This window comes from Brevibacillus sp. M2.1A (genome assembly GCF_013284355.2).
Classification (GTDB): domain Bacteria; phylum Bacillota; class Bacilli; order Brevibacillales; family Brevibacillaceae; genus Brevibacillus.
This window is the reverse complement of the sequence record NZ_JABSUY020000001.1, coordinates 5,715,476-5,830,818: the sequence shown is the minus strand read 5'-3', so window position 1 is coordinate 5,830,818 and position 115,343 is coordinate 5,715,476. Positions and strand designations below refer to the sequence as shown.

Sequence of the window (115,343 nt, the reverse complement as noted above, 5' to 3'; positions counted from 1 at the left end):
TACAAATAGCGACATAAAATCGTGCGCAGCTCCGTACGTCCCTCGGGACGATTATAGCCAAAGACTGACAGCGGTGCTTCCTGACAGACACGCTGGACAGTTTTGCCCCAGAGATTGCGAGGAAAACGCTCCAGAGCAGGAACACCAGAACGAAAATCGATTAGCTTGCTCTCGTCTTCGTTGAAATGCTGGTTCACTTTCGGCAACCCAGCCCCAGCCCCTGTCATCCGGGCGTGCTGTTCCAAATAAATGCCCGAGGCAATGAAATACCCGGAGCCACGTCTGCTCTCGATGTAGCCCTCGGCTAGTAGCTGCTCGTACGCCTCTAGTACCACATTGCGAGAGAGGTGCAGTTCGCTTGCTACTTTTCGGGTAGATGGAAGCTTGAAGCCGGCTGCAAGTTCTCCGCTCAAAATCTTTGTGCGCAATTCAGAATAAATTTGTCTGATTAACGGAATCGGTTTCTCTCGGTCAATGGTTATCCAGAGCAAGCTGTGTGAGCCTCCTTACGCAACTGGTCCTCTCGAAATTGTGGGAAACTGGACCTAATCCATACAAGCGTACCATGGTAGGGTGATAGAAGAGAAGAGATATGCCACTGCCAAAGGAGAGAGAAGGATGACACCAGAAGAGAGAAGAACCGCAGACATTTTGCGTACAATCGCCCGTGATGAACGAATCAAGGAAGCGGTCAGAACATCGCCCTTGCTATATCCGTTGCTTTTGACTGCTGCGAAACGTTATGTGACAGGCGAAACGCGTGCGGATGCAATAAAAATAGCCCAACGCCTGGAAAAATTGGGCTACCGTCTATCAATGGAACACATTGGTGAAAATACGCTGGATTCGCAGATTGTACATGAAGCGCAGCGGGAGTTTCTTGCGCTAACTACGGATTGCTCCCAACTACATACACCAGTCGGAATCTCCTTTGATCTGTCCCATCTCGGCTTGTTACTGGATAAAGAACTGGCGTTTGCCCACGTAGAAGAGTTGGCAGAGCGGGCGAGACATAGCGGTCACTATTTGATGATCAGCATGGAGGAGTCGACGAAAACAGAGGCGATCATTAGCATGTATGAGCGCTTGGCACAGCGACATGAAAATGTGGGCATTACGATTCAAGCACATTTGCACCGCTCGCTGGATGATGTGAAACGGGTGCTCGGACTCCCGGGGAAAATTCGTTTGGTTAAAGGCGCATTCAAGGAACCTCAGGAAATCGCATTGGGGCGTTCAGTGGAGTTGAACGAACGATACCTGGAGCTGGCTGATATGTGTGTACGAGCTGGGCGTGAATGCTCACTCGCTACGCACGACCAAGCGATTGTAGACGCCCTAGATGGTCGAGACTATTTGCATCGACCGAATGTAGAGGTCGAGCTGTTATACGGGGTTCGCCCTGATCTGGCTCATGTTTTGCGAGAAAAAGGGGTTACAGTGCGCTTGTACCTCACATATGGGACAGAGTGGTACTTATACTTGTGTCATCGACTGGCAGAGCATCCGCCTCATGTGCATCAGGCGATAGCCGATATGTTTGATACGTCGAGACTTCAGGATGTAGGGTATGGCATGTCATAGAAGGATTACGAAAAAACGTCAGAGCATGATCCTGACGCTTTTTCTATTTTTCATTCTGTCTTGCCTTCACACAAATTCCCCAGCCAAACTGCTCTTGATTCATGATTTCTGCCCGAACCGTGTTTACCCCTGCGTGGAGGCGAACAGATACTTGGTCGTACTTGCTTCGAATTCGTCCGTCACTCGCTGGTGGATTCCATCTCCACACGCCCTGATGCACTTCCTCTTCATTCACCCAAAGTCGCAGATGATCGCTGAAGCCAAAATGGAGTTGAGTCACAGTCTCATGGGGAACCGTAATCGTGCTTTTGGCTTGTACAGTCATCCCAGGCTTTGCTGGGAAGAGTCGATTGAAATTGAGTGTCCCATTTTCTTCGACGACTGCACTTGTCCAATCTGTCAAGACAACAGACTGATCACTAGCGATGTACGGCTTTGAAATGAGCCATTCCGTTAGATAACCCTCCGCTGCGAGCTGTTGGCGATCCGTCTTGGTAGGCAAGTCATCGGCCGGGACGATTTCTGTTACCGATAGATTCCGAATGTAGGCAGGCAAGTAGTTCCAGAAGCCGATTTTCTCAAGTGAAGTTCCATGCTGTAGATGGGAAATGAACAACTGAGGCGCAGGGTCTTCTCCCAAATATACGGCAGCTTGGTTTGCTTGAACCTCCACAGCAAGCGTCTTCCATTCCCCAATTGTGTAAGACAACGGCTTTTGATACTGAGGGCCATTATAAATTTGCCACGTCATAGACCCATTCATGATCGGATCATACTGAATTTCTTCCGGGGCGAGGTAGATTAGCTCATAATTATGCGAATCTCGTGCACCAAAAACGAGTCCGACAAAGCCTACCTGCTTGGGGATGGCGACTTCCGCTTGCAGTCGAAAGCAGGGATAGGGAACGGCCTGACGCAGGAAAACAGGAGATCCCATCCCCTCCAAGTACAGCGCTTCCCGGTCTCCCCATATACCTTGGCTTGCCTGTGAGTCCCCGAGATCAAATTCATGCAAATCATCTCGCAAATTCCAAGAAAACGTAGACACTTACATTTCACCACTCTTCCTTGTTCATGCCTTTTATGTTTTAGATATGATTTACCACAGGCTGTGAAAAATCCTTTCGCCTTTGTCGATTCATCGATTTCATTTTTAAAAAATTGTAGCTATTTGTCTGGAAATAACGTCAATAACTGTATGAGAAGAAAAGATAGGAATAAAAAAGAATGGTCCGTGGAGGTTTTGAACAAATGAAAACGGCGCAGTGTAAGCGATGGCTCCTGGCCTTCTGTGCGTTCCTCCTGTTGGTAGCAGGTGTTCCTTTAGGATTAACGGGGACAGCCTTGGCAGAGGGAAGCATTCAGCTGGGAGTAACAGTCGGAATTGAAGGAAAGTACAGGGAGATGGGGATGGTTCCCGTTGTGGTCACGGTGAGAAATGGAGGGGCGGATATCGAAGGAGATCTTTATGTCGCCACGGGGGAACGGGGAGACAGTCGCTTCGAAGTTGCCAATTATCAGCCGGTTTCAATTGCAAGCGGAGTGACCAAGCAGGTAACCATTCTCGTTCCTGGATCAGAGCTGGATAGCCGTTCTTTTGTAGCTTTGATGCAAAATAATAAGATCATTGCGCAAACTCCGGTAACAGGCGTTTCATACAGCGAAGATACATTGATGATTGGCGTGCTGGCAGAAAATCCCGACACAGCTAATTTCCTTGGTGTACTGCCGAAAGGCTCCATTCATAACCCAGTCCAGCTCTTGACGATGAAGGCAGACAATATGCCAGTGACAGGTACACAGCTACAGATGCTTAATATGCTCGTGATCAACAATTTTGCTTTGGATTCATTGAATGAACAGCAGATTAAAGCGATTCGGGATTGGACGAATTCTGGCGGGATGATGATTTTAGCCGGAGGAGCGCAGTACAAGAAAGCCGGAGGCGTTTTGAGTGACTTGTCGCCAGTAGAAGTGACTGGAGTGTCGAGCGTACAGACACTTTCCAGTCTAAAAGCGGATAAGACCAACCTGATTGCACTGACATCCCCCTTTACTGTAAGCAATGGGACAGTGAAGGCAGGGAAAGTTCTGTACAGCGAAGGAAATATTCCGCTGATGGTCGTACATAACGTGGGAGCCGGAAAAGTGTTGTATGTCGCCTATGATTTGGCGGCCGAACCAGTAGCCAGTTGGGCTGGAAACAGTCGCTTTTGGGCAGATACATTAGTAAAGGCTTTTGGTTCTTTCATCAACACTTCAAATAGGAGCATGATCGACAACGTATGGCCGCTTCACGATGCTGCTGATCGCGTCCCATCCTTGAAAATTCCGGAGGTTGGCTGGTTCGCAGTATTTTTCGGAATTTATGCCCTGGTTGTCGGGCCAGTTCTTTTCTATATTTTGCGGAGAGGCCGCAAGCAAAGCTACATGTGGGTGATTGTCCCTGCCCTTTCGGTGCTGGCGGGAATCGGAATCTTCTCGATTGGTGCCATCCAGCGGGGGGTGGGTGTAAAGCTGCATCAGGTAGGTTATGTTGAACTGCAAAACAACGGACAGGCGAATGCAGTGAGCGTAACCGCATTATTCGTACCGAGTAATGACGACTATCGATTGACTATAAAGGGAGAGGGCATAACCCAACCCGTCACTGAAGGAGACTATATCGATCAAATTCCGAGAACGTGGATTTCCATACAGCCAGATCAGACCCATATTGATTTCCGCGATGTAGAATTTTGGTCGATGCGCAAGGTTGCGACGGAGCAATCCTTATCGGACGTAGGAAAAATAGAATCGAACCTATCGTATGAAAACGGCGCACTGAAAGGAACCGTGACGAACCATACGAAGTACTCGCTAAGAGACGTGACGATCTCGACAGGAATGCAGGTACAAGAGTTTCCACAGTTGGCGGCTGGCAGCAGTATCGAAGTGAACTTGCCGTTTGCCCCTCAACAACAAGCAAGGCGGAATCAACATCGGATGAATATGGGACATGCGCTGCCGCAGTATATGCAATCGAATGGCAATGAAAGAGAAACGCGTGAGCAACTCATCGTGGAAATGCTGGACATGATGGACAGACGTAGTGGTCCGTCTGAAGTAGTAAAACTCGTGGGCTGGACCGATGCGCAAGTTGCTGAGGCTGTCGTACCAAACGAAAATACGGAGAACAGCAGCATTGCGATGGTCACTTCGACGCTGCAAGTGAATCCATCCAAGGACGGACACATTTATTATCCGACGGGATCATTTGATGTGACGATGTCAGGCAGCTCAGTGCCAGTAGATGACTTCGGAGATGGCTTTAGGCTCCCTGCTGGGGATATTACCTTTGACATCAATTTGAATCAGGAAGGACAGGAGCTTGCCATCAGCAATTTGTATCTGTACACCTGGTCAGAGGACAATACGACATTTGGAAAAGAGGTTTACAACTGGAAGACCAAAGCTTTTGAACCATTTGAAAAAGCATTCATGAACAACGTCATGACAAGCGATAAGACCACTACTTATGTTTCGGGCGACGGCATTGTCCGCATCAAATTTGCCCACCAGTTTGAGGATGATCGCCACATTGGGGTTCCAAGTGTCAGTGTGGAAGGGAAGGTGAGCAAGAAGTGATCCAGATCCAAAATTTGCGCAAGCGCTACGGCAAAATGGAAGCATTAAAAGGACTTTCACTCGAAATTGACAAGGGTACCGTTTTTGGTTTTGTCGGTCCGAACGGAGCAGGAAAATCCACGACGATGTCCATTTTGGCGACTTTATTGGAGCCAACCAGTGGGAAAGCATACGTAGGTGGCTACGAAGTGACCAAGCATCCAAAGGAAGTACGCAAGCTGATCGGCTACATGCCTGACTTTTTTGGTGTCTACGACAATTTGACAGCAGAAGAGTACCTCGATTTTTACGGTGCGAATTACGATATTCCGGCAGCAGAGCGAAAACAAATCATTCCACAGTTACTAGAGCTGGTGAATCTCACGCACAAGCGAGATGCCTTCGTCGACTCGTTGTCGCGGGGGATGAAGCAGCGCCTTGGATTGGCCCGCTCGCTGGTTCACAACCCGGAAGTGCTCATTTTGGACGAACCTGCTTCTGGCTTGGACCCTCGTGCACGCATTGAGCTGCGGGAGATTTTGAAGGAACTGCGGGACATGGGCAAAACGATTATCATTAGCTCGCACATATTACCTGAGCTAGCAGAGATGTGCGACGTCATCGGGATTGTGGAGGAAGGCAATCTGGTTGCCTTTGGACGAGTTGATGAGATTTACTCGAAAATGCAAGAACAGCGGGTATTGCGCATCCGCCTGTTGGATCGGGTTGAGGAAGCAATGACGCGCCTGCGTGAAATGCCCGTCATTACCAGGGTGACACGTGAAGGGAACTGGGTCGTTGCAGGCTTTTCAGGCAATGACGAAGAACAGGTGGAGCTGCTGCGGGAGCTTGCGGTGTCAGGCTATCCTGTTGCCGCGTTTAATGAGGCAGTAGGTGATTTGGAAGAAATCTTCCTGGAAATTACGAAAGGGGTGGGCTCATGAGCGACTTGAGACGATTTCACAACCCTGTCTTGTTCAATGAATGGAAAATGCGGATGCGGACCAATCGGTCACCGTGGATCATCCTGCTCTATTTGCTCGTTTTGGGCGCAATGACGCTCACGATAATTTTCTTTATGACAAATGGTGGCAGCTACTACAACCCGAATGATACACGCGAGCTGTTCATGATGCTGTCTGTGTTTCAGCTCGGGATGATCTGCTTCGTCGTGCCGGGACTGACGGCAGGTGTGATTTCCGGTGAACGCGAACGCCAGACGTTAAGTGTGCTGTTGACCACGAATGTCAGCGCCACACGATTGATTTTAGGCAAATGGCTGGCGTCACTCAGCTTCATGACCTTCCTGGTCATTGCGACCATCCCGCTCTATGCCATCGTCTTTTTGTATGGAGGAATTTCACCTGCACAAGTGATCAAGGTGTTTGGCTTTTACGTCATTACGATGTTTGGTATCGGCAGTATTGGTGTGCTCATGTCCACGCTGATCAAACGGACTGGGATCGCTACGGTTGTCACTTATGCCGTGGTATTCGGATGTGCGATAGGGTCGAGCATACTGGCGGAAATTATCAAAGAGTTCATTCGGTACCAGCGTCGGTCCGGTAGCATGTCATCCGTGCCTATGCCAGACTGGCCACATCTCCTGCATAATTTTAACCCGTTGTTTGCGATGTTGAACATTTTTGAGGAAGGGCCGCAGATCAGGATTGGGAATGTGGACCCGTACGCGGTTTACTGCCTGTTTTTCGGGATTATTACACTGTTCTGCCTGTTACTCTCCATCTATCTCATTCAGCCAGTGAAACCGAGATTTCGCAAAGTAAAAGAGGAGCAATAAGCCATGTTCACCTCGAGAGCGAACGACGAGCTGAAGTCACTGCTTGCACCCATTCGAAAGCAACTGGGCTTGCGTGTATGGATACAGCAGCTAACGGTCTATGGTTTGTGGGGGATGGGGGCGAGTCTGGTGCTTCTTCTCCTTGCCCGCATCTGGCCGATTCCGTTTTACCAATGGATTGTGATCATGCTGCCAGTGCTTGTTGTCATCACAGGTCTGGTGCGTGCGCTTTGGATGCGCCCTACCTGGCTCCAATGTGCACAAGTGGCAGACGGTAATGGTTTGGCCCAGCGAGTTGTCACAGCATGGGAGAATCAGGAGAATCAGTCGATGGTAGCCGGTATGCAGAGGGAAGACGCCCTGCAGCATCTGCGTAAAAATTTGCCGCAAATCGTAGAGAGCGTCCGCATTTGGTCGTTGGTCCAACGAAAGGTGTATGTTACCAGCAGTTTGTTATTGGTGTGCCTGGTGCTGTTTCTTTGGCCGAATCCCCAAGACTTGCGACTGGCCCAGATGGCAGAGGAAAAGAAAGCAATCGCGCAGGTCGAGGAAGAAGTAGAGGCAATCAAGCAGGACGTGAAAAAGAATACAGGCTTAACCGACGCGCAGAAAAAGCAGCTGGACGAAATGCTGGAGCAGGCAAAAAAGGCTCTGGCAAAAGCAGGCGACCCGGCAGAACGTCAAAATGCATTGCGCGCTGCGGAAAAACAATTGGAGAAGGTCAGAGATGCCGAGCAGCGCAAAGAAAAAGCATTGCAAGCACTCCAGCGCAGCTTGGGTAATCAAGAAGGGACACAAGCCTTGGCTGGGGCGATGGAAGCGAAAGATAGACAAGCGATGGCCAAGGCTCTGGCACAAATGGCAAAAGCCATGGAAAGCATGCCGCAAAAAGAGCGGGAAGGGATCGCCCGTGAACTCGCTAGCGCAGCAGAGCAATTGAAAAAAGAGGCAGAGTCTGCCGACTCGAAGGAGCTGGAGGATATCGCCAAACAATTGGCGCAGGCAGCCCAGCAAACAGCCCAAGGACAAGTGCCTCAAGCGATGACTGCGCTCGAGAACAGCCTGATGCAAGCCATGACGGGTATCCAGCAATCTCAGCAAGCCATGCTCGCTGCTATACATGCCGCGTCCTCGCTCAATCAGTCGCAAATGACGCTTGCCAGTGCAGGCGCACAAGCAGGAAATGCTGGAGCGAGTGGGGCTGGGACAGGAACGGCAGCAACAGGACAGGCGACTCCAGCATCTGGGTCATCCGGGAATCAGCCAGGTGCCGCAACTCCGGGAACAGGTGCCAATCCAAATCAAGGGGCGAACCCGGCAAACCAGCCTGGGAATGGAAACAATGGCTCGGGGCAAGGGAATGGCAACGGCAACGGAAATGGCAATGGAAGCGGCAATGGTAATGGCTCTGGCGGTCAAGGAAGCGGTCAAGGCGGCGGGGCCGGGTTAGGAAAAGGCAGACACGAGCTCGTTACCGTTCCGGCAGATCGCATAGGTGGAGAAAACGGACCTGTTGATACAGTCGGAGGCTCACTCGGTTCAGGCCCATCTCAGTCGCAGCAAAGCGGAAACACACAAGTCTCCTCCGGTGGGACGCTGCCGTACGAGGAAGTGTACGGCCAGTATGAGCAATTTGCCCGCGAAAGTATGGAAAAAAGCAGTATTCCCGGCGATTATCAACAGATCGTGAAGGATTATTTCAGCAAAATAGAGCCTTAGATCATTCAACAACAGGAAGGAGACACGGCGATGGCGCAGCAAACGCTAGAGGACTGCTTGCAGCGAGTAGAGCTTGTCAGGCAGGAAATTGGAAAGGTATTGGTAGGACAAAAAGAGGTGGTCGAGCAGCTTCTGTGGGCCGTGTTTGCAGGAGGACATGCGCTTTTGGAAGGCGTACCCGGATTGGGCAAAACGCTCCTTGTTCGGACACTGTCCCAAGCCTTCGAGCTGTCGTTTCAGCGGATTCAGTTCACACCGGACCTGATGCCGACAGACATTACTGGAACGAACATCCTGTTGGTCGACGAGAAGGGGCAGCAGTCCTTCCAATTCCAACATGGGCCGATCTTCGCTCACGTCGTGCTGGCTGACGAAATCAACCGGGCGACGCCAAAGACGCAAAGTGCCCTGTTGGAGGCCATGCAGGAGCGAACCGTTTCAGCCGGCGGAGTGACTCGTCCGCTACCAGAGCCGTTCTTCGTTCTCGCGACACAGAACCCGCTGGAGCAGGAAGGGACATACCCGTTGCCAGAAGCACAAATGGACCGCTTTTTATTGAAGATAGACGTGCCGTACCCGACAGAAGAAGAACTGAAAATGATCGTTCGGCAAACGACTACGAGCCAAGTGATCACCGTGGAAAAAGTGGCTTCAGCCGAACAAATTGCTGACATACAACAGGCCGCACGAGAAGTGCTGGTTGCCGATGCGGTACTTGATTACGCCGTGAAGCTGCTTTTAGCGACGCATCCGGGTCAGCAGGCGATTGCTTCGGTGAACAAATATGTGCGCAACGGTGCGGGTCCACGTGGTGTGCAGGCGATTGTCTCCTTGGCAAAGGTACGTGCGTTATTGGCCGGGCGATACAATCTGGCGTACGAGGACGTGACAGCAGTTGCTCTGCCAGCGTTGCGCCACCGCATTTTCCTCAATTTTGAAGGAGAGGCAAACGGCATCCGACCGGACCGCGTCATCATGGATATTTTGGATGAACTGGGGACGCAGAAGGCATGAATCAACACCTGCTTGATCCATCATGGCTCGCCAGACTGGAGCGAATGCAGATGGCTAGTCGCAAAGCGGTCAGCGGCAGCCAGGCAGGAAAGCGAAGGGCGAGACAGCTGGGCAGTTCCATGGAGTTCGCAGATTTTCGGGCGTATGTCCCCGGTGATGATTTGCGGCAGCTCGATTGGAATGCGTATGCCCGTTCAGGCAAGCTGTTTTTGAAAAAGTACTTGGATGAAACAGAGCTGCATGTGAACTTGTACATCGATTGCAGTCGTTCGATGAGCTACGGGCACCCGAATAAAATGGCCCGTGCTATCGAGATTGCCGCGGCTCTTGGCTATTTGTCCCTGTGCCATCTCGATCATGTGTCGGTCTATGCTTTTGACAGCAGCATTACGGCAGCACTTACCGGTCTGCAAGGAAAGAGCCAGGCGCATCGCCTGCTCAGCTTCCTGTCTTCCCTGCAAGAAGGGGGAGCAGGTGATATACAAACGGCAATGCGCCAGCCCGGTGCTGTGAGCGGCAAAGCTGGTACATCCATCGTGCTGTCGGACTTTTTGTTCGAGTCAGGCTATACGGAAGGCATCGCGTATTTGCAGGCGGCCAGACAAGAGGTCACGCTTGTCCAGGTGCTCTCCAAAGAAGAGCTTGCGCCCGAGTATGCAGGAGAGCTGCGGTTGATCGATTCAGAGACGGGGCAGGCAAAAGAAGTATCCCTGACCAGCCTTTTGATGGAAGAGTACCACAAGAGCTTGCGAGATTATCAACAACAACTGTCCGCGTTTGCTTATGGAAGAGGGATCGCCTTCGTGTCTGTAGAGGCGGAACAATCGCTGGAATCGATTGTCTTCCATGTCTTTCGTCAGGCCGGCTTGATTCGCTAGAGAGGAGAGAGACAACATGCAGTGGATGGGTTTGGGCAACTTGTGGTTTGCGCTGATGATCCCGGCCATCATCGTCCTCTACCTGCTCAAGCGAAAAGTAGAGGATCGTGTCATACCAAGTACACTCCTGTGGCAGCGCACGTTGCAAAACTGGGAAGCGGTGAAACCATGGGAAAGGCTGCGGCGCAACCTGCTTTTGCTGCTGCAACTGCTCGCTGCGTGCTTGCTCGTGCTGGCTTTGGTACGACCGGCTGTGCCCACTGAGGGAATCACATCCGACCATACCATTTTGGTCGTGGATACATCAGGGAGCATGATGGCCAAGGAAGGAAACGAGACGCGGCTGGAACGAGCCGTTTCACAGGCAAAAGCACTCGTAGAGAAGCTGGGAAGCAGCCAGACGATGACCCTCATTGAGGCAGGGCGTGAGCCGAATGTTTTGGTTTCCAAAAGTGCAGAAAAAGAGCCGCTCTTGCAAGCCATCGAAAAGCTTGCGCCTTTTTCCGGGACATCCGATCAAATCGCAGCCTTGTCTTTGGCAGGAGCCATTGCAGAGAATGAACCAGGCAGTGGAGTGGTTTGGATGGGGGACGGAAGCGGGGAACGCAAGCTGGATGGAGGCGCAGTCCCTGCTTTTTCCGGGAGCTTTCAGTTCATGCAGATGGGGAGCACCCGCGAGAATACCGCAATCGGTGTTTTTGTGACCCAGCCTACGGAAAAAGGGGTAGAGGGACTGCTGCGGGTGGACAATCATGGCAGTATGACGGCGAAAGGAAAAGTAACGGTTTTCGATGAGCAAGATAAGCTGCTGGATACCGATTCTTTTGCGGTGGGGGCAGGTAGCTCCCAGACATTTTCGTTTCAGAGGCTGGCGGTGTCTCGCGTCTATCGTGCAGTCATCGAACCGGAGCAGGATGGACTTTCCCAGGATAATGTCAAGTGGAGTGTTCCATTCGCTACAGGGAAAGGAAAAGCAGCGTTGTATTCGCCAGAGGGCAATCGCTTCCTCCATCAAGTATTGCAGACAGTCGGAAGTCTTGAGGTGGAAACGATTCAGCAGGCACCGGATGCAGCGGCGGCTGCGCGTGACCTGTGGGTTTTTGACGGAGTCGTACCAGACGAGCTGCCAAAAGGAAACATTTTATTGATTGCCCCGAACAAGAAAACAAAGTGGTTGCCGCTCGCTGGAGAAAAAGAACTGGATCAACAGCCAAGGCCAGTTTCCCCCGATGACCCGCTGCTCAAGCATGTAGATTGGCGAGACGTGCATGTCGCCAAAGGATACGCATTGGACGAGATGCCTGGTATGAAGCCATTGGTACGCGCAGGCGATGTCGATTTGGTCAGAGCGGGGATCATAGACGGTCGTCGAGTGGTCATCATCGGATTTGATTTGCATGCATCGGACTTCCCGTTGCGTCCTGCTTTTCCGATCTTCATGCAAAATGTCGTCAACTGGCTGTCTCCTGGTCAGACAGCCCCAATCCCAATGGCCCATCCGGGAGAGGTCTTGACCATCCCACTCTCACCGGGAGCGACAACACGTACCTTGACGTATCCGAATGGACACCAGCAGTCTCTTACAGAGGACGCCACGTCCAAAACGATGCAGCTACCGGAGCTGACCGGATTGTATCGTCTTGACGAAGGGGTAGATACAGGCACCAAAAGTACGTATTTTCCTGTCCAAATGAATGAGGGAGAATCGAACATTACGCCAAAGTCTTTGAGCGTTGCCCGGAAGAATGCCGAAGAGCAAAAGGAGAGTGAGGAAGCGACAGCGACTGGCACAACAGGAGGACTGGGAACGAAGGAGTTGACCTATTGGTTGGCGGCGTTTGCTCTCTTGGTGTTATTGGTGGAATGGAGGGTGTATCAGCGTGGGTATTAACTTTATACAGCCGCTATTCCTGTTGCTATTGCTTCCTGTTGCCTACGTGGTCATCAGCTGGTGGCGACATCAAAAGCAAATGCCAATCGGCAGAAAGGCGACAATTGCTACTATTCGCTCGCTCTTGTTCCTCCTTCTGGTTTTGGCGTTGGCAGGGACGCAGCTGCTGACACCTGTTCAGGCGAAAACGATTGTGTTTGTTGTAGACCGATCTGCTTCCATGAAGGACGATCCGCGAGTTCTCTCCTTTTTGCGGGAGGCGATTGGTCAAAAGCAGGCAGCGGATAAGTATGCTGTCATTGCAGTAGGGGCGGAGGCGGCGGTCGATCAACCGTTGACGATACGCCAAGAAGTACAGCCCTTGGGCGTGGATGTCAACAGGAATGCAACCAATTTGGCAGAAGGAATCCGATTGGCGTCTGCCATGATCCCTACCAATGCCAGAGGAAAAGTCGTCTTGTTGACAGATGGTCTGGAAACAAACGGAGATGCGGCACGGCAGACGAGACTGGCGAGGGAGCGAGGAATCGCAGTGGAGGCTGTTTCCTTGCAGCAGCCAAACGGGGATGAGGTCGTTCTTACATCTGTACAGGTGCCGCAAAGGCTGTACGCGGGAGAGGAATACGGCATCACCGTTGATGTGGAGAGTACGATAGCGACCGAGGCAACCCTTCGCCTGTATGAAGGCAATCGCGAGGCGGGCCAGCAAACGGTACAGATCGGCAAGGGCAACAACCGCTTCGTTTTTTCGCAAAAAGCGATGCAGCAGGGGTTCCATCGTTATCGCGTGGAAATTGAACCGCGACAAGATACCGTAGCAGCGAATAATCAAGCTACAGCCTATACGCAGGTAGCCGGGGCACCAGTCGTACTCGTAGCCGAAGGGCATCCGGGTGCCGCTACCAACCTCATTCAAGCGCTGGAAGCGGGCAATACCAAGGTAGAGCTACGCGATCTCGCATTGCTGCCAAAGGAGCTTGAGGGTTACAAGCAGTTTGCCTCCATTGTACTGGCAGATGTGCCCGCTACCAGCATGACTGATGCGGATATGGAACGCATGCGGACTGCTGTACGTGATTTGGGCATTGGTTTGATCATGACAGGCGGCAAAGATAGCTTCGGTATGGGTGGCTGGTTCCAGACACCAATCGAAGAGGCCTTACCTGTTCACATGGATTTAAAAGGGAAGGAACAGCTCCCTTCGCTCGGACTTCAGCTGGTCATCGACAAGTCGGGCAGTATGAGCTCCGATGCCAGAGGTGCGGATAAGATGGCACTGGCTAGGGAAGCCGCCATACGAGCGACAACCATGATGAATGCCCAAGACACCATCGGGGTGATCGCATTTGACGACACGCCATGGGATGTCGTGGCTCCACAATCTGTCACGAAGCTGGATGAAATCCAACAGCAGATCAGCAGAATTCAAGCGGATGGCGGGACCGATATTTTCCCTGCCTTACAGCTGGGCTACGAACGTGTAAAAGCAATGAACACGCAGCGTAAGCACGTGATCTTGCTCACAGATGGGCAGTCTGGGCTCAACGATGATTACCAGGGACTGCTACAGCAAATGACAGCTGAAAATATTACCGTTTCAACAGTGGCGCTGGGTGATGATTCGGATAGGTCGTTGCTTGAGATGATTGCCGAGTTAGGAAAAGGCAGATATTACTTTGCCAACGATGCTGAATCCATCCCGAAAATATTCAGTAAAGAAACAGCGCTAGCCAGTCGCACGTTTATTGTGGAGAAGCCCCAAGTACCAGGCTATACAGGGGTGGGAGCTTGGCCTGCGCTGAAGCAAGCTTTGCCTCCGGTGCGTGCGTATATTGCAACAACACCGAAGCAAACAGCCGAATCATCCTTGATGAGTGCTGACGATGATCCGATTCTCACCCGTTGGCAGTACGGTCTGGGGCGTTCTGTCGCCTGGACGAGTGATCTGGAAGGGAAGTGGTCACCGGACTGGGTGGCTTGGGGAGGAAACAGCCGTCTGTGGAACGAAATCGTGGCATGGACTTTCCCACAAATTACAGAAGGTGCTTGGAAGACGACCACGAGCGTGAACGGCGCAAAAGGCAATGTGAGGGTAACGATGCCAGCTGGTGGAAGCCTGCCTCAAGAGATGGAGGCAGTCGTTCTCAATCAAGAGATGAAGCGAGAGATCATCAAGCTTAAGCCGGTTGCGCCAGGCGTCATGGAGGGTGAATTCGAGACGGCTGATCCGGGCACGTACATGATTCAGATCTCTCAAAAAAATCAAGGCCGAGTCACGGCGAGCCAAACGACAGGCTTGACTGTTTCCTATTCACCCGAATACGGAATACATGCTGATGGTGACAAGCGACTTCAAGAGTGGCTAAGTGCCGGTGGAGGGAATCAGATCACCAAACCGGAAGAAGCTTTTGGTGGCACGCTTCCCGCTAAATGGGACACACAGTCAATCAGTGAGTGGTTACTCATGTTGGCGGCGTTGCTACTGCCGATCGATATCGCTGTTCGTCGTCTGCAGTTGCCGGATCAATGGTGGGCAAGGCTGTCTAGTCTATGGAGATTGCGCAAGTCCACTTCTGCCGATTCTGAACAACAGGCAGTATTGTCTCGCCTCGGTGAGAAGCGCTCCGTGACAAGACGGACACGCGAAGAGCGGACAGATGACCAGAAAGTCGTATCTGCTCCTATCATTCATCCGGTAGGGACGGCCGAAAATCGGGTGAAGCCAGCAGCAGTCAAACACGAGCAGGCCAAAGAGAAACAGGAGAAGCAAACACAGCCTGACGAAACGCTAAACAGACTATTAGCGGCCAAGAACCGAAAAAAGTCTCAGTAATAGATAAAAAGAAACCAGCAGCCTGGCGAATTATCGCTACGGACTGCTGGTTTCTTTTTAGAGATGCTCTTCATATACGAGCGGGATTGCGATACCAAAAGCAGATTCATCTTTAGGAAGGCTCCCTTCCATCGATATGCCAGGATTATTCGCGCGGAAAGCAACTTCATAGGTTTCACCTGGCGCTATCTGGATAGTGTCCGTCCACCATGGACTTCCTGTAACTTTTTTGCCGTCCCGGCTCAAGATGAGCATGTGATGACCGTGCAGATACAGTGATTGATCCTGAAAGCTGCGGTTGACGAAGGTCAGCTTTATGAGATCACCCTCTTCAAGCATCATCCGTGTTTCAGGAAGCAAGTCGCCATTTACAGTCGACAATCGCTCGAATTTACCGTCATAAAACCCGTACTGATCATCAATGAGCAGTTGATACTCCCGATTAAAATGGGAAGAGAGATCAAAAGGAAGGGCAGTCGGACTGCCGTAACGTGCAGGGTCAAAGACGGAAAGCTCTGCGTGTAACAAGGGTACAGCATCTTTGGACCCGTCTGGACTTAAGAGCAGCCCTTTGTCATGCTGGTTTACAGCTGGAGCAAATAGCACGGGACGATTCGGCATCGTAAACTGAATGTCGTATCGACCGCCTGACCCAGGCTGCAATGCTTGATTGGCAATCAGATTCGGTTCGTTGACCTCGGTTCCGTCAATCGCTACTACCTGAAAAGGAGTTCCTTGCAGCAAGTAGGTGACAGGAGCATTTTCGGCGTTTATAAAGCGAAGGCGAACCGTTGTGCCAGGAGTAACTGTTTCGATTTTTCGCGTATCTGAGCCGTTTAACGTCGCGCCTGCCTTTTCGTCCTTGTGATGAATCAGGGCGATGTCCCGGATGGGTACGCCTGTAGTGGCGGCATCGGCTGATTCGATCACAAGGGCACCGAATAACCCATTCACTACTTGCCCGGGAATTTGCTGATGAGAATGATACCAATACGTTCCTGTTTGTTCTGCGCGAAAACGAAAAACAGATTTTTCTCCTTTTGCAATGCGATTATCGCTAGCGGGAGTCTGCATGCCATGCCAGTGGATGTTTACCCCTTCGGAGATATCCTTGTTCAGCAGGGTGATTTCGACGAGTTCACCTTGCTTCATACGCAGCTCAGGTCCAGGATATTTTCCATTCAGGGTCCATGCTTCTACGGTTTGGCCTGATGCTTGTTGGATGGTTGTTTTCTGTGCAGTCAGCGAAAACGTTCGATCAGGGTTTTCTTGTTTTGATTTCGTTGATACATCGCCACTTTTCGATTTCCCTGTAGCAGGCATCGAATGTGCACTTGCCTTTACAGGGAAAACGAAATCGGGGAGAGTGTGATCGTCCTGATTCTCGCCTTCCAAAGATGAATGATTGGGAAGGCGGCTCGCTATCATCGCTTGATTTCCCCAGACCGTCGCAAGTAAAGCAGTCATCAGAAGAAACGCGGCAAAACGGATAAAGCGGAACAGACGGCGCGGTTTTACCCAGTTTTCCGCAGTGGAGTGGTATTGATGCTGCCACGATTGCTGAATCCAAAGAAGGGAGACACCGGCTAATAATACACCCCAAGCGAGAAACAAAATGGACGGCTCCAACGTAACAGCAGGAAAAAAGACTTGTAGGAAGAGTGCAATCAGACAGCCCAAGACGCTAGCTTGCAACGGAACGAGCAATTCGGGGCAAGATGCGTCTCCTCGCCACTCTGCATCCAACATGTCGTCTAGGTCAGGGGAGTTTGTTTTTATAGGCCTAACCTTTTTCTCTTGTAACAAAATTCGGGTATCATCCGTATCTACTTCTGACTGCCTCGACTCTCTGCCCCCTTTCCCGGCCAACTCCCACAGTCGTGGAAAAGTAGAGAGCAGGCTGCATAACAATGGAACAAAAATAAAAGGTAAAAAGCCAAGCAGCGTATCCTTTATGTAAAGCCAGCCAAAGGCTTCAAACAAAACCCACGTCATCACCAAATGACCTGCAAATACAAAAAGGGCCGACCATGAAAAACATAAGGTGATGCGAGCACTGTTTATGAAAGCCCGTTTCGTCGGACGGAAAACGAGTTGGTTTGCCATGATTGTCGGGACCAGCATGACGATGAGAAGGACCAGAAACAATCCTTGATGAATCCCGGCAAGCACTTCAAAATCAGCCATGATCAGTTCCTCCTGTTTACCTGTTCGATACTAATGATATAGAGAAACGGCTGATGACCAAACGTACCGGGGCAGTATTTTCACTCCGTCTTAAGTCGGAGAAGTACACTTGATCTACATACAGGATATCCATTACAATTTTGGTATTCTTTTTTGATTAGCCAAATATTGGGAAGGGAACTTTATCTCATGTCCTTTGATTTTGTACAAACGTAACAACGCGCTCGGGCTCCTCCTGCCTCGTCTGGTTTGGACGCGAACAGACTGGTATAAACGAGAGGAGAAGCAGACATGGAAAATAAGGATTGGATCAAAAGCTTTCAAGAGGAAGTGGAGGCACCATTCGCTGGGTGGGATTTTGCCAGATTGACTGCGACAGGTAGGATGCGGGATGCACCACTTGGCTGGAACTATGTAAACATCGTGAAAAAGAACATGAAAGGGATTCGCTCTATGCTGGAAATGGGGACAGGTGGTGGAGAACTGTTTTCTAAGCTTGCGCCATTCCCTCAGGAGACGTATGCGACAGAAGGCTATGAGCCGAATGTAGCGGTGGCAAAAGCCAATCTGGAGCCCTTGGGTGTTCGTGTGTTTCCGGTAGACGGAGAAGAAATATTGCCTTTTGAGGATCAGTCACTCGACTTGATTATCAATCGGCATGAAGCTTATTTGCCGTCTGAAATGAAGCGCCTGTTGAAGCCAGGGGGCACATTTGTTACCCAGCAAGTAGGCGGTCAAGACAATCTCGAGCTGAATCGATTGCTGGGCGCTCCAATTCCGCCAGATTACTTGCACTGGAATCTTGCCTATGCAGTCAACGAACTGGAGGAAGCTGGTCTTACAATTGTGGAGCAAAAAGAGGAAATGAGCTTTTCCCGTTTCTACGACATTGGTGCCATTGTTTACTACTTGAAGGCTATCGAATGGCAGATTCGCGACTTTACTGTAGAAAAGTACGCTCAAGCCTTGCTCGATCTGCACCAGAAAATCGAAGCGGTCGGGTACATCGATATTCCTACCCATCGATTTCTCATGATTGTCCAACAAAAGTCCTAATTAAATCACTACCGATTGTCGATAAGACTGGTAGGGAGTGTTTAGGAAAAGCACCCTTTTTGGGTGCTTTTTTTATACACATATCGTAACCGGCGAAGGAGAAGTGAGGCAGGATGAGTAAGAGCTTGGCAACACGGGTCGTTGCTCTTGTAGCGGTGATCATTGCCGTCATGATGGCAATTAATATTATCATGATTTACGAAAACAGCGTAACCACTGTTGAAAAGACACTCTCGCGCTCAAGCATCAACACAGCATTGCATATCTCCCAAGGGCTTGATTCAGAGAAGATAGCGAAATTTATATCTCAGCCACAAGAATCTGACGACTACTGGTCAATCCGAAATTTGTTGCTTGAGTACACCGAAAAAACAGGTGCCCTTTATGTTTATATTCTTCATACAGACGGTGAAAAAGTAAAGATTATGGTGGATGGAACGGCGAAAGGAGCTGAGGGAGCAGCTACAATCGGTCAAGAGACGACCTCTACCGGCATGGCTGATATTGCTCCTGCTCTGGCAGGCGGTTCGAACAGCACGCCAATCGTCAAAGACCCTGTGTACGGGGACTACCTAAGTGCATTCGTACCGATTGAAGATCCATCTGGTCAAGTAATTGCTGTGCTAGGTGTAGATACTGCGGCAGACAAAGTAGAGTTGATTAATGATCAGGTTTTGGATGAAACCATGCCACGCATCATTATCGCTATGATTGTCGTAACGATCATTTCTTTGGTTGCTGTATTCTTCCTGATCAAAAAGATGCTTCGTCCACTGCAAGTTGTACAAGAGGCGTCTATGCGGATTGCTTCCGGTGATCTCACGTCTACAGAGATTTCTGTTTCCAACAAAAAAGACGAGATTGGCCGAATTGTCGTTGCTTTTGGTGAGATGACGGCACAACTGCGTCAAATCATTGGTGGAGTAAAAGAGACAACGGAGCATATCGACAGCATGGCGAATTCCATTCGGGAAGGTGCCCACTCTGTCCGCGAGCAAAACAAAAACATCGTGGTCACCAGCCAAGAGATTGCCCAAGGGAATGAGCAGACAGCAAACGCGATGGAGATGACAGTGCAAACGGTTCAAGAATTCTTGAGCGAGCTGTCTGAATTGAATACGGCGATTGACGAGATGGATGCAGTATCCAATCGTGTGTCTGATATCGGAGAGAGCAGCTATAAAGTATTGCAAGAGTTTTTGGCAGATGGAACCGAAACGAACAAACAATTTCATGAAGTGCAAAATACGATGGCGATTCTCGAAGAAAAATCGAGCCGAATTAACGACGTGATTGAAACGATTCAGCAAATCGCCGGACAAACCAATCTGCTGGCGCTGAATGCAGCCATCGAGAGCGCGCGTGCTGGCGAAGCGGGCAGAGGTTTCGCTGTGGTAGCGGGGGAAGTTCGCAAGCTGGCTGAACAGACAGGTGCGGCAACTCATGTCATTCAGGAGAGCATCAAAGACATTCAAGATCAGGTAAGACAAGCGACGGAAAAGACAAATGCGACACTGGATCGCTACAATGCGGGTACAGAGCGTTTGGATTCCGTCACACAAGGCATTACGGCGCTGTCTGACATGACGCATACCTTGAAGACGTCGCTAGCGAATGTGATGGCAAGTGTAGAGACGATGAAGCACGGTCAGAACAAGGTGAATGAATCCGTGTTGACGGTTACTGCCATCTCGGAACAAACAGCAGCAGCCACCGAAGAAGTATCTGCTACGATGCATGAGGTCAGTGGAAACGTTGATCAGTTCGTGTCTGAAACGGAGCAGGTGACAAACAGCATTCAGGAGTTGCGCAGCAAGGTGGATACGTTCCGACTGTAGATGAATTACTTTATCAATAAATAAAAAACAGCTCTTCTACTGGCAGGATGATGCCGGGAAGAGCTGTTTTTTTGTGGCTGTAGTGGGGGAAGAAGCGCATTTCCAGTCTACGCTTCGGCCTCCGCCCCACAAGGGGTGAAGACTGTCCGCTCCGGTCTGAATGGCGGGAGCCGCTTCAAAAGTAGAAGTTTCGATGAGGAATTCGCAGAGTTGAAGCTAAAATAACTCCCTCCATTCAGCCCTCCGCTTTGTCGGGCTCCAGAGGCGCTTGGACTGGAAATGCGCTTCTTCCACGCGGCTTTTCATGTAACGGCAAGCTTACACTACAAAATTCCAATGAGGAAAAGCACTAAACCGTGTACCCCTAAAAGAACCATACGCAACCAGCTAAAAGCCTGTTTCAACTGACCATCCCGAATCGGAAAGATTGAATACCCGTTGCGCTTTTGCTGATGCCGCCAAAGGCTACCAATCTGGCTGGCAGTCATGAAGAGAAAGAGCAGACCGGCAATGATTTTCGCATACGGGCCGGGCAATATGAGAACGACGAAGCTTGACAGCAGGAGGAGTCTGAAATAAATGCCCGCAAAGTCACCAGAGCGAATAAACTTTTTGGTAAACAAATGATGTCCTGCTGTTGATTGACGATAAGGCAGCAGCTTCGTCAGGGTAATAAGCCACGAGCGTGACTTCACTTGGTGCTGCACGGCAGGGACATCCCTGAAGTTGTTCACAAACTGATAAAAGCGGTGACGCAAGCCGCTTTCGATGGCCAGCAGGCGATACCATTGTAGAGAATGTTTTTTCTTGTAGGTCAACATTCGTGAATGGAGCCAGATCAAAAGCGCAGCGCAGATCAGAACGCCAAATGGGATAGGACCTACGCGCAAGAAATGTCCTTCACTTAATACCCAAGCGAGGAGGATGTACGAAAAGACAAATCGAGCCAGTGTGTAGAATCCGATCTTCTTCTGATCTGGCACACGTAAGAACGTCCAATTGCTGTAAATATTCCAGCCCTTCAAGAGCAAGGGAATGCCCCAATAAACCCACAGCTGCACGCCTTGAGCGCCTACTACCCCTGTATACATAGGCATGAGCAGGAGCAGGACGATAAACACTACCATGCTCTGGATCGCAAAATTGTAAACAAGCGCCTTGCGGAAATAGCGATCCAGTCTTACTTCATGCGGAGTCAAAAAAAGCAAATCCGCTTCCAACAAAAACGTGCGCAGGGGGCTTCTCACCACGACGATTGCAATCACGAGCGCCATGGCATACGGTAAAGGGAACCAGGCTGGAATCATAGCGATGATGCTGCGGTAGTAGAAGGCGAGCAACCCCATCAAAAAGATTCCGACGAACGCCAAACCGCCATTCGCCATGTACTGGGCATACCGAATGAATTCTACGGAAAAGGCATGGAACCGTTTGCGAAATAATTGATCTACGTCTATTTTCACTGGCCGTCATCCTCTACGATATGCAAGTATATGTCGTCCAAGGAGCTATCCGGGAGCCCTGTTATACGCCGAAGCTCCTCAAGCGTTCCTTGGGCTCTAATCTCGCCTTTGTGCAAAATAATGAATCGGTCACAATGCTTCTCGGCGGTCGCCAAAATATGGGTAGACATCAGAATGCCAGCCCCCTGCTCCTTGCAACGGTTCAACCACGTGAGAAGAGAACGAATCCCCAGAGGGTCCAGACCCAGGATCGGTTCATCCACGATGTACAGAGGCGGTTGTACGAGCAACGCCATCATAATCATGAGCTTTTGGCGCATCCCTTTGGAAAACTGCTGAGGAAATCGGTCTTTCATTTCCTCCATGCGGAATTCTTTTAAGAGAGGACGTGCCCGTTCATAAAAAACTTCCTGATCCAGCCCGTGACTCATGGCCATTAACTCGATATGCTCCCATAGCGTAAGCTCTTCGTAATAAATGGGAGACTCGGGAATATACCCGTAAGACAAACGATAGTTTTCGGGGTCGGATTGAAAGGTCTTCCCTGCAATGCTGATTTCACCTGCGGTGGGCTCCAAGAGTCCTAAAATATGCTTGATTGTCGTGCTTTTGCCTGCGCCATTCAGCCCGATTAGGGCCACGATTTCTTTTTCGCGTATGTGAAAGGAGACGTCTTTGATTACAGCGTGGTTGTAAGAGTACCCACCCGTTACCCCTTTTACCTCCAACAAGGTTGTCATGGTATCCTCCTTAATGAATAAACGGTTTTGTCCCCGTTTATTTGAGAGAAATGCTAGATAGTCTTTCATCTATTTTAGCTGAATTCAGGATTTGGAAATACATTTGTTTGCCGCCTTTTTTTACACGAGACTGAACAAAGCGGGATAACCGTACAAGCAATGCTCCTCTCCGCTACATAAACAAGTAGTATAAAGGACGGACGGGGGAGGTGGAATCTATGACAGCGGGACCATATGAAAATCAGAAAGATATAGATCAGCATATCCAACGTATCTATTTGAAATTAGACAAATTCGAAGAACGAATCGATCAGCTTGAGGGACAAATGATAGTCGTCACGAAGTGGTTGGAACGAATTGAACATCGGTTGGGACGCATGGAGGATGTGCGTTATGATGTACTGCAAGTTTTGAACAAGCTGCAGACTGAGTTAGAAACGAAAGCAGAGAAGACGGAAAAAGACAAAGACATTATCTTGCAACTACTGTCAAACGAAAATCGGGACAAGGAAGCACTTGCTCAGTTTATGGAAGTAGAAAAAGACAGAAAACAAGAACGCTTTTTACAGGTTTGGGCAGTTTTAGGTCCTGTCATCGCCTCCGTTCTCTCCTCTTTTTTTACCCGATTTTTTATGTAGCGCATAATATGTTTAGAATGTGGAAAAGTTGTGTAATACGCTTTCCATTTTTCTACCATAACTTCTTTCTATACTTGGAGGGCAGATTATAGAAAGAGAGGATATCCAAGTGAAGAAGTTTGATATTTCCATGCTTTCGGTTGCCATATTATTAACGGGGTTAGCTGTATTAGGTTTTTATCAATCATGGGCAAAAGGCAATGACCCTGTATTGGTAACGGCTGGCGATACCTCGATTACACAAAATCAGCTTTACGGTGAAATGAAGAAAACGTACGGAAAACAAACGATACATGAACTTGTTGCGGAAGCGTTAATCAAGCAGGAAGCCAAGGCGCAAAACGTCGCGGTGACGCAAGAAGATATGAATAAAGAGATTGATTCGATGAAACAACAGGTAGGTTCACCTGAGGCATTCCAGAACTACTTGAAGAGTATGGGAATGACCGAGGCCCAGCTGCGGGATAAGTTGAACGTGCTCATGACACGGGATAAGTTGTTGGATAAAGCATTCCCGGTTACCGAGGAGCAAATCAAAACCTACTACAATACAAATAAAGCACAGCTGGGGTCACCGACACCTGAGTTTGATAAAGTTAAAGATCATATCAAGATGATGCTGACTGACCAAAATCGCAGTCAGAACTACGGCACCTGGTTAAATACGCTTCAGGAAAAACACAAAGTAGATTGGCACGACCCGTCCTTTGACGATGCTGCAGTGCCAGGGGAAGCACAAACACCTGCTCCATAGTGTAGAACATATACCAAAAGACCTTGTCCTCTTACATGAGTGCGAGGTCTTTTTCTGTGAAAACGGTCATGAACGTTTTGTTTAGTAATGAGAGCAATCGGAGAAACTGTGTTCATAATTGCCGATGTGAGGAGCAATCCGAATGGCTCAGATTGGTTGCAGCCTAGACGACAACGTTCACTATATAAAAGAATCGCTCGGATACAGCAATGACATCGTGATTCGAGAGGTAGTCCTAGATAGCCTGGAACCTGTTCGGGCAGCTGTCATGTATGCGGACGGTATGGTTGATTCGTATCTGGTACAAGCCGTATTAATCGACAGCCTCTTATACAAAATGCGCCTGAAGGAATGGGAAGGAATACGCGAAGACGCGTTTGTACCCTTTTTAAAAGAATCCATCCTGACTGTAGGGGATATGGGGGATTTATACGATTTTCCCACCTTGTTTACAGCTTTGTTGTCTGGCTGTGTCATCATTCTCGTGGATGGCTGCTCGCAAGGAATTCATATTGGTTTGCAGGAGTGGAAGGATAGAGGGGTCACCGAGCCGTCATCGCAAACAGTCATTCGTGGTCCACGAGAAAGCTTCACGGAGACACTCCGCACCAATATTACGCTACTGCGGAGACGGATTTCCAGTGAAAAGCTATGGATTGAAATTAACAGAATCGGCGAAGAAACCAAGACAGAAGTCGCGATTGTGTATATGAAAGGGATTGTGGAAGAAGGTGTTGTAGAAGAGGTCCGTAATAGACTGGATCGAATCAGCATCGATGGCATCATGGAAAGCGGCATGATTGAGGAGCTGATCCAGGACGAAGCTTACACACCTTTCCCCACTATCTCTAACTCGGAGCGCCCTGATGTAGTGGCCGCAAATCTATTAGAGGGGCGCGTAGCGATTCTTGTAGATGGGACTCCATTTGTTTTGACCGTGCCCTCTCTCTTCGTGGAATTTTTCCATTCAGCGGAAGACTACTATCAGCGCTTTGATTTTAGTACGTTGATTCGCATGCTGCGATTTGCTTGTTTTTTAATAGCCTTGCTGGCTCCCTCCCTCTATATCGCCATTACGACCTTTCACCAAGAGATGCTCCCGACACAGCTTCTGATCAGCTTGGCGGCACAGCGAGAAGGAGTACCCTTTCCAGCCTTCATTGAGGCGATCATGATGGAAGTCGCTTTTGAGATATTGCGAGAGGCTGGAATCCGCATGCCACGTGCAGTAGGGCAAGCCATTTCTATCGTGGGAACGCTCGTCATTGGACAAGCAGCGGTGGAAGCGGGGATTGTATCGGCAGCGATGGTCATTGTGGTCTCGATTACCGCGATATCCAGCTTTATTTTCCCGGCGAGCAATATGTCGATTACCGTGAGGATTCTTCGTTTTCCCCTGATGGTGCTGGCTGCTTCTTTTGGCATATACGGAATCATTGTAGGGATGCTGGCCTTGGTGCTGCATTTATGCAGTCTGCGCTCGTTTGGCGTACCGTATATGGAATCGTTTGCTCCGTTTTCCCTGAAAGAGCAAAGAGACACGATTTTTCGCTTGCCTCGCTGGGCCTTGGACAAACGGCCTGAATCGATTACCAAAAACAATTTGCGCCGCCAATCTAAAGGGATAAAGCCATTACCACCGCAGAAGTAAGAGGTTTTCCACAGCATGGAAAGGAGTGGGCACCAGTGAAAGGGATAAAAGTTCTTCTCTGCATCGTGCTCGTTATTATCCTAGCTGGTTGTTGGGATCGAAAAGAACTGAACGATTTGGCGATTGCGGTTGGGATCGGCATTGATAAAGTGCAAGGAGGCTATCAAGTTTCGGTTCAAGTAGTAGACCCTGCAGAGGTCGCGGCCAACAAGGGAAAGCCTGGACGTGCGCCTGTTACACTCTTTACCATGAAGGCTCCAACGATTTTTGAGGCTGTGCGGAAAATGACTACGATCTCTCCCCGGAAAATTTATATGGCTCACACGCGGATGCTCATATTTGGCGAGGAGGTCGCGAGAGAAGGGATCGCTCCTGTCGTCGATTTTGTCTCGCGAGACCATGAATTTCGGACTGACTTTTATATTGCCATCGCCAGAGGAACGACGGCACGCAACATCCTGAGAGTGATCACACCGCTTGAGCAAATCCCTTCTACAGAAATGTTTGCTTCTTTGGAGACATCCTCCAAAGTATGGGCACCAACCGCAGCGGTTACGATGGATCAATTAATTACTGACTTTACCATCAAAGGGAAACAAGCGGTGTTGACAGGCGTGCGACTAACCGGATCTGCAAGGGAGGGTGACCAACGGAAGAATGTCGAGCAAATAGATACCCCCGTGCTTCTTCAATATACGACATTGGCTACTTTCCGGGGGGACAAGATGATCAACTGGCTGAGTGAAGCGGACAGCAAAGCCTATAGTTACATTACAGGCAAAGTAAAAAGCACCGTCGGAAGTATGCCTTGCAAGGGGGGAGGGCTCTTGACAATGGAAGTCATGCACGCTGACGCGAAAATCGAGGCTACCATGAAAAATGGCGCGCCTGAAGTCATCGTTCATATCGGTTTGGAAAATGATATTGGTGAAGTGCAATGCAAGCTCGATCTGACAGAGGAGAATACGATCAAGGAGCTGGAAAAAGAGGCGGAAAAATCAATGGAAGCATTGGCGACAAAAGCAATTGCCAATGCCAAGAAGCATGGAGTAGACATATATGGATTCGGAGAAGCGATTCATCGAACGTACCCGAAAGTATGGAAGAAGATAGGGGCGAATTGGGAAAAGGAATTTGCCAAGCTGCCTGTACATGTGGTTGCTGATGTGAAAATCAGACGTTTAGGAACCATCAATAATGCCTTTGAAGAAAAGTGATTGTGTGACAGGGGCAGAGGGAGTTTGTATGTCGACATTTGCTGTCATCGTTGTATCTATAATGGTTTGTGCATATGAGCTGCCCCGATTGATTCGGAAGCGGCAGCGCAAAGAGATTGCTGTCTTTCTCGGGTTGCTTGTCATCAGTGTTGGCTTGTACGCAGGAGCCGAGAAAGGGGTTGTCCCCAATCCTGTATATTGGGTGGAAATGGTTTACAAGCCTGTATACGACGGTGTCATGACATGGCTAAAGTAAACAAGGGGCATACTGAGTACACCCCCAGTAAAGGAGAGTAAATAGACGTGGACGGTCTTTTGATGAAGCTCCTCGTTAGTCCGTTGTTGGTCGTTTTGGCAGATGCTCTCTTTCCAGAAGTGAATTTCGCTAATCTATATCAGTCTGTTGGAGTCGGATTTGTCTTGGCAGTCGCCGGATATTTTTTGGATAGGGCGATCCTTACGGCAGGGAGTCTTTGGCTTACGACGATGTTTGACTTGATTATCGGCTTTTTGATCGTTTATGGAAGTATTGTGTTTTTCCCGACGGCTCAAATCGCTGCAATCGGGGCCGGGTTTGTTGCGATATTTTATGGCGTAGCAGAATATATCCAGCATGTTTGGCTGATACGCACAGGACGAACGGAAAGTGTATAGTTGTTTAACGTGCAAACACACTCCTTGGGGGTGTGTTTTGTTTATGAAAAAATCATTATGATCGCTTTGTCACGATTCGCTCAATCCATGACCACGGAAGCCAATTTTTTGCGGCGATCGTAAGTGCCACGCCCCGGCCAACCGGGTAGCGAAATCGCGGGTTGGGAGTGGTGGCTGCATGGACGATCGTTGAAATGACTGCGTCGGGAGCAGGTGCCTTTTCTATGATTGATTCTACGTGACGCATCAGTTGTTTCATTTGGGAGGCGTAAGGAGAGTCTTCATCAAGCTGTTGGTCTTGCATTCCTTTCTCCCAGATTGCTGTACGAAATGAGCCGGGCTCAACAAGGACGACTTGGACTTGAAAGGGCAGCATTTCAAGGCGAAGCGATTCACTGAAGCCTTCGACTGCATGCTTGGATGCGGCATAGGGCGAGAGACCGGGGAAACCAAATCGGCCACTGATGCTGCTTACGTTAATAATACGCCCAGCTTGTTGCTGCCGCATGTAAGGCAAGACTGCCCGAGTGACCTCGATCAGCCCGAATACATTTACATCAAACTGTTTGCGCCATTGTTCGGAAGAGACTTCCTCAGCAAAGCCGCCCAACGCGTAACCAGCATTGTTCACCAACAGATCAATGCGCCCATGCCGTGCAATGATGGAGGTGATTGCATCCTGAATTTGTTCCGGATGCGTAACATCAAGGGAAATGACTTCCAGATGATCAGGCTCTATTAGCAAGCTTGCCAATTTGTCAAGAGGGTCTCTTTTTGTGAGATCACGCATAGCAGCAATTACCTGAAAACCAGCCTTGACTAAAGCGACTGATGCGTGCTTACCAAAGCCACTTGAGGTACCAGTGACTAGTGCAATTGGTCTTTTTTGCATGGAATTCTCCTTTTAATTGTATGTGTTGTCATAATTTAACTGCAATGTTCACAAAATTGTTCATAAATTTGTTAACAAAATCATAACAAATAGCCTTTGTATTAAGGAAAATTTATGTATACTTAAATGGTTACCACGCTTGGGTAGAAGTGTGCAATACTGCCCCTTACTTTCCTGTTTGTTTCTGGAATGGCTGCTAATACCTTTCAAGTTTGGGCATTATAGTTGTAAATGGTATTGTATGCGATTTCTTCAAGCAGATAGAAAAGTACGAAAACTTCTAGTTGTAGGCGTGGCTAGAACGTTACCAACACGAAGAAAGAGGGGTTCATTGGTATGAAGGGTTGGCAACAGTATTGGCGTCAGTTTTCCCTGTTTGCTCTGCTGGCGCTAGTGTTAACCGGGTGTGGCAAAGATGAGCTCTCAGCGCTCAAGCCCTCTGGTCCGGTAGCTGCTATGCAGTTTGACCTGATGAAGCTGTCCTCCGCTATCATGATCGGCGTCTTCATTGTCGTTATGACGATCTTTACGTACGTCCTTATCCGTTATCGTAAGCGTCCCGGACAGCAAGGCATTCCTAAGCAGGTCGAAGGAAATCATGCACTTGAAATTCTTTGGACGGTAATTCCTTTCTTGCTTCTTATCATCATGGCGATTCCGACTGTTACTACCGGTTTCGCACTGCACAAGGAGTACCCAAAAGAGGAAGCAGTTCAAGTAAAGGTTACTGCTCACCAATTCTGGTGGGAATTCGAGTATCCTGATCTTGGAGTAGCGACTGCACAAGACTTGGTATTGCCAGTTGGCAAAAAGATTCAATTCGTATTATCAGCGTCTGATGTTAAGCACGCATTCTGGATTCCTGCATTGGGCGGTAAAATCGATACGAACCCAGGGCAAGAAAACAAAATGTGGTTGCAGGCAGACAAAGCAGGCATTTACTACGGTAAATGTGCGGAGCTCTGTGGAGCATCCCATGCCTTGATGGACTTCAAGGTAGAAGTAATGGAACAAGCAGATTTTGACACTTGGGTAGCTAACATGAAGGGTGTTCAGGCAAAAGAACCTGTAACAGCAACTTCTCCACTGGCTGCAGAAGGTCAACAAATCTTCGATAAGAGCTGTTTGGGATGTCACGCTGTGGCAGGTAAAGGCGGTAAGATGGGGCCAAACCTGACTAACTTTGCAGATCGCGAACGTGTAGCAGGTATCAAAGCACATACGCCGGAAAACATTGCAGAGTGGCTGAAAGATCCGCAAAAAATCAAGCCGGGCAACAAAATGCCTAACCTCAACCTCGATGACACCCAAGTGAAAGCGCTTGTTGAGTACATGGAGACATTGAGCGTAAGCGAGAAAAAGTAAAGTAAAACCTCATAAAACTTATTGCATTGACAATCGTCATAGGCAGTGACGCTTAAAAAGGAGGTAAACCCGTGTCTGCACATGCTTCTCATGCACCAAATCGCTCGGGGCTGTGGGATTATCTTACGACAGTGGACCATAAGAAGATTGCGATCCTGTATCTGATTGCTGGTGGGATTTTCTTCTTGGCCGGTGGTTTGGAAGCCCTGCTGATTCGTTTGCAGTTGATGTACCCAGAGATTGAATTCGTTGGTGCCAAGACGTTTAACGAATTAATTACGATGCACGGCACTACGATGATTTTCTTGGCGGTTATGCCGATCATTTTTGCTTTGATGAATGCGATTGTTCCCCTTCAAATCGGTGCACGCGACGTAGCATTCCCGTTTGTTAACGCACTCGGATTCTGGCTATTTTTCTTCGGGGGAGTGCTACTGAACACAAGCTGGTTCTTGGGTGGCGCACCTGATGCTGGTTGGACATCGTATACAACTTTGGCTTTGAATCAATACAGTGGAAGAGGCGTAGACTTCTACGTGCTCGGTTTGCAAATTGCCGGTCTTGGAACGCTGATTGGTGGTATTAACTTCCTGGTTACCATCATCAACATGCGTGCTCCAGGTATGACATTCATGCGTATGCCAATGTTCACCTGGGCGTCCTTTATTACATCCGGTTTGATCCTCTTTGCATTCCCTGCGATTACGGTTGGTTTGGTTCTGTTGATGTTTGACCGCTTGTTCGGCGGAAACTTTTTCAACCCTGACGCAGGTGGTAACGTTGTTATCTGGGAGCACTTGTTCTGGATCTTCGGTCACCCCGAAGTATACATTTTGATTCTCCCGGCATTCGGTATCATTTCTGAAGTAGTTTCTACATTCTCAAGAAAGCGTCTGTTTGGTTACAGCTCCATGGTATTTGCAACTGCGCTGATCGGTTTCTTGGGCTTCATGGTGTGGGCTCACCACATGTTCACAACAGGTTTGGGTGCAATTGCCAACACGCTGTTTGGACTTGCAACCATGTTGATTGCTGTGCCTACAGGTATCAAAATCTTTAACTGGCTGTTGACCATGTGGGGCGGTCAAATCCGCTTCCCTACCGCAAACCTGTTTGCAGTAGGATTTATCCCAACGTTTACAATCGGTGGTATGACAGGGGTTATGCTTGCGGTTCCGCCGGCTGACTACCAATACCATGACAGTTATTTCGTAGTTGCTCACTTCCACTACGTAATCGTAGGGGGTCTCGTATTCGGTCTCTTCTCTGGTCTTTACTACTGGTGGCCGAAAATGTTCGGTAAAATGCTGAACGAAACAATCGGTAAATGGAACTTCTGGACGTTTTTCATTGGTTTCCACCTTACCTTCTTCCCGCAACACTTCCTGGGTCTGATGGGGATGCCGCGCCGCGTCTTTACTTACCTCAAAGATCAGAACCTGGATATGGGGAACTTTATCAGTACGATTGGTGCATTTGGTATGACGATCGGTACCATCCTATTCTTGATCAACGTAGTCGTCGCAGCGAAAAGCTCAAAACGCGCTCCTGCCGATCCATGGGATGGACGTTCTCTCGAATGGGCGATTCCTTCGCCGCCGCCGGAGTACAACTTCGTTCAAACGCCTCTCGTTCGCGGTTTGGATGCGTTGTGGGTCGAGAAAATGGCTGGTAACAAGGGCATGACGCCTGCAGAGCCAATTGGCGACATTCATATGCCATCGCCTTCGTTCTTGCCATTCCTGATGTCTCTCGGATTGTTCGTGGCAGGCTATGGCTTTATCTACCACAACTATGTGGTCGTAGTAATTGGAGTGCTCGCTACATTCGCTTGCATGTTTACCCGTTCAGTGAAAGACGATCCAGGTTATCACATTCATGAAGATGAACTCGAAGAGAAAGGGGTAAAGGCTTAATGGCTAACCATCACGCACATGCAGTATTGCCTGACGAACCGGAAAAAGCCACCCTTGAAGGTAAGAATAAGGTTCTTGGCTTCTGGCTCTTCCTCGGTGGAGAGACAGTTCTCTTCGGTTCCTTGTTTGCAACATTTATCGCTCTTCGTGATCAAGCAAATGGTGGACCAACGTCCCAAGCGTTGTTTGACATGAATCTCGTTGCAGTGGCCACACTTCTCTTGCTTACCAGCTCGATGACAAGTGTTATGGCAACACTGGCCCTGCACAAGAAAGACCTCAAGAAGATTCAGCTATGGCTGACTATCACAGTAATACTCGGTCTCGGCTTCCTTGCTTTGGAGATTTACGAGTTCGTACACTATGTGAATGAAGGACTGAAAATGTCAACGAGTGCATTTGCATCTGCCTTCTACACATTGGTTGGATTCCACGGAGCTCACGTAGCGTTCGGGATTTGCTGGATCACCCTTTTACAACTATCTGCGACGAAAAAGGGCCTGACGGTAGTAACTGCACCGAAGTTCTACCTGGCATGTCTGTACTGGCACTTTATCGACGTTGTATGGGTATTCATCTTTACCGTGGTATATCTCATGGGTATGATCGGTGGAAAGGTGGGATAATCTATGGGAGCACAAGCTCATAATGAAGAGGTACGCAAACCGAAAGTGAAGCACGAGGGTCCGAAAAGACACCTTGTTGCTTTCATCGGATCTCTCGTATTGACCGCACTGGCATTCATTGCTGTGGCGTATGAAGCAATTCCATCAGGTTTTACCGTACCATTCATCGTAGCACTGGCCTTTGTTCAAGCGTTCTTCCAGCTGTATGTCTGGATGCACATGGATCAAAAAGGTCATGAGTTTGCACGGATCAGTATTTTCGCAGGGTTATTCGTAATCCTGTTAGCAATTTTCGTCTTTATTTTCTGGGTTTGGATCTAGGAAGTGGAGCGAATAGAAGAGGACAGACATTGGGTCTGTCCTCTTTTTTTGTGTATTTGTTTTATTAAGTGGCTCGGCCTACGCCCCTCATGGGCCAACTGTCCGCTCCGGAAAAAATGGCGGGAGCGCTTCAAATGTAGAAGTTTCAATGAAGTAGTTCAAAGGTGAAGCTGAAATTCCCCGCCATTTTTTCGAAGCTAGGTCGGGTTCCAGAGGCGCTTGGACTGGAAATTCGCTTCTTCCCACGAGGCTATTGGCGAAGGAATACAACAATAAATATTTTTGACTAAACGATCCGAAAAAAATCTTGACTAAACAGTCCGGAAAAGATAATCTAAACGCAGAAGGGAGTATTCATAACATGGCAAGAAGCAAGGAATTCGATACGACGCTTGTCCTGCATAAGGCAATGGAAGTATTTGGGCACTATGGCTATGAAGGTGCGTCTCTGCAAAATTTGTTGGATGGATTAGGGATCGCCCGTCAAAGCCTGTATGATACGTATGGCACGAAAAGAGATCTCTTTCTATTAGCCGTAAAGCATTACGCGAGCGAGAAGACGACTGCCGTTATTTCGCATCTGGAGCGGCCGGGTTCAGTGAAGGAAAGCATTGCGGAGATTTTCCGCGAAATCGTAACTGTACTCAAGGATGAGAGTCGCTGCAAGGAATGTTTCATTTTGCTTAGTGCGATTGATCAAGTACCACATGATACGGAAATTGCAGATTTTTTTAAAGACGATATGGCACGATTAGAAGAAGCATTTTATACTGCACTGGTCCGCGCGAAAGAACAAGGCGAACTGGGTCATCGTGAGAAAAATTTGCGTGCACTTGCACAGTATTTGAATCATGCACGATACGCTTTAACCCAAGCAGCTAAGTTAAGTACGAATCCAGAAGTGTTAGACCATATTTTAACCGTTACCCTGTCCACGCTTGATTGATAATGGAGCGACTGTAGACGCTTCATTCTATTTTTACACATATTAGACTGATCGATCTGGAAAGGAGGTGAGTGTTTTTTTGTTTCGATTATAGACTGATCGATCTAAAAATAACTGGAATGTGGATAAATAATAACAAAGGATTAGTGAGGTGCTACCTATGACTGACGCTACTACAAAACTCAGCCAGGAGGCAGAAGAAGTTGTGAAAAACTTCCTCTTGTTTATGCTGGAGCAGGATATGGATCAATGGATTGAACTTTGGGATGACAACGCTGTTTTTGAGTTCCCGTATGCTCCCCAAAATTATCCCTCAAAAATTGAAGGGAAGTCAGCGATTTATAACTATATCAAGGATTTTCCGCAAAAGATGGACCTATTTACATTCAGTGTTCCCCACATTCATCATGCAGCAGCGTCAAACCACGTCATTGTGGAATTTGAATGTGAAGGTCAAGTAATTGCTACAGGACTGCCGTACAATCAAAAATACGTGAGTGTCATCCAAATCAAAGACAAGAAAATTATCCATTACAAGGATTATTGGAATCCATTGGTGGCAATTGAGGCTTTCGGTGGCAGTATCGAATCGTTTTTGAACAGAGATCATCAGTTTGGGAACTAAGATTGGATAAGGAGCTGATCATATGGAACGTAAGGATAAGATACTTATCACAGGTGGAACGGGTACAACAGGAAGCCGTATTGCCAAAAAGCTAACAGAACTAGGCTACCATCCCCGTATAGCGAGTCGTACTAAACCATCTCTCGCCGACATCGAGTATGTACATTTTGATTGGAATGAAGTAGCAACCTTCGAGCATTCATTGAAAGATGTGAAAAAGCTATATCTGGTAGCACCAGTGGGTGTTTTTGATCCATCTCCGCTCGTACTTCCATTTCTGGATAGAGCTTTACAAGCCGGCGTGCAACGGATTGTCATGCTTAGTGCTTTGATTATTCCTGAGGATGGACCCGTGTTTGGAAGGCTCCATGAAGCAGTAAGCAAGCATAGTCCAGAGTGGGCAATATTGAAGCCTTCTTATTTCATGCAAAATTTTATTCATGGGCAACATGGAACCTCAATCAAAGAGGAGGGCAAGATTGTTACATCTACGGGAAATGGAAGGATTGGATTTGTAGACGCTGATGATATCGCCGAAGTTGGAGTTCATGCACTCATTGACGAGATTCCACATAACACCCATCATTTTATTACGGGACCAGAGGCGCTAAGCTATGCAGAAGTAGCGGCCATGATTGAATCAGCAATTGGACGTACTATCAAGCATGAACATATTAGCACGGAAGCATTGCAGGATAAGCTGGTCACAGCAGGTTTGACGATGGAATATGCAGGTTTCATGGCAGATTTGGATAAACATATTCGCAATGGTGCCGAAAACAGCGTAACCGATACGGTAGAACGAGTAACAGGGAGAAAACCACGATCCATGGCGGACTTCATATCAACCCATTCCCAACATTGGAAGCGAGACTAAGCCATTTTTTTGTGCCTATTCCGGACTGAATGGTCAATAATATTACTTCGAGAGCCTCGTTGGATTCAACGGGGTTTTTCTTATGAAGCGGATACTCCTGCAAGTGAGGGCTTTTCCCGAAAACAGAAGTCGAAATCACCCCATCGAAGCATATTCTGTCAGCCTTTTCCCAGTCATAAACATGAAGGGAAGGGAGGATACGATCTGGCAGAGTTTTCTCGCTTTTTGAAAAATACTTGCACCTGTAACAAAGGCTTTATATAATAAAAATATTAACATGCGTTAAAATAACGTTATATGAATTAGTCGTCACACATTGCAACTATAATCTGAGGAAAGCAGGGATCATGATGGTGAAATTGATAGCAATTTATCGCAAGCCCGAAGATATCGATGCTTTTGACAAACATTATTTCGAGGTACATGGCCCATTGGCAGAAAAAATGCCTGGCTTAATCAAAATGGAAGTGAGCAAAATCTACGGAACACCAATGGGAGAATCCGACCTGCATCTGATGGCAGAAATGTACTTTGAATCAAAAGAAGCTTTGATGGAAGCGTTGTCATCCCCTGAAGGTCGCGCAGCAGGAAAAGACCTCCGTGGCTTCGCTGGACCCATTGTGTCCATGCATTTTGCAGAAGTAGTTTAATCATGACCACGAAAAGATTGATAGACGAACAAGCGCTCCATCAGAAGCATTACGCAGAGATTTGTGAGAAGCTAAAGCAAGATCCATTTGCCCAATTTTTGGGCATTAAGCTGATTGAGCTGGGAGAAGGAACGGCGACTGCGGAAGTCACAGTTGCCGAGCATATGCTGAATGCCCACGGCACCGCGCATGGCGCAATCATCTTCTCCCTGGCAGACTTTGTTTTTGCAGCGGCCTGTAATTCCTATGGCAAAACGTCTGTAGCACTGTCGATGAATATCGGTTTTTTGGCTGCAGCCATGAAAGGGAATCGCTTGGTGGCAACAGCGACCGAAGAGAAGAAAAACAATCGCACAGCCTGGTACCGCATCCGCGTAGAAACGGAGCATGGCTTGGTAGCGACACTGGATGCACTGGCTTACCGGAAAAATGATTACTTCGTTGAAATCGACGAAAACGAATAACTGACAGCGAAAATAAAACGGAGAAAGGATGCCAAAAGCCCGTGCTTAGGCTCCTTTCACTGTTTCAAGACGATACGAGAAGGGGGGCAAAGATGTCAGTGGAGATCCGTAATCGATTCAACCACTACCTGGGCATAGAAGTCGTGCACCGAGATGAACAGGGCTGTAAGGTAGCACTGAAAATTCGCCCCGAGCTGTTCAATAGCATCGAAGGTGTCGTACACGGAGGCGTTACGGCGACATTAGCCGATGTGGCGATGGGGCATGGGGCAGCACCTCATGTGGATGGTGTACAGCAATGTGTGACGGTGGAGAGCAAGATTCAATACCTGCACCCTGCTCGCGGTGAGGTACTCGAGGCACAATCTCATGTATTGAAACAAGGAAAAAGCTTGATCGTGATGGAAGCACGCGTGACTTGTGATGGCAAGCTAGTGGCTTTTGCTACCGGCACGTATGCGCGAGTGAATCCGCCTGCACAAGGAGGACGTTGATGATGGAAGAGAGCGTTCGCTTTGAACGTGAAGGACATATAGGACTGATTACGTTAAATCGTCCAGATGAGCTGAATGCGCTGAACTACGAAACATTGGAGCGCCTGGGGAACTTGATTGAGCAGGTGCGTTTAGATGCAAAAGAGATTCGCGTGGTCATCGTAAAGGCAGAAGGGCGAGCATTTAGTGCAGGGGCAGATTTGAAGGAGCGCCGTACACTAACGGAACAGCAGGTGCGCCGCAATGTCCGCAAAATCCGTGATGTATTTACTGCGTTGGAGAGGCTTCCGCAGCCGACGATTGCCATGATCAACGGATTTGCTTTTGGCGGGGGATTTGAGCTTGCGCTGGCCTGTGATTTCCGCTATGCCGTCGCAGATGCCAAAATGGGACTGACAGAGGTGAGCTTGGGCATCATTCCTGGAGCGGGTGGTACGCAGCGGTTGTCTCGCTTGATTGGACCTTCCAAGGCAAAGGAGCTGATTCTGACTGCCAGACGCATCCAAGCACAGGAAGCGTATCAAATCGGTTTTGTAAATGCTGTTGCAAAAGATACAGAGGAACTGCGTGAGCTGGCAATGGGGCTTGCCAACGAGATTTTGGCAAATGCTCCGCTGGCGGTTTATCAGGCAAAATCAGCCATTGATCGCGGAAGCAGTGTTGATTTGCAGACAGGTCTCGATATCGAAGCCATGTGCTATGAAGTGATTATTCCTACGACAGATCGTCTGGAAGCATTGGAAGCCTTTCGTGAAAAGAGAAAACCGGTTTTTAAAGGCGAGTAACATTTTCAAATAAGCACTCCTACCGAGTCATAACGCAAGGGAATGAGGGAAGCGACATGATCTTTAATACAGAAATGGAAACGCTACCAAGAGAGAAAATGACGGAACTGCAATTGAAACGCTTGAAAGAAACGGTCAAACGCGTATACGAGCGCGTCCCTTTCCACACAAAAGCATTCAATGAGGCTGGTGTGAAACCGGAAGATATCCAATCGATGGAAGACATACAGAAGCTTCCATTCATGAAAAAGACTGATTTGCGAGAAAACTATCCATTCAATCTATTTGCAGTCGAAATGAAAGAAGTAGCACGTATTCACGGTTCTTCCGGGACGAAAGGAAAACCTACAGTTGTTGGCTACACAAAAAGAGACTTGGAGAATTGGGCCGAGATCGTGGCGCGCGCCATTTGCTGTGCGGGTGGAGAGCCGGGAGACATTTTCCATAACGCGTATGGCTACGGACTTTTTACAGGCGGCTTGGGTCTGCACAATGGCATCGAGCACATGGGCGCAGTCGCAGTGCCAGTATCCGGTGGCAATACCTCCCGTCAAATTACGTTGATCGAGGACTTCAAGCCACGTGGCATTGCAGCAACGCCATCCTACGTCCTTAACATCGTAGAAGAGATGAAAAAGCAAGGAATCGATCCACGTGAGACGAGTGTCAAATACGGGATTTTTGGTGCGGAGCCGTGGTCGGAAGAAATGCGCGTGCAATTGGAACATGAGCTCGACATTAAAGCGGTGGACATTTACGGGCTGAGCGAAGTGATGGGGCCAGGTGTTTCCATTGAATGTCATGAGGTCCAGGATGGTCTGCATATCGCAGAAGACCATTTTTACGCAGAAATTATCGATCCGAATACCGGGGAAGTGCTCCCATACGGACAAGAAGGCGAGCTCGTATTTACGTCACTGACGAAAGAAGCATTCCCGGTTGTCCGTTATCGCACAGGTGATATCGCTTCCCTCAATCCTGAGCCCTGTAAGTGCGGACGGACAACCATGCGGATGTCGCGCATCAAAGGGCGCGTAGATGACATGCTCATTATTCGCGGGGTCAATGTGTTCCCGACAGAGATCGAGTCCGTGTTGCTTACGTTCAACCAATTGGCTCCACACTACCAGGTCGTCATCGAACGCGACGGTGCCCTCGACCGATTTGAGGTGCACTGCGAGCTGACACCAGCATATGCAAAAGAGCTCAGTGGAAATGACAGCTCTGCTCTCTCGTCATTAGTAAAAGAAATTTGCCATCACATCAAAAATACGTTGGGTGTGTCCGTGGTACTGCGGGTGCAACCGCCAAATTTCTTGACGCGCAGCGAAGGCAAAGCGATACGAGTCGTGGATAACCGAAACAAATCACAGGCAGCTATGTAAACCAGCTCCTGTAAAAAAAGGGTGTGACAGTTCATGGCCTATGAATATATTAGCGTAGCCAGTGAAGATGGTGTCGGTATCATTACGCTGAATCGACCGAAGATTCTAAACGCACTGAATTTGCAGCTCGTCGACGAATTGGTTGACCAGCTGGAGCAAATGGACCGCGACCCGGATATTCGGGTGATCATCCTGACTGGCAACGCGAGGGCGTTCGCAGCGGGTGCTGACATTAATGAAATGGCGGAAGCATCAGCCATCGACATCATGAAGCGCAATCAGTTTGCGGTTTGGGATCGCATCTCACTCATCTCCAAGCCGATTATTGGTGCCGTCAGCGGCTTTGTGCTCGGTGGTGGCTGTGAATTAATGATGAACTGCGACATTGTGATCGCTTCGGAGACAGCCGTCATTGGTCAACCGGAAATCAAGCTGGGAGTCATGCCTGGGGCTGGTGGTACACAGCGTCTGACGCGTGTGGTAGGTGAGCGAAAAGCACTGGAGATGCTGCTCACAGGTGAACCGATTTCGGCCAAAGAAGCGTTGAAATACGGCCTGGTCAATCGGGTAGTGCCAGTGGAGGCGTACTATCAGGAAGCACTCAAGCTGGCGAAGCAAATCGCCCAACAGCCGCCGCTCGCGGTACAGGTCATCAAAAAAGCCGTGTACAAAGCTGGTGATCTCCCCCTTCAAGAGGGATTGGATTACGAGCGAAACAGCTTTTATCTTCTTTTGGCAAGCGAAGATCGAAAAGAAGGCATGCAAGCGTTTCTGGAGAAGCGCAAACCCCGTTTTACGGGACATTAGGAGGCGGTCATGTACGAAACGATTCTTTATGAAGTGTCAGAAGGCGTAGCAGTGTTGACGTTGAACCGTCCGGACAAATTTAATGCGTTTACAGCCGTCATGAACAAGGAAATCACCGATGCATTAAAGCAAGCCCAGAAAGATGCGGACGTGCGTTGCATCGTTCTTACCGGAGCTGGGCGGGCGTTCAATGCGGGTCAGGATCTTGGTGACGTTTCTGGAGAAGGAGATGTGGATTACGGTGGTTTCTTGCGGGATCGCTATAATCCCATGATCCTCCAGTTTCAAAAAACAGAGAAGCCAATCATCGCAGCGGTAAACGGGGTAGCGGCTGGTGCCGGCATGAGTGTTGCGCTGGCGTGCGATATTCGTCTGGCTTCGGAAAAGGCATCCTTCGTCAATGCTTTTGTCAACATCGGGCTCGTTCCTGATTCAGGAGGCTGCTACTTCTTGCCGCGCATCGTCGGGATCGGCAAGGCGTTGGAACTGGCGATGACGGGGGAAAAGGTTTCCGCTGAGGAAGCACTGCGAATTGGATTGGTCAATCAGGTGTACCCAGCGGAGAGCTTCATGGAAGATGCGTTGGCGTATGCGCGCAAGCTGGCATTACTGCCGACGAAGGGAATTGGTTTGATCAAGCGCACGATGTACAAAGGGCTTGAGCTGGGGTTGGAAGAGACCTTGGAATATGAAGCTTTTGCACAAGAAGCGGCTGGCAGCACAGCGGATCATAAAGAAGGGGTCACCGCTTTCATGGAAAAACGTGCGCCTCGTTTTACAGGCCGTTAGAGGCGAAGGGAGGCAAGCCCAAGTGAGTACGAAAACAGTAGGCGTCATCGGGGCGGGAACAATGGGAGCGGGAATCGCTCTCGTCTGTGCTCGCAAAGGACATCAGGTCATGCTGCTGGATGCAAATCAGGCGGTGCTGGACAAAGCGCTTGTCTATTTGGAATCGATCCTGACAAAAGACGTGGAGAAAAACAAAATCAGTGAACAAGAAATGACAGAGACGCTAGAGCTGGTCCATCTCGTATCGGAAATGGAGCAGTTGGCCGATTGCGATATCGTCATCGAAGCAGTGCCAGAGCGTCTTGATTTGAAAAAAAGCATTTTCAGCCAGCTTTCTGGGATTTGCAGAGAGGATGCCCTTTTACTAACGAATACTTCCTCTATCTCAATAACGGAGATTGCAGGAGGGCTTTCGCATCCCGAGCGCATTCTCGGATTTCATTTTTTCAATCCGGCACCCGTTATGCCTTTGGTTGAGGTAATTCGCGGGAAAAAATCGAGCGAGGAAAATGTGGAGGTGGCGTATCGATTTGCGCAAGAGTTGGGCAAGGTGCCTGTTCTGGTGACGGACACTCCTGGCTTTATCGTCAATCGCATCGCACGTCCTTATTATAATGAAGCATTGCGCATCCTGGGCGATCATGTGGCAGGTGTGGAGCAGATTGATCGGATTATGAAGCTGGCTGGCGGATTCAAAATGGGACCGTTTGAGCTGCAAGACATGATTGGCATCGACATCAATTTTGCCACCACCAAATCGGTCTATACCGACTTCTTCCATGAAGGACGATTTAAGCCTAGCCGGATTCAGCAACAAATGGTTCAATCCGGCAGCCTGGGCAGAAAGACGGGGGAAGGCTTCTATGACTACAACAAATAAAGCTGTATTGCTCGTGGGCACAAGCCCGCTGTACGCAGAGTTGAATGATTTGATGGTGGAAAGAGGCTATCAGGTGCTTACGCTTGCAGAAGCGATGGCGGAACCTGAGCTGGTTGAATTGGCTATAGAGGTAAATAGCATCGATATGCAGGCGAAGAAGAGGCAAATACGCGAGCTGGATGACCTATTGCCACCAAACGTACCGATCATCACGACTTCGCTCGCGATTACAGCAACAGAAGTAGCGTCCTGGACACAGCATCCTGAACGCGTTTGCGGATTTGGAACGCTCGTGCCCTTGGTTGAACGGGAGCTGATCGAGATTGCCCCTGCCTTGCAAACGGAGCTGGAAACGATTCAAGCAACGGAAGGCTTCTTTCAATCGCTCGGGAAAGCGACAGAAAACGTAAACGACGAGGTAGGTCTCGTGTTCCCACGCATTTTAACACTCATTATCAACGAGGCTGCCTTTACTCTGATGGAAAAAGCAGCAACCGCTACTGATATCGATATCGCAATGAAAAAAGGCACCAACTACCCATACGGCCCTCTCGAATGGGCAGATCGCATCGGGTTGGATGAGATTTTTGCGATATCGAGAGGCTTGCAACGCGACCTGGCCGAGGAACGCTATCGCACAGCGCCGCTATTACGAAAGCTGGTGCTGGCGGGGCGAGTCGGTGTACGCAGTGGGCAAGGCTTTTACACGTACGAGGACAAAGTGGGTGTAGAGGCATGAGCTTGATTAACAAGGAGGTGTACGTAGCAGCAGCAGTACGTACACCAATCGGCAAGCTGGGTGGAAGTCTGAAAAACACCCCTATCGACGACCTGACAGCCATTGTCTTGAATGGAGCGCTTGCGAAGGCAGGACAATCCGGTGAGATTGTCGATGGGGTCATCATGGGTAACGTCATATCGGCTGGACCGTTTATTAACATTGCACGCGTTGGTTTGTTGAAAGCAGGGCTTCCTGACACCATACCTGGATTGACTGTGAATCGGGTGTGTGCATCCGGGCTAGAGGCAGTCAATTTGGCTGCACAGTCCATCCAGGCAGGACATAGTCAGGTCATGCTGGCGGGCGGTGTAGAGAATTTGACTCGTTCACCGTACATCATGGAAAAATTCGAGCAGCCGTATCAACGCGGCGGACAGACGCTGATCGAGTCTTTTGGCGGACCTCGTTCTGCTCCTGTCTCGCTCTATGGCGATCTGACCATGGGAGATACAGCAGAAAACGTGGCGGAGCAATTCGGCATCAGTCGCGAGGATCAGGATCGTTTTGCAGCAGAGAGTCAGTCTCGGGCTATCAACGCGATAGATGCAGGTCTGTTCCGCGATGAGATCATTCCCATCACGTTAAAAGGGAAAAAAGGGGAAGAGACGCTGTTTGATACGGATGAATTCCCAAGAAGAGATTCTGGTGTGGAGTCATTGTCCAAGCTGCGACCTGCCTTCCGAAAAGATGGTAGCGTCACAGCAGGCAACTCCTCCGGTATCAATGATGGCGCAGCGGCTTTGCTCTTGATGAACGAAGAAATGCTGCAAAAGACAGGCGTCGCTCCTTTGGGGCGCATTGTTCATTTCGTCAGTGCTGGTGTTGATCCGCGCATCATGGGCATTGGTCCAGTATCTGCGATTCGCAAGCTGCTTGCCGAAACGAACATGACCGTCGAGCAAATCGACCTGTTTGAGTTAAATGAAGCTTTTGCTTCCCAGTCACTTGCTTGCATACGCGAGCTGGGGCTGGACCCTTTGAAAACCAATGTAAACGGTGGAGCAATCGCCTTGGGCCATCCGCTCGGAATGAGCGGTGCCCGCTTGGCAGGTACGATTCTTTTCGAGCTGAGACGTCGCCAAAAGAAATACGGAATCGTGTCGTTGTGCATAGGCGGCGGTCAAGGATTGGCCACGTTAGTAGAAGCGCTATAGAAAAAAGCCCTCGTGCATGAGAGGAGTGGAAGAATGAGTACACCTGTCATTATAGATGCTGTGCGCACGCCAATCGGCCGTATTGGTGGTGCGTTGAAGGATGTGCGCCCGGATGACCTGGGCGCATTGGTGATTCAAAAGTTGCTGGAACGAAACGCCATCGATCCGAAGACGATAGATGATGTCATCATGGGCTGTGCCAATCAGGCTGGGGAAGACAACCGCAACGTCGCGCGTATGTCACTTCTATTGGCGGGATTGCCTGTCGAGGTGCCGGGAGTGACAGTAAACCGTCTGTGCGGCTCAGGGCTGGAGGCTGTGAACCAAAGCGCGAATGCAATCAAAGCCGGAGCAGGTCACGTCTATATCGCGGGCGGGACAGAGAGCATGACACGCTCTCCGCTGGTGATGATGAAGCCTGGCACGGCTTTTCAGCGCGGTAATCAGCAGTTAGTCGATACGACGTTGGGCTGGCGATTGGTTAACGAAAAAATGAAAGAGATGTATCCGCCGATCAGTCTAGGAGAAACAGCGGAGAAGGTAGCGGAGCAATACGGCATAAGCCGCGAAGCGCAGGATGAGTTTGCTTTGCGCAGTCAGCAAAATTACGCACGTGCCTTGGCAGAAGGAAAGTGGGATGCCGAGATCGTTCCGGTAGAGCTGAAAGGGCGCAAAGGCGAGGTCACGCTGTTTGCTCAGGATGAGCATGCACGTCCAGAGACGACTATCGAACAGTTGCAAAAACTGAAACCAGCATTCCAAGCAGATGGTAGCGTCACAGCAGGCAACTCCAGCGGTCTAAACGATGGAGCCTGCGCTCTGCTCATCATGGAACAGGAAGCGGCTCTTGCGGCTGGCTTGAAGCCTCGTGCAAGAATCGTTGCCTCCGCAGTAGCAGGTGTTGATCCATCCGTGATGGGAATTGGGCCAGTACCTGCTACGCGAAAAGTACTGAAGCAGGCAGGCTTGTCACTTACGCAGATTGATCTGTTCGAATTCAACGAGGCTTTTGCGGCGCAGGCAGTGGCAAGCGTACGCGAGCTGGGGGTCAACCCTGATCTGGTCAACGTAAACGGCGGAGCGATTGCTTTGGGGCATCCGCTCGGGTGTAGCGGAGCGCGCATCCTTACTACTCTTTTGTATGAAATGGAGCGTCGGGATGCCCGTTACGGGTTGGCTGCGATGTGCATTGGAGTTGGGCAGGGGATTGCGACGATTATCGAGCGTGTGTAGCTTGGGCGCAGATAGGGAGGCAGATACTCTTGATAGATAGACTGCAGCCGGGTACGACGGAAGAATTTACTGTCACAGTGACAAAGGACATGCTGCCTGTTTTTGAAGGCCAAGTGGTGCACCCTGTGATGTCGACAGTCAGTATGATTTATTACATGGAATGGGCGGGAAGGCGCGTCATTTTGCCGTACCTGGAAGCTGATGAAGAGGGCTCGGGATTTGCTGTCGACATCAAGCATGTCGGACCAGCTGTGATTGGTCAGGAGGTCACGTTCCGGGCTACCTGTGTGCAGGTTACCGAAAAACGCGTAGTGTGCGAGGTTACGGCGGACACTACGCGCAATCGTGTAGGGCTCGGGACGTTCGTCCAGGCTATCTTCAAAAAGGATGAGATCAAGCGGCGTTTTGAGGCCTTGCAAGCTGAGATCAACGAGGAAGTACATGGGAAATCATAAATTTGACAGAATAAATTGACTCTTTTAAAATGTTTTACTATAATTACGTTTAAATAACGTTATATGATTTTATCGTCATATACTCTCGATCGATTCACGCACTTCCTACAGAATATGGTACAATTTCACACAGCATATAGGTATGAATCGATTTGGGGGTAGAAGAAACGTGAAGCCACAATCCATGCTTTTTACAATTTACGGTGAATACGTCCGCCATTATGGAAGCGAAATCTGGATTGGTAGTCTAACCAAGCTGATGGGGGAATTCGGACTGTCGGAGCCGGCTGTTCGTGCAGCGATCTCCCGGATGCTTCGCCAAGGCTGGCTGGAATCGCGAAAAGTAGGGAACCGCAGCTTCTACTCGGTATCTGAGCGCGGCAAAAAGCGGCTGGAAGAGGCAGCGGCACGTATTTATAAGGTCGAGACAGATGTGTGGGACGGGAAATGGTGCATTGCCAGCTACAATATCCCCGAGGAGCGTCGAGCGCTGCGTGATCAATTGCGCAAGGAGCTGGGCTGGATGGGCTTCGGGATGCTGACAACCAGCACATGGATCAGTCCGAATAATCTTAGTGATCGTGTGAAGGACCTGACGGAAGCGCACGAGATTACAGAGTATGTGGAGATCTTTACATCCGAGCATATGGGCTGGAGCAATCCGAAGCAGCTCGTGCAGAAATGCTGGGATATCGATGAAATCAATGAGAAGTACAAGGCCTTCATCGATGACTACCGAGAAGAATATGAGCAGCTTTCAGCAAAACTGGGCAATGGAGAAGAGGTTCCAGACAGCCATTGCTTCGTGGAAAAGACAAAGCTCGTCCACCAATACCGCAAGTTCTTGTTCATCGATCCTGATTTGCCGCAGGAATTGTTGCCAGAGCTGTGGTTGGGCAAAGAGGCGGATCAGTTGTTCCAAAATTACTACCAGCTATTAAATCCAGGGGCAGTACGATTCTTCGAGACCGTGTATGAAGCTGCGCCATCCGCATAGGCGAAAGCTGCGAAGGAAAGGCCCTAGCACGTCTAGGGTCTTTTTTCATAAATATTTTTCCATTATTTATAATGTAAGCGTTTTACTTGGGTGTAGTTTGGTGGACGCGAAACAAAGGGGGTACAGCACGAATATGACGGAATTGCTGCAGTACGTTGCAAACGGCCTCGTCAGTGGCGGGATTTACGCGATCGTAGCGGTTGGTTTCATCACGATTTACAACGTAAGCAAGGTGATCAATCTGGCGCAGGGTGAATTTTTGATGCTGGGCGGGATGGTTACAGTCGCCTTGATTGGCATGAATCTCCCGTATGGCTTGGCGGCATTGCTCGCGATCCTCATGGTCACCTTGATCGGTGTTTTGATGCAGAAATATGTAATCGCTTACGTCAAAAAGGCTAATCCGATTAGTTTGATTATTTTGACGATAGGAATCTCCACACTGATTCGTGGCATTGCCAGCTTCATTTGGGGAAAAGATGCGTTTGCACTCGAACCGATTACGAGCAATGAACCGATCTCAATCGGGGGCGTGATGATTGCACAACAAAGTATCTGGATTTTGGCCGCTGTTCTTATCATTCTTTTTTTACTGTGGTACTTGATGGACAAGACGATTCTCGGCAAAAAAATCAACGCCTGTTCGGTAAACCCGATGGCAGCTCGCTTGATGGGGATTAGCCCGACAAAGATGAGTATGCTGGCCTTTGCCATCAGTGGAGCGACAGGAGCGATAGCGGGAATCGTGATCGCGCCGCTTTCCGTAACGTCCTATGATATTGGTGTGTTGCTTGGAATCAAAGGCTTTTCCGCAGCCATTCTTGGCGGACTGGGAAATCCACTGGGGGCAGCCGTAGCCGCCTTTTTACTCGGGATTGTCGAGTCGCTGGGAGCTGGTTACATCAGCTCCGGTATGAAGGACGCGATCGCCTTTCTGGTGTTGATCGGCATGCTGTTGATCAAGCCATCCGGCATCTTTGGAGAACGCAGCGTTGGAAAAGGAGGGCTATGATGAAGCAGATCATCGATAAGTGGGGCAAAAGCATAGGAATCTACCTGTTTTTGATGATTCTTTTCCCATTCGTGATGCCAGATGAATACTATCGTTCTGTTGGAATTATTATCGGTCTTCAAGCAATCGTAACCATCGGGTTATGCCTCGTGATGGGGCTCGCGGGACAAATTTCGCTGGGACAAGCAGCATTTTGGGGGATAGGCGCCTATACCTCCGCAGTATTGACGACGAAGTACGGTCTACCCCCATTTATCGGCCTGATAGCTGCTGCGATTGTTCCAGGGTTATTCGCCTTTATCCTTGGGCGGGCGATAGCAGGGCTGCAAGGTTACTACCTTGCGATGGCGACACTCGCATTTGGCTACATCGTCCAGATCGGGATTACAGAGTGGGAGCCGGTCACAGGGGGAGCAAATGGGATGATCAGCATTCCGCAAATGACTTTCTTTGGTGGAAGCGAGCTATCCATGTACTTTCTGATTTGGGGAGTCGTCACCTGTGTGCTGCTCTTCTCACTTAATCTCTTGAATTCACGTGTCGGCAGAGCGTTTCGGGCGATTCACAAAAGTGAAATTGCCGCGACCTCCATGGGAATTGATGTCCGCAAGTTCAAGCTGAATGCCTTTGTGGTAAGCGGCATGTTCGCTGGTATTTCCGGCGGCCTGTACGCCCATTACATGGGAATTCTCGATCCGCAGCCGTTTGGACTGCACGAGTCGATCAAGTTTCTGACGATGGTCGTCATCGGCGGGATGACAAGCATCTGGGGCGCGTTGATCGGGACGATCCTGATTGGTTTTATCAGTGAAGCGCTGGTTCTCTTGAGTGAAGTGGTGCCAGGCTTGCAGGGAGATGTGGACACGATTGTATTCGGTGCGATTCTCGTGCTGTTCATCATGTTCATGCCAGAAGGATTGGTTCCGCGCATCCGGACTGCTTTCGAAAAAGGGCAGGCCAAAAAGGCGAAGGCCATGGCTGACGAAGTACAGCGAAAGCAGCAGGTGGAAAGGAAGGCTGCAACATGACAACACTTTTGGATGTGCAAAAGCTTTCTCGTGATTTTGGCGGCGTACGGGCAGTGAATCAAGTAGATTTTCAGGTGCGGGAAGGAGAGATTCTCGCGCTGATCGGTCCGAATGGCGCTGGAAAAAGCACGGTGCTCAACATGGTGTCAGGTGTGATCCCGCCTTCGGAAGGAGAGATTCGCTTTAGCAGCCAGCCGCTTACACGTGTGCAAGGCTATGAATATGCCGGATTGGGTATCACGCGAACCTTTCAAAACCTCCAGACCTTTGACGATATGACCGTCTTGGAAAACGTGATGGTCGGCATGCATACCAAGACTAGCGCGAGTCTCTTTTCCTGCGGCATGAATCTGGCAAAGTCCCGCAAGGAAGAGAAGATGATGCAGGAGCAGGCACAGACGTGGATAGAGAATGTAGGTCTGGCAGAGGAAGCGACCTCTTTGGCTGGGAGCTTGCCATACGGGAAGCTGCGGTTGATGGAGATTGCCCGCGCGATGGTAGCCAAACCACGGCTGCTCTTGTTGGACGAGCCTGCTGCGGGTCTGAATCATACCGAGACGGCAGAGATGAGCCGTATGTTTTGTGAGATTCGCGACAACGGAACGGCTATTTTGCTAGTGGAGCATGACATGGACATGATCATGACGATTGCAGACCGCATCGTTGTATTGGATCAAGGATCAAAAATCGCAGAAGGAACCCCACGTGAAATTCAGGAGAACCCGCGAGTGATTGCGGCGTATCTGGGTGCAGAATGAAGCGCGAAAGAGGTGGAACATGATGGGGAAGATAGTCCTTACAGTAGACAACATCACGGCTCGCTACGGCCCGGTAGAAGTGCTGCACGGCATTAACCTGCAGGTGAATGAGGGAGAAATCGTCTCCCTGTTAGGCGCAAATGGGGCGGGCAAAACAACGCTTTTGAACTGTATCTGCGGTCTGCACGGCGACAAGGAAGGCAAGATTTGGTTTCGTGACGCGGACATTACGCGTGTCCCTGCGGAGCTGGTGGTACCTCGGGGCATGGCGCATGTACCGGAGCGCAGACAAATTTTTTCCACGCTGACCGTGGAGGACAATTTGTGGCTGGGTGCCTCGCATCGGATGCCCAAGACGAGCAAAAAGGAAATTGCCAAAGAAATGGAGACGGTGTATGAACGTTTTCCCATTTTGGCAGAGCGCAAATGGCAGCTCGGAGGAACGCTTTCCGGAGGGCAGCAGCAGATGCTCGCCATTGGCAGAGCGCTCTTGTCTCGACCGCAGCTCCTCTTGTTGGACGAGCCTTCGCTAGGATTGGCTCCATTGATTGCCAAAGAAATCCTGACGATTGTGCAGGAGATTCGCTCGGAGTGGGGCACTACAGTGCTGTTGGTCGAGCAAAATGCTCGCGCAGCGCTCGCAATTTCCGACCGGGCATATGTACTCAGTACGGGAACCGTCATGCTGGAAGGGAAGGCAGACGAGATTAGCAATGACCCGCGTGTTCAATCTGCTTATTTGGGTAGCTCCCACGAAGCAGTGTAGCCAACATAGCAGTTTGATCAAGATCAACCACATACATGAGGGGGTACACCCATGAAAAAACGATCATTCAAGAATTGGTTATTACCAGCAGCAGTCGCTTCACTTGTTTTCTTAAGTGCCTGTGGAGGCGGCGCCACGCCAGCAGCAGAGTCGGGCACTGGTGGTGCCAGCAAGGACCCGATCAAGGTCGGCGCTATTTTCTCACTAACGGGTCCGAACAGTCCGCTCGGCGTACCGGAGAAGCAAGCGGTAGAGCTGTTGGTAAAAGAAATCAACGGCGCAGGCGGAGTAGATGGTCGACCGTTGGAAGTTATTTTTGAAGACGACAAGTCCGACAATACAGAAGCGGTAAAAGCGATCAAAAAACTCTCTTCGAAAGAAAAGGTCGTAGCTGTACTCGGCTCCTCAGGCAGTGGTCCGTCTCTCGGGATGGCTGAGTATGCTGCAGCAGAAAAGCTCCCGCTGATCTCAATGGCAGCGGCAGACCAAATCACCAATCCGGTTCGTGCAGGCATCTACAAAACACCGCACACGGACGTACACGGAACGAAGCGCATCTTCAAATATCTGAAGGAAAAAGGCATTACGAAAATTGCTACGCTCAATGACAGCAATCCATACGGAAGTGGCTGGACGACGCAATTGCAAAAATATGCGCCTGAATACGGCATCACGATTGTAGCTGAAGAAAAGTACGGCACAAAAGACCCGTCCATGAGCTCCCAATTGACCAAGATCAAAGGGACTGATGCGCAGGCTCTGATTGTGGCAGGTACGAACCCTGGACCTGCTACGATTGTGAAGGAAGCCAAGCAACTAAACCTCACTATTCCGATCATCAGCAGCCATGGCTCTGCGAACAGCAAATTCCTTGAACTGATTGGAGACGCGGGCGAGGGTGTCCTGATGGTAGCGGGAAAACTGCTCATTCCTGAACAAGTAGCGGCGGACGATCCGCAATCTGCCATCATCAAAAAATTCGTGGATGGCTATCAAGCTGCTTACAATACACAGCCAGACGGATTCGCGGGATATGGTTACGACGGCTTGAATCTGCTCGTGGAAGGCTTGAAGCAGGCAGGCGGCGACACATCCAAACTGGGCGAGGTATTGGAAAAGGTGAAATACGTAGGGGTAACCGGAGAATTCAAGTTCACGGCTGATGATCATAACGGTCTGACAGAAGACAGCATGATCATGGTTGAAGTGAAGGATGGAAAATTCCAGCTCGTTAAATAAGTGAAAAAAGTTCGTTCCCTCCGCGTTGTGAAAAAGAATGCGGGGGGAATCGTTGTTTTCATCACAAGGGTAGGAGGATCATGCATGTCTCAATTGCTGAATAGTGTCTTAATGGTCGCACCGATTTTACAAAAGGCATTTTTGTCCGAATGTATGGTAGGAGTCACTGACAAAGAGAAGTTTCTCGCTTATTATCCGGCACAGGGCTTGAACCTGGGGATTCGCGTAGGAGACGAATTGCGCCCGGGGAGTATCAATGCGACGGCGGTAAAAGAGGGCAAGCGGGTTGTAAAGAAGATTTCCAAAGAGCTGTACGGCATCCCTTATATCGCAGTCGGTTATCCGCTTGTGGAAAACGGGCAAGTGGTCGGTTGCTTGGCGACAGGCGTGACGACTGATCAAGAGGATCGCTTGCATGGCTTGGCTCAAAACTTGACGGACGCGCTGGAAAATATCGCTTCGCACACAGAAAGTCTGGCAAAGGATGCAGACCATTTGGCACAAGCGAGTCACACTTTGAGTGATGCAGCCGGTCAATTAGAGATGAAAATTGCAGAAACGACCCAGATCAACGAATTGATCCGGAATATCTCGACGCGCTCCAATGTACTCGGCTTGAATGCCGTCCTCGAAGCGGCACGTGCAGGGGCTGCTGGTCGCGGCTTTTCCGTGGTCGCAGAGGAAATCCGTCAGCTTTCCCAGACGACGGCTACTTCGGCGAAGGGTATTTTCCAACTATTGGATGAAATGAATGCACTCGTCGGAACGGTTACTGGCGAAATGGAGAAGACGATGAATCACAGTGTACAGCAGTCGACGCGAATACAGGAGCTGGATGCAGTCATGCAAGAGCTGCGACATATGGCCGAGCAGTTGAAAAAGACAGCAGAAATAACTGGGCGCGGGGAATAGGAGAGTCGCTATGTAAGCGTATTGCAAAAACGTATGACGTTATGTTATTATTGCGTTATAAAAACGTATTATAATTTTATCATAATGCATATCTGATAAAAGGAGGGCGTTCTCCATGCAAATGAGGCTCGAACATACCGATCTGACTGAAAACGAAAAGTTGGAAGCGTTTTTAGCGAGAATCGATCGCGGGGAAAAAATAGAGGCAGACGATTGGATGCCAGACGATTATCGCAACCAGTTGATCAAGCTGATTTCGATGCATGGCATCAGTGAGATCATGGGTGCCTTGCCGGAAAAAGAATGGGTACCAAAGGCGCCGACACTGCGCAGAAAGCTGGCGATTATGGCGAAGGTCCAGGACGAGATGGGGCATGGTCAATTGCTGCTTCGCGTCGCAGAAGACTTACTTGAGCCATTGGGAAAGACGCGCGAGGACATCATGAATGATTTGTTTACAAAAAGACTGAAATTTCACAATGTATTTCACATGGAAGCGCCTACCTGGGCTGATGCTGGTGTGATTGGCTGGCTGGTTGACGGAGCGGCTATCATTACGCAATCGATGTCCCTCGATACATCTTATGCACCTTATGCCCGCGCTCTGCATCGGATCTGTGCGGAGGAAAAGTTCCACGCCCAGCACGGGGAGAGCATCGTCTTGGAGTTGGCGGAAGGCACCGATGAACAGCGTCAAATGCTGCAAGATGCTATCCATCGTTGGTGGCCAGCGCTCTTGATGTTTTTCGGACCACCGGAAAACGGCAATATAACAAGCAATCAGGAAGCCAACATGCGTTACAAGATTCGTACACAGACCAATGAAGAATTGCGCCAAGTGTTCCTGAAAAAGTATTTGCCGCGTATTTTCCACCTTGGCTTCACAGTGCCAGACGATACGATTTACTTCGACGAGGCAGAAGACAAATGGGTCTACCAACAGCCTGACTGGGAAGAGTTCAAGCAAATCGTCAAGGGGAACGGACCTCGCTCCGCTCACCGTCTGAATCTTCGGGTAATGTCTTATGAGGAAACCAAATGGGTGCGCGATGCGATTATGTCGTACGGCCGACAAGTAGGGTAGGTGAATGTGGATGAGCAATGAAAACTTTTTCATATACGAAGTATTCAGCCAAAAAAGCGTAAATGCTCCGTTCGTCCAACAGTTCAGTTTGTTGGCACCCAATAAAGAAGTTGCCTTGAGCATGGCGAGGGAGAACTTCCTGCGCCGCGAGCCTTGTTTTAATTTGTGGGTAGTCAAGCGCGACGACATTTTTGGACTGCCGCCAGAGGAGCGTCCTTTCCTGGAAAGGCTCGACAACAAGAGCTATCGGGAGACCAAAGGATACGGCGACTTGCAGTCGAGATGGCGCCACCATCGCGAGCAGTACGAAGAAAAACAGAAGCATGCAGGCAACGGCAGTTAAGCAGGAGGGATACAATCATGGGCGACCGTTTACATGTAGAAACAGTGGAAGCAGCAAAACAAAACCCGGCATTCGCAAAAGCCTTGACCGACCTGTTGTTCCAGCTTGCTGATGACGATTTTATATTGGCTTATCGTGGATCGGAATGGCTTGGGCTGGCTCCGCATATTGAAGAAGATGTGGCCTTTTCATCAATGTCTCAAGACATGATGGGCCATGCCGTAATGTTTTATGAAATGCTTGAGCAGCTAGGGGTGGGCAAAGCAGACGATCTCGCACAGCTTCGCGAGGCGAAGGCGTTTTCCAATGCGATCCTGGTAGAGCGTAAAAACGGCGACGGCGAATACAACGATCATCCCCATTACGATTGGGCTTATGCGATTGTTCGCAGCTATGTTTATGGCTTATACAAGCAGGTTCGCTTGGAGGCACTTATGCAGTCGTCATACGCACCACTCGCGCTGGTCAGTCGCAAAATGATGACAGAGCATCGCTATCATCTGATGCACTGGCAAGTTTGGTTGAAGCAATTGGCGAACAGTACGGCTGATGCCCGTCAGAGGCTGGAGGCAGCCATTGCAAAAGTTTGGAAGGATGCCGGGGAGCTGCCTCATCTTGGACCAAACCAGGGTGATATCGTTCAATTTGGTCTTATTGCAGATGAAGAGCAACTGAAACAAAAATGGCTGACGCTGACCAAAGACATTTTCGAAAAAGCAGGACTCGACTGGCCGGGTGAGCCAGGAATGCCACAAGAGCGAGGCCGTCACGGTGAACACACTGCTGATCTCGTGCAGGCTTTGGCTACCTTGTCTGAAGTGTATCGCATTGATCCGGCTGCAGGCTGGTAAAAAGGAGTGATTCTCTCATGGCGCAAGAAGAACTGCAACTGCATGAAGGGCTTGAAGCGACATGCTGGGAACTGCTGCAGCAAGTAACGGATCCCGAAATTCCGGTGATCAGCATGGTGGAGATGGGGATGATTCACAAAGTGCGCGTCGAGGCAGACGTCGTTCACGTCGAGGTGCTCCCTACCTTTGTCGGCTGTCCGGCACTCGAGATCATGAAGAAGAACATCACAGAAAAGCTGGTGGAGGCAGAAGGAATCAATCAGGTTCAGGTCGTGTTTGTCTATGATCCAGCCTGGACATCTGATCGTATCGCCTTGGATGCTCGCGATAAGTTGAAAAGCTTTGGCATCGCGCCGCCACCGCTTGACTTTAAACCGGGAGACACATGGGAAGTAGCCTGTCCCTACTGTGATTCCCCCTATACACAAATAGAAAATTTGTTTGGTCCTGCTGCTTGTCGAAGTATTTTGTATTGCCGGCACTGCAAAAATCCGTTTGAGGCCCTAAAACCAATCTATTGAGAGAGATTGAGAGGAGCGAAAGTCATGGGAGAGTACAAGCAAATGTTTATTAATGGAGAATGGGTGAATGCTGAGAGTGGCGAGTCCATTCAGATTACGAATCCTGCTACAGGTGAAACAGTTGGAACTGTAACCTTCGGCGATGGTCGCGATGCCAACAAGGCCATTGATGCCGCTCATCAGGCGTTTGCCAGCTGGTCTCGACTGACTGCTCGCGAGCGCGCCAAATATTTGTACAACTTGTCCGAGCTGGTGAAAAACAATCGGGATGAACTGGCGGGCATCATTTCTGCTGAAATGGGCAAGCCTTTGGGCGAGGCAAAAGGCGAAGTGCTGGGAGCCGCAGATAACTTTGTCTGGTACGCAGAAGAGGCCAAGCGTGTCAACGGAGAAACGATCCCATCCTCGGTTCCGAACAAGCGTATCATGGTGCTGCGTCAGCCTGTAGGGGTAGTAGGGGCGATTACCCCATGGAACTTCCCGGTGAACATGGTTGCACGGAAGATCGCTCCGGCTTTGGCTGCGGGCTGCACGGTGGTTTTAAAGCCAGCAGAAAGCACACCGCTGTCTGCGATTCGCATGTTTGAGCTGATTGAGCAGGCTGGCTTTCCAAAAGGCGTCGTAAATCTCGTCATTGGAAATCCGGAATCGATTGGGAAGGAGTTCATCGACAATCCGAAGCTCTCCAAAATCGGATTTACAGGCTCCACTCGTGTCGGCAAGCTGCTGATGGAGGGCGCGGCGAAGCAAGTGAAGCGCGTCAGCATGGAGCTTGGTGGTCACGCACCTTTCATCGTATTCCCGGATGCCGATCTGGATGCAGCCGTAAAAGGTCTGTTTGAGAGCAAGTTCCGCAACTCCGGTCAAATGTGCATTTGCACGAACCGCCTGTATGTCCATGAGGATGTCGCAGATTCGTTTACAGAAAAGCTGGTAGAGCGTCTGAAGCGTGCAAAGGTAGGGGATGGCCGCCAGAAAGAGACGGAGATCGGTCCACTTGTAAATGAGCGTGCCTTGAACAAGGTGCTCGAGCATATCGAAGACGCCAAAGACAAAGGCGGGCAAGTGGTATACGGCGGAAATCGTTTGGTTGAAGGTGATTATGCAAAGGGCTTCTATTGCGAACCGACTTTGATTGCTGGCGTTACAACGGATATGAAAATCTCCTTTGAGGAAACATTCGGTCCTGTCGTTCCACTCGTACGTTTTACAGAAGAAGCGGATGTCGTACAGATGGCAAACGATACACGTTACGGCTTGGCTGCTTATGTGTACACGCGCGATAATCAACGTTGCTTCCGCATGGCTGAGCTCCTCGAATACGGAATCGTTGGAATCAATGACGGATCGCCAACCCAGACACAAGCACCGTTTGGCGGTTTCAAGGAAAGCGGAATCGGCCGTGAGGGTGGCCGCTACGGAATGGATGAGTATTTGGAGACGAAGTTCGTTTCCTTTGGTTTGTAAGATAAGAAGAGAAGAAGAGTTCAGACAAGATCTGGACTCTTCTTTATTTTCATATGGGAAAGATTTTAAAACGTACCGATGAACAAACAAAGCTGGTGAGAAGAAAAAGCACAGGGCTCGTAGACCTTGACAACGCCTACCCAGTCGGAACTTCCAAAAGAGGACCACGCTTATCGAACACTTCTTCCCTGAGAAACTTCCGCCCGTAGGGTGGCTTTGGCTCGACGGTCCCCTTTTGGAAGTGGAGACGGACAGTATATCCCCCTTGCGGGCGTGTCAGTGTCGGAGAGAACTGTGCTTTTTCTTCTCCTCCACCATGATGACTCAATTCACAATAGGTTTTATGTGAATTTTTCGAATTGTATTGTTCAACACTTTGTTCATTTTTATCTTCAAAGAAAAAGGGAATAAACGGTATAATGGAGATTGGATCAAGGGCAATATTTAATAGATAAAAATTGGTATTTCATATTGACACAAAATCTACATATGACGACGCCAAGTGAGAGTGGCATCGTCCAAGATTTCACATTCGGAAGGGAGGATATAAACTTGGGAAATGCACATCAAATGCACGAGATGTCACCGACTACCGGATCAGCAACCTTTTCGGATTTATGGAGTCCGGATGTGATGCTTCTATCGTTGCTTGTGACTACTGTCTACTTTCTCGTAACAGGTCCCATGCATAAACGTTTTGAAAACGCTACACCGGCGACTGGCAAGCAAAGATTGCTTTTTGTGTTGGCAATCGTGTTGTTTTACATTGCACAAGGAAGCCCTATCAGTTATTACGGCCATCATTACATGTTTAGTTTACACATGCTCCAACAATCGATCTTGTACTTTGCTCTGCCACCGCTCATGCTTCTGGCAATGCCTGAATGGCTTTTGGCCAAGATTTTCCGTCCGAAAGCGCTGAAGCTCATCCTAAACTCTTTGACACATCCGTTAGTGGCAGCGCTGTTGTTCAACTCCCTGTTTTCGTTTTACCATGTTCCGTTTATTTTTGATGCCGTCGCGATCAACCATGAGTGGATGACGTTTTATCATGTCATTCTCGTGATTGCCGCATTTGCAATGTGGTGGCCAATTGTGAGTCCGTTGTCTGATAACAAGCGACAACTGGCCGGATTGAAAAAACTGTCGTACGTTTTTGCAAACGGTGTCTTGATCACGCCAGCCTGTGCGCTGATTATTTTTGCCTCGGAACCGCTGTACGCTACGTATATAGCTGCTCCACAACTATTCCAGAGCCTTGACGCGTTTAATGATCAGCGTCTTGGCGGGATCATTATGAAGCTGGTACAGGAGCTTGTTTACGGCTGTGTGCTGGCCTATGTGTTCTACCATTGGTACAAGGCAGAGAAGCAGGACGACCTGCCGATGGATCAATCTTTCGGTGCTGAAAAGCCGACTTTTTAAATATGTGCGAACAGCAGAAACGTTTGTTGAATGAGGTGAAAAAATGGGGCTTATATTGCCTACAGTAAGTACGGCTTTTATCGTCATTAGCGGAATTCTCGTTGCGATTGGCTGGTACGCCATTGCGAAAAAGCAAGTAGAAAAGCATATGAAGATTATGAAATGGGCTGCGATCTGTGCCACGATCTTCTTTATCACTTATGTTTCCAGAACGGCTTTTATTGGAAACACGCATTTTGGCGGACCTGACAGCATCAAACCAATCTATCAGACGTTCTTGTTCTTCCACATCGTCCTGGCAACAGTAGGTGGTGTGATGGGTCTGATTACACTCAGGTACGCTTACACGAAAAACTATGCTTCTCATCGGAAGATCGGTCCTTGGACGTCCATTGTCTGGTTTGTCACTTCGATTACAGGAGCTGCGGTTTATCTGCTGCTGTACTGGATTTATCCAGGTGGCGAGACCTCTGGCGTGCTGGATGTAATTTTTGGTAAGTGATCGTTTTAGTAGTTTTTGGGGCATTGGATACAATGTAGGTAGTTTATCCAGTCATGATTCGGATGTTCAGATAGAAGGAAACAGGAGGTACAAAACGTGGACCAGCAAATAACCGTGCAGGAATCGCTTGATGCCGATGCTTCTTTGCAGACACAGCCGGTAGGGCCAGCTACCTTTCGGGATTACGTACAACTGACGAAGCCCGGCATTACCCTGTCAAACTTGATGACCACTTTTGCTGCTTTATGGTTAGCGTCCTACGGTTATCCGAACTGGAAACTGGCTTTTTTCACCATGCTGGGAACGGCTTTGGTCATTATGTCGGGGGCGGCTTTAAATAATTTCTACGACCGAGATCTGGACAAAAAAATGAAGCGGACTCAACATCGGGCGGTAGCAACCGGAAGAATTTCTGCACGTAGCGCGATCCTCTTGGGAATTGGTCTGCTGTTGGCAGGAGTTACTGTGTTGGCTGTATATGCGAATCCTTTGGCGGCGGTTTGGGGATTGATCGGTCACATTTTTTACGTGCTGATTTACACGCCGTTGAAACGAGTGACAACTCTCAATACGGTGATTGGCGGTATTTCAGGTGCAGCTCCTCCGGTAATTGGGTGGGTAGCAGTAACAGAGACCATGGACATGACTGCATGGATGTTATTCCTGGTTTTGTTCTTGTGGCAGCCTCCCCATTTTTTGGCGTTGGCCATGTTGAAAACAGAAGAATACCGTGCAGGTAATCTGCCGATGCTACCGGTAGTAAAAGGCTTTGCCGAGACCAAGCGACAGATGGTGCTATGGGGTTCGGTGTTGCTCCCGGCTTCTTTGCTGCTGTTTGTCCATGCTAGTCTAGGCTATGTGTATTTGCTCGTCATGGGTGTGATGGGGATTGTGTACATGGTTTTGCTTTTCCAAGGGTTCAAAACCAAGGATGATCTTGCATGGGCACGCAAACTGTTCGGGTATTCCATCCTTTATTTGACAGTGTTTTGTGCAGCGATCGTCATCAGTACCATGGTCAACTATTATTGACACGAAACACTCACTAAATGTTCACGGAACATCCCTTGCTTAGCAGGGGATGTTTCATTATCGTAAAAGAGGACATAGAACGAGGTGTTGTTTGATCCTCACAAGAAACAGGGTGACTTACTATGGGAAAATGGCTGAAGCCATTAGCTTTTCTTGCTACCTTGATCATGTTTATCGTGATGGTAGCCGGTTCGCTTGTTACAAAGACAGATTCAGCACTCGGCTGTGGAAATGACTGGCCGCTGTGCAACGGTAAATGGGTTCCTGAATACACGTTGGCATCCATTATTGAATATTCTCATCGCCTGATTACGGGTGTTGCCGGTATTGTTGTCGCGATTTTTTCTGTACTTTGCTGGCGTTATTACAAAGACAACCAAGAAGTTCGCAATCTCGCTATTTTTGGTTTGTTTTTCATCGTAGTGGAGTCCATTCTCGGCGCTTCTGCCGTCATTTGGCCACAGTCCTCATCTGTTTTGGCTCTGCACTTCGGATTCTCCTTGCTTGCTTATTCAGGCGTGTTCCTGTTGAGTATGTTTGTTTATCAGCGAGAAAAAACGCAAAGTCTGGTGAAAACGACCGTCTCAAAAGGCTTCCGCAACTGGATGTGGTTCGTCGCTATTTATACGTACGCTGTCGTTTATCTCGGAGCGTATGTCAGACATACGGGTTCAAGTTTGGCATGCAGTGACTGGCCTCTGTGTCAGGGACAGGTCATCCCAGAGTTGTACGGACAGACCGGTATTCATTTTGCCCACAGAATCGCTGCGATGGTGTTGGGATTCTTGCTGTTGGGGACAATGATTTACTGTATACGTCATTTCAAGGAAAAACGGCGTGACTTGTACGGTGCAAGTATCCTGAGCTTTATTCTTTGCGTTGCGCAGGTGTTCAGCGGCGGCTTCGTGATTATTTACAAACTTCACCTGTACGCTACGCTGACTCACTCGATGATTATCACGATCTTGTTTGGGATCATCAGCTACATGTGTTTGCAGACATTGAAGTCACCGACAAATGAAAAGCTGCGCTCCTGATTCGTGGGAGTGCGGCTTTTTATTATGTAGCTGTAGTGGTGGGGAAGAAACGCATTTCCAGTCTACGCTTCGGCCTACGCCCCGCAAGGAGATTCACTGTCCGCTCCGATATGAATGGCAGGAGCGCTTCAAACGTTGAAGTTTCGAGGAAGGATCTCATAAGTGAAGCTGAAATTCCCTGCCATTCATTTCTACGCTAGGTAGGGCTCCAGAGGCGCTTGGACTGGAAATGCACTTCTTCCTAAGTGACCTTTTATTAAAAATCTTGCGAGTAAATTCAAGAAGCTACCTGCCCTACTTTCACAATGATGTAAAAGCATCGGATCAGGTACACAGCTGTTGGAAGTCCTGTCACATGTTCGGAAGGAGACCGCCCGAACGCAGAGAGGAAAAAGGCGACTGGAGAACATGTGGCAGGGCTTCGCCCCCATCACAACGGATAGAAGACATTCCGAACCGTCAGGCTATTGCCCTGGCGGTTTTCCTACATTCCAAGGAACAAAAACACCATTTTTCCAACGATACATTTGCAAAGTAGTCTCAGGTTTGCCCGGAAGTGGTTCACCTGTATCCGGGTTTAGCTCCTGTTGCGTTTGCCAGTAGTAGAGCAAGGGTTTTTCAGTGTCGTCATGAAGGATTTGATAACTGCCAACCGTTTGGAAAAGTTGACCACCCGGCATGGAAACCGTTTCCCGCAGCAGCCCTTCCCATGCTTTGACTAGACGCCCTTTGTCCAAATACCACAGATTCGCCTCGTAGATACATATGCCGGAGCCGCCTGTATGGTGGATGGTTTCAAATACTCGTTTTTCTGCGAGCAAACGTGGTTCAGCGTCGTCGTTTTTGTCGATCTCGGAGTGATTCACTTCACGCGTATAGTCCCAATGATCCAATTGCAGGTGCGGTGGATTCCATTGCTCTTCCGCGATGAGGGCATACGTACGATCTGGCTTTTGATCCAAGATGTAAAAATTTCCGATATGTACGCTGCCGTTATGCTTGGCGAGAATTTCTGGTTCTGGGTCATCATCCAGATTGACGAGTTGAAAATCAAAGTAGTCGGAAACAACTGGATCTTTGGCTTGCTTGTTAATCCATTCTATTACTTGGGTCTTGGTAGGCTCCTTGGAGGCAAGAGAAGAGGGGGCACTGAGGACGAGACTGGAGGCGGCAAGTCCTACTGTCAGGTTGAGCAACAGGTGGGAATTACGCAACGGTAACGAGCTCCTTTCCGGGAAGAGATCGATTAAGCACGATCCTTTCAGTTGGAAGACGAGCAGTCAGGAGCAAAAGTTACGGAAAAGTGGAGTAAATTTCAACCGCGAACAGCGCTGTCTTTTGTTACAATGAAAAGCAAACACATGATCGTGGAGAGTGATAGTAGCTATGCGGATTTTACATACAGCCGATTGGCATTTCGGGCGGCAACTGGAAGGGCGGGACCGCCGCATTGAGCAAGTGGCATTTGTGGACGAGCTCTGTCACATAGCTGATGAGCGGGAAGTGGACTTGGTGCTCATTGCTGGGGATGTGTACGACTCTGTCAATCCGCCTGCTTGGGCGGAAGAGCTTTTTTATGATGCATTGGAGCGCTTGTCTTCGGAAGGCAGGCGAGGTGTTGTCGTGATCGCGGGGAACCATGACCAGCCTGAGCGGGTGCGGGCAGCAGCTCCGCTTGCCACAAAGCACGGGATCGTTTTGTTGGGGTTGCCGAAGGAAGCGCCATTGCTGACACAGGAAGCCTCGCCTGATCGCGTGCAAATTGTGCAGGGAGGCCCTTCTTGGCTGGAAATGAAGATTCCTGGCTGCGCCGCGAATGCGGTCATTTTGGCATTGCCCTATCCTTCTGAATCGCGATTAAAGGAGCTGTTGAGCGAAAGCTTTACCCAAGAGCAGATGCAGCTTGCTTTTTCCGAGCGTATTGCGCAATTGCTTGCTGATCTGTCTGTTCATTTTCGCGAGGATACGGTCAACCTGGTCACGAGTCACTTGTTTGTCATGGGCGGTAAGGAAACAGATTCCGAGCGACCGATTCAAATTGGGGGAGCGTTGACGGTATCGCCGCAGGCTTTTCCGAAGAACGCTGATTATGTGGCGCTCGGCCATCTCCATCGACTGCAAAAGCTCAGTGACAAGCCGTTGGTGCGTTACAGCGGCTCACCGATTTCGTACAGCTTTTCTGAAGCAGGTCAGAGCAAGGCAGTCGTACTGGTCGAGGTGGAGCCGGGACAAGAAGTGCGTGAGGAGATTATTTATTTGACGAGCGCACGGCCATTGGCACGTTGGAAGGCGACAGAGGGAATCGAGCAAGTCGAGCGCTGGTTGGAAGAGGGACGCGATGCAGGGGCGTGGATTGACTTGGAGCTGCATGTGTCTGGTGTGATCGACCCGGCAGAATTTCAGCGTGTCCGCAAGCTTTCGGATGATTTCTTGAAAATACAGCGTGTTGTCGTGAGAGAAGAGCGTGAGGAAGAAGAGGAACAGCGTGTCGAGTTGACAGAGCTGACCTCCGATCAATTGTTCAAACGCTTCTATGAACGAAAGAGGGGAGCAGAGCCGGATGAGCAGCTCGTGGCCTTGTTCCAGCGTCTATTGGCAGAAACCGGAGGAGAGGGGGAAGAAGAGTGAGACCGATACGATTGAAGCTGGCAGGGATGCACAGCTACCGAGAAATGCAAGAGGTCGATTTCGAAATGCTATGTCAGGCGGGACTGTTTGGGATATTTGGCCCGACTGGAAGCGGGAAATCGACGATTTTGGACGCGATCACGCTCGCGTTGTACGGGCAGGTCGTCCGGCTGGGCGGGGGAAACCATCCAAAAGAAGTGCTGAATCAGCTCGAGCAGCGCGTTTTCGTTTCCTTTACCTTTGAGCTGGGGACTGGCGATGAGCGCAAGCAATATACAGTGGAACGGGAATTTGGCTTGGATAAAAAGGGGAACAAGCGACAGCCGGAAGTGAGGCTGATTCAGTCGGGCGCCTTGACCGGAGAGCCGGATGTCGTATTGGAGTCTAAAGCCACGTCCGCGACAGCCGCGATTGAGGCACTGATTGGTCTCACTTTGCAGGACTTTACCCGGGCGGTTGTTTTGCCACAGGGTCAATTTTCCCGCTTTTTGACGCTGAAGGGCAGTGAACGCAATGAAATGCTGCAACGGATGTTCCGCCTACATATTTATGGGGAAAAGCTGAGTGAGCGCGTACGGCACGCGTTGGAGCAGGTCAAGGAACAGATGCATCGCTTGCAACTGGCGAGTGCAGCTCTGGGTGACGCAGGCCCGGAAGCCTTGGAGCTGGCGAGACAAACGTGGGAGGAAGCTGCGCAAAAAGAGCAGGAATTCACCCAGCAAAAACAGGAGCTGGCAGGGAAGCTCAAGGAGCTGGAGCAGCTTAACCAGTGGCATCACGAGCTATTGCATGTCCAGGCGCAACTACAGCAGCAGGAAGCAAATGAAGCGGAAATAGCAGCTCTAACGGCAAAGATTCGCGAGTGGGAGTCAAGTATTCGGCTGTGGCCATTACTCCAGCAATATGAGCGCTTGGATCAGGAATGGCATGCGACCGGTGCGGCATTGGAACGCAGCCGCGAACAACAGGAGAGTGCTCGTTTAGCCGTAGATGAGGCAGAGCAAGCGTATCAGAAGGTCCATGCCGAGTTGGCTGTACAAGAGCCGTTACTAATTCAGCAAAAGGGCAGGCTGGTACAGGCACAGGAGTGGGAAGAGGAGCTAAAGGCGATCCGGGAAGAGTGGACAGGTCTGGAACGTGAATGGAACGAAGTGTCAGTTGCCTTGACCAACATAGAGCAACAGCTGGAAAAGGATGAAGCCGACTTAAAAAACTGGGAGCTTGCGTGGGCGGACCTGCAAGAACAGATGAAGCAGGTCACGATCTCTCCTGAATGGCGAGCACAAATAGCGGCAGCCAGAGAAGCGAAGCAGCAGTGGGAGCGTGACTATGCCAAGGTACGTGAGCTGGAAAAAGAACAACTCGCAGCTCAGCAGCAGATTCAGGCGGCAGCCCATACAGCTGATGAGCACAAGCGTAGCTGGGAAGCGTGTGCGAATCGCTTGGCACAAAAAAGAGAAGAGCTGGCAGCACCATCCGACACGGCTTTGATGAGCGAAGCGGAATGGGAGAAAGCAAGAAATGTACTGGCAGACATGAAGCAGGTAGGTCGCCAGTGGCGGGAAGTATTGCAGGCTTTCTCATCATGGCAGGAAAAGTCTCAGCACATCATCCAGGAGCGCAAACAGTTGGATGAGCGGAATCAGGAGCTGACTCGGGAAGTAGAGGCAAGCGAAGCGCTTGTGAAAAGTCAACTGACCCAACGAGATGAGCTGCGACAGGAATGGGAAAGATGGCAGCAGGAAAATATGGCGCGATTTTTGCGTGAACGTTTAGAGGAAGGAAAGGAGTGTCCGGTATGTGGTTCCGAACACCATCCACACGGCCACCAGAAGCATATAAAAGCGTCTGAAGCGGGAACGGAGGGTGATGCCCTGCGTGCTCGAATCAAAGCGTCAGAGGAGGCTTTGCGTGCGGCTGAACAAGAAGCAGGCAAGACCAAGGAAGCCTGGTTGGCAGCAAAGGGAGCGCTTGCTGCTTTTGATGAGCGCCTAGCAAGTGTAAAGGCTGAACAGGAACAGCTGGAAGCGCGCTTGGACGCGATCAAGGCAGAGTGCCACGGGTATGGACAGCCTTGGATCGTGGATTCTTTTGAAGAGCTTCTCGCCGTCTATCAGCGTGAGGAAAAGGAACTGATTGCCAAGCAAGCGGAAAGAGAGCGGCTAAAAGCAGAGCGTGAGCAATTGCAGCAGCAGTTGGAGGTCTTGCGTGAGGAAGAGGCGGAAAAGAAACGCTTGATGGAGCGGAGCGCGCTGTTGCTCGAGCAGGCACAGAAGGCAATCGATGAGAATAAAGTTCGCCTGGACGCTGCTTTCACACAAGAAAAGCAATCTAGAGAAGAGCTGGACACGAAGCGCAATGAACTTCCCATCGAGGAAATCGAACAGCGGTACGAGGAAATCGGAAAATCAGATCGCCGATTGGCGGAACTCCAACAGGTGCGATCAGAGAAAGAAACGCAGCGCGGGAAGCTGATGATGCAGGTAGAAGCCGCCAAATCGCGCAAGGTAGAGGGCAAATCACGGGAAGCGGCGCTGAAGGAAAAGCTGGAAGATAGAAAGCGCATGTGGGAACAAAAGCATGCTCAATGGCTGGAACGCACGGGTGGACTTACTGCGCAGGAGTGTCTGATGCAGGTAGAGGATACTCTACTCCGTTTACGTCAGGCAGTTACGCTGGCAGAGACAAAGCGCAAAGAAACTGCCGAAGCGCGGGAAACGGTGCAAAACAATCTGGTCAAGTATTCGGAGACGCTCGCGATCCTCACACGGCAACGCACGGAAGCTCATGAGACATTGTATCAGGGCTTACAGGAAACAGGTCTCGGTACTGTCGATTATGTACGAGAGCGGTATGCAGAGCGCGAGCAATTGCCTCAGGCACAGGAGCAAGTCGAGGCTTACACGCGAGTCGCTGGGCAGCTTCGTTATGAGGAAGAAAGGCTTCAACAAGCAATAGCAGGCCGTTCGTTTACACAAGAAGAACTCACCACCGCAAAAGAGGCGTGGGATCAATGGGAGCAAGCCTTCCAGGAGGCGCAAAAGCAAGTCGCTGTCGCCAAAGAGCATGTGGATCGCATGGAAAAAAATCATGACAAATGGCAAGAACTCCATAAAGAGATGGTACAGCAGCAGGATGAGCAGAGCCGCTTGGAAGAGTTGAAAAAATTGTTCGAAGCCAAGGCGTTTGTCCAGTTCATTGCGGAGGAAAAACTGGTATCAATCGCAAGAGACGCTTCCTATCACCTCAAGCGAATGACCGCCAACCGCTACGGGCTGGAAATCGGGGACGAGGGCGAATTTGTTTTGCGGGATGAGGGAGCTGGAGGAATGCGCCGCCCAGTAAGCACATTGTCTGGCGGGGAAACATTCCTGACCTCCTTGTCGCTGGCTCTAGCCCTGTCAATGGAGATTCAAATGCGTGGCGGACGCTTGGAGTTTTTCTTCCTGGACGAAGGCTTTGGGACACTTGATCCGGAGCTTTTGGAGGTCGTTATGGATGCGCTTGAGCGACTGCGCATGGACGATTTTACCATTGGGGTCATTAGCCACGTCCCGGAAATACGTGTGCGCATGCCGCGTCGTCTGGTCGTGACACCTGCAGAACCGATGGGAAAAGGAAGCATGCTGCATCTGGAAATGGAGTAGGGAAGGGGAAAAATCATGGCAGTCCAATTTATACTGGGACGGGCAGGAACGGGGAAGACAGAATCGATTCATCGGCAGATGCAAGCCCGGCTGCGGGAAAAGCCGTTGGGTTCTCCTATGATTCTGCTCGTGCCGGAACAGGCCAGCTTTCAGGAAGAGTATGCGCTCGCTACACTGCCAGAGCTGGGCGGTGTGATGGGGACGCAGGTGCTCAGCTTCGGTCGATTGGCTCACAGGCTCATGCAGGAGCTGGGCGATCTGACTACCGTGCCTGTTGACGATCTGGGTAAGCATATGGTTTTGCGCATGCTTTTGGAGCGGCATAAGGAAGAGTTGAACGTATTCGGGCGCTCGGCGACACAGCCTGGGTTTGCTGCTCAGCTCGGTCGCTTGATTAGTGAGTGCAAATCGTATGGGGTATCCTTCACCCATTCCGAGAATCTGGAATGGGGAGGAGCCAATCTCAATCAAAAAATACATGACCTCCGCTTGATTATGAATGCGTACGAGGCTTACTTGTCAGAGGGATATTGTGATGCGGACGACATCCTGAACCGAGTGGCCACGATGGTGCGTGATTCCACCTACATCAAGCAGGCTGAAATATTTATCGATGGATTTACCGGATTTACGAATCAAGAGCTGCGCTTGATCGATCAGTTGATGCAGCACGCCAAGCAGGTGACGATTGCGCTGACGCTTGACCCGAATGAACGTGACGCTTCTGTGGATGAGCTGGGGCTGTTCCACCCTACACTGCGAACATACCAAGCCCTGACACTGATGGCGCGTGAATCGGGTGTATCAATCGCCAAGCCGCTTTTATTGACCGAGGCAAAGCGCTTCAAGAGCAGTCCGTGGTTGCGTCAGGTCGAACAAGTGTATTTCCAATGGGGAGACCCGCCAATCCCGGATCAGCCTGGACGAGCGGACGAAGTGACGATGCTCTCAGCGGTGAACAGGCGCGCAGAGGTAGAGGCTGTGGCGTTGAGGCTCCTGTCTCTGTCGAGAGAAGAGGGATATCGCTGGAAGGACATGGCGATTTTGCTTCGGGAAATCGGGACGTACGCCGATGAGATTTCCGCTGTATTTACCGAATACGGCATCCCGCACTTCTTGGACCAGAAGCGCTCCGTCATGCACCATCCCTTGGTGGAGCTGGTGCGCTCGGCTTTGGAGGTCATTGTTACGAGGTGGCGGTACGACGCTGTTTTCCGCTGCTTGAAAACAGACCTGCTCCTTTTGGATATCACCGATGAGCATACAGCCCGGAAGGAAATCGATCGACTGGAAAACTACGTGCTGGCTCATGGTGTCTTTGGTTATCAATGGGCAGAAGAATCTGCCTGGCATTTCCGCGGGCAGGCAGGCGCCGAGGAAGACGCGCAAATCGATGAGCTGAGACGCAAATACGCAGCGCCGCTCCTGTCCTTTGAAAAAGAGATGAAGCAAGCAGCGGGTCTAAACGTACAGGAAATGACCCTTTCCCTGTACAACCTTCTGATCGCGCTGGATGTGCCTAACAAGCTGGAGCATTGGCAGCGAAAGGCAGAAAATGACGGCGATCTCGATGCAGCACAGGTGCACGGACAAGTATGGACAGGATTGATCGAGCTGATGGATCAGGTCGTAGAGGTCATGGGCGACGAGAGCATGGACCTGGCGACATTTGCCCGTGTGCTCGACAGCGGTCTGGAGACGATTGAACTGGGACTCGTTCCCCCGGCGTTGGATCAGGTGTTGATCGGGGCGATGGAGCGCTCCCGTCAACCGGATGTCAAAGCTCTGTTTTTGCTTGGTGTAAACGAAGGCATTATTCCGTTGCGTCCAAAAGAAGAAGGAATTCTGGATGAGGCGGAACGGGAGCGACTGGCTGAAATGGGCATGTCTCTGGCACCGAGTGCGAAGCAACGGCTGATGGCAGAGCCTTACCTGCTGTACCAGGCGATGACGAGACCGTCGGAGAGGCTGATCCTGAGCTGTGCGTTGGCAGATGAAGAGGGCAAGGCCCTGTTGCCTTCCTCAGTGTTTACCCGCATTCGGGAAGTACTGCCGGATATCCCGCATCAGGTGTTCTACAATGAACCGACGGGGCAGCACGAGACAGACGTATTCCTGCTCGGACATCCGAGACGTGTATTCCGCCATCTTTTGACGCTATTACGATCGATGAAGAAAACAGGTGAGCTGCCAGACTTCTGGTGGGAGGTATACGATTGGTATATTCGCTCTTCTCCCGATGTCAAACGGGAGCAGTGGCTGTTGTCCGGCTTGCGTTACTTCAATCGGCCGCAGGAGCTGGATTTGGAAACGAGCACGACGTTGTACGGCAAACAACTGAAAATGAGCGTGTCTCGTCTGGAGCGGTTCCAGTCATGTCCGTTCTCGCATTTCTCTTCTCACGGCCTCAGATTGGCGGAGAGAACGATGTACAAGCTGGAGCGTTTCGATGTGGGAGAACTGTTCCACGCTTCACTCAAGCGAGCCGTTGAAAAAATGAACGAAGACAATCTGGAGTGGAGCAAGCTGACGGAAGACAATAGCATGCAGCTTGCAAACGTGGTCGTAGAAGAACTGGTTCCTGCGACTCGCAGCAGCATTTTGACGCGGACAGCCCGGTATCGTTATTTGTCCGGCAAGCTGAAGCGAGCAGTTGGCCGCGCGATTTATGTACTTGGGGAGCATGCGAAGCGCAGCCGTTTTGCCCCGGTAGGACTGGAGGTTTCCTTTGGGCCGAATTCAGATTTGCCGGGATTGGCTTTAACGCTTGAAAATGGCGTGGAGCTTCAGTTAATCGGACGAATTGACCGCGTTGACCAATCACTGGATAGTGAGGTCCCGTATTTGCGCGTGATTGACTACAAGTCCAGTCCCAAGCAGTTGTCCCTCTCCGACGTTTGGAATGGCCTGAATTTGCAATTGCTCGTCTATCTCGATGTCGTCGTGGCAAATGCGGAGGAATGGCTGGGGAAAAAAGCCGAAATGGGAGGCGTTTTCTACTATCAGGTAGCGGATCCTTTTGTAACGGCAAAACGCTTGCTAACGGCTGACGAAGCGGCAAAGGAGCGGGCAAAGCGCTTGCGCATGAAAGGCTTGATGCTCGCAGATCCAGAGCTGGCTAGAATGATGGATGGCTATGTAGAGCAAGGGGCGTCAGAGCTGGTGCCATTTGAAATCAAAAAGGATGGTACGCTTTCGTCGCGATCATCTGTGGCAACAGCCGAGCAGTTCCAAGCCTTGACTTCTTATGTTCGCGATACTGTGAAGCAAATCAGTACGCGTATGACCAATGGGGAAATCCAAATCGAACCGTACACAAACGGGACGATGACCGCTTGCGATTACTGTTCATACAGGCCGGTATGCAAGTTCGACGGAGATGCAGGCGGGAATGAGCACCGACAGCTTGCCAAGTGGAACAACAAGCAAATATGGAGCATGCTGGCAGAGCAGCAGATGGCAGGAGAAGGAGGAATGACCGATGGCGGATCAACAGTTGCAGGCCAAGCCTGAACAATGGACGGACGAGCAATGGCAAGCGATTGTCCAGCACGGGAACAATCTCCTGGTGGCCGCTGCGGCAGGCTCCGGGAAAACCTCCGTCCTGGTTGAGCGGATTATCCGACGCATCATGGACGAGAAGGACCCGGTTGGCGTTGATCAGCTGTTGGTGGTGACCTTTACCAATGCGGCTGCGGCAGAGATGCGACACCGGATTGGCGATGCCTTGCGAAAGGCCTTGAAAGATGACCCGCACTCCTCTCATCTGCGCCGACAACTGGCACTGCTCCAGCGGGCGACGATTACGACACTTCACTCGTTTTGCTTGGGAATTTTGCGCCAGTATTACTATCTGATTGATCTCGATCCTGATTTTCGCATTGCTGATCAGATGGAAGGGGAGCTTTTGCGGCAGGATGTCTTGGAGGAACAGCTGGAGAGCTGGTACGAAAATGACGCGGATTTTCACGCATTAGCTGATGTGATGCTGGATGGTCAGGACGATCATGCCCTCACCATACTACTACTCAGGCTGTATGAGTTTTCGCGAAGTCATCCGGCACCAGAACAATGGCTCGGGGAAGCGGCTGGAATGTTTGCGGTTCACGATAAAAACGATCTGGACGGGCTGGAGTGGACCAGAAGCGTGCTGCGTTCTGTGGAGCTGGCACTCGGTGGAATGACCGCCAAGATGCGCAGGGCAGTTCTTCTGGCAGGCTCACCGGAAGGGCCTGCTGGCTATTTGCCTTTGCTTGAGGCGGAAGCGGCTGCCCTGCAACGTGCAGGAGCGGCTTGCAGAGATGGCTGGGAAGCTACCGTCGAAGCTGTTCGAGGAGTTGTATTTGCCAAGCTGCCTCCAGTGAAAGGGACAGATCCGCTTTTGAAAGAACAGGTACAAGACCTGCGAAACAGTGTGAAGAAGGAACTGGCCGAACAAATCGAGCAATACTTTTCTACGACAGCCGAGCAGTACGTTGCGGATTTGCAGCGGATGGCTCCGCACATGCAGACATTGGCCAGGCTGGTGACAGCATTTTCGGATGCTTTTCAATTGGAGAAGCGCTCGCGTGGGTTGGTCGACTTTGGCGACTTGGAGCATCTGGCTCTGCGCGTTCTAACCGAAACGAATGAGTCCGGGGAGACTGTTCCTTCGTCAATCTCCACTCAATTGCGCGAACAGTTCGCTGAAGTACTCGTAGACGAATACCAGGATATCAACCTCGTGCAAGAGACAATCTTGCAAATGGTTTCCCGAGACGGAGCGAATGGTCAGCCAGCGAATCGCTTCATGGTAGGGGATGTGAAGCAGAGTATTTATCGGTTCCGCTTGGCAGAGCCGAAGCTGTTTCTCGAAAAATATGTGACCTATCAAAAAGATGGTGACACCGACGAAGCTTGCATCGGTCGGCGTATCGATCTGGCGGCGAACTTCCGCAGTAGAAGGGAAGTTGTAGATGCCGTTAACTTTTTGTTTCGCCAGATCATGTCTCACGGGGTAGGTGAGATTGGCTATGATCCTTCGGCGGAGCTGATCAACCGTGCATCTTATCCTGAAGCACAGCCTAACCGTTTGCAGGCAGAGATGCATCTGATCGATCGGAATACAGCAATAGCAGAAGAAGGTCAGGCGGTAGTTGCAGAGGGGACAGATGAGGGCGAAGCTGGTATACCCGAGGGAGAGTCCACAGAGGAAGCGAGTGTAGCGCAGCTGGAAGCTCGACTAATCGCCAGCCGTATTCGTCGCTGGATGGAGCCGGGCGAGGGAGAAGAGCCACTGCTCGTTTTCGATAAAAAGGCTGGGGGAATGCGCCCGCTCGCCTATCGCGATATCGTTATTTTGCTTCGTGCGACCTCAGGCTGGGGGCAGACGATGCAAGAGGAACTGCACGCGGCAGGAATTCCTGTTTATGCGGAGCAGACTGCGGGTTATTTCGCGGCGACAGAGGTAGAAACGATGCTCTCTTTGCTGCGCGTCATTGACAACCCGCTCCAAGACATTCCATTGGCAGCCGTATTGCGGTCTCCCATCGTCGGCTTGCGGGAGGAGCAACTTGCTCAAATCCGCATTCACTACGCGACAGGGCCGTTTCACCAAGCTGTTCTTCAATATGCAGAGGAACGCCCAGCTCAAGAGCCGTGGGAGAAAAGGCTCAGACAGTTTTTTGGCCGATTGGATCTTTGGCGGACAGAGGCTCGCAGAGGTGCTTTATCGGAGCTGTTGACGATGCTTTACCGGGAGACAGGTTATCTCGATTATGTGGCGGCTCTGGAAAACGGTCAGCAGCGACAGGCCAACTTGCGTGCGCTCTATGACCGTGCGAGACAATACGAAGCAGGCTCCTATCGTGGCTTGTTCCGCTTTTTGCGCTTTGTCGACCGTCTGCAAGAAGCGGGCAATGATATGGGCGAAGCTAGAACCATCGGGGAAAACGAGGATGTCGTACGCATCATGACGATCCACAAAAGTAAAGGGCTGGAGTTCCCGGTTGTATTTGTGGCGGGCATGGGCAAGCAGTTTAATACGATGGATTTGAAAAGCCAGTTTTTGCTGCATAAAGATCTGGGCTTTGGCCCGATGGCTGTTGAGCCCTCCATGCAATTGCGCTATCCGAGTCTGGCTGCGCTGGGCATCCGGCAAAAGCTGCGTCGGGATATGCTGGCAGAGGAAATGCGTGTGCTTTATGTGGCTTTGACGCGTGCACGCGAGAAGCTCATTCTTGTCGGTTCATCCAAGGATCTCGCAAAAAGTGTGACAGATTGGGGCAGACAGGATGACAGCGAGCGGCTCAGTGACGAAGACTTGATTCAGGCAAAGGGATACCTGGACTGGGTGGGGCGTGCGATGCTGCGACATCCTGGGGCAGGATTGCTGCGGGGATACCCAGAGCAACAAGGCTCAGGAGAAGTCGTGAGAGTCAGAAGTGTGCCGGATGATTCGGTTTGGTCGTTTCACTTCTATCAGGCAGATGAGCTCCGTGCCCAAGGAGAGTCAACCAACGACGAGGTATCTCTGTGGGAGCGCATGACCAGACGAGAGGCGATCGCGGAACGACCGTCTGATGACACGTTACGTAAGATTGTCGACAAGAGATTAGGATGGCAGGACCCGCATCCAATCGCGCCACGTGTAGCTGCGAAATGGAGTGTCAGCGAACTCAAGCGACATGCCAAAGTCAGCAAAGGCGGACAGCCACTCACGCTGCCGTCCATTACGGAAAAGCCAAAATTTTTATCTGAGCAAAAATCCAATCGGCTGACAGCAGCTGAAAAAGGGACAATCACTCACTTAGTGTTCCAGCATCTCGATTTAAAGCGTCCGCTGGATGAAGCGGATATTCGGGAGCAGGTGATGGAACTAGCAGCACGCCGCTTTTTGACTGACGAACAGGTAGAAGCAGTAGATGTTTCCCAAATTGCCCGATTCTTCGCTGATCCTTTGGGGCAGCGAATGAAGGCTGCGGCGGTCGTTCATCGTGAATTGCCATTTACCCTCGTGCTTCCTGCATATGAAGTAGAAGCGGAGTTGGGTGAAGAGAGCGACGAGCAGGTTGTCGTCCAAGGGGTCATTGATTGCCTGTTGGAGGAGCAGGATGGAAGCCTCGTCCTGATCGACTTCAAGACAGATTGGATGGCAAAAGAGGCGACTGCCGTAGCTATCGAAGAGATGAAAAGAAGATACGAAGGACAGATCAGGCTATACGTCCGAGCGATCAAGCAGATTCTCAAGCCAAAAGGGAACGTGTCTAGTTATCTTTATTTACTTTCAGGTGGATTCTCACTATCGTTTTCAGATGAAAGCATAGATTAGTATGTTGGACCGTCAGGGATAATAGCTCTGGCGGTCTTTTTGTTTATTAGAGCTGCTGTGGTGGAGGAAGAAGCGCATTTCCAGTCTACGCTTCGGCCTACGCCCCGCAAGGGGGATTGACTGTCCGCTCCGGAATAAATGGCGGGAGCGCTTCAAACGTAGAAGTTGGAGGAGGTAGTCCATAAGTGAAGCTGAAATTCCCCGCCATTTATTCCGGAGCTGAGGTGGGCTCCAGAGGCGCTTTGACTGGAAATGCGCTTCTTCCTACGCTGCTTTGACTAAAAAGAATTTAAGGAAGCTACTTTGAACTGACCAACCAATATGATCTAAAAGCCCGAAGAGGATCACAGCCATACGAAAGCACTGTCACATGTTTGGAAGGAGACCGCCCGAACGAAGTGAGGATACAGGCGACTGGAAAACATGTGGCAGGGCTTCTCCCGACCACTACCGTTAGAAATCAACTGAGAATTTTACAAAACACACGAACGTACGTGCTATAATCGGTTGTAATTTCCTTACTATACATAATCATCAAATAAAGGGTGAACTCAATGAAGATGCTTTTTCAATATAACTGGCAGGTACGGGACGAATGGATGGAATGGTGCAAGCAGCTTCCACCAGAAGAATTGCTACGCAAGCGTACAGGTGGAGCTGGCACGATTTTGTACACCTTGTTTCATATTGCTGACGTCGAGTATAGCTGGCTTCGGGGCGTGCAAGGAAGGCCGGATGTTCAGGTGACATTCGAAGCGTACAAGACGCTGGAAAAAGTAAAAGAGCTATCAGATGCCTGGCGCGTAGAATTGCGTGATTTCATCGAGAAGTGGTCAGACGAGAGGGAGAACGAGCCTGTAAAGGTGGAGTGGGACAATGAGATTCACACGAAGGGCGAGCTGCTTCGTCATGTCATCGCCCACGAGATTCATCACATGGGGCAGTTGTCCATTTGGGCAAGAGAGCTCGGGATTACTCCCGTTTCCGCCAATGTCATTGGGCGCGGATTAACGGGTAGCTAGCCCTGACAAACGCGATCCTAGCTGCACATGTGCATAACTTTCCTCCAAACGGATCATACTCCAACTGTTTTCTATCACGGTTGGAAGTGAATGACCCGCTTGGGAGGTCGCACATGATGTCATGGAAAAATCAATTGCTGAGGAAAAAGTCAGTTGCGCAAATGCTGGAGCAGGTGGATAAAAATGAAAGCTCCCTCAAAAAATCATTAGGTGCTTTTGACCTGACAATGCTGGGCATCGGCGCGATCTTGGGAACAGGGATTTTTGTGTTAACGGGCGTTGCCGCTGCCTTGCACGCTGGACCTGCACTTGTTTTGTCCTTTGTTATTGCAGCACTTGCCTGTGTGTTTGCCGCGCTCTGCTATGCAGAATTTGCTTCGACTGTTCCCGTGTCGGGAAGCGCTTATACATACAGCTATGCGGCATTTGGCGAATTTGTCGCCTGGATGATCGGGTGGGATTTGATTCTCGAATACGGAGTGGCTTGTGCTGCGGTGGCAAGTGGATGGTCGGGGTATGCCCAGGGATTGCTAGCCGGGTTTAATATTCACCTGCCGCATGCGCTCACAAGTGCCTTTGATGTATCGAAAGGAACAATCATTGATTTACCTGCGGTCCTCATCATTGTCATCATTACAGCTTTATTGATGAAAGGGACGAAAGAGTCAGCGAGTTTGAATACCATCATGGTGTTAGTAAAAGTAGCGGTAGTTGTCCTGTTCCTCGTCGTTGGGGTCATGTATGTCAAGCCGGAAAACTGGAGTCCATTCATGCCGTTTGGTTTTGCAGGAGTAGCAACTGGTGCCGCAACGGTGTTTTTTGCTTTTATCGGATTTGATGCGGTGTCTTCTGCGGCCGAAGAAGTGCGCAATCCCCAGCGCGACATGCCAATCGGGATCATCTCGTCCTTACTCGTGTGCACAATTTTGTACATTGCTGTCTCACTGACATTGACAGGGATTGTTCCGTACCATTTGTTAAATGTCAAAAATCCTGTCGCGTTTGCCCTCAACTATGTCAACCAGGACTGGATAGCAGGCTTCATTTCGTTGGGAGCCATCGTCGGCATCACGACTGTTTTGTTAGTCATGATGTATGGACAAGCCCGGATGTTTTTTGCGATGAGCCGAGATGGCTTGCTTCCTGAGGTCTTCTCGCACGTACATCCCCGCACACAGGTACCACAAAAGAGCACGCTAGTCGTGGCTGCATTAGTAGCAACCTTCGGCGGATTATTGCCCCTCTCCAGCTTGGCTCAGCTCACTAACATCGGCACGCTGTTTGCCTTTATTTTGGTCTCGGTTGGACTGGTTGTACTACGTCGCACTCATCCCCAATTACCACGCGCGTTTCGGGTCCCATTTGTTCCGCTTGTTCCCTTGCTCTCGGTTCTTTTTTGCGGATATCTCGTTTTCAACCTGCCTACGCTGACAAAGATCGGTTTTCTCGGTTGGCTGTCGGTAGGGGCGATCGTCTATTTTCTATATGGGCGAAAACACAGTCGATTGGCAACAAAAGACGACTCCTCCCAAACATAAAAGGCAGGTTCATCCGTTTAGGCATGTTCTACGTGAGCATGTCTTTGTTTGCTATCTGACAAAGCGATCCCATTCATGGTAGAGTAAAAACAACCAAAACGACGAGGGAGGGCAGGCTATGAAGCGAAAAAGAGCAGATCGACCTGGTTGGAGACGTGTGAAACGATTGGGCTACCAGCAAAAATGGGTAGAATCTTTATCTTTCTCTGGATACGCTGTCCGCCTGACTCTGGATGAAGTAAGTGAGCCTGCCTACATGCATGTCGGGGATCAAACGTTATGTGTGGGCGATCGAGGATATGTGTATTTGCAGTATTTTCCACATGGTCAAGCTTATGCCGTTACGAAAATGATGGATGAGTTAGGGAATACCGTGCAATGGTATATTGATATTTGCCGGGGACATGGCAAGGATGAGAACGGACATATCTGGTATGACGATCTGTACCTCGACATCGTGGTATTGCCGACAGGAGAAATATACTTGCTTGATCAGGATGAGCTCGATGAGGCATTGAAAAAAGGCGTTATCACGAGCGAGGATCACCAGTTTGCCTCCGAGACCGCTGATCTTTTATTACGAAATATTTTGGCGGGCAAACGGGATGACTTTGATTTTCCGAATTTTTTTGTATAAACGTATGAAAGAACGAAGGCGGTTATTGCTTTCGTTCTTTTTTTGGTAGACGTACCGCTTTTTGGAGTGGAGACGGAGGAGGCCCGGAGTTTGCTCCGAGTTTTCTAATTTAGGAAGGTCACGATGGATGAAAGAGTTCCTAGTCCAAAATAACTGTATTTTTATTTCGTGTAAAAAACTGTATGTTACGCCTTAAAAATCAAATACGATTTTTATGAACACACAAACTATTTTGGAGGAGAAGTATGAAGAGTTTATTTCAAGCCTTACTCGCAGTAACACTCATGTTCAGTCTAACCCTAAACAGCAACAACGTATCAGCAAAATCGGAGAAAGAAGAGCTTGGTGTACCGAATCAGTTCCATGATGATGAGCAGCTAGAGGAAATTGACGCGAAATTCAAAAGTGAATACCAACTTGATAGCACGTATATTTCCGACGACCTAATCAGTTATCCAAAGCCTGGGGATGTGTTCGTATCAGTTTCTAATCCTATTATTGCGCAGACAGATGTTCCTACAAACATTCGACCTGCGCTAACATTCCCGGTGCCAATTACTTTTGACAATGATCCGTCAACAGTAGTATCGCTCTATAAGGTTGAAGGAAAATCACCAGTCAGCGGAAAATTGGAGATTAGAAATAATACACTCTATATTCGTCCTGACAAGACTTTGGAATCCAATACGAAATATGCGATCGAGATTGACAAAGGAGCAATTGTAAGCACCATTGATTCTACTAAATCGATCGATAAGTATTTATTACAGTTTGTGACCAGCAACAACGAAGCGCCTATAGTAATCGATGTAAAGCCGTATGGAGAGGAAACAAAAGTGGATGTAGATGCGGTTATTACAATTAAGTATGATCGCAAAGTGATAAGTGGAACAAAGAAATTCCTATTAATGAATGACAATGGTGCGAAGGTTCCTGCAACTTTTACTGTCAGTAATGACACTGTAACGATCCAACCGAAAGCGCCTTTAAAAAATAATGTAGAGTACTACATAGATGTAGCCCAAGGAGCAGTAAAGGATACATCAGGGAATGAAAGCTATAAATATTTTTCCGTGTTTTCAACAGGCACCCCATCTGGTGGATGGGATGATCTAGAATTTGGTGACCTTTCAACAGAGGTTGAGTAGAAAAAGCATCTTCTTCTGACACCTCTGTTGCGACTGTTACTGGAAAGGGCAACAAGTGTATAGGGTGAAATGTTAAAGATAGAAGGGTTGTCTCTATTCCAGAGACGGCCCTTTTTTCATTCATTCCTGAATCCCTCCTACGACTTCTTTGTTTACAATCGTTACAGGGATGTTTGACTAGGTTTGAAAGGATGTCTCGCATACATGAGACAGCGGCAGTCTGGGACGGGAAAATAAAGTCCCAGACTGCCACGGATCATTACATCTCACCTGGCGTTTTCTGCCCGATGGGGGGGATATGCCGAAGCTTGATCACGGTGAGTATGGCGATAGCGATCATGAGCCCGCCGCTCACGCCCACAACAGCATGCATGCCGTCGGTAAATGCTATCTGGGCGCCATGAAGAAGTGTTGAAGCAATAGGTTCGGGTAAAGCTTTGGCCGCCGAGACTGCCCCAACAAGACTTTCGCGGGAGGCTGCGGATGTTAACGTCGTAACATCTCTTGGTATGAAGCTGGCAATTTGAGTGCGGTACACGTATGTTCCGATGCTCCCTAATACAGCGATACCCAGTGCAAATGCGAATTCACCGCTCGTCTGCAGCAAGGACGCTGCCGACCCCGCTTTTTCTGGCGGTGCCGACCCGATAATTAGATCGCTGGACAAGCTCGCAAACGGGGCCACTCCCACATTAAAAAAGATATAACCGACGATCAGGGTAGAGAGTCCGGCCCCCGCCTCTACCTGGGAGAGTAGGATACAACCAGTCGCCGAGACGGCAAGGCCAGCCCCGATAAGGTGCGACGGTCGGGCCCGCCGAGCGATGATCGGCGACAACAACATGCCTGCCATCGACGCAACCACTCCCGGGAGCATGCACATCGCTGCCGCAAGAGGTGATAGTCCTTCCACGAACTGAAGATGCTGTGCGATAAAGAGCATGGAAGCGCCTGTCAAAGTGATACCGAACAAGCCGCCCAGTGCTGTGCTGAAAGCGGGGTTTGCAAATAGGCGCAAGTCTATTAGCGGACTGTCCAACCGTTGCTGCCGTCTTACGAATAACGCCCCAAAAACAAATCCAGCCGCAATGGCAATGAGCGGCAGAGTCTGTAGACCTTCCTTAGCCATTTCCTTTAGGCCGTATATGGCCGGTAGAATGGTGCACATCGACAACACGACGCTAGTCAAATCCAAATGACCAGGTGCGGGATCCCGATATTCGGGCAGAAGATGGGACGCAGTCAGCAACAGCAGCGCCATGACGGGAACGCCGAGTAGAAAGATCGAACCCCATGAAAAATGCTCCAGCATCATCCCGCCGACTACTGGGCCAAGCGCCATGCCTCCCATGGAGCACATGAACCATATGCCTATAGCGAGGGAGCGCTGCTTATGATCACGGAACATATTGCTGATCAATGCCAGGGAAGAAGGCGCTACCGTCGCCCCGGCTATGCCGAGCAACGCCCGTGCTGCAATCAGCATTCCAGAGGTGCTGGAGTAAGCGGCCAACAGCGAAGCCGAACCGAATGCCGCTGCGCCGAACATCAGCAGCTTACGGCGGCCGAACCGATCTCCGAGCGAGCCCATCGTGATCAGAAATCCCGAGAGCATGAAGCCGTATATGTCCATGATCCAGAGCTGCTCTGTACTGTCAGCGCCGATAGAGACGCTTATGTGAGGAAGTGCGAGAATCATTACGGACAAGTCTATCGAAACAAGCAGTGCAGGCAATGAAAGCACGGCAAGTCCAATCCATTCGTTCAAACTGGCCCCGGTATTCGATTCAAGCGCAGCATCTTTCATTGGGCGTCCAGAACCTCTCCGAGCCGGTCCAACATCAAGTTTGTTCCGTGCTCACGCTGTTCAGGCGTATCGAGACCGTCCAGAAAAACGCCCTGCTCGGTATAGATCAAGCGTGTGCCGCCGTCCACGGAATCGAATTCCACCGTCGTTACAGAGACAGACATCCGCTTGTCTTCCATGTCCAGCGTGTATGAGTATACAATTCGCTCATTCTGAACGATTTCCTGATAGCAGGCATCGAATGTGTAAACGGGTCCCTCTGGTGGACCACCGCGATTGAATTCGCGGCCGCCGACGCGGAAGTCGAACTCGTCGGCTTTAGGAAACCAACTAGCTTTGGCTGCTTGACCCGCCCATGCAGCGAATACACGAGCTGGGGAATGCTTATAGTTCTTTTCGATGACAAATGTGGAATGTTTGGCAGATCTATCACTCATAGTCGAAACCTCCAGGTCCGGGTTCTTCCGGATGCTCATCTAAATATTCACCAAGTCGGTCGAGATGGCGATCCATACTCGATTTTCTCTCGGCGAAAAATTTCTCATGCTTCATTCTCATCGTTCGTATGATGTTCATGAAATGCTCAACAGTAAACGGTTCGTTCCTTTGCATCCGACTCGAAACATTCTCAAGCTCATCCAAGAGTTTCTGCTGCATGCGTATACTTTCTTTCAGGCTGTCTATTTGAATGGTAACAATGTCTGACAGGCTGAGCTGGTCTCCGGCCATAACGGCTTTAATCTGCTCCAGAGATAGTCCCAACTCCTTTAAGGACAAAATTTGCTGTAGGCGTGAAATGTCCTTTTCGGTGTAGAGTCTGTATCCGGATGGCGAATAGCCGGATGGAGAAAACAAGCCTATCTGATCGTAAAAACGTAAAGTTCGTATCGTAATTCCCGCCATTTTCGCAAGTTCTCCGACTTTCCAATGTTGTTTCATGATCAGCCCCTTTCTTGATCGCTAGCGTTTCACCGGTAACTTCACTATAAACCGTTACGTTACGTAATGGTCAAGGAGGCTTTTGAAGTTTTTCCCAATACCGAAAATGAGCTTGCCCGTTAGCGTTTCATAACCCTAAGAATTTAAAACTTTATTTTCTCGAAACATTTCGAAGCCCCTTCTTCCTGTTTTTTTGTTTACAATGGATACAGATTGTTGAATTGGTTTGAAAGGATGTCGTACATGAGTAAAACAGTTGTACTGGCAGAAAAGCCTTCGGTTGGACGCGACATTGCCAAAGTATTGCAGTGTCACAAAAAAGGAAACGGCTTTTTTGAAGGAGATAAATATATCGTGACGTGGGCGCTCGGGCATTTGGTCACTCTCGCAGACCCTGAAGCGTACGGTCAGCAATTCAGCTCGTGGCGAATCGAGGATTTGCCGATTATGCCGTCCCCATTACGCTTGGTCGTGATCAAGGAAAGCAACAGGCAATTCCAGGTCGTCAAACAACAAATGAGACGCAACGATGTCGGGCAGATCGTCATTGCGACGGATGCAGGACGTGAAGGAGAGCTCGTTGCCCGGTGGATTCTCGAGCTGGTTCACGTGAATAAGCCAATCAAGCGTCTGTGGATTTCCTCCGTGACAGATAAGGCAATCCGGGAAGGCTTCCGTAATTTGAAGGACGGCAAAAACTATGAAAACTTGTTTGCCTCCGCAGCTGCTCGTGCAGAAGCCGACTGGCTCGTTGGAATCAATGCCACACGCGCCTTGACGTGCAAGCATAACGCCCAGCTCTCATGCGGTCGCGTCCAGACGCCAACACTTGCGATTGTGGCAACGCGAGAAGAGGAGATTCGCCGTTTTACACCCAAGCCATTTTACGGACTGTCTGCGGTGGCCCAAGGTCCGATTCAGCTCCAATGGCAAGATCAGCAAACGAAGGATTTCAAAACATTTTCCAAGGAAAAAGCGGATCAGCTAATAGCCGTTCTCAAACAGGAGAAAAACGCAGAAGTCATCGAGGTTACTCGTGCACACAAAAAGACGTATGCTCCACAGCTGTACGATTTGACGGAGCTGCAACGGGATGCCAACCGGATGTTTGGCTATTCACCAAAACAGACACTGTCCATCATGCAAGGGCTGTATGAGCATCACAAGGCAGTGACGTACCCACGAACCGACTCTCGTTATCTCTCTGCCGATATCGTAGAGACACTGCCGGATCGAATCAAGGCTGTCCAAATGAAGCCATATGCGCCCCTCGCCGCCAGAATTCTGCGTTCGCCAATCAAAGCGAACAAATCGTTCGTGGATGACAGTAAAGTATCGGATCACCATGCGATCATCCCGACGGAGCAAGCTGTTTTTCTCGGTGATTTGAGTGATAAGGAACGCAAAATTTTTGACCTCATCGTGAAGCGCTTCCTGGCTGTTCTACTGCCTGCCTTCGAATATGAGCAAACAACCATCCAGGCGAAAATCGGGAATGAAACCTTCCTGGCAAAAGGAAAGACCGTGCTCTCCCAAGGCTGGAGAGAGGCGTACGACCACGATGTAGAAGAAGACGATGCGAAGGACGGCGTAAAGGAACAAATCTTGCCTTCTCTTGCCAAAGGAGATCGCTTGCAAATCCAGTCGATATCCCAGACCAAGGGCGAGACGAAGCCGCCAGAGCCTTTCACAGAAGCGAGTCTGCTGTCCGCGATGGAAAACCCGGCGAAATACATGGCAAACGAGAGCAAGGATTTGATCAAAACGATTGGGGAAACAGGCGGACTAGGTACTGTAGCCACCCGCGCGGATGTGATCGAAAAGCTGTTCAACAGCTTTTTGCTAGAGAAGCGCGGCAAGCATATTTTTGTCACCGCAAAAGCGAAGCAATTGCTAGAGCTCGTCCCAGATGAAATGCAGTCGCCGACCTTGACGGCCCAATGGGAGCAAAAGCTCGGTGCCATCGCCAAGGGAAGCTTGAACAAGCGAGCGTTTATCGAAGAGATGAAAACGTACGCCAAAGAAGTCGTCCAACAGATCAAGAACAGCGATCAGACTTTCCGGCACGACAACGTGACCAGAAGCAGATGCCCGGAGTGCAACAAGTTTTTGCTGGAGGTAAACGGAAAGCGTGGCAAAATGCAGGTGTGCCAGGATCGGGAATGCGGTTATCGCAAAAGCATTGCCAAGCAAACCAATGCCAGATGTCCAAAATGCCATAAAAGATTGGAGCTACGCGGAGAAGGGGAAGGACAAACCTTTGTCTGCGCTTGTGGGCACAAGGAAAAACTGAAGACCTTCCAGGAACGTCGCGATAAGGAAAAGGGCAGCAAGGTTTCGAAGAAAGAAGTAGCCAAGTATTTGAAGGGGCAAGACAAGGAGCAGGACGAAGGAATCAACTCAGCGTTGAAAGACGCACTGTCCAAATTAAAGTTCGACTAAATAGGCATGAAACAAAAGCGTGAAACAAAAGGCGGCCGACCATTCCTGTCAGCCGCCTCCTTCTATTTACTTTTTCTCCAGAATAGCAAAGTAATTTTCTTCATCGTCTGCGAAGTTAAAAACACGGCCCGAAGGCATCGTGACAATGTCTCCAACCTTTACATTTTTATTCATGAGGTCGTTTCGCAATTCCTCGATATTTTCCGAAAAGAACAGGAGCGAAGGCGTGCCAAGATTCATTCCGGGCGACATTTTCGCAACGAATTCCTTATTGTGCAGAACGATGCTTGTTTCAGCGCCTTGAGCTGGTGCAATTTCAATCCATCTCATTTCACCGTTCTTCTCTTCTGAAACCACGCGAAACCCTAGTTTTTCGGTCCAAAAGCTCACTGCTTGATCCTGGTTATTGACATACAACATGATTTGACCAACTTTGCTAATCATCATGGACATGTTCCACTCCCTACATGGTAGTTTATAACCCGACGATTTTAATCCTTTCCATCCCGACGGTATCTGATACCCGATGCCAACGGACGTGGTCTAGCTTGTCTTCATCATAGCATGAATAATCAGATAGGATTTCTTTTCAATTGCGCATTTTAGAAAAAGGAATTGCATTTCGTAAAAGAGGAGCATATACTCACAATTAAAAGTGAGTAATCACTCGCTAATCTAAAAAGCTCATCTCGAGCCTGATTCTGAGGCTTGCTTTTTTTACTCATAAAAAGAAAGTGATTACTCACTTCGTTACGTAGGTAGGGGGAAGCGTTATGAAACCAGTTGTTCGCTCCATTTGTATCGGGGGACTCTTACTGGCTTTGTCGGGCTGCAATTGGACATCTGAAAATCATTCGTCACTGTCCGGCACAATCGAGGCCATTGAGTTGCCGATCGTAGCTGAAGTAGGCGGATTGGTGACAAACGTTACGGCAGAAGAGGGAGATGCAGTAAAAAAAGGACAAGTGCTGGCCCAAATCGATAAACGAAGCTACCAAATGACTGTGGCAGAAGCACAGGCAGCATTGGATCAAGCGACAGCCAAACTAGAAGAGGCGAGGGCTGGATCACGCGACACGACGATCCAAAGAAGCATAGCCAATGTCCAGCAAGCAAATGCGAATATCCAACTGGCACAAGCGAGAAAAAATCAGGCGGAAGCAGGAAAAGCACGTGCTGCTGAACAGATGACGCAGGCAGAATCGCAATGGCAGGGAGCGAAACAGACCCTTTTGTATCAACAAAAAAGACTCGAGGAAGCAACAGCGCTTTTCGAAAAAGGAGCGATCTCTGCCAAAGACCTCGAAACACAAAAAGAAGCAGTGAACCAGGCAAAAACGCAGGCAGATCAATGGGCAGCACAAGTAGCTCAGACACAGGCACAGTACCGTTCTGCACAAGAAGACATCGCTGCTGCTGCGGCCCAAATCGGTACAGCACAAGCCGCGCAAGCCGGAGCGCAGGCGGATCTTGATCAGGTAAAGGAAGGAAGTACCGATTACGCGATTCGGGCATTGCTTGCCACTCAGCAGCAGGCAAAAGCGAAACTGGATCAAGCCTTATTACAGCTGGAAAAGTCCAAGATTACAGCTACAGACGACGGGACTCTCTTGCGCTCCTCTATCGAACAGGGGGAAGTAGCCAAAACAGGTGCCACTTTGTTTACGATGATGAAGCCAGATCAGCTTGAGCTCGTCGTGTACATTCCGGAAGCACAATTGAATCGGGTGAAAAAAGGGCAAGAGGTTGGCATCAAGGTGGATGCCTATTCGGAAGAGACGTTTACAGGAACGATCAGTCGCATCTCGGAAAAAGCAGAATTCACGCCGAAGAATGTACAGACGCCAGATGAACGCACCAAGCTTGTGTTCGCTGTTACGATACACATCACAGATGGACTCGACAAAATCAAACCAGGTATGCCTGCCGATGTCCTGCTGGCAGACGGGGAGGGAGGTCAATGAACGCCGCTATCCAATGCGAGCAGTTGACGAAGCGTTTTGGAGATCGAGTAGCCGTGAACAGCTTGACACTCACAGTTCCGCGAGGTTCGATTTACGGTTTTTTGGGTCCGAATGGCTCAGGGAAATCGACCACAATCCGAATGCTTTGCGGTTTGCTGACCCCGACGACGGGAAAGGGGACGGTACTTGGCTTCGATGTCATGACACAGAGCGAGGAAATCAAGCAACGGATCGGGTATATGTCGCAAAAGTTCAGTCTGTATGAAGATTTGACAGTGGAAGAGAATCTCGATTTTTATGCTGGGGTTTATCGACTAGGGGCAGCAGAACGCAAGGAGCGAAAAGCAGAGCTAATTGAGATGGCAGGCCTGACAGGCAGGGAAAAGCAGCTTGCCGGATCGCTGTCAGGGGGATGGAAGCAACGCCTTGCGCTCTCCTGCGCTCTTTTGCACAAGCCGGAGCTGTTGATTTTGGATGAACCGACAGCAGGGGTCGATCCTGTTTCCCGCCGAATTTTTTGGGACGTGATTCATGAGCTGGCGGGAAAGGGGATCACGGTGCTGGTGACCACACACTACATGGATGAGGCGCAGACATGCGATTGGATCGGCTTTATCTTTTTCGGCAATCTGCTGGCGGAAGGCACTCCACAAGAGTTGATCGATCGTATGGGAGTAGGCAATCTGGAGGATGTCTTCATCGAGCTGGTTAGGCAGGAAGAAGCTAGACAGGCGGTGGAGGAGGGAGTCCGATGAGGCACTTTGTCTGGGAGCGTTACTGGTCTGTCGTGAAGAAGGAAATCATCCAAATCAAACGGGATCGTCCCAGTTTGGCGATTGCACTGGTCATGCCGCTGATGCTGTTGTTTTTGTTCGGATATGCTGTCAATACAGACGTGAATGACATCCAGATGGCAGTCTGGAATCAAAGTCCATCTGCTGCCAGTCGAGAGCTGGTAGATCAATTCGTCAATACGCGTGTATTCGAGGTGGCAGCACATGTAAGTAGCTACAAGGAGATCGAAGCCATGTTAGACGATGGCTCCGTAAATGTAGCGCTCATTATCGGGCCAGACTACACCCGCAAGCGTGATCGCAACGAGCCGGTAGACGTGCAAATGCTCATTAATGGCTCTGATCCGAATATCGCCCGGACTGCGACCTCTCAAGCTCAGTTGATCATTCAGCATCAAGCGATCACGTTGCAGGAAATAAAGCTGCAAAAACAAGGCTTGGGGGAGCTGGAACAGCCACTCGGTTTGGATACACGCGTGTTGTTTAACCCCAATATGGAGAGCATCGTCTTCAATATTCCCGGCTTGATCGGCTTGATTATGCAAAACGTCACGATGATTCTGACGGCGTTTTCCCTCGTACGTGAGAAGGAGCGGGGAACGATGGAGCAGTTAATCGTGACGCCGATACGCCCATTGGAGCTGATGCTCGGCAAAATTACCCCCTATGTAGGTGTAGGTCTCTTCTCGTTTTGTCTGGTGCTATTGGTTGGAACGTATTGGTTTGGAGTCCCCGTCAAAGGCAGCATTTCGCTTTTGGTGACATTGTCTGTCTTGTTTTTGGTGACGACGCTTCTCTTGGGCATTTTCATTTCCACGGTGGCAAAGACCCAGCTTCAAGCGATGCAAATGGCATTCGCCTTTATCCTGCCTAGCGTGCTTCTCTCCGGCTTTATGTTCCCGCGCGATTCGATGCCGCTCGTGATACAATGGTTAGGCGGGCTCGTCCCGTTGACCTATTTTCTGGAAATCCTGCGGGGAATTTTCTTAAAGGGCGTGGGCATCGATGCGCTCTGGAAGGATGTCGTCGGAATGAGCAGCTTTTGTCTCTTGATCCTGACCGTCGCTATCCTGCGATTCCGCAAGAAGATCGAATAAGAGGAGCGTAATGGGTGATGAACAAGCCGCCAACATTTGTAGAAGGCCTGTTGCAATATGTAGAAGAGTTGAAAGATGAGAGTGAGATGACAGAGAAGCAGCGCAATATTTTGCGTGCATCAGTGAAGCTGTTCGCTGAAAAAGGCTTCCATGCCAGCTCCACCTCTGAAATTGCCAAAGAAGCGGGTGTGGCAGAGGGAACGATTTTTCGCCACTACAAATCGAAAAAGGATATTTTACTCGCCGTCGTTGCACCTGTATTGGTCAAATTCGCGGCGCCGTTTATCTTGAAAGATGTCCGTGAGATTTTTAAAGAGCAGAATAATAAAGCATTCTCCCAAATCGTGACAGAGCTGTACCGAAACCGGATCGACCTGGTGCTGGCGAATGAAAAGCATATTCGGATTTTGCTGCAAGAAGCTTTTTTCCATGACGAAATCAGGGAAGCACTGATTGCTACGGTTTTCACGGGTGTGAAGGAGATGGCAAATAAACTGATCGAGGCAAAGGTAGAGGTAGGCGAATTGCGTCCGCTCCCGACACAGGCTGTCTTTCGGGCGATCCTGTCCTCGATGATCGGGCTCGTCCTGTTCCGGCAAGTCTTGGATACCGATGAATTTACGCAGTTCAGTGACGACGAGCAAATCGCATTGACCGTAGATATTTTGCTAAATGGGATTGGAAATCACTCTATCTAAAATTTTTTATCGATAAGTGAACATTTTTCTCTCTATTTGGGTATAGAAATTCCTTCTGGGAATGGTATAATTGCAAACAACTTTTTGCTGTTTTTTGGAGGAGAGTAAACCATGCAATTGTTATCAGAGAGAGAATGGCTCGCGTATCGGGAGAAAAACAAAGATCGTGCGCGCATGCTGATTTCTTGCCCGGACCGCGCGGGTATCGTCGCGGCTGTATCGAACTTCTTGTTCCAACAAGGAGCCAACATCGTTCAGTCTGACCAGTATACGACTGATCCGGAAACAGGCCGTTTTTTTATGCGCATTGAATTCGATCTCATCAATCTGGAGGAGCGCTGTGAAGAGATCAAGCAAGCATTCACCCCAGTAGCCGAGAGCTTTGGGATGGAATGGTCGCTGGTCGAAGCGAACAAGCGCAAAAAGGTTGCGTTGTTTGTTTCCAAAGAAGATCACTGTCTTTTGGAGCTCTTGTGGCGCTGGAAGTCCGGGGAGCTGTTCGCAGATATCGCGGTTGTGGTCAGCAATCATCCTGACATGCAGGAGACTGTCGAGTCCTTTGGTATTCCATATCGTTGCATCCCAGTCACAAAGGATAACAAGCCGCAGGCAGAAGAAGAGCAGATTGCAGCAGCAGAGGGCGTTGATCTGATCGTTCTGGCTCGCTACATGCAGATTTTGTCCCCGCGCTTTTTGGAGGACTATGCGATGCGGATTATCAATATCCACCATTCCTTCCTCCCTGCCTTTGTCGGTGCGAAGCCTTACGAGCAGGCGTATCGTCGCGGCGTGAAGCTGATCGGAGCGACTGCGCATTACGTCACGGAAGAACTGGACGCAGGACCGATTATCGAGCAAGACGTTCAACGTGTATCGCATCAGGAAGACGTTGAGGCACTTAAACAGCTTGGACGTCAGGTAGAGCGTACAGTGCTGGCACGTGCAGTTCGTTGGCATCTGGAGGATCGGGTGCTGGTGTACGGCAACAAGACGATTGTGTTCCCATAAGCGGTGCATATAAGAAGAGGCTATTCCTTTGCGGAAAAGCCTCTTTTTTCGTTTTGATTCTCTTATTTTCAAGTCAGTCTTTCACGCTTTACCAACTCCAGAAACTGAGCAACAACAGGCCGCTGCTCTGTCTCATCGTCACGCGTGCAGACATACAAGGGTCGCTTGATCTCTACTCCTGGCACGGTTACGCGCCCGACCTCCCCACGCTCTACCATTTCCCTAACGGCCAGAGCAGGAGCCAACATCGTCCCATATCCCGCACGAACGGAGTGGATAGATTCGACCAGTCCGTGATACTGCATACCGATCTGCGGACGTTTCACACCATGCTCGCGACAGAGGGTAAAAAGCCAATCGCGGGTAGAGCTGCCTTGCTCCCGCAACAAAAATGGTTCCTCCACGAGTTGCTCCATACGGATCTCTTTTCCTGCAAGCGGATGATGGGCGGGCAAAATAAACCAATAGGGTACGTCCATCATATGGTGCCGATTGATAGGCAGCTCATCCCACGATTCCTTGATAATAACGGCCACATCGACCTCACAGCTAAGAAGCAGTTCAATCGATTGCTTGGAATTACGCGTGCGAATTTCTACCTCAACCCCTTCATAATCGCGCTTGTACTGAGCCAGCCACTGTGGCACGAGATAATGGGAGGGGAGATAGGTAGAAGATATCCTTAGCCGTCCTTTCTTCCCTTGTTTGATTTCTGTCAGATGTGATTCGATTTCGCGTTCCCAGTCGTAAATGCGGCGTGACTTTTCAAAGAGAAAGCGCCCCTCATAGGTGAGAGCAATGCCGCGACCATCCGGGATGAGCAAGGTCATGCCCAATTCACTTTCAAGCCTGCGGATTTGGGCACTTACGGCAGGCTGGCTGATCGAGAGTGCGATTGCTGCTTCGGTGACACTGCCTCGTGACGCTACTTCTACGAAAATGCGGAGAGCATGTAAGTTCATCTTGTACCTCGATTCATAACTTTTATTTATGAGTGATAGATAAAGATGTATTAGAAATGATGATTGATTGCGCGTAAGGTATAGCTCAGAAAGACGTAAAAACAAGCAGAGAGAAGGATCAGGAGATGAGAGAAGTCAGTGGAAAGACACAAGTCGTGGCAGTCGCACTGGTGACAGCATTATGCATGATAGGAGATTCGATGCTGTATGTAGTGCTTCCTCTTTTCTGGAAGGAGGCAGGATTAACATCGCTGTGGGAAGTGGGGGTATTGCTTGCGGTGAACCGCTTCATCCGTGTACCAATCGGCCCTCTTGTTGGGAAATGGTATGAACGCTCGGGTGGACGCACAGGTTTGATTGTGGCAGTGGTGCTGGCTTTTCTGACGACACTTTCGTACAGCTTGGAAGGCTTTTGGCTGTGGCTTCTGATGCGATGCTTATGGGGAGTCGCTTGGACATTTTTAAGGCTAGGTGCGTATTCCTTGATCGTAAGTGTTTCCGAAGGGCATAATCGCGGGCAACTCATGGGCTTGTACAATGGATTGTATCGATTGGGCAGTCTGGGCGGCATGCTGGTCGGAGCGCTGCTTGCCACTTGGTATGGGCTTTCTGTTACCTCTATTGCACTTGCGGTACCTTCCTTGTTTGCATTCATTCTTGTTTTTCGCTATATACGTCCTTCCTTTACCAATCAGCATCCGAATGACATGAAGCAGATGGATACAGGGAAACGCTTGTGGAGTCAGGCGCAGGTGCTGTTGACGCTGATGACGGGATTGCTCGTCACGATGGTGTACCAGGGAGTGTTTACCTCCACGCTAAGCAGAGTGATCGAAGTCCGCGAACCGCTTATCATGATTGGGGAAGTCGTGTTGGGGGCAGCGGTGATTGCGAGTGTGATCCAAGGCATTCGCTGGGGGTGGGAGCCGTGGGCTGCCCCATTGGTAGGCAAATTGTCGGACAGGCATGGCCGGACGAATCTATTTATCGGGACGTTGCTAGTCGCTTCTGTTCTGTTTGGCTCGTTGCAGGCAACGTCTTCGCTTGTGCTATGGTTTGTGATTTTATTCGGCATCCAGCTGAGCGCGACGATTATCACGACCGTCATGGATACTCTTGCGGCAGATGAAGCTGCGAGACAGGCCAACAGCCAGGCAGTAATGACACAATACTCAGTTGTAAGTGACCTGGGCGCGGCTCTGGGTCCGCTCTTGGCCTTCTGGCTGGATGAACAGGTTGGTTTGGGTCCAATGTACACCGGAATAGCGATCATCTTGCTTCTGGTCGGCCTGGTATGGTTGGGCCGACCGAAGCTGATCAAGATGGAAAGCGCTTCTTAATTGTTGTCATGACGTGAGCAATGGCTGCCTCCTTGTCCGGACCGTGTAGCAGCATATGGTTCGAATGCTCGTACCAGGTGATTTGCGGGGAGGCAGATTCGTCTACACTGGTTGCGAGTATTTGGGCGCTTACGGCGTGTACAGTATCGTCTCGCCTTGCTTGCAGCAGGACGTAAGGGGTTGTAATTTGAGGCAAAAGCGGCTTCGTTTCTGCCAACAGCCTGCGAAATTGCAGCATACTGCTAATAGGGATTCTGCCGATGCCATGTATGTAGCGTTTGGAGTGGGTAGAGAAATCCTCACGCAAATAATGCATCGCCTCTTTGACATCCCAATATTTATAAGGGGTGTTGATGGTAATCAGCAGGGCGACGGGGTATTTCGTCGTCAAGTGAAAGGCGAGCAGTCCCCCCATGGAAAATCCGATAACCACGATGGTGTCAGCGCGCATGGACAGTCGCTTGTAGCCTTCTTCTGCCGAGCGGAGCCAGTCGTGGCGGGTGCTTTTTGCCATGTGACGACGAGTGGTCCCATGTCCCTCCAAGGTAGGGCATTCCACCTGATAGCCAGCCTCGCGAAGCTTTTTGGCGAGTGGGAGTATATCGTTGATGTCTCCGGCAAATCCATGGATGAGTAAGCAACCGACTGTTCCTGACATGGAATCTCTTCCTCTCAGATATTGGGAAATTTGATGGATCATCCATATTATATACGAAAAGGTCAGAAGGAGGCGACCGCGCAAGTGTGCCCACACCAAGCAAAAAAAGGAAAGAAAAAGCGACTTCACGCGGCTGCGATGAAGTCGGCTATTTACTAAAAGGGGTTCTGTACCTGAAAAATAGGTTACAACCCAATCGTTTTTAGTTCTGGAGAGATAAGGAGCGTAGGCTGCGTGCAGGCTTGGATATCTTCCGCTGTATAACCTTCTGCTACTTCGACGAGGACGAGCCCGTCTGGTGTCACGTCTATGACAGCTCTGTCCGTAATGATCCGGTTGACAACCTTCTTTCCGGTAAGAGGCAAAGCACATTCATTCAAGATTTTTGTCTCACCATGCTTGTTGACATGATCCATAATGACGACGATTTTTTTCGCGCCGTGGACGAGATCCATGGCACCGCCCATGCCCTTGACCATTTTTCCAGGAATCATCCAGTTGGCGAGATCACCCGCAGCAGAAACCTCCATCGCCCCCAAAATAGCGAGGTCAATATGGCCACCGCGAATCATCGCAAACGATTCAGCACTGGAGAAGTAGGCCGCACCTGGAATAGCCGTCACGGTTTCTTTTCCGGCGTTGATGAGATCAGGATCGAGGTTTTCCTCCGTCGGGTAAGGGCCAATTCCGAGCAAGCCGTTTTCCGATTGCAGAACGACTGTTTTTCCTTCCGGGATGTAGTTGGCGACGAGCGTGGGCATTCCAATCCCCAAGTTTACGTAAAAGCCATCTTCTATTTCCCCGGCGGCACGAGTGGCGATTTGCTCACGTGTAAGCGACATTTGTGTTTTCCTCCCTTGAATGTAATCCAGTTCTCTCTTTTGCTCTCTATGAGCGGACAGTGCGCCGTTCAATGCGTTTCTCGAACGAAGGTGCCTGTATCACACGTTGCACATAGACGCTTGGTGTGTGAATATGCTCAGGGTCCAGTTCACCTGTCTCTACGATTTCTTCCACTTCGACGATAGTGATTTTTCCCGCTGCTGCCATCATCGGATTGAAGTTTTGGGCTGTTTTGCGGAAGACGAGATTGCCCATCTTGTCAGCCTTCCACGCCTTGATCAGTGCGAAATCACCTGTGATGCCATATTCAAGCAGGTACTCTTTCCCTGCGAAATCGCGCGTTTCCCGTCCTTCAGCGATAGGTGTGCCGACTCCAGCCGGGGTATAGAATGCCGGAATGCCAGCTCCGCCTGCACGAATTCGCTCCGCCAGCGTCCCTTGTGGCGTCAACTCGACTTCGAGCTCACCGGACAAAAATTGACGTTCGAATTCCTTATTTTCTCCCACATAAGAGGAGACCATTTTTTTGATTTGCTTTTCTCGTAAAAGGAGACCGAGTCCCCAATCATCGACCCCACAGTTATTTGAGACAACGGTCAAGTTTTTCACTGCTTTGTCCCGCAGGGCGATAATCAGATTCTCCGGAATTCCTACCAGTCCGAAGCCGCCCACTAATAAAGTGGCACCATCGTGAATATCAGCCACGATGTCCGTGTAAGACGTATAAATTTTGGCCATGACGATCACTCCCACCATGAAGAAATAAAGGATTTTTGTAAGCGCTAACAATAGGGCGATGCAGTTGCCCCGTTTTCCTGCCCTTCTATCATACTAGATACGAGTTACAAACAAGTGACGAGACATTTGGATTATAAAAAATAATGTAAAATGACAGAAAAGTAGTACAACTATACCATTTTTTTCTGTAAAATATATTTTGTCAATATTCGTCGTTTTTTTGATCAGCATAGGAAGATTCAGGTGGAAATGTGGGGTTGCAGGAATGAAAAATTCGAATAAATGGATAAGTCTCACGGTTGTGGTCCTGCTGCTCGTAGGGTGCGAAAAGCTAAATGAGGATGTCTCAAGTCTGAAGCGGACGAAAGAAGAAACGGTCATCAAGGTGAAAACGGTAAGTGCGTATACGGTGGAGAATGGCAAGGGTGAGCGACTGATGGAAGTAGCAGGTGTGGTGGCACCGCGTCAGGAGCTGGCATTATCATTTGGCGCCTCAGGCAAAATTTCAGGCATTCTCGTGGAAAAAGGAGCCACTGTCAGGGCAGGGCAGACGTTGGCGACATTAGATGGTACGGCCTTGCAGCAAGGAATTCACGCAGCCCAGGGACAGGTAGCAAGTGCTGCGATCAAGCGGGAAAAGGCTGCCAAGGGACCGGAGAGCCATGAGGTGCAGACCAAGAAGCTGCAGGTAGAAAAAGCGAGAGAACAGATGCAAAAGGCTCGTGACGAGCTCACCAAAGCGGAGATTCTGTATGCGAATGGAGCCATCTCGAAGGATGAAAAAGACAAGTTGACGTCGGCGCTGCGACAGGCCGAGCTGAGTCTGGAAGAAGAACAAGTGGCGTACAACAACCTGCTGAAGGGCGCCGATCCACTGGATATCGAAGAAGCGAATGCAAGTGTCCAGCAGGCCAATGTTCAATTGAGCCGCGCGAAGCAGGAAGCGGCTGACGCAGTGATCAAAGCTCCGTTTACAGGCGTGGTTGCAGCGATCTCCAAGACAGCGTCGGAGCAAGCTGGGCCTGGGACAGAGGTCATTCGAATGGTCGATACGAGCTCCTGGCTTGTCAAGCTACAGGTAGAAAGGGAGCAAGTCGCCCATTGGCAGGCAGGTAAAGTGGTAAAGGTGAAAGCTTCGGACGGCAGTGAAGCAGAAGGAAAAGTGACATTTGTCTCACCTGTTATGGATACCGGCTTGGGGTCTTATCCAGTCGAGGTGACCGTAGACGGCAAGAATGTAGCGTGGAAGGGTGGCATGACTGTCACTTGTCAGTATCCGCTGCCAGCGTCAAATGTTGCGCTCGTTCCTGTTAGCAGCATCGGTGTCTCTGATGAAGAATATTACGTCATGAAAATCAATGAACACTCAGTGGAAAAGACGTTTGTCAAAGTGGGGGCCTTGCAAGGAACCTTCTACGAGGTAGTGGAAGGTCTCGCACCTGGTGACCAGATTGTTGCTGCAGGCTTGTCGTATGTAGTGGATGGTGAGGCGGTGAAGGTGGCGGATGAATAACAAGACATTTTTAGCGACTGTCCCCTCCTTTGCCCGCATTCTGGCGGTCATTTGCTGTCTACTTGCGACAGGATCCTGGTTCGGGCTGGATATCAAGACGTTTCCAGATCGGTCTGTGCCAGAATATACAATCAGTCTCTCGGCCCCCAAACTCTCTTCTGCGGAAGTAGACGAATCGGTCGCGAGAAAAGTAGAGGAATCGGTGCGTTCATTAGGCAGTGTGCTTACGATAGCTACCGAATCTCGGACAGGGTCGGCGGTTATTACTGTTAAAACATCGGAACAAATCGGTTCGGATTACAAGGAACGGTTGGAAAAGAAGCTGGGAGAGATCACGAAGCAGCTCCCCGTGCAGGAGTGGAGCGTCAGTCAAAGCAATCTGGCAGATAGTAAAATTGGTTTTTATGTCCTGTACGGCACAGACTTGCAGACCTTGTCTGACGTTACCAGAAATACTGTCTACGACAAATTGATCAATCTGCCAGGAATCGCTCGTATCGAAATGGACAAGCAAGCCTTGAAGGAGCAGGTAGATATCATTTTCCGACCGTCCATGCTGCTCGCCTACGGGCTCACACCTGCTGATGTTCTGTCGCAACTGCCGACAGATGTGGTTGGGGAAGAGGTAGGCTCTGTTGGAGCTGATAAGGATCGAACCATGATTCAATGGACGAGTAAATCGGAAGGGCTGCAAGATCTGGGCAAGCACTTGATCTCCACCGATAAAGGATACGTGCCATTACATATGTTGGCTGACATTCGTGATCGACGCGGGAGCAAAGGCGAACAAATCGGGATGTATCGTGGCTCGCCTGCATTAGGCATCACAGTGTATGCAGCAGATGTCGGTCAATTGCCTGTAATCAGCAAGCAAGTAAAGGAAGCGGTTGGCGAGTTGAATCAGGCTTCGGGCGGAAAATACCGCCTCGATTTGTTTCATGACGACGCGCAGACAATCACCAGTGCATTGAGACAGCTTGGAATACTGGCGGCTCTATCCGCTGTCATCTGTTCGCTCTTTTTGTATCTGACCCGAAAACAATGGGCAGGGGCTGTACTCGCGCTTTTGGCAAACGTACTTGCGGTCGGCAGTGTACTTGGAGGCATGTGGTTATGGGGAATCCCATTGACGCTCTCCACGCTGGGCCCACTCGTATTGTTTTCGCTATTGTTCACAGGAGCAGGTTCTGCGTTGTTTCATCAGTTTTCAGGTTTGCCCTCGTACTCGTTTGTTCGTTGTTTGCAAGTGGCATGGGGGTTGATGAAGCCGTTTTTGCTCACGGTTGTGGTGGTGGCAGCCTGTTGGACAGGTGTCGTTTTTACTGATTTCCTCAAGGCGGAAGACAAGGTTGTCTTGTACGATGCTTGGCCCGTTCTTTTGCTAGGGACGTTTGCTCTTATTCTTATCTATGGATTTATCACGCCGGTACTGACAGGAACGTGGCTGGAAGCTTCCGAACGAGTAGTGGAGGAAACACCACGGGCTTCCAATAAAGTGACAAGTTATTTTCAAAATCGTTGGGAACGACTGGTGGAACAAGGGTATTTGCCTTATGGAATCACACTGGTTGCCTCGCTTGTCTTTGTCTTTTTGCTCAAGTCGTTTATTTTGGTAGATCCGTACGCCAAGCTTGATTATGCTGACAAGTCGCTTTCGTTGCCAATGGTGCAGGGAAGCAGCATCGATGAGGCCATGCGGGCAGCACAAATAGCTGAGGAGCGTTTGCTCGCCATTGACGAAGTCCGAGATGTCTACACGATTGCCTCCGAAGAAAATCTAAGCTTTCAGCTAAAGCTCGTGGACAAATACGATTGGACGCAATCGGTTTCGGACTTGGAAAAAGTACTGGACAAAGACCTGCGAGATATTCCTCAGACAGATCCGTTTGCGCTGGTCATTAATAAAGATAAGGCAACTCGTCTCGTCTTGACGATCATGGGGCCATCCTTGCAAACGACGCAGAACATTGCCAATGAAGTATTGGCATTTATGGAAAAACAGAGTGCGAAGGATAAAGAGGGACGAGAACTTGTAACAGATGAACGAATCGGTTCAGGTTCAGAGGGAACCTTTATCGATATTCGTCCAAAACAAGAGATGCTGGCACGCTACCGGATTACGCAAGAGGAGATCAAGAGACAACTGGAGAGTTATTTGGGAGAAAAAACAGCTGGCAGTGTCTATTGGAACGAGCGTCAGGTACCTATCCACGTCCGTTTCCCTGACGGGTGGATGGACTATCCGGATCAGGTGAAAAATATTTTGATTCGAACCTCACAAGGTACGGTGCGATTATCTGAGCTGGTAGATTGGTCGATCGGCAGCGAACCGCCCATTTATCAACGGGAAGACGGACTGTATGTTTTCAAGGTAAGCAGTGCCGTCTCAGACCCAAGCCGAATTGAGCTGTGGTCTTACATCATTCCATATTCCATGCAAGAAAAAATGACGATACCTGAAGGCTACACGGTATATAACGATGATGAGCTGAAGAAATTGGAGGAGAAAAAGCTCAATACGGTTGATTGGAGCAGCAGGTTCTTGACGAGTGGCAGTCTGATTGCCCTCGTACTTATCATGAGCTTGCTTTTGCAACGCAGAACGCGCGATGGATTATTTGCCCTCGTTCTCTTGCCAGCCTTGTCTGGAGGCTTTGCGTTGGGATTGCTGTGGCTGGATCGACCCATGAACGTGATGAGCTTCTACGGTATGGTGGCTGCCGTTGCCGTCATCGTGTTGCAGGCACTTCTTACGATGGATGAGCTGTACAAGGCCCAAGCCGAACAGGACCGGGTTTGGGACGGTATCAAGCTGGGGGCCAAACGCACCATGGTCAATCAAGCTGGGATATATTTGGCGATTGCGTTAGCCAGCCTTCCACTTGCTGGGGGCTTGGGTAATGGGAATGATTCGTTTGCGTCCTTCGCCAGCGTATTGTTGTTTGGCATACTAATGGGGGCTTTTGCCACTATGGCACTTCTTCCTGGTATGCAACATGCAGCTGTGCAAAAACAGGCTGCTCATTCTGAGATGTCCTTGCCGATCCTCGCCCGTCATTTGCGGATTTGGTGGGAGAACAACCAGGTACGTCGCCGTGATTTCAAAGATAGAAAACGGGAACAAGCCTGCTCACCAAAAACAGGGCAAGCCGAAGCCTCGAACCACCATTCCCGGGAGTATGTTCCTAAACAAGAGGACTTCTTGCCTCTTTCTTCTTCTACACATGACGCCAACCGCTAAAAAAGGTTGGCGTTTTTCTTTTTCAATCGTTCACGTAGCTGTAACCGACTAACCAGGTATGCGTCATGGTAAGATAGGAAAGAGAATCGAAAGCAGGGGGTAGCAAACACGTGCGTCGATATCGGAAAGTATGGGATTACTTGCTTTTGATTGCCATTCTGCTTGGGTTGTTTATTTCCTCTTCACAGCCATACGCCAAACAAGACATGCGAGGGACGATAGACAAGCTAGTGGACGAACAGAGCTTGCAGAACCGTATAGGCGACATATCCATTCCTTACGGAGGCAAAGATGTGAGCCTGGAAGAAAAGGGAGCCGCTGGTTTTATAGAGTTCTTGATACGGAAAGGGACACATTTTACTGTTTTTGCCCTCTTGGCTTTTAGCTGGTATCGCGTGTTTTCGAATCATCTCTCGTTTGGGCAAGCACTGCCCTGGAGCGCTTTTTGCAGTGTGATGACGGCTGCTTTGGATGAATGGCACCAGACGTTTACACCGGATCGAACCGGAATGGTGCAGGATGTATTGCTCGATGCATCTGGATCTGTCACGATGTTGTTGATAATTGCTCTCAATTACCTGTATTCACGAAGAGCATATCGTTATAAAATGTAGGAAGCCTATCCATCCTATGGATGAGAAGGCTGTGATGAACGATTGGAGAGTGGATTAGATCGTGGTAGAAAAAAAGAATGTTCTTGTACTGAACTGCGGAAGTTCTTCAGTGAAGTACAAGCTCTATGAAATGCCTTCCAAAACATTGATCGCGCATGATTATTTGGAGCAAATCCAGCGTGGCCAATATGAAGATACTATTCGGGGAGTGTTTGAATCCCTCAAACAATATTCGATAGATATCGTTTCTCATCGTGTTGTCCACGGAGGAGAAGCATTTAAGCAGTCTGTTATTGTCAACGACCAAGTAAAAGAAGAAATTCGTAACCTGTCCCGTTTCGCCCCGCTTCATAACCCCATTAACCTAACCGGGATTGAAGTTGCTCAAAGTCTGTTTCCTGATTTGATTCACGTAGCTGTTTTTGATACAGCATTCCACCAAACGATGCCACCATCCTCATATTTGTACGCACTGCCTTATGAATACTACGAACAATACGGTATTCGCAAATACGGTTTCCATGGAACGTCTCACCGCTATGTAATGGGCCGTGCAGCAGAAATGATGGGTCGCCCGAAAGAGCAGCTTCGTCTGATCAGCTGCCACATCGGAAGCGGGGTAAGTATCACAGCGATCCGAAATGGTGAATCTTATGATACGTCGATGGGGATGACACCGTTGGCAGGTTTGTCCATGGGTACGCGCAGCGGAAACATTGACCCAGGTATCATCCCTTACATTGAGGAAATTGAAAAGACCGACACGGCTGGCGCTATTAAGATTCTGAATAACAAGAGCGGTCTCATGGGCGTATCGGGTGTATCCAATGATTTGCGCGACGTTATGAAAAAAGCAGAAGAGGGGCATCTCCGCAGCAAGCTTGCGCTGGAATTGTTCACCACTATCCTGCATAAGCATGTGGGACTGTACCTTGCTCGACTGAATGGAGTCGACGGCATTATCTTTACAGCAGGTGTTGGAGAAAATAGTGCTGCCGTGCGTGAATTGGTGTGCTCTGGTCTGGAATTTGCCGGGGTAAACCTGGATCGCGAGGTAAACCGCACCAGCAAAGGGGAGACATTCATCAGCACGAAATACTCCCCGGTAAAAGTCATGGTAATTCCAACAAATGAAGAACTTGTTATGGCAATGGATGCATTCGAACTGGGACATAACTAGCTTGGAGTATGCACCTAGAAAGAATAGGCTTTTCAGTATTGGAATTTCTCTGCTATACTAAGAGAATGAGGCTTCTGGTTTGAGGTTCTCACCATTTTTCTGAAAAAATAAAAGGAGTGCAAACTGGATGGCAGTACAAGTGGGAAGCATCATCGAAGGAAAAGTGACAGCGATTAAACCGTTTGGGATGTTCGTAGCAGTCAGCGAAACGGAGCAGGGGCTGGTCCACATTTCCCAAGTAGCAAACGGTTTTGTTAAGGATATCAATGATCACTTTACCGTGGGGGCACAAGTAAAGGTAAAAGTACTCTCCATTGATGATGCAGGTAAAATCTCGCTTTCGGTTCGCGCAGCACTCCCAGCGCCTGAGCGTCCGGAACGTGAAGAACGCCGTGGTGGTGGATATCGTGGAGGCGACCGCGGAGGGAATGCAAAACGAGAAAGCGGAGCTTCTTTCGAAGACAAAATGAAAAAATGGTTGAAGCACAGCGAAGAGAACCTTGCGACAATCAACAAAAAGAACGCAAAACGCGGCTACTAAGCCTTGCGATAACTAAGAAGGACGGGATCAGCTCCCGTCCTTTTTTGCGTTTCCTATTCGAGAGGATTCCCCTCCTTTTCCCAATATTCCATCCCGCCGAGCATCTCTTTTACTTGAAAGCCGAGAGCGGCCAGTTTCGCGCAAGCCTTTGCAGCACCGTTGCAGTTGGGACCCCAGCAGTAGACGATCAGGAGCTTGGTCGGGTCCAGCGCAGCCGTCGTTTCAGCGGAAATAAGCGAATGAGGGAGATTCAAAGAACCGGGAACGTGACCATCCCGATACGCTTTCTCGCTGCGAGCATCCAGGATGTAAAAGCCTTCCACGCGGTTCTGGATGTCATTCCATACATCAGAGACATCTGTCTCAAGAGACAGCTTGTCGAGAAAATGAGTGCGGGCTACTTCAGGTGACGCGGCGGGTGTTTGCAATACAAGGGACATATCCAATCCTCCTCGGTACATGTGATGGTGATGTACACAGCATAGCATTGAAGTAATCATCACAGTTATCTATACTATTCAATGAGGATCATTACTGATTTCTATGGGAGGAAGCGGGATGGAGCTGGTCTATTTACATACTTTTCGCGAAGTAGCCCGGTATGGGAGTTTTACACGGGCAGCAGAAGAACTGGGCTATGCTCAGCCAACGGTAACGGCACAAATGCAAAAGCTGGAGCAGTCGTATGGAGCCCCGCTATTTGAACGATACGGGCGCAAGCTGCGACTGACGCAAGCAGGAGAAGCCTTGCTGCCGTACGCACGGGAATTGATTCGTCTGTATGGGGAATCTAAAGAAGTGATCAAGCAACAGACGACAGGCCCCATTGCCATTGGGACGATTGATACACTGGCGGCGTTCTTTCTGCCACCGTATTTACAGGCTTTTTGCCAGCAATATCCTCAGGTTGATTTAGTATTGCGGACGGCTGGCGAAGCAGAAATTGTGCAACAGATCAGGGATGGTTATCTCGATTTCGGGATCATTTTCGATCGCCCTTGTACAGACCCTGAGTTAGTCACCCACGTCATTCGTGAGGAAGAATTGGTGATCGTCATGCCACCCGCTCATCGATTCACAACAGCCACTGTACTCACTGTCCATGACTTGAGCGGGGAGTCGCTTGTATTGACCGAAGAAGGCTGTACGTATCGGGGCATGCTGCTGGAGGCTTTTGGTGAGGTTGGGATGACCCAACGAATCGCCTGCCAATTCAGCAATCCGGAAGCGATCAAGCAGTGTGTACGCTGTGGTTTGGGTGTGGCATTGCTGCCGCTCATGGCGGTCAAGAGAGAGCTAACAGAAGGGGTGCTCAGAGCCATCCCGTTTCAGTCAAATAAGGCGCCGTTTTCCATTCAGCTTGTTTATCATAAAAAGAAATGGCTATCACCTTCCATGGTGACGCTTGTGGATACGATTACGAGATCACAGAGAGAGGAATCGTGAACAGGATGCAGCTAGATACTTCACCATTTGTCGCATGTACACCTGAGGAGACAGTCCATCAGGGAGTGCGGCTCTATACCGTTAGCTACTACAGTCAAGACTTGCTGGTAAAAGCTGCATTGGCTGTGCCGGAGGTTTATTTTCAGGAGACAGCATGTCTGCCGGCTCTCCTGTATTGCCGAGGCGGGATTAAAGGTGTAGGACGCGTCAGACCAGAGAGAATCAGTCAGATGGCTGCTTTTGGCTACGTGATTCTCGCTCCTCATTACCGTGGCAACGAAGGCGGAGAGGGCCGGGATGAATTCGGTGGGGCAGACAGGCATGATGTGTTTGCCGCATTTGAATTGCTCCGCAGCATGGAGAAGGTGGACGAGGAGCGAATCAGCGTCTACGGCTTTTCACGAGGTGGCATCATGGCCTTGTTTGCCGCAATGGAGTGCAAGAGCATGCTGTCTTGCGTCGTATGGAGTGGTGTCAGCGACATGTTTTTGACCTACGAGGAGCGGGTTGATCTGAGAAGGATGCTGCGCAGAATCATCGGTCATCCGCGAAAGCAGGAGGATGCTTACCGCTATCGGACACCTTTGTATCGGATGGACGAGATTTCTTGCCCTGTGCTGATCATACATGGAACGGAAGATGAGAATGTGGGGGTGGAGCATGCTCATAAATTGGCAGATGCGCTGACACGGGCAGGCAAACCGTATGAAAAATGGCTGGCGCAAGGGGCCAGCCATCTGTTTGTCGGGGAAGATATGGAGATGTATACGCGCAAAATGTTTGCTTGGCTGGATGCGCAAGTCTAATCTTCTTTTGGTGTAAGCGGCAGCGTAATGATGATATCCGTTCCTTTCCCCAGCTTGCTGTTCACGTGCAGCTCCCCACCGTGGTTTTCGACCATTCGCCGCGAAATCGGCAGCCCCAGTCCTGTCCCATCCTCTTTTAAGGAGAAAAACGGATCGAATATCCGCACCAAATATTCTTGGGGAATGCCTTCTCCTGTGTCTCTGATATGAATATGGACAGCTTGATCATCCAGGCGGCTTTCAATGGAGAGAATGCCGCCGTCTTTCATGGCTTCAATGCTGTTTTTCATTAAATTAAGCAGGATTTGCTTTAATTGCTCGACATCGACATGAATGCGAATGCCGGGATCACAGCGATCTACGATTTCAATCCCATGCAGCATAGCCTCGGCATTCATCAAGGGAAGAATCGAATGAATGACACCGGTTAACGCAACCTCGCGATAATCGGGCTTGGATGGTTTGGAGAGCATCAGCAACTCCGTCACGATGCGGTTGACCCGTTCAATTTCCTGCAAGATTAAGGGCAAATAGTACAAATCGCGCTCTTGATTCGATAAACGCTGTTCCAGAAGCTGAATAAAGCCGTAGATGACTGTTAGCGGATTGCGAATTTCATGAGCGGCCCCCGCTGCCAGCTGACCGACCATGGCCAGCTTCTCGGATTGATTCAAGTACTCTTGAATTTGCTCCTGCTCCGTAATGTCCAAGAAGGCGACCATCCACCCGGTTTCCTGATCGTGGTGATGATTGTGCAAAGGGATGTAAGAGACCAGAGCAATGAATGGTGTGTCGTCTTTTTTGTACAAAGCCATTTTGCGATTGACGAACCAGGGAGTCGGCTCATTGCCTGTGGGTGCTTCAAAGGAATCCTTGGACACGGGGTAGCCGTGATCGTCGAGCTTGACCAAATGCTGTGCCAACTGGTTTACATGAAGACCGACTGTCGCGTGGGAGCGAGTAATAATTCCAACAGGCAGAGAGTTTAAGATTTGCTCCCGGATGTTTTTTTCTTCGGTCAAAATTTGCCGTTGCCTTTCATCTTGTGCGAATAGATTGGCGATGCTACTCGACATTTTATTGAACTCCTGGGCCAACTCTAGGAATTCATCTTGATGGGTATAGACAATTTGCTGACCGAATGTTCCCTTCGATACTTCACGGGCTTGTTGCATCAGAGACTGGATCGGGCGCAAAAGCTCATTGCGGAAGTAAAACGTGCAGAATAGCCCAAACAAGATAGAGGCTACGGAAACCGTATACGTCAGGATCAACGAAACTTTGATACTCTCATTCGAATTCTGAAACTCTTTATTCGTCTGATACTCCAGCTGATTGAGTGAAAAAGACAGATCTCGTTCCAACCGATCGAGCAATGGCTGTACTTCATTGGAAAGGACATAGCTGACGGCAGGAACATTCCCTGCTTGCAGCAACGGATTGATTTTGTTCAAAAAAATAAAGTCCAGTTTTGATATCGATTCAATAATGGTAAACAAGCCACTGTTCGCCTCGGTTTTGGGAAGCGAGGAAAAGCGAGCCGTATCGATCAGATTTGTATAGTACTGGTCCAGGTAAGACTCGTCGCGTGTCAATGTATACATGTTCAACGCATAGGTCTTGGTGTATATCTGGTTTTTGACTTCCAACAAGGCACTCGTTTGCGGTAAGAGGTTTTGTGTCAAATACACTTCATCAGAGGTGACCTTTGTCATTTGATAACTGAACAGGGTCGTTATGCAGCCGATGAGAAGCATCATTACGAGATAGCTGAGCATGATTTTTTTCTGAAATCCGAGATTGCTGAAAAGGGGCATGCTGATTAACCTCCATACGAGCCACGGGAAGGAATGAGATTTTGCAGTTCCCGTTCTAAATCTTCACGTACATCATCTGGAACCATGTGTCCGAATTGACTGAGACGGTTGACCCCTTCGGCAAGGCCGTACATGACTTTTCCATTGGGGAGATCCCCTTGAATAAACTGTTCCATGATGATGCGGTAGCACTGACGAACATCCTGCATCATGGAGGCCAGCACGTATTCCGGAGCGATATAGCGTTGATCGGCAATATATCCGATGGTAAATACTCCTGCCCGCTGCGCTTCTGTAATCACTTCGAGATTGAAGCTGTCGCCTGTGGTGTAGATGACATCCACCCCTTGTGAAATCATGTCGCGAGTCGTGCGAATGGCCCCCGCAATATCATTAAAATCAGGAACCTTTCCCACAACGATAGTGGTTTTAGGCGATGCCTTTTTCACTCCTTCGATAAAGCCTTCTACTTGAGTTAACTCTGTGGGCTTATCTACCATGATGTATCCGACTTTATCCGATTTCGTCATTTTCGCGGCTAGGATACCGACAAGCTTGCCGGCAGGCTTCATATCGTAACGAATCGTCGTCTGATTTGGATGCGGAGCCTCTCCATTAAAGGAAACAAAATGTGATTTCGGATAGCGAAGCGCCACGTCTGTAAAAGGATCAGAGAAGATGAGGCCATGACCGAGTATGAGATCATAGTCGTTGGCTGCATATTTCTCAGCCACCTTTTTGATCTGCTCCGGTTTTATATTATTGGCGATTTCGAGTGAAAAGTTAAATCTTTTTTGCAGTTCTGTCATACTCTCCAGTGCACTGCTGTTCCAGCCCTGATCATAAGTGGGGCCCTCCAGCAATAGGGCGACACGCACTTTGTCAGAAGAATGGCTGCTTTTATTCATGACTTTATCGAGATGCTTCATGCTTGTAACGAATTGACTGGTAATGAGCAGAAGCAGCCCGACTACCAAACCGGTAAATAAGACGGGAAATGGCAGCAGCTTTGGCATGCGGGATTCCTCCATAGAAAAAAAGCATAATCCACTTGAAAATATAGATACACGTCATGCCTATTATATCGGTTCTCTCAGGGTTGTGCATGGAAAAAAGGGATACGGACAGGCTAAGCATATGGAGAACATATCCCCCTACCAAGAGGGAACAGAAGGGAGGCGTAGAAGCGATGGAAAACGATATGGTGGAAATCCCCCAGATTCATATTCCTGATGAGGTTACACAGGTCGATCGACCGGAGATTGGAGAGACCACTCCACACCCAAAACCAGATAGCCCTTTGGCGTCGATCGGGACAGCCGACCCCGCCAACGACAGCGGTTCGAATGAGAGCAGCGAGCGAATCGGATTTATTTCATAATGCCGATCGGATTTGGCGCTATTCGACAAAAGAAGTCATTTTCTCTCGTGGACAAGACTTGCGATTTCTGCAAAAGTAGGAAGTAGAATAGCAAGCGAGATGCGAGGGGATAAGACTGCATGGCCCGATTGCTGATAGTAGATGACGCAGCCTTCACGAGAAGGGTGCTGACGGATATGTTAGGCGAGCAACATGAAGTTTGTGGAGAAGCGAGCAATGGTTTGGAGGCAATTGAAAAGTACAAGGAACTCAAGCCAGATATTGTGACCATGGATATTACCATGCCGCACATGCACGGGATTGAAGCCATGCGTCACATCCTGGATTTTGACTGTGATGCCAAAATTTTGATCTGCTCAGCAGTCGGGCATCGGCAGAAGGTGCTGGAAGCGATGAGGACAGGAGCGAGTGATTTCGTCGTAAAGCCTTTTCAAAAAGAGCAGATTCTCGATGCAATCGCACGACTTTTGTAAACAGGAAAAAGCAAACAGCCGCCAAATCCCGGGTGGGAGGGCGGCTGTTTTTCTGTAGCTCATGATATTTACAAGCTGATTTCTGTTCCAATGCCGTTGGCTTTCGCCCGTTCAAAGACCGTTTTGGCAACCGCTGTGTCCAAATAGGCAATCCCCACAGATTTGTACAGCGTGATTTCTTCATCGTTTTCTCGGCCAGGCTTTTTCCCAATCAGAATGTCCCCCAGCTCAGCGTGCATTTGTTCAAAGCTCCATTCTCCGCGTTCGATCGGAATGAGCAGATCGCCTGCTTCGTGCCGAGCTCCCTCCAGTGTATCCACCACAACTTTGCTGTTTTGTACGGTAGTCAAGTCGACCTCTTGCATATGAGGAAGAAAAGCACCGATGGCATTGATATGCGTACCGGGACGCAAGTGTGTTCCATCAAACAACGGGCTGGTAGCCTTGGTGCTGCAAATCACGATTTCGGCATTTGCCACCGCTTCATTGGCATCATCCATAACCGTGACTTCGCCTTGCCACTCCGGGTAGAGGGAGAGGAGTGTTTGTTTCATTTCGTCTGCTTTCTCACGAGTGCGGTTATAGAGATAAATGTTTGTCAGCGCACGGACCTCCATGACGGCTTGAATCTGTCCGATCGATTGTGCCCCGCAGCCCAATACAGCGCAGCTTTGCGCATTTTCTTTTGCCAAGTATTTGGTGGCAACGCCACTGCTTGCACCTGTGCGCATAATCGTTAACAGGCTTGCGTCCATCATCGCTACATGCTGCCCTGTTTTTGCTTCGGTCAACACGATCACGCTTTGGAGGGCTTTGATATCATGCTTGTGATTCTCGGGGAAAATGCTGATGATTTTTACCGCTACATAATCGTCCGTTTCCAAATAGGACGGCATATATAGACTGGTTGCTCCGTATTTCGGATGGTCAATGGCAGTACGAACAGGGGTGGTGACGTTCCCCAGCATATGCTCACGGAAGACCTGCTCCACATCTTCCAAGCAATCTTTCATCGTGTAAATTTGTTCAATGTTTTCACGGCTTAATATAAGCATGACATTCTTCCTTTCCATCAGGATTCGTCCAAATCCAAGTCCTTTGTTTCCTTCGTAGCAGAAACCGCAATAAGAGAAATAACCCCGGAAATGACGATGTACAAAGCGATTGGCACCCAGGAGTTAAAGGAGCTTAACAAGGCAGTAGCGATCAGTGGAGCAGTACCGCCCGCCAAAGCAGCACCGAGCTGGTAGCCGACCGTTACCCCTGTATAGCGTACATTCGTACTGAAAATTTCGGAGAACATCGTACCCAATACGGCTGTGACTGGAGCCCAGAGAATCCCGAGTCCGATGACGGTAGCGACGGTAAGCCAGAGGGCTGATTTCCATGACAGCATATAAAAGTAAGGGAATGCAAACAGCATCATCGCTATCGTTCCCGCGATATACAAAGGCTTTCTTCCCACTTTATCCGACAGTATGCCCATGTACGGAATCGCGATGGTTGTCACCAATGTGGCGATCGTCACGGCATTGAGTACCGTAATTCGGTCGTAGCCCAAGTAGTTCGTCGCGTAGGCAATAATAAACGTCGAGAAAATATAGAACGGCGCCGTCTCTACCACTTTGGCTCCGACGGCAATCAGAACGGCTTTCCAGTGGTAACGAAATGTATCTACGATGGGAACCTTCGCAATGTTCCCCGTCTTTTTTGCTTCTTGAAAAGCTGGTGTTTCATCGATGCCATTGCGAATCCAGAGTCCTAAAAAGACAAGCGCTGCACTCAACAGAAATGGAATTCGCCAGCCCCAAGACATGAATTGATCATCGGGAAGCGCACTCATTAAAGAAATGGCCAACGTGCCGAGCAGCATGCCGATCGTTACCCCCATTTGCGGGATGCTTCCAAAAAAGCCGCGTCTGCCTTTGCCGGAGTACTCTACGGCGAGAAGCAATGCACCTCCCCATTCACCGCCGATCCCCAAGCCTTGAATCAAACGCATCAGCACGAGAAGAATGGGAGCCCAGATGCCAATGGCATTGTAATCAGGCAGCAAACCGATCAGGACGGTAGCGCCTCCCATCAGCGACAACGTCAAGACAAGCGTCTTTTTACGGCCGATTTTGTCCCCAATATGACTGAAGATCACGCCACCCAAGGGCCGGATGAAAAAGGGAAGACCAAATGAGAGATAAGAGAGCAGTAAGCCTACAGTTGGATCAGAAGAAGGAAAAAATAGCTTGTTGAATACGAGCGATGCCATGGTTCCATACAGAAAAAAGTCAAACCACTCAATGGAGCTGCCAATCAGGCTCGCGACCAACGCTTTGTTTTGAACCTTTTTAGAAACGCCCGCTTGTGTTTGTAATGCCATCGGGTAATCCTCCTTTGTCAGTAGATATTGAAGTGTCACTTCAATTCAAGAAAGTGAAGTACTACTTCAATTTTTAAAAATAAAACGATTACAAATCTGATAATAGTAAAGATTATAAAATGCAATATAATTTCGAGCAATAGTAAAAATTGATCCTTATGCTAACTTTACAGCTTTTTTCAGGAAAGAGTATGATAGACCTATCCTTTTTACGGCGAGGTATGCAAATGGAACCTACCATTGGTGTATTGATCAAATCGCTTCGTGTCGGCAAAAAGAAGACACTCAAACAAATTGCGGAAAAAACACAGCTGTCGATCAGCTTTTTGTCCCAAGTAGAGCGTGGGAAGTCTTCCATTACGCTGGAGTCATTGAAAAAAATTTCGGAAGCCTTGGGAGTGAGCCCAGGCTATTTCTTTTCGGGCGAGTCGATTGGAGGAAATGAGCGGGTGCGCAGGGCGAGCAGAGCGCGATCCCAGCTTCAGCGTGCGCCATTTATGTATGAGGACCTGTCCGGTCAATTGGCAAATCCGTCGCTCGTACCGATTCTCGTCACGCTTTCACCGCACGGAGAGAAAGGCACGCCTTTTGCACATAAGGGGCAAGAGTTTATTTACGTCCTTGAAGGTGTGCTGACACTTTTGCTCGGGGAAGAGGAGCATGATTTGTTCCCTGGCGACAGCGTTCACATGGAATCCTCCGTACCGCACAACTGGGTGAACCGTACAGGCGAGGTCACTAAATTCCTTTGTGTCAATTCGCATGACAGTGACAGGATTCCGACCGCTCCTCATTAATTGAGCGAGAGCGTTTAGCGAAGTCATGTTTTCTACTATAATAGAGGAACGCGTAGAAAAGAGCGGTAAAGAGGTGAAAGTGTGCCCGTAGAGCCTAACTATTTTCAACAGTATCAGCATGCTGATATCGACGAATTAGCTGATGTCATTGGTGAACTTTTGCAAAATCCGATAACGGTTGAAGATGCCGATCATAAACTGATTGCTTACAGTTCACACGGAGAAAGCACAGACGAAGCGCGCTGGTCTACCATCATGGGGCGACGGGTACCGGAAAAAGTACTGACGCGCCTCTGGAAGGACGGCGTATTCCAGGAGCTGTTAACGAAAGACGACCCCGTACACATCCCGGCCAAGGACGAAATCGGCTTGGGGAAGCGCGTGGCAATTGCCATTCGCAGAGGGAGCGACGTGCTCGGTTACATTTGGGCACAAGAGGTGAATCGACCGATTACCCAGGACGATGACGAAATTCTTCGTCAAGCAGCTCGCGTAGCTGTCTCGCGTCTCATCCAGCGGCAGGGGAAACGCAAGGCGGAGGAACAGCGACGGAAGGAATTTCTGTGGGAGCTGTTGCTGGGGAATCACAGCAGTGAGGCTGTCATTCGGCAAAAAGCGGACACCTTGCAGATGCAGCTTCCGACCTGTTATTTAATCTGTATTATTGAAGCGGCGGGAGCCCGTCTGGATCAGTACTTGTATCCGTTATTAATGCGTGACAAGCTGCTCTGGGTTGTCGACGGCTCGCAAATCATCTTGTTGATCGGTCTATCCGATGCGAAAAAAGAGAAGAGCGACGTGCTCATTCGCAAGGTGGAACAGTTTCTCGCCGACTCGCTCGGCAAGCTCGAAGCACATGTCACGGAAGGACGCCAGGTGATTGCCGGGTACGGGAGAGATTACAAGTCCTATACGGATATTGTGAAAAGCTACAGGGAAGCGCTGCATGCACTCAAGATCAAGAAGCTGTTTCCGCAGGAAAATGAAGGGATTCACGGGTACCACGAGCTTGGGATTTATCGATATTTACTACAACTGAAACAGTGGGAGGAGGAGCAGGGCTATCAGAATGAACGGCTGGAAAAGCTTAGACAGTATGATCGCGACAACCAGACCACGCTCTTGACGACATTGGAGACTTTTTTGGATGCCGCTGGCAAGGTCAACAAGACAGCAGAGCGTTTGCATATCCACATCAATACGTTGAGCTACCGGCTGAGACGAATTGAAGAGATCATGCGTGTCGACCTCGACAATATGAACCAGCGGGCTGCCTTATATTTAGAGTTGAAAATAGCCAAATTAGATGGGGAACAGTAGTTTGTTTGTGAATTTTCACAAATGAAAAGACGCTAAAATTAAAGGAATCTCCAAGGAGTATGCCCGAAGATACGCTGTACAATAATAGTAACCGCAAAGAAATTGGCGTTTCCAAGGAGGACATACTTATCATGATCGTTGGAATTCCAAAAGAAATTAAAAATAATGAGAACCGCGTAGCCATTACCCCAGCAGGTGTAGCTGCTCTGGTACAAAACGGACATTCCGTTCGTGTAGAAACAAGTGCAGGGCAAGGCAGTGGTTTTACGAATGAAGATTACAAGGCAGTAGGCGCTGAGATCGTAGAAACAGCAGCAGAGGCATGGGCGTCTGACATGGTAATGAAAGTAAAAGAACCACTCCCTGCTGAATACGGATATTTCCGCGAGGGTCTGATTCTGTTCACGTATTTGCATCTCGCACCAGAGCCTGAATTGACTCGTGAATTGATCGATAAAAAAGTGATTGCAATCGCTTACGAAACCATTCAGCTAGACAATGGCGCTCTGCCTCTGCTGATGCCGATGTCTGAAGTAGCAGGCCGCATGTCTGTTCAAATCGGCGCGCAATTCCTGGAAAAGCAATACGGTGGAAAAGGCGTTCTGCTCGGTGGCGTACCAGGCGTACCAAAAGGCGAGGTAGTCGTAATCGGCGGCGGGATCGTCGGAACAAACGCAGCGAAAATGGCGCTTGGACTGGGTGCAAATGTAACCATTATCGATGTAAACGCAGACCGTCTGCGCCAACTGGATGACCTGTTCCAAGGCCGCGTTCAGACACTGATGTCCAATTCCTTCAACATCGCAAACGCTGTGAAAAAAGCAGATTTGCTGGTTGGCGCTGTACTCATTCCAGGTGCTCGTGCTCCGCGTCTGGTAACAGAAGACATGGTTAAAGAGATGTCACCTGGTTCTGTGATCGTAGACGTTGCGATTGACCAAGGTGGATCGATTGAAACCGTTGACCGCATCACGACTCATGACAAGCCAACCTATGAGAAGCACGGTGTGATTCACTACGCGGTAGCCAATATGCCTGGTGCAGTCGCTCGTACATCTACATTGGCCCTGACCAACGTAACCGTTCCTTACGCGGTACAATTGGCAAACAAAGGCTACGCACAAGCGATTCGCGACAACAAAGCATTGGCGAAAGGCGTAAACGTCATCGACGGTAAAGTAGCTTACAAGGCTGTCGCAGATGCGCATAACCTGCCGTATGCTTCTATCGAAGAAGTTTTGCTGGTGAAAAACTAGCTTCAACGGTAAATAGATGATAGAAGAAACTGCTTGTCCGAGCTTACGGCAAGCAGTTTTTTTATTATTTATTCATTCGGCCGAAGCGGGTCAGGGTATTTGACCGAATCCATCTTCATTTTTCCGGAATCACTTAAGTACATATGCACCTGGATTTGGGTCAGGGAATCAGGTGTGAGCTTATTGCGCTTGCGTATTTCGTACTTTCGCCAAGCCTGGTAGTCTTGTTTAAACAAAGCTTCCTCCAGGCTATATAGATCAACCCCTGCTTTGACTCCTTTCAGAAACGTCCCGCGAATCTGCTCGGCTACCTGTTCTTCGGAGCTTTTTTCTACGAAAGCAGGTGTAACCGTACTCATCATTTCACGAACGAACCCCTTAAGCCGAACATTGACCTGATAACGAGGATGATCTCCGGTGGTAATCGGAATGATGTCCAATTGGACGTGTTCGATACGCATTGTTGCTTTGGGAATGTTGTTTTGTCTCACAACGAGGCCAGCAAATTTTGTGTCAGGATTCATCCACCGAATCCCCATTAAATCACGATTGGGGAAGTAACCCTGCCAATTTCCACGATGAATGGCGTGGATGCCATCGATGGAGAGACGAGAAATAAAACGGTTATTTTCTTTCCAGGAACGCTCGTACAGCGTGATGTTTGGCAATAACACGGTGTTTGCTGGCTCCCAAAAGTCCGAGATAAACCGAAAAAATTGGATCGGCTCGATAAACGAACGTTGCTCATAAACATCCTTTGGCTGATGCAACAGAGAGTCCAATGGAGAAAATCCGACCAAAGAATGAGAGCTTAACACTTTGTCAATCGGCTCCCGTGTTCCGAATACCCATTTGGTGTAACGAATCAGACCGTATCGATTCATAATATCATGGGAGGTGATAATGCCCTTTTGCAAGAGACGCTCATGAAATACGAGGGAGGATACAAAGCCTAGAAATACGGGCACCTGCGCGTTTTTTTGCAGGTTATCAAAGGCAGATTGAAGTGTTTTCCCTTTTCCGATCGAAATGGTCGCAGGTGGTGCTTGAAGGGTAGTTGATGACTCCTGCTTCGCGACGGTAGACAGATCGGTGGATTGGGCGTATAGAACATACTCATTGTTGACGTAATCGATGCCCATGGCAGATAAGTAGCGAAGATCCTGGATCGATTTCTGGTCCCAGCAGCCGCTAAGAAGAGTCGTTGCCAACAGCAGCATAGCAGAAGCAATCCGCATGCATTTCATTTGGGATCGCCACCCTTAGCCGATCTCGTCCGTAAAAAACTGGTCATGGACTTGAATAAAACAATGAACAGGGTGGACAAGGAGTTGGATGAACCCATCAAAATATACGATCTGCCAAAGGAGGTCAAGGTGGACAAATAGTATACGATGGCAATCATCCCGAGGATAAAGCCGTACATGCCGATGGTTGCGGAAAGGAAGAAAACAGCGAAACGTGCCACGGTAACAGCTCCGCTTAATGCCTGGTTGACCAGTGTAAAGGAGGCAACGACTGTCAAGGAGCCGATAAACAGCATTGAGGGCGATGTCAGTCCTGCACGAATGGAAGCATCCCCGATAATCAGTGCGCCGACTAATGCCAACGTCTGCCCGACGTTTTTGGGCAAGCGGGCACCTGCTTCGCGCAGAAATTCAAAGATAAACAAGATGATAAATAGCTCCATTGGCGCGGAAAATGGCAGCCCTTTTCGGCCTTGTGTAACGGTAGCGAGCAATTGAAAAGGAAATTGCTCTACGTTATAAGCGGACAGCGCAATCCAGAAGCCAGGAAGAAAAATCGCGATCCAAAATCCACCCAAACGCAGAATGCGTTCCAACCATACATAAGAAACCGGATACTGATCATCTTCGGGAGATTTGATGAGTTCGAGCAAGGTAACCGGTGCCACGATTGCCAAAGGTGAGCCGTCTACCAATATGACCACTTTCCCTTGCAGTAGCATGTAAATTGCATAGTCAGGACGTCCCGTATAATCAACTAACGGAAACAGCGAATGAGTATTGTCACTGAGTAATTTCTCCAGGATAGCGCTATTCAAGATTTTTTTTGACCGACAATTGAGGAGCCTCTCGCGCATCATCTCCACGAGATCCGAAGATACTCCATCTGTGATATACAGCATCGCAACTCTTGTACGCGAGCGTGTTCCGAGAATAAAAGGCTCATAGGCCAGGGTAATGGTTCGCATACGCTTGCGAATGAGAGCTACGTTCGTGGAGAGATCCTCGACGAAGCCGTCGCGTGGACCTTTGATCGATATTTCTGTATTGGCTTCCTCAGGGCCGCGCTCCGGTCGATTGGAGATATCCCAGGCGAATGGAGGAGAGTCTCCAATGAAAATCAGCAAATCTCCTGCAAACAGTCGCTCTACCCACAACTCTGGATTCGTGAAGAGCGGGAAAAGAGGCAAGGAACGCAAATCACCAATAGCCAGGAATCGCTCCAATTGCGGCAATGCCGTATCTTGTAATTGACGAACGTCTGCAAGTCCTTCGCAATAAAGCATCAATACAGGCTGGTCCTCGGTTGTGACTGTTCGCATAAAAACGACGTCCGCACAATGCGCGAATTTTTCCCGCAGTTCCTCTTCAAGGGTCATGGCCTATTCCCTCCTGTCTGGATGGCTTGCGCAGAGTAACCAGCATGAGTGCGAGAGTAATCACAACGATAATGACTAGGTAAAGCGGATAGTATACGTGCGTCAGAAATGATACGAACTGCATGTCGCTGTATGGGAGGCTGGTAAAGGCGATCATGCTTCCGCCTAGAAAAATCATCATGAATCTGCGTTCTTTTTGGGTACGGATGGTGAGTAAATCTCCCAAGAGCAGCAAGCAAATCGTGATGCGTATAAAAGCCCCAGCGAGCCATTGGAAAATGGAGAAAAACTCCATGTTCTCGATGTCTTTTCCAATCGTGAGTAGCCGCCATTGCTCAAATGCCGGAAAGCGTTGGCGCGCAGACTCTATAGGTCCAAATTCCGCAATAGCCCCTGTCAACGGACTGAGTGTCAGCAGAAGCGTGATGCCGAGCATGACCAAAAAGTGTACGAGGCGCAAGGGCTTACGTACGTGAGGTTGGAGCAATAGCAGCAGAAACATCTCTGAAATACCGCCGCCTACATAGAGCATCCCGTGAAGAAGAGGACGATACCCATGCTGGAAAAGCGGCAACAAAAGACTATAATCCTTTTTAGGAATATTGCCAAAAGCGATGAAAAATCCGAGCAAAACCACGACAGGCAACAAGATTCCTGCTGTGATTCCTACGGACGTTATTCCCCCGATTGACGCGAGTATGCATAAACCCATTAAGGCTAATGCGGTCACCCACTCGGGTGTTCGAGGCAAGTAGTTGACGGTCGTCCATGTCTGGGTATCGATCAGGTTGGTTAG

General features: G+C 49.6%; 102 protein-coding genes (2 of these 102 running past the window's edge). 79 read left to right on the top strand and 23 right to left on the bottom strand.

Features of this window, described 5'->3' with window-relative positions; translation table 11 throughout:
* Positions 1-491: the 5' portion of a MocR-like pyridoxine biosynthesis transcription factor PdxR gene (pdxR, locus tag HP567_RS27775; protein ID WP_173609862.1), read on the bottom strand. 943 nt of this gene lie to the left of the window's left edge; the window shows 491 of its 1,434 coding nt (coding positions 1-491); its start codon is at positions 489-491; its stop codon lies off the left edge, out of view.
* 127 nt (positions 492-618) lie between these two features.
* On the opposite strand from pdxR, the gene HP567_RS27770 reads away from it, so the two are divergent.
* Entirely contained in the window at positions 619-1,584 is a 966-nt protein-coding gene (locus tag HP567_RS27770) for a proline dehydrogenase family protein (RefSeq protein WP_173609863.1), read from the top strand.
* A gap of 43 nt (positions 1,585-1,627) precedes the next feature.
* Here the strand turns inward: HP567_RS27770 and HP567_RS27765 are convergent, their stop codons facing one another.
* A complete protein-coding gene (locus tag HP567_RS27765) occupies positions 1,628-2,632 on the bottom strand; it encodes a hypothetical protein (RefSeq protein WP_173609864.1) in 1,005 nt (334 codons plus the stop codon).
* 203 nt (positions 2,633-2,835) lie between these two features.
* Between HP567_RS27765 and HP567_RS27760 the strand changes: the two genes are divergently transcribed.
* Genes HP567_RS27760 through HP567_RS27725 form a run of 8 tightly spaced genes read left to right on the top strand, consistent with a single transcriptional unit; the run spans position 2,836 to position 15,326 of the window.
* Positions 2,836-5,211: a DUF7408 domain-containing protein gene (locus HP567_RS27760; RefSeq protein WP_229088170.1), complete on the top strand. Its 2,376-nt coding sequence runs from the start codon at positions 2,836-2,838 to the stop codon at positions 5,209-5,211.
* Complete coding sequence (locus HP567_RS27755) at positions 5,208-6,134, top strand: ABC transporter ATP-binding protein (protein ID WP_173609866.1); 927 nt, start codon at positions 5,208-5,210, stop codon at positions 6,132-6,134. Before HP567_RS27760 ends, HP567_RS27755 begins: the two co-directional genes overlap by 4 nt.
* Positions 6,131-6,991: an ABC transporter permease gene (locus HP567_RS27750; RefSeq protein WP_173609867.1), complete on the top strand. Its 861-nt coding sequence runs from the start codon at positions 6,131-6,133 to the stop codon at positions 6,989-6,991. The genes HP567_RS27755 and HP567_RS27750 overlap by 4 nt, the downstream gene beginning before the upstream one ends.
* 3 nt (positions 6,992-6,994) lie before the next feature.
* The gene (locus tag HP567_RS27745) at positions 6,995-8,710 is read left to right on the top strand and encodes a hypothetical protein (protein ID WP_173609868.1); all 1,716 of its coding nucleotides are present in this window, start codon (positions 6,995-6,997) and stop codon (positions 8,708-8,710) included.
* Positions 8,711-8,740: 30 nt separating this feature from the next.
* A complete protein-coding gene (locus tag HP567_RS27740; RefSeq protein ID WP_173609869.1) occupies positions 8,741-9,724 on the top strand; it encodes an AAA family ATPase in 984 nt (327 codons plus the stop codon).
* On the top strand, positions 9,721-10,602 hold the full coding sequence (locus tag HP567_RS27735) for a DUF58 domain-containing protein (protein ID WP_173609870.1): 882 nt from the start codon (positions 9,721-9,723) through the stop codon (positions 10,600-10,602). Before HP567_RS27740 ends, HP567_RS27735 begins: the two co-directional genes overlap by 4 nt.
* Positions 10,603-10,618: 16 nt before the next feature.
* Complete coding sequence (locus tag HP567_RS27730; RefSeq protein ID WP_173609871.1) at positions 10,619-12,493, top strand: vWA domain-containing protein; 1,875 nt, start codon at positions 10,619-10,621, stop codon at positions 12,491-12,493.
* The gene (locus HP567_RS27725) at positions 12,483-15,326 is read left to right on the top strand and encodes a VWA domain-containing protein (RefSeq protein ID WP_173609872.1); all 2,844 of its coding nucleotides are present in this window, start codon (positions 12,483-12,485) and stop codon (positions 15,324-15,326) included. The genes HP567_RS27730 and HP567_RS27725 overlap by 11 nt, the downstream gene beginning before the upstream one ends.
* Before the next feature lie 57 nt (positions 15,327-15,383).
* On the opposite strand, the gene HP567_RS27720 is transcribed toward HP567_RS27725, so the two are convergent.
* Positions 15,384-17,513, bottom strand: a complete 2,130-nt coding sequence (locus HP567_RS27720; RefSeq protein ID WP_173609873.1) for a multicopper oxidase family protein — start codon at positions 17,511-17,513, stop codon at positions 15,384-15,386.
* Positions 17,514-17,804: 291 nt separating this feature from the next.
* Between HP567_RS27720 and HP567_RS27715 the strand changes: the two genes are divergently transcribed.
* Both HP567_RS27715 and HP567_RS27710 read left to right on the top strand, forming a co-directional pair.
* A complete protein-coding gene (locus HP567_RS27715; RefSeq protein ID WP_173609874.1) occupies positions 17,805-18,569 on the top strand; it encodes a class I SAM-dependent methyltransferase in 765 nt (254 codons plus the stop codon).
* Positions 18,570-18,682: 113 nt separating this feature from the next.
* Complete coding sequence (locus tag HP567_RS27710; RefSeq protein ID WP_173609875.1) at positions 18,683-20,407, top strand: methyl-accepting chemotaxis protein; 1,725 nt, start codon at positions 18,683-18,685, stop codon at positions 20,405-20,407.
* 323 nt (positions 20,408-20,730) lie between these two features.
* On the opposite strand, the gene HP567_RS27705 is transcribed toward HP567_RS27710, so the two are convergent.
* Positions 20,731-21,870: an ABC transporter permease gene (locus HP567_RS27705; protein ID WP_173609876.1), complete on the bottom strand. Its 1,140-nt coding sequence runs from the start codon at positions 21,868-21,870 to the stop codon at positions 20,731-20,733.
* On the bottom strand, positions 21,867-22,610 hold the full coding sequence (locus HP567_RS27700; RefSeq protein ID WP_173609877.1) for an ABC transporter ATP-binding protein: 744 nt from the start codon (positions 22,608-22,610) through the stop codon (positions 21,867-21,869). The genes HP567_RS27705 and HP567_RS27700 overlap by 4 nt, the downstream gene beginning before the upstream one ends.
* 218 nt (positions 22,611-22,828) lie before the next feature.
* Here HP567_RS27700 and HP567_RS27695 point away from each other — a divergent pair, with 218 nt between their 5' ends.
* From HP567_RS27695 to HP567_RS27670, 6 genes are all read left to right on the top strand, one after another.
* Positions 22,829-23,248 carry a hypothetical protein gene (locus tag HP567_RS27695; RefSeq protein ID WP_173609878.1) on the top strand — a complete coding sequence of 140 codons (420 nt, stop codon included), beginning with the start codon at positions 22,829-22,831 and terminating at the stop codon, positions 23,246-23,248.
* A gap of 109 nt (positions 23,249-23,357) precedes the next feature.
* A complete protein-coding gene (locus tag HP567_RS27690; protein WP_173609879.1) occupies positions 23,358-24,002 on the top strand; it encodes a SurA N-terminal domain-containing protein in 645 nt (214 codons plus the stop codon).
* A 142-nt stretch (positions 24,003-24,144) separates the two neighbouring features.
* Positions 24,145-25,653, top strand: coding sequence for a spore germination protein (locus tag HP567_RS27685; protein WP_173609880.1), 1,509 nt, complete (start codon positions 24,145-24,147; stop codon positions 25,651-25,653).
* 35 nt (positions 25,654-25,688) lie between these two features.
* Positions 25,689-26,870: a Ger(x)C family spore germination protein gene (locus HP567_RS27680; RefSeq protein WP_173609881.1), complete on the top strand. Its 1,182-nt coding sequence runs from the start codon at positions 25,689-25,691 to the stop codon at positions 26,868-26,870.
* A 28-nt stretch (positions 26,871-26,898) separates the two neighbouring features.
* Complete coding sequence (locus tag HP567_RS27675) at positions 26,899-27,126, top strand: hypothetical protein (protein WP_173609882.1); 228 nt, start codon at positions 26,899-26,901, stop codon at positions 27,124-27,126.
* A gap of 47 nt (positions 27,127-27,173) precedes the next feature.
* The gene (locus HP567_RS27670) at positions 27,174-27,524 is read left to right on the top strand and encodes a hypothetical protein (RefSeq protein ID WP_173609883.1); all 351 of its coding nucleotides are present in this window, start codon (positions 27,174-27,176) and stop codon (positions 27,522-27,524) included.
* Positions 27,525-27,579: 55 nt separating this feature from the next.
* On the opposite strand, the gene HP567_RS27665 is transcribed toward HP567_RS27670, so the two are convergent.
* Positions 27,580-28,416 carry an oxidoreductase gene (locus tag HP567_RS27665; RefSeq protein ID WP_173609884.1) on the bottom strand — a complete coding sequence of 279 codons (837 nt, stop codon included), beginning with the start codon at positions 28,414-28,416 and terminating at the stop codon, positions 27,580-27,582.
* Positions 28,417-28,752: 336 nt separating this feature from the next.
* On the opposite strand from HP567_RS27665, the gene coxB reads away from it, so the two are divergent.
* The 35 genes from coxB to HP567_RS27490 all read left to right on the top strand — a co-directional run bounded on the left by coxB (position 28,753) and on the right by HP567_RS27490 (position 59,943).
* Positions 28,753-29,781: a cytochrome c oxidase subunit II gene (gene coxB / locus HP567_RS27660; RefSeq protein ID WP_173609885.1), complete on the top strand. Its 1,029-nt coding sequence runs from the start codon at positions 28,753-28,755 to the stop codon at positions 29,779-29,781.
* Positions 29,782-29,852: 71 nt separating this feature from the next.
* On the top strand, positions 29,853-31,697 hold the full coding sequence (ctaD, locus tag HP567_RS27655) for a cytochrome c oxidase subunit I (protein ID WP_173609886.1): 1,845 nt from the start codon (positions 29,853-29,855) through the stop codon (positions 31,695-31,697).
* Positions 31,697-32,323, top strand: a complete 627-nt coding sequence (locus tag HP567_RS27650) for a cytochrome c oxidase subunit 3 (protein WP_173609887.1) — start codon at positions 31,697-31,699, stop codon at positions 32,321-32,323. The genes ctaD and HP567_RS27650 overlap by 1 nt, the downstream gene beginning before the upstream one ends.
* Before the next feature lie 3 nt (positions 32,324-32,326).
* A complete protein-coding gene (locus HP567_RS27645; RefSeq protein ID WP_007723383.1) occupies positions 32,327-32,644 on the top strand; it encodes a cytochrome C oxidase subunit IV family protein in 318 nt (105 codons plus the stop codon).
* A gap of 361 nt (positions 32,645-33,005) precedes the next feature.
* Positions 33,006-33,590 carry a TetR/AcrR family transcriptional regulator gene (locus HP567_RS27640; protein ID WP_173609888.1) on the top strand — a complete coding sequence of 195 codons (585 nt, stop codon included), beginning with the start codon at positions 33,006-33,008 and terminating at the stop codon, positions 33,588-33,590.
* 160 nt (positions 33,591-33,750) lie between these two features.
* Entirely contained in the window at positions 33,751-34,215 is a 465-nt protein-coding gene (locus HP567_RS27635) for a nuclear transport factor 2 family protein (RefSeq protein ID WP_173609889.1), read from the top strand.
* Between the two features lie 22 nt (positions 34,216-34,237).
* Positions 34,238-35,092 (top strand): NmrA family NAD(P)-binding protein, encoded by an 855-nt coding sequence (locus HP567_RS27630; protein ID WP_173609890.1) that lies wholly within the window; start codon positions 34,238-34,240, stop codon positions 35,090-35,092.
* A 350-nt stretch (positions 35,093-35,442) separates the two neighbouring features.
* Positions 35,443-35,742: an EthD family reductase gene (locus HP567_RS27625; protein WP_106785970.1), complete on the top strand. Its 300-nt coding sequence runs from the start codon at positions 35,443-35,445 to the stop codon at positions 35,740-35,742.
* A 2-nt stretch (positions 35,743-35,744) separates the two neighbouring features.
* Positions 35,745-36,206, top strand: coding sequence for a PaaI family thioesterase (locus tag HP567_RS27620; protein ID WP_173609891.1), 462 nt, complete (start codon positions 35,745-35,747; stop codon positions 36,204-36,206).
* Between the two features lie 92 nt (positions 36,207-36,298).
* A complete protein-coding gene (locus HP567_RS27615) occupies positions 36,299-36,700 on the top strand; it encodes a PaaI family thioesterase (RefSeq protein ID WP_016741459.1) in 402 nt (133 codons plus the stop codon).
* On the top strand, positions 36,700-37,485 hold the full coding sequence (locus tag HP567_RS27610; RefSeq protein ID WP_173609892.1) for an enoyl-CoA hydratase-related protein: 786 nt from the start codon (positions 36,700-36,702) through the stop codon (positions 37,483-37,485). Before HP567_RS27615 ends, HP567_RS27610 begins: the two co-directional genes overlap by 1 nt.
* Positions 37,486-37,541: 56 nt before the next feature.
* A complete protein-coding gene (gene paaK / locus HP567_RS27605) occupies positions 37,542-38,870 on the top strand; it encodes a phenylacetate--CoA ligase PaaK (protein WP_173609893.1) in 1,329 nt (442 codons plus the stop codon).
* Positions 38,871-38,903: 33 nt separating this feature from the next.
* Positions 38,904-39,677 (top strand): enoyl-CoA hydratase-related protein, encoded by a 774-nt coding sequence (locus HP567_RS27600; protein WP_173609894.1) that lies wholly within the window; start codon positions 38,904-38,906, stop codon positions 39,675-39,677.
* 9 nt (positions 39,678-39,686) lie between these two features.
* On the top strand, positions 39,687-40,466 hold the full coding sequence (locus HP567_RS27595; protein WP_173609895.1) for an enoyl-CoA hydratase-related protein: 780 nt from the start codon (positions 39,687-39,689) through the stop codon (positions 40,464-40,466).
* A 22-nt stretch (positions 40,467-40,488) separates the two neighbouring features.
* Positions 40,489-41,346 (top strand): 3-hydroxyacyl-CoA dehydrogenase family protein, encoded by an 858-nt coding sequence (locus HP567_RS27590; protein ID WP_173609896.1) that lies wholly within the window; start codon positions 40,489-40,491, stop codon positions 41,344-41,346.
* Positions 41,330-42,085 (top strand): 3-hydroxyacyl-CoA dehydrogenase family protein, encoded by a 756-nt coding sequence (locus tag HP567_RS27585; protein WP_173609897.1) that lies wholly within the window; start codon positions 41,330-41,332, stop codon positions 42,083-42,085. The genes HP567_RS27590 and HP567_RS27585 overlap by 17 nt, the downstream gene beginning before the upstream one ends.
* Positions 42,082-43,281: a thiolase family protein gene (locus tag HP567_RS27580; protein ID WP_173609898.1), complete on the top strand. Its 1,200-nt coding sequence runs from the start codon at positions 42,082-42,084 to the stop codon at positions 43,279-43,281. The genes HP567_RS27585 and HP567_RS27580 overlap by 4 nt, the downstream gene beginning before the upstream one ends.
* Positions 43,282-43,314: 33 nt before the next feature.
* Positions 43,315-44,514, top strand: coding sequence for a thiolase family protein (locus HP567_RS27575; RefSeq protein ID WP_173609899.1), 1,200 nt, complete (start codon positions 43,315-43,317; stop codon positions 44,512-44,514).
* Between the two features lie 29 nt (positions 44,515-44,543).
* A complete protein-coding gene (locus HP567_RS27570; protein WP_173609900.1) occupies positions 44,544-44,969 on the top strand; it encodes a thioesterase family protein in 426 nt (141 codons plus the stop codon).
* Positions 44,970-45,138: 169 nt separating this feature from the next.
* Positions 45,139-45,966: a phenylacetic acid degradation operon negative regulatory protein PaaX gene (gene paaX / locus HP567_RS27565; protein ID WP_173609901.1), complete on the top strand. Its 828-nt coding sequence runs from the start codon at positions 45,139-45,141 to the stop codon at positions 45,964-45,966.
* Between the two features lie 133 nt (positions 45,967-46,099).
* Positions 46,100-46,978: a branched-chain amino acid ABC transporter permease gene (locus HP567_RS27560; protein ID WP_106656170.1), complete on the top strand. Its 879-nt coding sequence runs from the start codon at positions 46,100-46,102 to the stop codon at positions 46,976-46,978.
* Positions 46,975-48,006, top strand: coding sequence for a branched-chain amino acid ABC transporter permease (locus tag HP567_RS27555; RefSeq protein ID WP_229088168.1), 1,032 nt, complete (start codon positions 46,975-46,977; stop codon positions 48,004-48,006). The genes HP567_RS27560 and HP567_RS27555 overlap by 4 nt, the downstream gene beginning before the upstream one ends.
* Positions 48,003-48,764 (top strand): ABC transporter ATP-binding protein, encoded by a 762-nt coding sequence (locus HP567_RS27550; RefSeq protein ID WP_173609902.1) that lies wholly within the window; start codon positions 48,003-48,005, stop codon positions 48,762-48,764. Before HP567_RS27555 ends, HP567_RS27550 begins: the two co-directional genes overlap by 4 nt.
* Positions 48,765-48,786: 22 nt before the next feature.
* A complete protein-coding gene (locus tag HP567_RS27545) occupies positions 48,787-49,530 on the top strand; it encodes an ABC transporter ATP-binding protein (protein WP_173610235.1) in 744 nt (247 codons plus the stop codon).
* Positions 49,531-49,581: 51 nt separating this feature from the next.
* Entirely contained in the window at positions 49,582-50,769 is a 1,188-nt protein-coding gene (locus HP567_RS27540; protein WP_173609903.1) for an ABC transporter substrate-binding protein, read from the top strand.
* A gap of 84 nt (positions 50,770-50,853) precedes the next feature.
* A complete protein-coding gene (locus HP567_RS27535) occupies positions 50,854-51,681 on the top strand; it encodes a methyl-accepting chemotaxis protein (protein WP_173609904.1) in 828 nt (275 codons plus the stop codon).
* 115 nt (positions 51,682-51,796) lie between these two features.
* Entirely contained in the window at positions 51,797-52,765 is a 969-nt protein-coding gene (paaA, locus tag HP567_RS27530; RefSeq protein WP_173609905.1) for a 1,2-phenylacetyl-CoA epoxidase subunit PaaA, read from the top strand.
* 10 nt (positions 52,766-52,775) lie between these two features.
* Positions 52,776-53,108 (top strand): 1,2-phenylacetyl-CoA epoxidase subunit PaaB, encoded by a 333-nt coding sequence (gene paaB, locus HP567_RS27525; RefSeq protein ID WP_015893218.1) that lies wholly within the window; start codon positions 52,776-52,778, stop codon positions 53,106-53,108.
* 17 nt (positions 53,109-53,125) lie between these two features.
* Positions 53,126-53,959 carry a 1,2-phenylacetyl-CoA epoxidase subunit PaaC gene (paaC, locus tag HP567_RS27520; protein ID WP_173609906.1) on the top strand — a complete coding sequence of 278 codons (834 nt, stop codon included), beginning with the start codon at positions 53,126-53,128 and terminating at the stop codon, positions 53,957-53,959.
* A 17-nt stretch (positions 53,960-53,976) separates the two neighbouring features.
* Positions 53,977-54,480, top strand: coding sequence for a 1,2-phenylacetyl-CoA epoxidase subunit PaaD (gene paaD / locus HP567_RS27515; protein WP_173609907.1), 504 nt, complete (start codon positions 53,977-53,979; stop codon positions 54,478-54,480).
* Between the two features lie 24 nt (positions 54,481-54,504).
* A complete protein-coding gene (locus HP567_RS27510) occupies positions 54,505-55,947 on the top strand; it encodes an NAD-dependent succinate-semialdehyde dehydrogenase (protein WP_173609908.1) in 1,443 nt (480 codons plus the stop codon).
* A gap of 552 nt (positions 55,948-56,499) precedes the next feature.
* Positions 56,500-57,372 carry a cytochrome c oxidase assembly protein gene (locus tag HP567_RS27505; RefSeq protein WP_173609909.1) on the top strand — a complete coding sequence of 291 codons (873 nt, stop codon included), beginning with the start codon at positions 56,500-56,502 and terminating at the stop codon, positions 57,370-57,372.
* A gap of 43 nt (positions 57,373-57,415) precedes the next feature.
* Complete coding sequence (locus HP567_RS27500; protein ID WP_007728156.1) at positions 57,416-57,874, top strand: DUF420 domain-containing protein; 459 nt, start codon at positions 57,416-57,418, stop codon at positions 57,872-57,874.
* A 96-nt stretch (positions 57,875-57,970) separates the two neighbouring features.
* Positions 57,971-58,906 (top strand): heme o synthase, encoded by a 936-nt coding sequence (cyoE, locus tag HP567_RS27495; RefSeq protein WP_173609910.1) that lies wholly within the window; start codon positions 57,971-57,973, stop codon positions 58,904-58,906.
* Positions 58,907-59,028: 122 nt separating this feature from the next.
* Positions 59,029-59,943 carry a COX15/CtaA family protein gene (locus HP567_RS27490; protein WP_173609911.1) on the top strand — a complete coding sequence of 305 codons (915 nt, stop codon included), beginning with the start codon at positions 59,029-59,031 and terminating at the stop codon, positions 59,941-59,943.
* A 464-nt stretch (positions 59,944-60,407) separates the two neighbouring features.
* On the opposite strand, the gene HP567_RS27485 is transcribed toward HP567_RS27490, so the two are convergent.
* A complete protein-coding gene (locus tag HP567_RS27485; RefSeq protein ID WP_173609912.1) occupies positions 60,408-61,157 on the bottom strand; it encodes a hypothetical protein in 750 nt (249 codons plus the stop codon).
* A 172-nt stretch (positions 61,158-61,329) separates the two neighbouring features.
* Between HP567_RS27485 and HP567_RS27480 the strand changes: the two genes are divergently transcribed.
* The 8 genes from HP567_RS27480 to HP567_RS27445 all read left to right on the top strand — a co-directional run bounded on the left by HP567_RS27480 (position 61,330) and on the right by HP567_RS27445 (position 77,872).
* Entirely contained in the window at positions 61,330-62,571 is a 1,242-nt protein-coding gene (locus HP567_RS27480) for an exonuclease SbcCD subunit D (protein WP_173609913.1), read from the top strand.
* Complete coding sequence (locus HP567_RS27475) at positions 62,568-66,218, top strand: AAA family ATPase (RefSeq protein WP_173609914.1); 3,651 nt, start codon at positions 62,568-62,570, stop codon at positions 66,216-66,218. Before HP567_RS27480 ends, HP567_RS27475 begins: the two co-directional genes overlap by 4 nt.
* Before the next feature lie 15 nt (positions 66,219-66,233).
* Complete coding sequence (gene addB, locus HP567_RS27470; RefSeq protein WP_173609915.1) at positions 66,234-69,731, top strand: helicase-exonuclease AddAB subunit AddB; 3,498 nt, start codon at positions 66,234-66,236, stop codon at positions 69,729-69,731.
* Complete coding sequence (gene addA, locus HP567_RS27465; RefSeq protein ID WP_173609916.1) at positions 69,700-73,527, top strand: helicase-exonuclease AddAB subunit AddA; 3,828 nt, start codon at positions 69,700-69,702, stop codon at positions 73,525-73,527. Before addB ends, addA begins: the two co-directional genes overlap by 32 nt.
* 554 nt (positions 73,528-74,081) lie before the next feature.
* Positions 74,082-74,549, top strand: coding sequence for a DinB family protein (locus tag HP567_RS27460; protein ID WP_173609917.1), 468 nt, complete (start codon positions 74,082-74,084; stop codon positions 74,547-74,549).
* A 116-nt stretch (positions 74,550-74,665) separates the two neighbouring features.
* The gene (locus tag HP567_RS27455) at positions 74,666-76,087 is read left to right on the top strand and encodes an amino acid permease (RefSeq protein ID WP_304502571.1); all 1,422 of its coding nucleotides are present in this window, start codon (positions 74,666-74,668) and stop codon (positions 76,085-76,087) included.
* A gap of 118 nt (positions 76,088-76,205) precedes the next feature.
* Positions 76,206-76,724, top strand: coding sequence for a DUF402 domain-containing protein (locus HP567_RS27450; RefSeq protein WP_173609918.1), 519 nt, complete (start codon positions 76,206-76,208; stop codon positions 76,722-76,724).
* 245 nt (positions 76,725-76,969) lie between these two features.
* A complete protein-coding gene (locus tag HP567_RS27445; protein WP_173609919.1) occupies positions 76,970-77,872 on the top strand; it encodes an Ig-like domain-containing protein in 903 nt (300 codons plus the stop codon).
* A gap of 259 nt (positions 77,873-78,131) precedes the next feature.
* On the opposite strand, the gene HP567_RS27440 is transcribed toward HP567_RS27445, so the two are convergent.
* From HP567_RS27440 to HP567_RS27430, 3 genes are read right to left on the bottom strand one after another with little or no spacing between them, the layout of a single operon-like run.
* Positions 78,132-79,616, bottom strand: a complete 1,485-nt coding sequence (locus HP567_RS27440) for an MFS transporter (RefSeq protein WP_229088167.1) — start codon at positions 79,614-79,616, stop codon at positions 78,132-78,134.
* Between the two features lie 59 nt (positions 79,617-79,675).
* The gene (locus tag HP567_RS27435) at positions 79,676-80,116 is read right to left on the bottom strand and encodes an SRPBCC family protein (RefSeq protein WP_173609921.1); all 441 of its coding nucleotides are present in this window, start codon (positions 80,114-80,116) and stop codon (positions 79,676-79,678) included.
* Complete coding sequence (locus HP567_RS27430) at positions 80,109-80,618, bottom strand: MerR family transcriptional regulator (protein ID WP_173609922.1); 510 nt, start codon at positions 80,616-80,618, stop codon at positions 80,109-80,111. Before HP567_RS27430 ends, HP567_RS27435 begins: the two co-directional genes overlap by 8 nt.
* A gap of 243 nt (positions 80,619-80,861) precedes the next feature.
* Between HP567_RS27430 and HP567_RS27425 the strand changes: the two genes are divergently transcribed.
* Positions 80,862-83,060: a DNA topoisomerase III gene (locus tag HP567_RS27425; RefSeq protein ID WP_173609923.1), complete on the top strand. Its 2,199-nt coding sequence runs from the start codon at positions 80,862-80,864 to the stop codon at positions 83,058-83,060.
* A gap of 66 nt (positions 83,061-83,126) precedes the next feature.
* Here the strand turns inward: HP567_RS27425 and HP567_RS27420 are convergent, their stop codons facing one another.
* Positions 83,127-83,504, bottom strand: coding sequence for a VOC family protein (locus tag HP567_RS27420; protein ID WP_173610237.1), 378 nt, complete (start codon positions 83,502-83,504; stop codon positions 83,127-83,129).
* A gap of 329 nt (positions 83,505-83,833) precedes the next feature.
* Here HP567_RS27420 and HP567_RS27415 point away from each other — a divergent pair, with 329 nt between their 5' ends.
* The 5 genes from HP567_RS27415 to purU all read left to right on the top strand — a co-directional run bounded on the left by HP567_RS27415 (position 83,834) and on the right by purU (position 88,621).
* On the top strand, positions 83,834-85,024 hold the full coding sequence (locus HP567_RS27415; protein ID WP_173609924.1) for an HlyD family secretion protein: 1,191 nt from the start codon (positions 83,834-83,836) through the stop codon (positions 85,022-85,024).
* Positions 85,021-85,779 carry an ABC transporter ATP-binding protein gene (locus tag HP567_RS27410; RefSeq protein ID WP_173609925.1) on the top strand — a complete coding sequence of 253 codons (759 nt, stop codon included), beginning with the start codon at positions 85,021-85,023 and terminating at the stop codon, positions 85,777-85,779. The genes HP567_RS27415 and HP567_RS27410 overlap by 4 nt, the downstream gene beginning before the upstream one ends.
* Positions 85,776-86,915, top strand: a complete 1,140-nt coding sequence (locus HP567_RS27405; protein WP_173609926.1) for an ABC transporter permease — start codon at positions 85,776-85,778, stop codon at positions 86,913-86,915. Before HP567_RS27410 ends, HP567_RS27405 begins: the two co-directional genes overlap by 4 nt.
* A 17-nt stretch (positions 86,916-86,932) precedes the next feature.
* On the top strand, positions 86,933-87,613 hold the full coding sequence (locus HP567_RS27400; RefSeq protein ID WP_047073249.1) for a TetR/AcrR family transcriptional regulator: 681 nt from the start codon (positions 86,933-86,935) through the stop codon (positions 87,611-87,613).
* A 111-nt stretch (positions 87,614-87,724) separates the two neighbouring features.
* Entirely contained in the window at positions 87,725-88,621 is an 897-nt protein-coding gene (gene purU / locus HP567_RS27395; RefSeq protein ID WP_173609927.1) for a formyltetrahydrofolate deformylase, read from the top strand.
* A 68-nt stretch (positions 88,622-88,689) separates the two neighbouring features.
* Here the strand turns inward: purU and HP567_RS27390 are convergent, their stop codons facing one another.
* Complete coding sequence (locus HP567_RS27390; protein ID WP_173609928.1) at positions 88,690-89,583, bottom strand: LysR family transcriptional regulator; 894 nt, start codon at positions 89,581-89,583, stop codon at positions 88,690-88,692.
* A 125-nt stretch (positions 89,584-89,708) separates the two neighbouring features.
* Here HP567_RS27390 and HP567_RS27385 point away from each other — a divergent pair, with 125 nt between their 5' ends.
* A complete protein-coding gene (locus HP567_RS27385; protein ID WP_173609929.1) occupies positions 89,709-90,923 on the top strand; it encodes an MFS transporter in 1,215 nt (404 codons plus the stop codon).
* On the opposite strand, the gene HP567_RS27380 is transcribed toward HP567_RS27385, so the two are convergent.
* The 3 genes from HP567_RS27380 to HP567_RS27370 form a co-directional block, all read right to left on the bottom strand.
* Complete coding sequence (locus tag HP567_RS27380; protein ID WP_173609930.1) at positions 90,901-91,665, bottom strand: alpha/beta hydrolase; 765 nt, start codon at positions 91,663-91,665, stop codon at positions 90,901-90,903. The genes HP567_RS27385 and HP567_RS27380 overlap by 23 nt on opposite strands.
* 101 nt (positions 91,666-91,766) lie before the next feature.
* A complete protein-coding gene (locus HP567_RS27375; RefSeq protein ID WP_173609931.1) occupies positions 91,767-92,423 on the bottom strand; it encodes a CoA transferase subunit B in 657 nt (218 codons plus the stop codon).
* 46 nt (positions 92,424-92,469) lie between these two features.
* Positions 92,470-93,162 carry a CoA transferase subunit A gene (locus HP567_RS27370; RefSeq protein ID WP_015893185.1) on the bottom strand — a complete coding sequence of 231 codons (693 nt, stop codon included), beginning with the start codon at positions 93,160-93,162 and terminating at the stop codon, positions 92,470-92,472.
* A 265-nt stretch (positions 93,163-93,427) separates the two neighbouring features.
* On the opposite strand from HP567_RS27370, the gene HP567_RS27365 reads away from it, so the two are divergent.
* The 5 genes from HP567_RS27365 to HP567_RS27345 all read left to right on the top strand — a co-directional run bounded on the left by HP567_RS27365 (position 93,428) and on the right by HP567_RS27345 (position 100,251).
* Positions 93,428-94,675, top strand: coding sequence for an efflux RND transporter periplasmic adaptor subunit (locus tag HP567_RS27365; RefSeq protein WP_173609932.1), 1,248 nt, complete (start codon positions 93,428-93,430; stop codon positions 94,673-94,675).
* On the top strand, positions 94,668-97,916 hold the full coding sequence (locus tag HP567_RS27360; RefSeq protein WP_173609933.1) for an efflux RND transporter permease subunit: 3,249 nt from the start codon (positions 94,668-94,670) through the stop codon (positions 97,914-97,916). The genes HP567_RS27365 and HP567_RS27360 overlap by 8 nt, the downstream gene beginning before the upstream one ends.
* A gap of 110 nt (positions 97,917-98,026) precedes the next feature.
* A complete protein-coding gene (locus HP567_RS27355) occupies positions 98,027-98,530 on the top strand; it encodes a VanZ family protein (protein ID WP_173609934.1) in 504 nt (167 codons plus the stop codon).
* Positions 98,531-98,591: 61 nt separating this feature from the next.
* Positions 98,592-99,710, top strand: a complete 1,119-nt coding sequence (locus HP567_RS27350; RefSeq protein WP_304502566.1) for an acetate/propionate family kinase — start codon at positions 98,592-98,594, stop codon at positions 99,708-99,710.
* Between the two features lie 127 nt (positions 99,711-99,837).
* Positions 99,838-100,251: a S1 RNA-binding domain-containing protein gene (locus HP567_RS27345; RefSeq protein WP_173609935.1), complete on the top strand. Its 414-nt coding sequence runs from the start codon at positions 99,838-99,840 to the stop codon at positions 100,249-100,251.
* A gap of 53 nt (positions 100,252-100,304) precedes the next feature.
* Here HP567_RS27345 and HP567_RS27340 read toward each other — a convergent pair whose 3' ends face one another.
* Positions 100,305-100,691 (bottom strand): rhodanese-like domain-containing protein, encoded by a 387-nt coding sequence (locus HP567_RS27340; RefSeq protein ID WP_173609936.1) that lies wholly within the window; start codon positions 100,689-100,691, stop codon positions 100,305-100,307.
* A gap of 118 nt (positions 100,692-100,809) precedes the next feature.
* Here HP567_RS27340 and HP567_RS27335 point away from each other — a divergent pair, with 118 nt between their 5' ends.
* The gene (locus tag HP567_RS27335; RefSeq protein ID WP_173609937.1) at positions 100,810-101,697 is read left to right on the top strand and encodes a LysR family transcriptional regulator; all 888 of its coding nucleotides are present in this window, start codon (positions 100,810-100,812) and stop codon (positions 101,695-101,697) included.
* Between the two features lie 5 nt (positions 101,698-101,702).
* Positions 101,703-102,503 carry an alpha/beta hydrolase family protein gene (locus HP567_RS27330; protein WP_173610239.1) on the top strand — a complete coding sequence of 267 codons (801 nt, stop codon included), beginning with the start codon at positions 101,703-101,705 and terminating at the stop codon, positions 102,501-102,503.
* On the opposite strand, the gene HP567_RS27325 is transcribed toward HP567_RS27330, so the two are convergent.
* Positions 102,500-104,320: a sensor histidine kinase gene (locus HP567_RS27325; RefSeq protein WP_173609938.1), complete on the bottom strand. Its 1,821-nt coding sequence runs from the start codon at positions 104,318-104,320 to the stop codon at positions 102,500-102,502. The two genes, HP567_RS27330 and HP567_RS27325, sit on opposite strands and share 4 nt — an antisense overlap.
* Before the next feature lie 5 nt (positions 104,321-104,325).
* A complete protein-coding gene (locus tag HP567_RS27320) occupies positions 104,326-105,336 on the bottom strand; it encodes a BMP family ABC transporter substrate-binding protein (RefSeq protein ID WP_173609939.1) in 1,011 nt (336 codons plus the stop codon).
* A gap of 173 nt (positions 105,337-105,509) precedes the next feature.
* Between HP567_RS27320 and HP567_RS27315 the strand changes: the two genes are divergently transcribed.
* The gene (locus tag HP567_RS27315) at positions 105,510-105,701 is read left to right on the top strand and encodes a hypothetical protein (RefSeq protein WP_173609940.1); all 192 of its coding nucleotides are present in this window, start codon (positions 105,510-105,512) and stop codon (positions 105,699-105,701) included.
* A 119-nt stretch (positions 105,702-105,820) separates the two neighbouring features.
* Complete coding sequence (locus HP567_RS27310) at positions 105,821-106,174, top strand: response regulator (protein WP_173609941.1); 354 nt, start codon at positions 105,821-105,823, stop codon at positions 106,172-106,174.
* A 68-nt stretch (positions 106,175-106,242) separates the two neighbouring features.
* On the opposite strand, the gene HP567_RS27305 is transcribed toward HP567_RS27310, so the two are convergent.
* Together HP567_RS27305 and HP567_RS27300 are read right to left on the bottom strand one after the other, a co-directional pair.
* A complete protein-coding gene (locus tag HP567_RS27305; protein WP_173609942.1) occupies positions 106,243-107,229 on the bottom strand; it encodes an ornithine cyclodeaminase family protein in 987 nt (328 codons plus the stop codon).
* A gap of 17 nt (positions 107,230-107,246) precedes the next feature.
* A complete protein-coding gene (locus tag HP567_RS27300) occupies positions 107,247-108,548 on the bottom strand; it encodes an MFS transporter (protein WP_173609943.1) in 1,302 nt (433 codons plus the stop codon).
* A 227-nt stretch (positions 108,549-108,775) separates the two neighbouring features.
* On the opposite strand from HP567_RS27300, the gene HP567_RS27295 reads away from it, so the two are divergent.
* The 3 genes from HP567_RS27295 to ald all read left to right on the top strand — a co-directional run bounded on the left by HP567_RS27295 (position 108,776) and on the right by ald (position 111,921).
* Positions 108,776-109,345, top strand: coding sequence for a helix-turn-helix domain-containing protein (locus HP567_RS27295; RefSeq protein ID WP_173609944.1), 570 nt, complete (start codon positions 108,776-108,778; stop codon positions 109,343-109,345).
* An 81-nt stretch (positions 109,346-109,426) separates the two neighbouring features.
* On the top strand, positions 109,427-110,665 hold the full coding sequence (locus HP567_RS27290) for a PucR family transcriptional regulator (RefSeq protein ID WP_173609945.1): 1,239 nt from the start codon (positions 109,427-109,429) through the stop codon (positions 110,663-110,665).
* Positions 110,666-110,796: 131 nt separating this feature from the next.
* Positions 110,797-111,921 carry an alanine dehydrogenase gene (ald, locus tag HP567_RS27285; protein WP_047073211.1) on the top strand — a complete coding sequence of 375 codons (1,125 nt, stop codon included), beginning with the start codon at positions 110,797-110,799 and terminating at the stop codon, positions 111,919-111,921.
* 68 nt (positions 111,922-111,989) lie between these two features.
* Here ald and HP567_RS27280 read toward each other — a convergent pair whose 3' ends face one another.
* The 3 genes in view from HP567_RS27280 to HP567_RS27270 are tightly spaced (each overlapping or abutting the next) and all read right to left on the bottom strand, a layout consistent with a single transcriptional unit that may run on beyond the window.
* Positions 111,990-113,168, bottom strand: coding sequence for a Ger(x)C family spore germination protein (locus tag HP567_RS27280; protein ID WP_173609946.1), 1,179 nt, complete (start codon positions 113,166-113,168; stop codon positions 111,990-111,992).
* Positions 113,165-114,547 carry a spore germination protein gene (locus HP567_RS27275; protein ID WP_173609947.1) on the bottom strand — a complete coding sequence of 461 codons (1,383 nt, stop codon included), beginning with the start codon at positions 114,545-114,547 and terminating at the stop codon, positions 113,165-113,167. The genes HP567_RS27280 and HP567_RS27275 overlap by 4 nt, the downstream gene beginning before the upstream one ends.
* Positions 114,537-115,343: the 3' portion of a GerAB/ArcD/ProY family transporter gene (locus HP567_RS27270; protein ID WP_173609948.1), read on the bottom strand. Its footprint extends 294 nt past the window's final position; 807 of the gene's 1,101 nt are visible here — the last part of the coding sequence; its start codon lies beyond the right edge, outside the window; it ends in the stop codon at positions 114,537-114,539. The genes HP567_RS27275 and HP567_RS27270 overlap by 11 nt, the downstream gene beginning before the upstream one ends.

Coding starts and splice junctions, on each gene's coding strand:
- HP567_RS27650 (WP_173609887.1), top strand. CDS start 31,697: ATGGCTAACCATCACGCACATGCAGTATTGCCTGACGAACCGGAAAAA.
- HP567_RS27720 (WP_173609873.1), bottom strand. CDS start 17,513: ATGGCTGATTTTGAAGTGCTTGCCGGGATTCATCAAGGATTGTTTCTG.
- HP567_RS27640 (WP_173609888.1), top strand. CDS start 33,006: ATGGCAAGAAGCAAGGAATTCGATACGACGCTTGTCCTGCATAAGGCA.
- HP567_RS27740 (WP_173609869.1), top strand. CDS start 8,741: ATGGCGCAGCAAACGCTAGAGGACTGCTTGCAGCGAGTAGAGCTTGTC.
- HP567_RS27385 (WP_173609929.1), top strand. CDS start 89,709: ATGAGAGAAGTCAGTGGAAAGACACAAGTCGTGGCAGTCGCACTGGTG.
- HP567_RS27300 (WP_173609943.1), bottom strand. CDS start 108,548: ATGGCATTACAAACACAAGCGGGCGTTTCTAAAAAGGTTCAAAACAAA.
- HP567_RS27735 (WP_173609870.1), top strand. CDS start 9,721: ATGAATCAACACCTGCTTGATCCATCATGGCTCGCCAGACTGGAGCGA.
- HP567_RS27320 (WP_173609939.1), bottom strand. CDS start 105,336: ATGCCAAAGCTGCTGCCATTTCCCGTCTTATTTACCGGTTTGGTAGTC.
- HP567_RS27390 (WP_173609928.1), bottom strand. CDS start 89,583: ATGAACTTACATGCTCTCCGCATTTTCGTAGAAGTAGCGTCACGAGGC.
- HP567_RS27545 (WP_173610235.1), top strand. CDS start 48,787: ATGGGGAAGATAGTCCTTACAGTAGACAACATCACGGCTCGCTACGGC.
- HP567_RS27770 (WP_173609863.1), top strand. CDS start 619: ATGACACCAGAAGAGAGAAGAACCGCAGACATTTTGCGTACAATCGCC.
- HP567_RS27600 (WP_173609894.1), top strand. CDS start 38,904: ATGGCCTATGAATATATTAGCGTAGCCAGTGAAGATGGTGTCGGTATC.
- HP567_RS27325 (WP_173609938.1), bottom strand. CDS start 104,320: ATGCCCCTTTTCAGCAATCTCGGATTTCAGAAAAAAATCATGCTCAGC.
- HP567_RS27275 (WP_173609947.1), bottom strand. CDS start 114,547: ATGACCCTTGAAGAGGAACTGCGGGAAAAATTCGCGCATTGTGCGGAC.
- HP567_RS27585 (WP_173609897.1), top strand. CDS start 41,330: ATGACTACAACAAATAAAGCTGTATTGCTCGTGGGCACAAGCCCGCTG.
- coxB (WP_173609885.1), top strand. CDS start 28,753: ATGAAGGGTTGGCAACAGTATTGGCGTCAGTTTTCCCTGTTTGCTCTG.
- HP567_RS27610 (WP_173609892.1), top strand. CDS start 36,700: ATGATGGAAGAGAGCGTTCGCTTTGAACGTGAAGGACATATAGGACTG.
- HP567_RS27360 (WP_173609933.1), top strand. CDS start 94,668: ATGAATAACAAGACATTTTTAGCGACTGTCCCCTCCTTTGCCCGCATT.
- HP567_RS27685 (WP_173609880.1), top strand. CDS start 24,145: ATGGCTCAGATTGGTTGCAGCCTAGACGACAACGTTCACTATATAAAA.
- HP567_RS27400 (WP_047073249.1), top strand. CDS start 86,933: ATGAACAAGCCGCCAACATTTGTAGAAGGCCTGTTGCAATATGTAGAA.
- paaK (WP_173609893.1), top strand. CDS start 37,542: ATGATCTTTAATACAGAAATGGAAACGCTACCAAGAGAGAAAATGACG.
- HP567_RS27425 (WP_173609923.1), top strand. CDS start 80,862: ATGAGTAAAACAGTTGTACTGGCAGAAAAGCCTTCGGTTGGACGCGAC.
- HP567_RS27555 (WP_229088168.1), top strand. CDS start 46,975: ATGATGAAGCAGATCATCGATAAGTGGGGCAAAAGCATAGGAATCTAC.
- HP567_RS27625 (WP_106785970.1), top strand. CDS start 35,443: ATGGTGAAATTGATAGCAATTTATCGCAAGCCCGAAGATATCGATGCT.
- HP567_RS27365 (WP_173609932.1), top strand. CDS start 93,428: ATGAAAAATTCGAATAAATGGATAAGTCTCACGGTTGTGGTCCTGCTG.
- HP567_RS27435 (WP_173609921.1), bottom strand. CDS start 80,116: ATGAGTGATAGATCTGCCAAACATTCCACATTTGTCATCGAAAAGAAC.
- HP567_RS27335 (WP_173609937.1), top strand. CDS start 100,810: ATGGAGCTGGTCTATTTACATACTTTTCGCGAAGTAGCCCGGTATGGG.
- HP567_RS27710 (WP_173609875.1), top strand. CDS start 18,683: ATGAGTAAGAGCTTGGCAACACGGGTCGTTGCTCTTGTAGCGGTGATC.
- HP567_RS27280 (WP_173609946.1), bottom strand. CDS start 113,168: ATGAAATGCATGCGGATTGCTTCTGCTATGCTGCTGTTGGCAACGACT.
- HP567_RS27535 (WP_173609904.1), top strand. CDS start 50,854: ATGTCTCAATTGCTGAATAGTGTCTTAATGGTCGCACCGATTTTACAA.
- HP567_RS27490 (WP_173609911.1), top strand. CDS start 59,029: ATGGGAAAATGGCTGAAGCCATTAGCTTTTCTTGCTACCTTGATCATG.
- HP567_RS27645 (WP_007723383.1), top strand. CDS start 32,327: ATGGGAGCACAAGCTCATAATGAAGAGGTACGCAAACCGAAAGTGAAG.
- HP567_RS27480 (WP_173609913.1), top strand. CDS start 61,330: ATGCGGATTTTACATACAGCCGATTGGCATTTCGGGCGGCAACTGGAA.
- HP567_RS27295 (WP_173609944.1), top strand. CDS start 108,776: ATGGAACCTACCATTGGTGTATTGATCAAATCGCTTCGTGTCGGCAAA.
- HP567_RS27540 (WP_173609903.1), top strand. CDS start 49,582: ATGAAAAAACGATCATTCAAGAATTGGTTATTACCAGCAGCAGTCGCT.
- HP567_RS27370 (WP_015893185.1), bottom strand. CDS start 93,162: ATGGCCAAAATTTATACGTCTTACACGGACATCGTGGCTGATATTCAC.
- HP567_RS27665 (WP_173609884.1), bottom strand. CDS start 28,416: ATGCAAAAAAGACCAATTGCACTAGTCACTGGTACCTCAAGTGGCTTT.
- HP567_RS27745 (WP_173609868.1), top strand. CDS start 6,995: ATGTTCACCTCGAGAGCGAACGACGAGCTGAAGTCACTGCTTGCACCC.
- HP567_RS27635 (WP_173609889.1), top strand. CDS start 33,751: ATGACTGACGCTACTACAAAACTCAGCCAGGAGGCAGAAGAAGTTGTG.
- HP567_RS27620 (WP_173609891.1), top strand. CDS start 35,745: ATGACCACGAAAAGATTGATAGACGAACAAGCGCTCCATCAGAAGCAT.
- HP567_RS27750 (WP_173609867.1), top strand. CDS start 6,131: ATGAGCGACTTGAGACGATTTCACAACCCTGTCTTGTTCAATGAATGG.
- HP567_RS27700 (WP_173609877.1), bottom strand. CDS start 22,610: ATGACAACCTTGTTGGAGGTAAAAGGGGTAACGGGTGGGTACTCTTAC.
- paaA (WP_173609905.1), top strand. CDS start 51,797: ATGCAAATGAGGCTCGAACATACCGATCTGACTGAAAACGAAAAGTTG.
- HP567_RS27415 (WP_173609924.1), top strand. CDS start 83,834: ATGAAACCAGTTGTTCGCTCCATTTGTATCGGGGGACTCTTACTGGCT.
- paaC (WP_173609906.1), top strand. CDS start 53,126: ATGGGCGACCGTTTACATGTAGAAACAGTGGAAGCAGCAAAACAAAAC.
- HP567_RS27500 (WP_007728156.1), top strand. CDS start 57,416: ATGGGGCTTATATTGCCTACAGTAAGTACGGCTTTTATCGTCATTAGC.
- paaD (WP_173609907.1), top strand. CDS start 53,977: ATGGCGCAAGAAGAACTGCAACTGCATGAAGGGCTTGAAGCGACATGC.
- HP567_RS27760 (WP_229088170.1), top strand. CDS start 2,836: ATGAAAACGGCGCAGTGTAAGCGATGGCTCCTGGCCTTCTGTGCGTTC.
- HP567_RS27455 (WP_304502571.1), top strand. CDS start 74,666: ATGTCATGGAAAAATCAATTGCTGAGGAAAAAGTCAGTTGCGCAAATG.
- HP567_RS27730 (WP_173609871.1), top strand. CDS start 10,619: ATGCAGTGGATGGGTTTGGGCAACTTGTGGTTTGCGCTGATGATCCCG.
- HP567_RS27375 (WP_173609931.1), bottom strand. CDS start 92,423: ATGTCGCTTACACGTGAGCAAATCGCCACTCGTGCCGCCGGGGAAATA.
- HP567_RS27410 (WP_173609925.1), top strand. CDS start 85,021: ATGAACGCCGCTATCCAATGCGAGCAGTTGACGAAGCGTTTTGGAGAT.
- addA (WP_173609916.1), top strand. CDS start 69,700: ATGGCGGATCAACAGTTGCAGGCCAAGCCTGAACAATGGACGGACGAG.
- HP567_RS27460 (WP_173609917.1), top strand. CDS start 74,082: ATGAAGATGCTTTTTCAATATAACTGGCAGGTACGGGACGAATGGATG.
- purU (WP_173609927.1), top strand. CDS start 87,725: ATGCAATTGTTATCAGAGAGAGAATGGCTCGCGTATCGGGAGAAAAAC.
- HP567_RS27595 (WP_173609895.1), top strand. CDS start 39,687: ATGTACGAAACGATTCTTTATGAAGTGTCAGAAGGCGTAGCAGTGTTG.
- HP567_RS27560 (WP_106656170.1), top strand. CDS start 46,100: ATGACGGAATTGCTGCAGTACGTTGCAAACGGCCTCGTCAGTGGCGGG.
- HP567_RS27420 (WP_173610237.1), bottom strand. CDS start 83,504: ATGATTAGCAAAGTTGGTCAAATCATGTTGTATGTCAATAACCAGGAT.
- HP567_RS27615 (WP_016741459.1), top strand. CDS start 36,299: ATGTCAGTGGAGATCCGTAATCGATTCAACCACTACCTGGGCATAGAA.
- HP567_RS27715 (WP_173609874.1), top strand. CDS start 17,805: ATGGAAAATAAGGATTGGATCAAAAGCTTTCAAGAGGAAGTGGAGGCA.
- HP567_RS27315 (WP_173609940.1), top strand. CDS start 105,510: ATGGAAAACGATATGGTGGAAATCCCCCAGATTCATATTCCTGATGAG.
- HP567_RS27450 (WP_173609918.1), top strand. CDS start 76,206: ATGAAGCGAAAAAGAGCAGATCGACCTGGTTGGAGACGTGTGAAACGA.
- HP567_RS27305 (WP_173609942.1), bottom strand. CDS start 107,229: ATGCTTATATTAAGCCGTGAAAACATTGAACAAATTTACACGATGAAA.
- HP567_RS27430 (WP_173609922.1), bottom strand. CDS start 80,618: ATGAAACAACATTGGAAAGTCGGAGAACTTGCGAAAATGGCGGGAATT.
- HP567_RS27675 (WP_173609882.1), top strand. CDS start 26,899: ATGTCGACATTTGCTGTCATCGTTGTATCTATAATGGTTTGTGCATAT.
- HP567_RS27405 (WP_173609926.1), top strand. CDS start 85,776: ATGAGGCACTTTGTCTGGGAGCGTTACTGGTCTGTCGTGAAGAAGGAA.
- HP567_RS27340 (WP_173609936.1), bottom strand. CDS start 100,691: ATGTCCCTTGTATTGCAAACACCCGCCGCGTCACCTGAAGTAGCCCGC.
- HP567_RS27345 (WP_173609935.1), top strand. CDS start 99,838: ATGGCAGTACAAGTGGGAAGCATCATCGAAGGAAAAGTGACAGCGATT.
- ald (WP_047073211.1), top strand. CDS start 110,797: ATGATCGTTGGAATTCCAAAAGAAATTAAAAATAATGAGAACCGCGTA.
- HP567_RS27310 (WP_173609941.1), top strand. CDS start 105,821: ATGGCCCGATTGCTGATAGTAGATGACGCAGCCTTCACGAGAAGGGTG.
- HP567_RS27510 (WP_173609908.1), top strand. CDS start 54,505: ATGGGAGAGTACAAGCAAATGTTTATTAATGGAGAATGGGTGAATGCT.
- HP567_RS27575 (WP_173609899.1), top strand. CDS start 43,315: ATGAGTACACCTGTCATTATAGATGCTGTGCGCACGCCAATCGGCCGT.
- addB (WP_173609915.1), top strand. CDS start 66,234: ATGGCAGTCCAATTTATACTGGGACGGGCAGGAACGGGGAAGACAGAA.
- HP567_RS27630 (WP_173609890.1), top strand. CDS start 34,238: ATGGAACGTAAGGATAAGATACTTATCACAGGTGGAACGGGTACAACA.
- HP567_RS27695 (WP_173609878.1), top strand. CDS start 22,829: ATGACAGCGGGACCATATGAAAATCAGAAAGATATAGATCAGCATATC.
- HP567_RS27445 (WP_173609919.1), top strand. CDS start 76,970: ATGAAGAGTTTATTTCAAGCCTTACTCGCAGTAACACTCATGTTCAGT.
- HP567_RS27330 (WP_173610239.1), top strand. CDS start 101,703: ATGCAGCTAGATACTTCACCATTTGTCGCATGTACACCTGAGGAGACA.
- paaB (WP_015893218.1), top strand. CDS start 52,776: ATGAGCAATGAAAACTTTTTCATATACGAAGTATTCAGCCAAAAAAGC.
- HP567_RS27550 (WP_173609902.1), top strand. CDS start 48,003: ATGACAACACTTTTGGATGTGCAAAAGCTTTCTCGTGATTTTGGCGGC.
- HP567_RS27580 (WP_173609898.1), top strand. CDS start 42,082: ATGAGCTTGATTAACAAGGAGGTGTACGTAGCAGCAGCAGTACGTACA.